This window comes from Flavobacterium defluvii (genome assembly GCF_900129555.1).
GTDB lineage: Bacteria > Bacteroidota > Bacteroidia > Flavobacteriales > Flavobacteriaceae > Flavobacterium > Flavobacterium defluvii.
Genome location: NZ_FQWC01000011.1, coordinates 57,672 through 147,950, shown reverse-complemented (window position 1 = coordinate 147,950; position 90,279 = coordinate 57,672). Strand labels below are relative to the sequence as shown.

The window sequence follows — 90,279 nt, the reverse complement described above, 5'->3', positions numbered from 1 at the left end:
ATAGGCTTCATCAATTGTAGGAGTTGGCCCATTATGAACGGCTGAACCCAAAACTACTGCACGAAGTCTTGACGTTTCGTTCTTAACATTTAATTTCAGCATGAATTTATTGTGTTCTTGATGATAATAATACATCTTTAATTTATTGATATTTTCTTTTTAAAACTTAATTAAAATACATTCTTTTGAGATTTTCTACTCTTTTAGTTTGCCATTTTCTACAAACCATTTTTTCCATATACCTCCTTTACCTTCATTCCAGTTATTTAAATTAAAGGTATTAGTTCCGGCATTAGTGCCTTTAACTTCGTAAACATTAATTGCAGCTTGATTCTGGTTCCATTGCAAAGGATTGTTTGGTTTACAAACTTCTGGCTTGTTATCAGCAATTTCGTCATTAGGCATTATAAAATAGGCTGCATCTTCCTTTGAAGGATAACTTCCAAAGACTCTCGCAATTCCTTTTTCGTCTATACATACCGCTGTATATTCTTCACAAGCAATTCCTTTCGCCTGAATTTTATAATCGTTTATAATTCGGGCTAAAAAAGTAACATGTCTTCCTTTTCTGTCTGGGTTATCATAATGCGTATCGGTAATTACATCTTTTAATATTACATTGTCTAAAAAAGGATCTTTTGATATTGTGATTTTAGTATCAAAAGGATTCAATAGTGCTTCCTGAGAAGTAATCGTGCCGTTTTGAGCAGAAAAATAAAAACTTCCCTGAATGGCCATACCGGCACTGGTTCCTCCTACAACTACTTTTTTGTTTGTAATAGCATTATTGATTGCTTCAGAAATTGGCGTGTTTCTCCAATACAAAATATATTCCCATTGATCACCGCCGGCAAACCAAATCGCCTCTGCATTATTTATTTTCTCCAGAATATATTTATCTGAATTTGCTTTGGCGTTTTTAAAAACAATAGTTTCAACAGAATTAACAGCAACGCCCAAAGAATTGAATAAATAAGAATTATAACCATCAGACCCGGAAGTTCTTAATACCAAAACATCTCCGCCATCGGCTCTTTTTAAAAACCATTTCATTGCTTCATCATTTTCGGCCGCTCCTCCCATTAAGCAAATTCCGCCTTGGGGAGTCGTGATTTTATCCACTTTATTTCCTGTAAAATAAGACTGGTAGTTTTTTACTTCTGGATTTTGCGGAACTGGATTTTCGGAATTGTTTTCAGAAGAACAAGCGCTTAAAATAAACAGAAATGTTATCGCTAATATTTTCATTTTAGAATGATTTACCAATTAAACAAATACAACGGAGGGAGAATCAGCAGCATGGACGCTATTAAAAATACCAACATTCTTGGCAGCATCCATTTGAACCATTTACTATATGGTATTTTAGCCAAAGAAAGCGCTCCCATTGTAACACCGCTTGTTGGAATGATAAGATTTGTAAAGCCGTCACCCAATTGAAAGGTAAGTACTGCCATTTGCCTGCTTATTTCAGATGCATCACAAATTGGAATAATTATAGGCATGGTTAACGAAGCTTGTCCAGATCCTGACGGAATGAAAAAGTTTAAAAACGATTGGAAAAAAAAGATGCATTCTGCAGATACAGCGGTTGGTGTATTTTGTGTTATTGCCACTATGGAATTGAGTATTGTATCAATAATTTTGCCTTCCTGTGCAATAATCAAAAGCCCTTTGGCCAGCCCAATTACCAAAGCTGCAGTCATCATGTCTTTGGCTCCTAACACAAAGGCATCGATAGCTTTTGACATTGACATTCTGTAAATAATGGAAACAAAAATGGCTAAGGCCAAAAACAAAGCCGCAATTTCGTTTATGTACCAATCATAATTACTCACTCCATAAATTAATATGAAAATTAAAGCAAAAAGCGCATATAGTATTATTTTTCTTCGTCCATCTAATTTAAAATCTGGTACCTCGTGATTAATATCTTTTTCATCAGTAATGCCAAATAATAAACTTTTTTGAGGATTTTTTTCAATTTTTACAGCATAATGTGTAATTACGGCGCAGGCGCATGTTGTTAAAACAAACCAGACAAAAATTCTATATTCCATTCCGCTAAAAATTGGAATTTGTGCAATACCCTGCGCAATACCAATAGTAAACGGGTTGCTAAAAGCGCCCCCAAAACCAACACCAGTCCCCACAATAGGAATTGCGGCACCAACAATTGCATCATAACCCATGGCTTTTGCCATGGGTACAGTAATCAAAATAAAGATTAAGATTTCTTCGCTCATACCAAAAGTAGCGCCAGCAAAAGAAAACAATACAATTAAAAATGGAACAATGAAAATTTTATGTTTTGGCCTTTTCTGGCTAAACTCAATTACATTAAAAAGTCCGGCATTTATGGCACCTGTCAGGTTTATAATTGAAAAGGCGCCTCCAACCAAAAACACAAATGCAATAATTTGTGATGCCGAAATAAAACCTTTTATCGGAGCTTCTAAAAAAGCCTTAACCCCTTGCGGTGAAGATGATACATGTTTGTAAGAGCCTGCAATAATTTTCTCGGTATTGTTTGTGATAGTCCTATCAAACTCTCCTGCAGGAATTACCCATGTTAAACCAATAAAAAGAACAGTTATCACTAAAATAATGGTAATTGTGTCTGGAAATTTTTGGATTAATTTCATTTTTTATACATTTTTAATTTTTCTTCACTGGGAGTCGCAATTTACGTTAGAAGTGCCTGATTATAGCTCTTCCTCATCCCAGATAAATACCTTTTTTTCATTCTTTTTTTCATTTATAAAACCGCGATACATTCCTTGAGAATTATATGAAAAATTAATATTTCCATGCTTATCAATTGCGATAAGTCCTCCTTCTCCTCCCAGCTGTGTCAAATGTCCTTTGATCGTTACTTCAGTGGCTTGCGCGAGAGACATTTTCCCAAATTCCATTAAATTTGAGACCATTGAAGCGACCGTAGCTCTTATAAAATATTCTCCAACCCCTGTGCAGGATACACCACAAGTTTTATTATTGGCATAAGTCCCGGCTCCAATAATGGCAGAGTCGCCTATGCGCCCGTCCAATTTATTGGTCATTCCTCCTGTTGAAGTTGCTGCGGCTATATTACCATTTCTATCAATAGCAACAGCACCAACTGTTCCCATCTTTAAATTAGTGTGATCCAGAAAGCTTGCGGTTTCAGAAATCTTTTTAGCCTCTAAAAATTGTTCTTTTCTAAAATCTGTGTCAAAGTAATCGTTTTCTACTAATTCATGATTAGTTTGTTCTGCCAAATTATCAGCAGCTACACCAGAAATCATTATAAGATCTTTATTTTCTAATAAGCTTTTGGCAAATAAAACGGGATTTTTTATTTTCATACTGTTTGCTACCGCTCCGGCCTCTAATGTAGCACCATCCATTATTGACGCTTCGAGCAAATGTTTCCCTTCACGGGAATAAACCGCGCCTTTTCCTGCATTAAAATGAATGCTGTTTTCTAAAGCTACTACGGCAGCAGCTACTGCATCAACAGCATTACCGCCTTCTGCTAAAATTTTTTCTCCTGCATTAAGAGCAAGGATTAAGTCATTTTTTATTATTTTTTTATCGGTTTGTGATAGATTCTCGGGAGTTATTACACCAGCACCTCCATGTATACAAAGTGCAAATGGCATTTTATTTATCATTTTTTCTTTTTTTTTGATTATGAAGAAGACTGCTAGGCGGAATACATTTTTTATAGATTAACTCCGCTTTAGCAGCTTTCAATAGGATTTAATATCCCGGATTTTGTTCTAATTTACCGCGTGAAATGGTAATTTCATTTTGCGGTATCGGATAAGTTGTTCTGAAAGCAGGAATATTTAAAATCGAGGTTGCTTTACCCAGTCTTACTAAAGTAAACCACTGATGTCCTTCAAAGCCTAATTCTCTTTTATTTTCTTCAATTAAAATATTGACAAAAGCATCTAGATTTGGAACATCTGCCAAGGTGTAAGGCTGGGCAGGTAAAGATCTTTGACGCACAACATTTAAATCAGACAAAGCCAAGGTTAAATTTTGAGGATCTTTTTTTGCCAATGCTTCTGCACGAATCAGATAAATTTCTGAAAGTTTGATGATGATTGCGTTACCATCTATTTCGCTGTCGCGGGTTCCATATTTATCGCAGTAAACTTCTTTTCCTGAATCATAATATTTATAGCTTCTTGGATCATTGTCATCGTCCATTGGTTTGAAAAAACTACTGTAATCAGCAGAAACTTCTGGCGGTGAAACTGATAAAAACTCCGTTAAGCTATTACCGTCGATACCTAAAAATTGTAACTCTAATATAGCTTCGGCTGAACCTTCAACATCATAAATATCATTATATTTTGTATTTAATTTATACGTACTATTGCTAATTACTTTATTCGCATATAGTATAGCATTATCATAGTCTCCTTGATATAAATAAACTCTTGCAAGTAACGCTTCGGCAGCAGCCTTTGTAATAAAAAATCTATTGCTGTCGTATTTTAAAATTGCGACAGCTTCTTTTAGATCTGAAATAATTTGCTGATAAGACTGCGCAACAGTTGACCTTGAAACTTCAAGCGCCGATTTTGCATCCAGATATTTAGTTGAAACAGGAATACCATATTTTGAGTTTGGATCTGTAAATTGCCCGAATTGGCGCAAAGCATCAAAATGCCCTAATGCTCTGCAAAAAAGGGCAGTTCCTTTAGAATTATCATCTTTCAGCTGAAGTTCTTCCATTTTCTGCAAAATCAAATTACTGGCATTAACAAGCGTATAAACATTTACCCAATTGCTTTGGATATAAGCATTTGATGGCGGCACAATAGCATTGTCCAATTGCGTAAAACGTTCCTGAAAACCTGTTGCATCAGCATTTCCGCCTGTTAATTCTTGAGCCAATATAAATTCGCCACCGTAGTAAGTACCACTTTGCATCACATCATATAATCCAACAGCGGCTGCTTTTAGTGAAATATTGTCTGTTATGGCAGTTGCCGCCGGAATTTCATCATCTAATTTAGTGTCCAGTACATCATCACATCCTAAAACTGTAAAGGCAAGTAACATGGACAAGAATAAATATATCTTTTTATTTTTCATGATTTCGAATTTTAAAATGTTGTACTTAATCCTAATGTAAAGGTGCGTGCCTGACCTAGAGTTCCAAAATCTTCCCCTTGCAGAATATTTAAATCTTCCTGACTTGAAGTATTTGTCGAAACCTCTGGGTCGAAACCTAAATAATCGGTTATGGTAAATAAATTTTGAGCTTGTATATACAGAGAAAGACTATTCAAACCTATTTTATGAATAACATCTGAAGGTAATTTATAAGCAAGACTTAACGTTTTCAGTCTGATATAATCGCCATTTTCTAAAAACTGCGTGCTAAAACGCTGCATTTGTCCATCTTTTGTAGAAGGTCTTGGCACATCTGTAATTTGGCCTGGAGTTCTCCAATAATTATCATATACTCTTTCGCTTATGTTAGAATATGGAATGCCGCTTTTTGTATAACCATAATTATCATAAACATGTCGGCTTTGGTTGAATATTTTGTTTCCACCAGAGAACATGAAGTTTGCTGTTAAGGTAAATCCTTTGTAGGTAAAGTTATTGCTCCATCCGCCAAAATACGTTGGCAATGCGCCACCAACTATTTGTCTGTCAGAGAAATCAATAATTCCATCCTTATTTACGTCATCAAATTTTGCATCTCCCGTTTGTGGATCAACACCCAAAAATTTAATTAAATATAAAGTACTTACCTCTTGTCCTTCCTTAAGGATATGGTTTCTTCCTACTTCTTCTCCATCGTTGATTAATTTTTTAATCTTATTGTCAAGCAGCGTTAGATTTATACCTGTATTCCATTTAAAATCATTTCCATCAAAAACAGCAGCGTTAATTCCAAATTCAAATCCTTTATTTTCTATAGCGCCAACATTTTGATAAACAGAGTTAAAACCTGTAAGTCCCGAAACTTTTGCCTGCAACAAAAGATCATCGGTTTGTTTATTGAAATAATCAGCCGTTAAAGTAATTCGGTTTTTAAATAATCCTAAATCTAAACCTATATCGAGTTGTTTTGTTTTTTCCCAGCCCAGATCCGGATTCTCCAATCGGTTAGGCGCTATTCCCGGAACTCCATTATAATTTGCATTCAAAGTATAAGTTCCTCTCCAGTTTGATCCAATTTCCTGATTTCCTGTAAGTCCGTAACTCGCCCTAATTTTAAGATCAGATACGCTTTCAATTTTAAAAAATTTCTCTTTATTAATTCTCCAAGCTAATGATCCAGAAGGAAAATAACCATATTGATTATTCTCACCAAAACGAGAAGAACCATCAGCCCTCAAAGTAAATGATGTAATATATTTGTCATCGTAAACATAATTTGCTCTTCCAAAAAAGGATTGTAAACCATATTGGTTTCTACCTGAAGAACTAGCTATGATCGTACTTGCCGCCGAAATACTAGATGTTGTGTTGGTTGCATAACCTACACCTGACTGATCAGAAAAACGGGTTTCATTTTCTTGTATGGTCCAGCCTAATATGGCACCGAAATTATGCTTTTCGCCAAATTGTTTATTGTAGTTTAATGTATTTTCTACAAGCCAGTTGGTTTCTTCATAAGTGGCATAAATTCCCTCACCTGTTTTCGATTTATTTGTACCAGAAGGAACATAAGAATCTTCAACCAAGTTGGAATATTCTAATGAAAAAGAAGATTTAAATTTTAAATCCGGAATAATTTTCCATTCAACATATGCTGAGCCTTGTAAACGTGTAGATTGAGAAGTGTTTTTATATTCGTTGGCAATTTGCACAGGATTTTCAAGCGGCCACCAAGTGTTGTATTTAAAAGGATTGGTATACTTCCCATTTTCATCATAAATTGGTTCAGTAGGATCCCAGCCTTGCGCATTGATTACCACTCCATATTCATCATTTTCGCCAATTGTTCGCTGATGATTACTACGAGTTATAAAAAATGTATTTCCTACTTTGAATTTTTCATTAATATTATGATCCAGATTCATGCGGGCACTTAATCTCTTAAAGCCTTGCCCCAATTGAATTCCTTCCTGATTATAATAGTTTCCGCTTAAGTAATAGCTTGTTTTTTCACTTCCTCCTTTAACGCTAAGATCTAAATTTTGGGTTACACCAACTCTAAAGATTTCATCGTAGATATTGGTATTGATTCCTTTTGAAGTATCAATCCAGTCAAAATAATCAGAACCTAGTCCGTCAAATTCTGCAGCGGTGTTAAAAAACTTTTTAAACTTCTCGCTGTCAACCATTTTTGGATATTTCGAAATTTGTGCGAACGAAGTATAGTAATTAACATCTATAGTACTTTTACCAGTTTTACCTCTTTTTGTGGTAATTAAGATTACACCATTTGCACCCCTTGATCCATATATTGCTGCTGCGGCAGCATCCTTTAAAATTGTAAAAGAATCGATATCGTTTGGGCTCAAATCCGCTAAAGGATTAACCGGCTGTATATTTGCATTCAATGCTGAATTGTTTCTGGATACTACAGGAATTCCGTCTATAATATACAAAGGCTGGCTGCTGGCTGAAATAGAAGAAACCCCGCGGATATTAACACTCACAGCGCTACCCGGCGTGGCAGATGATGAACTTATATTTACTCCGGGAGTTTGTCCCTGAAGACTGTTTTCAAAACTAGAAGAAGTTCCCTGAGGTAAATCTTTGGTTTTTATGGATTGAATACTGGAACTTACATCTTTTTTAGATTGTGTTCCATAACCTATAATCACTACTTCATCAAGACTTTGTCCCTGTCCGGATGTCATATAGATCGTGTAATTCAATTTTTCATCTATATTCACTTTTTGAGTTTGGAATCCCATATAAGATAACTCAATTGTAGTGCTGTTTTCAGGTAACTGAAGTTGAAATTTTCCGTCAAAATCTGTAACTGTGCCTGCTTTTGAATTAGGAACAATAACATTTACTCCTACCATAGGTATATTGGATTGCTTGTCTATAACTGTTCCTTTTATAGTTTTTTGTGCATATGTTGAAATGCATGACAACAACACAGCAATTAGTTTTAGTTTTTTGTTTGGTTTCATTTTCTTAGTTTAAAATTTGATAAAATTGACAATAGAAACGCCTTAACGATTCATAAAAATGAAGCGTTTTGGGCATAAAAATCTGTAAACTGAGAATGGAAACTTTTTAACAATTGAATATTGGCTGCAAACCTTTTAGATAAAGTGATTTGCAATCAATACAACGGTTTAATAAATTGGTAAAATTCATTTGGTTTGGTTTGGTTGAGAAAATAAAAAATACAATAATGATACTAAACACTTTAGGAATAGTGTTTAAACATCTTTTCTTCAACAATTAAAGATAGGCTGAAGACCTCTCAAAGTAAGAGATTTTGATTTTGCGATTGTATTTGCTTTTCCTGCAATCAAAATAGAGTGATTTTATTTGATGTTAAAAATAGAAAAAAAATTGAACCAAAAAATAAAAATTACAATTTAATATAAATTATATCCATTTTTTTGGTTTTTACACTGATTTTTCTTCATAATTTTAAGACTTCATTTAAATTAAACAAAGATATTTTCCAAATATTTACTATTAGGAAGCATATCATTGACAGCTTCCTAATAGAAAAAAAATACCTCTCATAAATAAAAATAGCACAAAATATTGATCACCATTTCCTGCAAAGCATTTAAAAAAAAATTATTTTAAAATTATAAATTTAGAACGTTTTACAACTTTGTCGCCTCTTTTGATAGAAAGCAGGTATTGTCCATCTTTTAAATCTGAAACATTTACATCTATTCTATTTTGTCCCAAGTCTCCCTTTGCATCGATTGTTTTTAAAAGCGAAGCATTTAGGTCATATATAGAAACTTGAATGTTTTCCTTTTCTGTCAATCCAAAATCAATTTTAAGAATATCTGCAGTCGGGTTTGGGTAAATTACTATTTCAGTATTAGTCTCTTCAATATTTTTGCTTTCCATCAATTTTGCAGTTCCGCCAGAAACATTCAATGTATAATCTTCTGTTTCTCCATAAGTATAAGTCCCGCAAGAAGATGTAATTGAATTATAGCTTACTATGATTCTCATGCGTATATTGCCATTAACTGCTGATGTCGGTATAGTAATTTGAGGTGTCAAAGTTGCACTGCTGAAAACAGAATACACTTCTTCTCCCGAATCAGTAAAAACACCATTGTTATTAAAATCAATAAAAACTTTCCAGTATAATTTTCTAGTGGCACTAAATCCTGGTGTTAATGTCAATGTAGTCGCGGTTCCTTTAGTTATAGTGGTTACTTGTGAAGAAAAATCAGCGTAACCTCCATTTGAATTACTTAAGTTATTAATACTTCCAATTGCAACCTTTTTGATCCATTCTCTACTAGCATCACTACCTGCAGAAGAACAGTAAATTACCGTACCACCCCCGCCGCCTGACGTTCCGAGTGTTTCAGTCAAAGTTCCATTAACTACTTTAATCACGCCATAACTAGCTTTAGATCCTGAAACTGTCGTCCAATCGTTTAAATTAAGCGTAGTAGAACCTGTTGTATCGCCTTCAATTTTGATGATTTTTACTCCCTTTCCGTTATTGTTCCAGGTTAAAGCAGAGCCTGAAGTTACAGTTTCTGGCAACGAAGTCGTATCAAACTGATAAAAATAAGCATAGTTTCCAGTTGCAGGAGCAAAAACCTTAGCAATACCATTTTGGTCAATACAAACTGCCGTTTTTTCATAAACTCCAATTCCTTTAGCATTTATACCAGCACCTAAATCTTTCCACATTCTGGCGATAAAAGCTGTCTGTCTTCCTCTTCGATCAGGATTATTATAATGTGTATCTGTAATTACGTTAGCCAATATCGGGTTGTTTAAAAAATCATTAGCTCCAATCGTCATGTCTGAATTATAGGGATTAGCCAAGGCCTGAGCAGAAGTAACACTTGCGTTTGCTGCACTGTAATAATACTTCCCTTGAATGGCGCATCCTGCGCTGGTTCCTCCAACAGGGACTTTTTTTGTATTGATAAGATAATTTATGGCATCTTCTACCGGAGTGTCTTTCCAATAAGAAACATAAGTAGCCTGATCTCCACCGGCAATAAATAAAGCTTCGGCATTTCTAATTTTTGTGGCAATTTCTGCAATACTTGCCTTTGCTCTGGTATCTATTAAAATGGTTTCTACAGAGTTTACTGCTCCCAATCCATAAATATAATCGTTGTAAGCTCCTGTACCAGAAGATCTAATAACAACAAAATCTCCACCTCCTGATTTTTGTATCATCCATTTTATGGCGTCATCATTGTCTGTGCCGCCTCCCATTAAGCATGTACCTCCCGTAGTCGTGGTGTTAACATCCGAAGCACTTCCCGTTATCCAGCTTGTATAAGTTTGTGAATAGGTAAAATTTATAGCAAATAGCATTAGTAAAATATTCAAATGATTCTTCCTGATATTGTAAATATTTTTCATGATATGTTTTTTGTTTAATGTTAAAATTTAAAAACTAACAATAGCGCTAAAATTGCATATCATATAAAATGCTTAAAAACAGAATAGAAAAATGATTGCACAATTTTAAATGCTATTGAAAATTATATTCAATGTTTTAAAATTTAAATAATATGGAATAGTCTTTTCGATACAATTTTGAAGAATAGTAAAGAAATTAAGGAATTGTACCGGAAACTATCAGGAAAAGTATTTTCAACAATTGAATATTGGCTGCAATCCTTTCAAATAAAGTGATTTGCAATCAATACAAACGAGTGCTAAGTGATTATAGTTCATTTTTTTTGTGATTCAGAAAATTAAAAATAAAACAACTAAATAGTAAATAGAAGCCTTTTGAAAAAGCAAAGTTTAATACTTGTTCTTCAACAATTAAATATAGGCTGAAGACCTCTTAAAGTAAGAGATTTAGTTTTTAAAATTTTATTTATTTTCCTAGAAATCAAAACAGTAGATTTTATTTTATCAAAAGTATTAAAAAAAATGATTCAGCAAAAAAAATTAATAGTTTTATTAAAATAAATTCAATGATTATAATTTTTACATAAATATAATTCACGAAAAACAAAATATAATTGAATAAATAAGATTATCGATTTATCTAATGAGTTTTTCTATCTGTAATTTAAATTACTCTGATTGATCGTGTTTGTTTTAAATTTTCATAATAAACTCAACTATAAATTGTCTAACTTTTAATAAATAAGATTAAACAAAACAAATTTTAATTAGTAACTTAGTTTTGTAATTTTTCCTTTTTTAAAAATATAAACATTCTGTTTTTATGAATACAAAATTTAGCAGCTTTTCTGTTCTTGAACTGGATCGCATAATTGAAATGGCATGGGAAGACAGAACCACTTTTGATGCGATTAAATTTCAATTTAATTTATCTGAAGCTGATGTAAAAGCTTTAATGAAAAAAGAATTAAAATTCAGCAGTTATAAATTATGGCGCAGACGAGTTGAGAACTGCAAAACCAAACATGCAGCAAAACGTAGTGCTAAAATAGATCGTTTTAAATGCAGCAGACAGCGCGCTATTTCAAACAATAAAATTTCAAAACGAAGATGATAAAACGATTTGCAGATTCAAAGATATGAACCGCAAATAATGAGTATAAAAAAAGCGATTAAAAAATATTTTAATCGCTTTTTAAATTTCTAAAACCTTAAAGATTAAATCAGTATTTCAGTGAAACAATGATTTGTAAATCTAAAATACCGGCAGCAAGACTTTATCAATTACATGAATAATTCCATTTGAACATTGTACATCTGTCGCAATAATATTGCTTACTCTTCCACTGGCATCTGTAATTTTTGGACCACCGGTTAAGCCAACTGTAAAGTTTTGTCCTGCAAACGTACTTACTACCTGCCCATTTGTTAAAGCAGATGATTGTACATTTGCTCCAACAACTACATGATATTTCAAAGTTGTTTCAAGGACATTGGCAGGGATTGCGGCAAGCCCAGAAAATTCAGTTTCGGTAAGAAATGCAGTAAAAGCAGCATTAGTAGGAGCAAAAACTGTAAAAGGAGAATTGGTTGTTCCTGATAATGTTCCAACAAAACCCGATGCAGAATTATAAGTCAAAGCCGCTACTAATGTTGTAAAATTCTTATTAGCAATTGCATGATTTACAATGGTAGGAAGTCCGATAACACCATCAACAATATGAATAACTCCATTTGATGCTTCAATATCTGCTGTTGTTACTGTTGCACCTCCATTATTTTTACCGCCGTTTATATCAACACTAGTTCCTTTTTCCAAATACATACTAATTGTGTTTGAGGTTGAGGCACTACCTTTGGCCAATGTTTTAACATAGCCTGTCGAAATTTCGGTTGATTTAACTTTCGTGCTTAAAACATGGTTGAGTAATATTTCTTTTAATGCCGGCACCGGGACCGCATCAAGATTAGCATAGCCTTTGGCTGATAGAAAAGCAGCAAAAGCTGTGTTAGTAGGCGCAAAAACGGTATAAGAACCGGAAGAGTTCAATGTGGCAGTAAGGCCTGCTTTATCCAAAGCAGCAACCAAAGAGCTAAGATTAGAATTTGTTTTAGCAACAGACACTATTGTCTGAGGTTCTTGAGATGAATTATCATCATCATTACTGCATGAAATACTGACTAAAGCAATTAAGACTAAAAAAGCAATTAATTTAAATTTGATCGTTTTCATAATATTTTTTTTTGATTTGTCATACTAAGTTAATTAATTTTGTTTAACAAAACCAAAAAAAAGTTAAACAAAATTAAAACTTTAACATTTTTAAATCACTACAATTCAATTAGTTATAATTAATAAATCTAAACACATATTGATTTATATGCCATACTTTTTCATAGATTAAAAAAAGATTTTTTTTCGATATTTATACTTATATTTAGTTTCACTTATAAATCAGACAATGAGAAAACTGCATATGATTTTAGTTGCGCTAATGCTTTCACATTATATCTGTGCTCAAAATCAGGTTAGTGATAGTATTCATCCTGATACGGTGCAGAACATAAAATTCAGCTATAAGCAGCTCATAATTCCTGGAATTCTGATTGGATATGGTTTTTGGGGAATGGAAAGCGGCCAGATAAAAAGTTTCAATTTTCAGATTCGCGAAGAATTAACCGAAAACATTGACCGTAAAGTGACAATAGATGATTTCTCCCGATATGCGCCTGCTGTTTCTGTATATGCGCTGAATGCTTTTGGTGTTGAAGGAAAGAACAATCTCAGAGACCGTTCTGTAATTTTAGCCACTTCTACGATTTTTACGGTCGTAACCGTTTTTGGTTTAAAATCGATTACAAATGTTGAAAGACCGGACGGAACTTCAAATGATTCTTTTCCCTCGGGACATACCGCAATTGCTTTTGCAGGAGCTGAATTTTTATATCAGGAATATAAAGATAAATCAGTCTGGTACGGTATTGCCGGATATGCTGTTGCTGCAGGAACAGGAATTTTCAGAATGTACAATAACAGGCATTGGCTAACCGATGTTGCTGCAGGAGCCGGGATCGGTATACTAAGCACTAAAGCAGCGTACTGGTTAAATCCATACATAACCAGAAAACTGTTTCATAAATCTGAAAATAAAACTACTTTCTTGCTGATGCCTTCTTATGATGGTCAATATTTTAGAATTTCATTGGCAAAAAGTTTTTAAATACTGCCAGAAAAAAGGAACTTAAAGATACTTTTAAATTATTTATTTATCTTATTTCAGGTGCTGATCTGTTAATTTATTAATCATGCCGTTAAAAATAAAACCATGAAAAGGCAGCACAGCATACCAGTACAGCTTTCCCGCAATTCCTTTTGGCCTGAAGGTTGCAGCCTGATATAAAGTATCGTTAAAAATTTTAAATTCCAGCCAGGCATCACCAGGCAATATCATTTCGGCAAACAGAATTAGTTTTCCCTGCTGTTTATCAGCATAAACAACACGCCAAAAGTCAAGTACATCTCCGGCATGAATATCATGTCTGTTTGTTCTGCCTCGTCTTACTCCTACACCGCCAAAAATTTTGTCTATAAAACCCCGAAGACTCCATAACCAGTCTGCATAATACCAGCCAGTCTCTCCGCCAATTGACCAGATTTTTGCGATAACTGCGTCCCGGTCTTTAATTTTTCTTTTTCTTCTGTCAATAAAACAATCTTTTTTAGGCACTTTTAGATAATATCCTACGCTTCCTTTAAACCGTCCGCTGATTTGCGAATCTTTCCAGCTGGAAGCTACAGCATCTTCGTCAATTTTTATCAATGCGTTTTGCAGAGCCTGCTGGTATCTTATAGGTTTAATATCCAATAAATCATTTATTCTATTATCCCTGCAGACCACTTCTACTTTCATACTGCTTACTAAAGCTGATGCAAGTTTAAAAGATGTAGAGGTTATGAAATACAGCCAGTACGAAGATAATTTTGGCGTCATTACAGGTAAGGTAAAAATGAATCTTTTGAGTTTTTTAACCTCAGCCAGTTTTAAGAGCATTTCTTTATAAGAAAGTATATCCGGCCCGCCAATATCAAAACTTTGACCGTATGTTTTAGGGTTCAGCAAGGCTTTCATTAAAAACTCTAAAACATCAGCAATACCAATAGGCTGGCATTTGGTGTTAAGCCATTTTGGAGTAACCATAACCGGCAGTTTATTAATTAAATCCAGCATAATTTCAAAAGAAGCACTGCCCGATCCCACAATTATTCCTGCTCTGAGAGCGGTAACTGGAGTGGTTCCTTTTTTTAGAATTTCCTCGACTGCTTTTCGGGATGACAAATGCTTAGACAATGATTTTTCATTTACAATACCACTTAAATAAATAATCTGTTCTGCGCTTGTTTTATTAATTTTTTCCATGAAATTAACCGCAGAAATACTTTCGAGCTCATCATAATTTGAAGCTCCTGACATGGAATGAATTAGATAATAAGCAGCATTAATATCAGCAGGGATTTTCTCTGTACTCTGCTGATCCAAAAAATCAACTTCAATGAGCTGTATATTCTGCCTGTATTTTCCTCCATAATAAAATCTGCTTTTATCCCGAACGCAACATATCACTTCATGCCCCTGCTCAAGCAGCAAAGGCAGAAGTCTTTTGCCAATATATCCTGTTGCACCGGTTAATAGAATTTTCATTTCTTAAAAATTATAATTTAAAACTGACCAGCCCATAATCCATTTGGAAAATCTGTCCCGAAATTGACCCGGCGGCTTTCGAAATGAGATAATCTGCCATCTGCGCTGCTTCCTGAGGTTTCAAATAGCTTTTTAGTGGATGACGCTCAGCCATATTCTCTTTCATGCGGTCATTTCTCAAAATAGAAGCAGACAACGAAGTCTCGGTAATCGTAGGCGCAATAGCATTAATACGAATTGTAGGAGCCAGCTCTGCTCCTAATGATTTAACAAGACCTTCTACCCCTCCCTTTGCAGCGGCAATACTGGCGTGAAAAGGCATTCCCAGTTTTACTGCAACCGTACTGAAAACAACTATAGATGGATTTGTTCCTCGTTTTAAGGCTGGCAAATAGTGTTGTATCGCTTTTACAGCCCCAATAACATTGATTTCAAAATCATTCCTGAAATCGTCAATACTCAAACTAAGAATCGGTTTCAAATTTATCGATCCCGGACAGTAAATAAGAGCATCTATATTTTCAATTTCGGGAAGTGTATCTTGTAAAATATCTGCCGAATAATGAATTAAATTTGAATGTGTAATTTCAGGAGCAGTTCTGCTAATGTTATACACCATTCTTTTTTCTAACTGCTGTAAGAGTATTGCATTTCCAATTCCCTTACTGCCTCCAATTACTACAATTTTTTCCATTTTTCTCCAGTAAATTAAAAACGCTTTAAAAGCTCAGATTATGGTATTAGCTTTAAAGGTTTTATTTATACTATAAAGATAATTAATGTTTAACTTTTATCAAAAAAGATTAAACAAAATTTCATAATAAAACTTTATCTGCAGAATTCCATTAAGTATATATAGAGAAAAAAGGATCTCTCTATCTCTGATTATTAATTCGGAGAGAATATAAATACATCATTTGTTTCATTTAATGCTTCAAATATGCTATTCTAATTATTACTGTAAAACTACATTTACAGACTTGTATTCAAAAACTATCTAGTATAAAACCAAAAACAAAATGATGAAAAAACAAATTAAAAGATATGCCTTTTTAATGCTGGTCATTTCTGGAAGCAGTTATGCACAAACAAAAAAATATATGGATACCAATAAACCTATTGAAGAACGAATTTCACTTTTGATGAAAGAAATGACATTAGAAGAAAAAGTGGGACAAATGAATCAATATAATGGTTCCTGGGATGTTACCGGACCAAAACCAGAATCTGGATCTAATGAAGAAAAATACAATAATATAAAAAAAGGATGGGTAGGTTCTATGTTGACCGTTAGAGGCGTAAAAGAAGTGAGAGCCGTACAAAAAATAGCGGTTGAGGAAACGCGCCTTGGTATTCCCTTAATTTTTGGTTTTGATGTAATACACGGCTATAAAACGCTCAGCCCAATTCCGTTGGCAGAAGCTGCGAGCTGGGATTTAGAAGCCATTAAAAATTCTGCACGTGTGGCTGCTCTTGAAGCTTCTGCTTCGGGACTAAACTGGACTTTTGCTCCAAATGTTGATATTTCAAATGATGCAAGATGGGGAAGAGTTATGGAAGGTGCCGGCGAAGATCCTTATTTGGGAAGTAAGATCGCTGCAGCAAGGGTTAAAGGTTTTCAGGGTAATCTTGACAATACTTCAATTATTGCCTGTGCTAAGCATTTTGCCGCTTATGGTTTTGTCGAAGCAGGCCGCGAATACAACAGCGTTGACATGAGTAATTCGAAACTTTATAATACAGTGCTGCCGCCTTTTAAAGCAACCGTAGATGCCGGAATTCGCACTTTTATGAATTCATTTAATACTTTAAACGGAATTCCTGCTACCGGAAATAGCTTTTTACAAAGAGATATTCTAAAAGGAGCCTGGGGTTTTAAAGGTTTTGTTGTTTCTGACTGGGCTTCTATAGGCGAAATGATTACACACGGTTATGCCGCTGATGGTGCCGATGCCGCTAAAAAAGCAGCGATTGCAGGCTCTGATATGGACATGGAATCAAATGTTTATGTAACAGAATTGGCAAAACTGGTAAAAAAAGGAATCGTAAAAGAAAGTGTGATTGACGATGCTGTACGCAGAATTCTTCGTGTAAAATTTGAATTAGGCTTATTTGACAATCCGTATAAGTATTGCGATGAAGCCCGCGAAAAATCAAATATTGGCAGCAGTGCAAATAATGAAAGCGTACTTGATATGGCCAAAAAATCGATTGTTTTATTAAAGAATGATAAAAACCTGCTGCCGTTAAAAAAATCAGGTGCAAAAATTGCCTTAATCGGTGCTTTGGCAAATGATAAAAACAGTCCGCTGGGAAGCTGGAGAATTGCTGCAGATGACAATACTGCAGTGTCGGTTCTTGAAGGAATGCAGCAATACAAAGACAATTTACTGGTTTATGAAAAAGGAACGGATGTTGCTTTAAATAAACAAAGCTTTTTAAACGAGGTAAAAGTAAATACAACTGATTTTTCCGGATTTGAAGCAGCAAAAAAAGCAGCAAAAGAAGCAGATGTTGTTGTAATGGTTTTAGGCGAAATTGGCTATCAAAGCGGTGAAGCACGCAGCAGAACAGATTTAAATTTACCAGGAAATCAACAGCAATTATTGGAAGAAGTTTACAAAGTAAATCCTAATATTGTTTTGGTTTTAAACAATGGGCGTCCGTTAAGTATTCCTTGGGCGGCAGAAAATATTCCTGCTATTGTCGAAGCATGGCATTTAGGAACTCAAACCGGAAATGCTGTTGCTCAGGTTTTATATGGAGATTATAACCCAAGCGGAAAACTGCCAATGTCTTTCCCTAGAAATGTTGGCCAATGCCCAATTTATTACAATTTATACAATACCGGAAGACCTACAGATAAAGATCAGAATGTTTTTTGGTCGCATTATTCTGATGTTGAGAAAACACCTTTATACCCTTTTGGTTATGGATTAAGCTATACTTCTTTCGCTTATAAAAATTTAAAAATAGCAAAACCTTCATTTCAAAAAGGAGAAAAAATCGAAGTTTCGGTTGACGTTACCAATACAGGAAATTTTGACGGAAAAGAAGTCGTTCAATTGTACCTAAATGATCCTGTTGCCAATATTGTAAGACCCGTAAAAGAATTAAAAGGTTTTGAACTTATCGAATTAAAAAAAGGAGAAACCAAAACAATTCAGTTTACATTAACCGATAAGGAAATTGGTTTTTATGATAACAATGGTAAATTTTTAGTAGAACCGGGCTTGTTTAATGTTATGGTAGGCTGGAATTCAAATGAAGGGCTTACAAGCAAATTTGAACTAAAATAAAAAATTAAACACATAAAACCATAGGGTTATTATTGCTAAGAAAGAAGTTAAAAAAGGAACTCGTTTCTAACACATAGCTATAGCTATGTATATTGAAATAAGTGAAACGCCTTTTTTAAGCAAACAAAAGCTATATTTCTATGTGTTAAAAAAAACTACTCCCGAAGATTAACAATTCTATATCCTGAGTACGATAATTCCTTATAAGGTTATTATTCGAACTCAGGATTTTGGCAATATGTCAAATTTGAATAAAAAAAATTAAGTGTTCTGTTTAGTTTTATTAATATTGTTTCCTATAAGCCTTAAAAAGAATCCTTTCGAAAAATTTTAATTCAAAATTAAGCAGCAAAATAATACTGTTACATCTAAATGAAAAACATCAAATATATTCTTTTATGCATTTTTAGCTTTATAAACTACCTGTTTTCACAAGGTAAATTTGACAGCTATCAATTTAGGAGCATACAGGAAACTACTTCAAAAAGGGCTGTTACTTCTATTATTCAGGATAACAACGGTTTTATCTGGATTGGCACAAACGGCGCGGGTTTATACCGATATGACGGGGTAAATTATTTTGGATATAAATACGATAAAAAACCGGGATCTGTAAACAGTAACTTTATATACACCACTTTTATTGATTCAAAAAATAATTTATGGGTTGGTACTGATGAAGGTTTGTGTTTGTACAACAGAGATTTAGATAACTTTACCAGAATCAATATTGAAGATGTAATACAAAAAGGATACAGCGAACCAATTACTGTAAAAACAATTATTGAAGACAACAACGGTAATTTATTCTTAGGTGCGTATGGTTTTGGATTATTCAAACTTAATATAAAGACTTTAAAAGCCTCTTTAGTACAATCAAAAGTTCTTGAGAAACCTAATTTTTTAATAAAATCTTCGGTCAAAAATAAACAGGGGATTATTTATTTAGGAACCAGTTACGGTCTTTTGGAAATAGATTTAAACGGAAAAGTAAAGCAGGTTTATAAAGATAAATTTAAAAGAGAACCATTACTGGACGATATAGAAAATCTTGTTATAGATAAATTTGGTTATATCTGGCTCGGAACGACAGAAACAGGTCTCATCAAAATTAAACCTGAAACAGATAATTATCAATTTGAAAAATACGCTGTTACCAAAAATAAAATCCTGTCAATCGTACAAAGCAGCCTGGATTATATCGTATGCGGTACAGAAAATGACGGATTACTGGTTGTAAATTACAAAGGACAAGTACTGCGAAAATACCTGCACAGCAAATACAATAGTTTTAGTTTAAAATCCAATTCTGTCTGGTCGCTTTACGAAGACAAAGAAAAACGGCTTTGGCTGGGATATTTTAATAAAGGCCTTGGTGTCTTTGATAAACCCAACAACAAATTCAATTCGCTTGAATCACTTCCAAATAATGATAATTCTTTACAAACCAGCTTTGTAACGTCAGTAATAAAAGATAAAAAAGGAAATCTGTTAATAAGTAACGAAGGCGGCGGACTTGATATTTATAATCTTACGGATAAAAGTTATATTCACGTTAATCAAAATAACCAAAGCTATTATTCTGGTTTAGATGCGATTGATATCCAAACGATATTTATAGACAGTAAACAAAACATCTGGATTGGAAGCTGGGACCGAGGCATCTATTTTTTAAAAAATGGCACTACCCGATTCGTAAATTATAATACTTCAAATACAGGATTAAAATCGAATCGAATTTTTAGTTTCTCAGAAGACTCAAAAGGCCGGATATGGATTGGAACTTTCATTAAAGGACTTCATTATTTTGACAATAAAAACAGCACATTTGTGCATTGCGACTCTAAACCATTTACCGAAACCGCTTTAGATAATGCCTTTATTCGTAAAGTTTTTGTAGACTCAGATAATGTGCTTTGGGTTGGAACTATTTTAGGATTATATCAGGTCAGTTTAAAAGATGAATCTGGTTTTAAGGTAACAAAAATGCGCGATGCCATGTTTAGTGGTATTAATAAGTACAATAGTATTCAAAGTATTTTATCTATTTACGAATCTAACGATAAAACAATATGGTTAGGAACTGACGGTCAAGGACTATTTAGTTACAATAAAAAAAATAAGACATTTTCTAATTATGATGATTTTCCGGGTTTTAAAGAAAAGTCTGTTCGCGCTATAATTTCAGATAATAATGGCTCTTTATGGATAAGCGGCGGATCCGGTTTAACCAAACTCGATTTTAAAAATAAAAAAAGCACCAATTTTAATAAAGATGATGGTCTTATTGACAACGATTTTAATAATAATGCCGTTTTTAAAGATGGAAATGGAGAATTGTATTTTGGCGGTTATGAAGGCGTAAATTATTTTAATCCAAACGAAATCAAGAAAGCAGAAAAAGCGCCAAGATTGTATTTCAGTGATTTTAAATTATTCAATAAATCTGTAAAACCAAATGAAGAAGGTTCGCCATTGACCAAAGTAATTTCACAGACTAAAGAAATTACACTAAACTACACACAATCGGTTTTTACGATTGAATATGTGGGAATTAATTACAATTATTCTAAAAAAAATCAATACGCTTATTATCTCGAAGGTTTTGAAAAAGACTGGAATTATGCCGGAAATAACAGAACGGCAACCTATACAAACCTTGCGCCGGGCAATTATACTTTTAAAGTAAAATCAGCCAATGCAGATGGTTCCTGGAGCAATAATCAATTAGAATTAAAAATAAAAATACTGCCGCCGTGGTGGAAAACAATCTGGGCTTATTTAATATACGCCGCAATTTTAATTTTCCTGATTCGATATTTTAATACTATTTATCAAAATCGATTTAAAGCGAAGCAGGCCATTATTTTAGAAAAAGAAAAAATGATTCAGCTGGAGAAATTAAACAATAAAAAATTACAGTTTTTCACCAATATTTCGCATGAATTCAGAACGCCTTTAACGCTGATTATTAATCCGCTGGAAGATATTTTAAAAAGCAAAAAAATATCCCCGGAAATACATAACAAATTAAAAATCGTACACAAAAGTTCTGACAGACTTTCCAGACTGATTAATGAGCTTATGGATTTTAATAAATTAGAATTCAACAAAATTTCGCTTCAGGCGAAGAAAATTGAAGTCGTAACTTTTACAGAAGGAATTATTGGCTATTTTGATGAAGAAGCGGCTGCGCGAAACATTAGGGTTAATTTTGAGTCATCAATTGATGAACTCGAAGACTGGCTTGATCCAAAAATGCTGGAAAAAATACTTTTTAATATTATTTCAAACGCATTTAAATTTACTCCTGATAATGGTTCAATAACTATTGCAATAGATACTTCAGAAACTGAAAATGCCTTGATTATTCATGGCGAAAAAGTACCTTCATTCTCCATAACTATTACAGACACAGGATCTGGAATTCGCAAAAAAGATCTAAACAGGATTTTTGATCGTTTTTATCAGGTTAATAATGTCAACAAAGATTATTACGGCAGCACGGGAATTGGTTTAGAAGTCGTAAAACAATTTATTGAACTTCATAAAGGAAAAATTGAAGTTGAAAGTGAAGTTGGCGAAGGCACAAAATTTAAAGTAACATTTCCTTTAGGCAATTCTCTTTATAAGAAAAATGAAATCGTTAATGAGGTTTTCAAACCTGAAAAAAATAAAAATCAGTTTCTAGCTGAAACTATTAACAATCAAACAGATGAAGATGATTTCACGACTGAAATCATTGACAATTCTGAAGAAGAAAAGTCAAAATCATATACCGTTTTAATTGTTGAAGATAATCCTGAATTACGAAATTATCTAAAAGAAGAACTAAGCAAATCATACAAAGTGATTACTGCCGAAAATGGTAAAAAAGGCTACGAACTTGCGGTCCAAAAATTACCCGATTTAATTGTTACAGATGTTATTATGCCCGTTATGGACGGACTCCAGCTGTGCAAAAACATAAAAGGAGATTTAAAAACGAGTCATATTCCTTTATTGATGCTGTCGGCAAAAGCAATGGTAAAAGATAGATTAGAAGGAATTGATTCTGGCGCAGATATGTATTTGAGTAAACCGTTTGAGCTGGATATTTTAAAATCGAGTCTGGCACAGCTTATTACAAGCAGACAGATTATGTTTAAGAAATTTTACAGCGGTATTACCAAACAAGGCAAAGAAAAAACAACATCACTGGATAATGATTTCATTCAAAAAATTCTGCATTTTATCAATGAAAATATCAGCGAACCAGAATTGACGGTAGAACTTTTGTCATCTAAAATATACCTCAGTAGAAGTCAGCTTTATAGAAAAATAAAAACCTTAACAGGCGTTTCTGTTAACGAATTTATTCGAAATGTACGTTTAGAAAAAGCAAAACAATTAATCGAACAAGGCAACAATAATATTAATGAAATAAGCTATAAAGTTGGTTTTACTTCTCCATCTTATTTTGCCAAATGTTATAAAGTTAAATATGGTCATTTACCAAATCAGGAAAAAAAGACAAAAGAATAAAGCTATACAAACGCAATATTTAAACACATAGAAACATAGATTTAGAATGCTTAAAAAAGGCGTTTCACTTGTTTAAACAAACATAGTACACTATGTGTTAGAAACGGGTTTATTTTTATACTCTTTCTTAGCATAAAAATCTATGTTTCTATGTGTTATAATTACAACCAACGGGTAATAATTAATTATTAAAGAGCTTCGGTTTAAAACTGAAGCTCTTTTTTTGTCAGTCTATTTTTTCAAAAATCAAAGCTTTTAACTTCAATTAAAAATCAACATATCAAAAATATTGTTGTTATTTTTTAAACAAACAATATTTTTTAAGTGAAAATTTTAGCAATATCTCAGTAGTTATTTTTCTACTCAAACGATGTATTTAGCTTAAAATAAGGGTTCCGAAGCTTTTTTTGCATCATATGTTGCACAATATGCAACATCTGTTCTACAATACAACACCTCTACAATATACTTTCGTTAAGAAATATTTAAGAAAAAAGTTCTCTTGTCAAAAACTCAAAACAAACAACCGGCAGAGGATCAAAATTTTAAATATTTTCTAAAACTTAACGATTAACTATTTTTTCAAGTAAACTAACAACCAAATTTTATGCAGAAAAGAACATTAAAAAAACTATTGTGTTTAATAGTGTGTATGTGGGGAAACTTTTTCTTCGCACAAACTGTTAAAGGTAAAGTAACATCTGGAGGAGCCAACCTGCCGGGTGTTAGTGTAATAGTACAAGGAACACAAAACGGAACGGTTACCGATTTTGACGGTAGCTTTGTCCTTAACAATGTAGAACCAAAAGCATTACTGCTTTTTACTTATGTAGGTTATAAAAATTTATCATTACCAGCAGACACAAAAGGTGTTATGCAGGTTACGATGGTAAGTGACCTGGAGAAATTAAATGAAGTCGTAGTTATTGGGTACGGAACTTCAAAGCGAAAAGATATAAATGGTGCAGTCTCCTCTATCAAAGCTTCAGAAATTCAGGACAAACCCTTTGTTTCAATCGATCAGGCACTTGTAGGTAAAGCTGCCGGTGTAAATGTTACTCAAAATTCGGGAACTCCTGGAGGAGGAATTTCGGTACAGATTAGAGGAATTACTTCCATCAATGGTAATGAACCTTTGTATGTAATTGACGGAACGCCGGTTTTTGCCGATAAAAACAATGATACATTCTCATTCAGTGCTTTAGGCGGAGGAAACGGACAAACTAAAAACTCGGCTTTGTCTGGTTTAAATATTTCTGATATCGAAACCATTGACATTCTAAAAGATGCGTCGGCAACGGCAATTTATGGCTCAAATGGTGCAAACGGTGTGGTTTTGATTACAACCAAAAAAGGAAAAAAAGGAAAATCAAAATTTGCCTACGAAACCTATTTAGGAACTCAGGAAATAACCAATACAGTTGATGTTTTAAACTTACCGCAGTATGCTAAATATCAGGCCAAAATTTACACATTAAACGGCGAACCTGTTCCTTATCAATATCAAAAACCAGATTTATTAGGAAAAGGAACAAACTGGCAGGACGAACTTTTTAGAACGGCTACGATGTACAATCATCAGCTTTCATTTTCGGGAGAAAAAGAAGGAACACGTTTTTATACTTCTTTAAACTATTTTGATCAGGAAGGAATTGTTTTGAATTCAGATTTCAACAGATTATCTATGCGTTTAAATGTTGATTCTAATGTAAAATCATGGCTGAAAATTGGTAACAGCTTATCTGTAAGCAAATCGTCTCAGCAAGTGGTTAGAAATGATGACAGAGGCGGATTAGTTATGAACGCTTTAAGACAATCTCCAGAATTACCGGTTAGAGCTGCAGATGGTTCTTATGCGGGACCAACAACAGGTTTAGGATCTTCTGCTAATGAGGCTACTAACCCAATCGCTTTATCAGAATACAATAATTCGACGACAGAAAGATTTAAAATCAACGGAAATTTATTTGCTGATTTTACGCTGATTAAAGGACTTGTTTTTAGAACCGAGTTAGGATATGACTTGAATTTTTCGAAAAGCAAAACTTTTGCTCCAAAGTATACTTTAGGAAATGTAACCGAACTTTTAAATAAATCATTCAAACAACAGGATCAGAGTTATTACTGGAATATCAAAAATTATTTGACCTATAATAAAACAATAAATGAAAATCACAATTTTACATTTTTATTAGGTCAGGAAGCACAGGAAAGTTATTATGAGTATTTAAGCGGTTATAGAACCGGTGAGTTTTTAAATAAAGATTTTACGAACTTAAACATTGGTGACATTGATACAGCGTTGAACGGAAATGGTTCCGGAAGATGGGCTATGACCTCTTATATCTCAAGATTAAATTACAGTTTTTCTGATAGATATTCTTTCTCAGCTTCTTTAAGAGCCGATGCTTCATCAAACTTTGGCCCTAACAACAAATGGGGTTATTTCCCTTCATTTTCAGGAGGATGGACTGTAAGTAACGAAAAATTCTTTGAGCCTTTATCAAACACGATTAATTACCTTAAATTTAGAGCAGGTTATGGTTTGGTAGGAAATCAAAATATTCCGGCAAACCGTTATCAGACTATTTTATCCCTTCTGGCATCACCATTTGGAGGTGTTTCACCAACAATTGACAATTTAGGAAATCCGGATATTAAATGGGAATCGCTTAAATCTTTCAATGCTGGTTTTGAACTGGCAATGTTTAATAACAGAGTAAAATTAGATTTTGATTATTATATTAAAAAATCATCTGATTTCCTTACCAAACAAATCAATGATGAATCCAATCAAAGTGCACTAAATTATTACCTGAATACGGGAGAAATTGTAACAAAAGGAATTGAGCTTACGCTGAATACCCGAAATATTTCTACTGAAAATTTTAATTGGGATACTACGATTATTTTTTCAAAATACAATAATGAGCTTACTCGTTTTCAAGGCGAAGGAAAATCTCTGTTAGGAAAAGTACAATTTGATTTATATACCGTTACAAGAACTACAGAAGGAGAACCGGTTGGACAATTTTACGGATATGTAACTGATGGCTTGTTTAAAAACGCTGCTGAATTAGCGGCAGGGCCAGTTCAGGAAACAGGAACAGGAATTGGAGACATTCGTTTTAAAGATCTTAACGGCGACGGAAAAATAGACAGTAAAGATCAAACTGCTATAGGAAGCGCTATTCCAGATTTTACGTATGCCGTTACTAATAACTTTAGATACAAAAACTTTAATCTTGGAGTTGTTTTAACAGGAAGTCAGGGCAACCAGATTTACAACTTTACCCGTCATTATACCGATGGAATTTATCCTGGATTTGGTGATAGATTCGGAAATGTCAGTACACAGGCGATGCGCGCTTTTGAACCGGGCGTAAACGAAAATACAGATGTACCAAGAATTACACTTAACGACCCAAATGGTAACGGAAGAATCTCAAACCGATTTGTAGAAGACGGTTCTTATTTAAGAATTCAGAATGTTTCGTTGAGCTACGATTTGCCAAACAAAATATTCGATAACTCTTTTATCTCTAAAGTAAGATTGTATGTAAACGTTCAAAATTTATACACGTTTACAAAATACACAGGCTTTGATCCTGCCCTTGGAAATTTAGATCAGAATATAACATTAAGCGGAATTGATTTAGGACGTTATCCTGTACCAAGAACAACTTCTGTTGGGGTGAATTTAGAATTCTAAGATTAAAAAAAAACACATTTAACTTAATGATTCATACTCATTAACATAAAAATATAGTTATGAAAAAACTTTTTAAACTTTTTATGATGGGAATGCTGATACCATTGCTGTCTTTATTTTCTTGTTCAGATGATTTTTTGGATGCACCATCTGAGAATCAATTAACACCAGCTGATTTACCCGAAGGAGTTACGGCTTTTGACGGAATTGCCGAGAGTTTATATTTTAAACCATGGTTTGCCTTCAACGACAAGTTCCTGATTGCCGTTGGCGATATGTACGCCGGAAATGCTTTTACATTTGATGGGGCTTATGCACAATTTAAAGATGCTCAGGTAACTTCACAAAACCCAATCCTGACAGAAGGATATGTGGCTTTATTTTCGGTTATCGACCAATCGAATAATTTAATGAGTTTAGTCGAAGACAGAAAAAGCGAACTCCCGGAAGCATCTTATAAAAATGCCATAGCCATATCAAGATTCATGAGAGCAAATGCTTATTTCTATCTGGTAAGAACTTTTGGAGCTGTGCCAATCATCAATAAAGCAGGTTCTGCGGCTCAGCCAAAAAGAAATCTTGTTTCTGATGTTTATAAATTCATCAAACAGGATTTAGAATATGCTGTCGCAAATTTACCAGAAAGAGCTGCCAAAAAGGGTTACGTTACTAAATATGTGGCTATGGGTATTTTGGCAAAAGTACATTTGACTTTAAATGAATATGCAGAATGTGCCGCTTTAACCCAAAAAATTATGGGCAATCAATATATTTTGATTCAGGAGTACGGGAACTTATTCAGCAGTCCGGAAAATAACAATAGTGCTGAAAGTATGTTTGCACTTCAGTGGAAAGCCATTGCAACAGAATGGGGAACACAAAATACCAATCAGGCTTATATAGTTCCGGGAGGTACAGGAATTACTGGCGGAGGTGACGGATGGGGAGTTTACCTTCCATCCATTTCCCTTCAAAATGGATTTGAACCAAATGACATCAGAAAAAAGAACACAATAATGACAGATGGTGACTTTTATCCTGAATTATTAAAAAATCAAGGTGGTTTTACGTATAAAAAAATATATTCTTCTACGGCAGCAAATTTCAGAAAATACATTGTAGGTTCTGCAGCCGAAAGAAATGATGTGTTCTTTATGAGAACTTCGCAAAACACCATCATATTAAGATATTCTGATATTTTATTGATGAATTCCGAAGCGATTTTGGCCGGAGCACCTTCCACTACTTCTGCAGCAGCCTTAAGTTCATTCAACGAAGTAAGAGCTAGAGCCGGATTACCAGCTAAAACGGTATTAACAAGAGACGATCTTTTTAATGAAAGAAGAATTGAATTTGCACTTGAAGGACAATATTTCTTCGACTTGAAACGCCGCGGACTTTCTGAAGCAACAGCGATCATTTCGCAGCAGGAAGTTGGTTTTTATTCTGATGATGCCCGAACTGAGTTGGTCTCAAGAAAGATAACTCCGGGAAGCAATTACTTTGAGCTGCCATTACCGCAGTCTGCTATTGATACTAACCCGTCATTATTAGAGCCGCCAGTTCCTTTTAACTTTAACTAATTTATTATGATCAATAAACTAAAATATAGAATTCTAATTATTTTCGCATTAGCTGCTTTTACAGCCTGCGATAACGACGATGCAGTTACAGCAAACATAGATGCAATGGTTGCAGAACCGGGAGATTTACTTAATCAGGCTTTTCCATTAAACAAAGTCAGAGTTGAAGGAAAAGGTTTAGAAGGATTAAAAAAGATTACGCTGGACAATAAAATTGACATCAGTTTCAATCCAAACTACAATTCAGATAAATCGTTTATTTTCACTATTACTTTTGATGAAAAATTAGGCAGTCGATTTGGAAAACAGCCTATTACATTTATAACCGGAACGGGGTCTGTAACTAAAGAAATTGAAATTTTACAGCCAGTTCCAACCATTACAAAAACAACTCCCGCAGTCGCAACTCCGGGGTATCCGCTTGAAATTGAAGGAACTTGGTTTTATAATATTTCATCGATAACCTTAGGAGGAAAAACAGTAAGTTATACACTAAAATCATCTACTTCTGTTATTATCGGTTTACCTGCTAATGCCGTTTCAGGATCTGAACTGGTAATTACTACTCCGGGAGGTGCTGCCAAACAAACAATAAATTTTGCAACAATCGTTTTGGTGTCTGATTTTGACGGAAATGGCGTAAGAACAGAATGGACTTCTTATGGCGACATTGAAAGTTTTAATGCGAGTACTACAGGCGGGCCAACAGGAAATTACACCACATTAGTTTGGGGCGGATCAACTGCAAATGGTTATAATGGAAGCAGCGGCGGCGGCGGAGCCAATTTCTTAAGTGCTGCTAATAAAGATGCGACAAAAACTTTTATTGATATTGATGTAAGTGCAAATGTTGTTGGGGCAAATTTTGCCATTCAGTTAAATACTATCGACGGCGTAAACTATGGTTATAATTTTAAAATTACAGATGTTAACTGGACTACAAAAACCATATCAATTGCAGATTTTAAAGATAATTATGGTTTTGGCTCAAATACAGCAGCTTCTTTGGATGCTTCTAAAATTAATGAAATAAAGGTTGGAGTTGCTCAGGGAGATTCGCCAAATCCTAGTGCCATTAAATTTGATAATATTAAAATTCGTTACCAATAATTGATTGGTCTTTAACTAAAAAAGAGGCTGTTTCAAGTACAGCCTCTTTTAAAAGTAAACTATATAACCTCGTTAGGTATAATTATTTTAACACATAGAAACATAGATTTTATTTCTTTAAAAAGAGTATAAAAAAACATGTTTCTAATACATAGCTCTCTATGTTTATTTTAAATAAGTGAAACGCCTTTTTTAAGGGACCAAAAGCTATGTTTCTATGTGTTTAAGTTTTTTATGATTCTGGCAAAACGAACAAAAGTAATCACAACCAACGTGTTATATAATAAAAAACAGAAACTATAAATCAGAGTATTCATCGTAACAACGAAGAATATTCTATAATAAAAAACAGTATGAAAATTAAATTTTTATTAATGCTGACCAGCATCTTCTTCTTTTTAAATGCCTGCTCAAAAGACGACAATGAAGTTGCTGAAACTTTAGAAACGCCTGTTGCAAACACTGCAAAAGATGTAAATGATAATGGTTTTAGGGCAAAATGGTATTATGTTTCACATTCAAAGAGTTATCTTCTAGATGTTTCAACCACAGCAGACTTTACCTCTTTTGTCCCAAATTACAACGCAAAAGAAGTTACTGATTTAAATGAAGTCGTAACAGGTTTGACCGGAGGAACACAATATTATTACCGGGTAAGAGCTAAAAATGAAACAGAAATTTCAGGTTATTCAAATGTGATTAGTGTTGTCACAACAGGTTCAAGCGGTATTCCTGAAGATCCGACTTTTTTAAAAGTAAAAGTAAATAAGCTAGCCAATCCGTTTTTTGTAGGTATGGCGATAAAAGCGTCACAATTGACAAACGGAAGTCCGTATGATATTATTTTAAAAAATGAATTCAGCAGTATTTCTGCCGAATATGAAATGAAAATGGATCAGATCTCGACTGCAAGCGGTGTTTACAACTGGACTGTAGCCGATAAAATTGTGGCATACGGAAATGCCAATAATATCAATGTTCATGGCCATGCTTTAGTCTGGCACAATTCGGTACCGCAATGGTTAAAAGATTTTTCTGGTACTGATGCAGAATTTGCTGCAGAAGTTAAAAAATACATTACTGCTGTAGTGACACATTACGCCGGAAAAGTAAAATCATGGGATGTAGTTAACGAAGCTGTAGATGACAATGGCGGTGCTATGCGAAATACTATTTTCTTGCAGCGAATGGGACCTAATTATGTAAAAGACTGTTTTCAATGGGCAAGAGCTGCCGCAACTGCTGCTGGCGATACATCATTATTGTTATTCTACAATGATTATGCAACTTCAACTAATACCGCAAAACAAGACAAAGTTTTTAGTATTGTCGATGATTTAAAAGCTGCCAATGTGATTGATGGAATCGGTTTCCAAATGCACAACACGTATTTAAGCCCGACAAAAGCTCAAATAGAAACAGATCTTAACAGAGCAGTATCGAAAGGATTGAAAATTCACGTTTCTGAACTGGATATACAAGTAAATCCATCTAATGACATTTCTACTTTCACAAACGAAAGAAGGCTTGCGCAAAAAGAAAAATACAAGGAAATGGTAAAAATTTATAATGCGCTTCCGGCAGCAAACAAATACGCCTTAACTATTTGGGGAATGAAGGATAATGAATCCTGGATTCCGTTTAATGCAGAATTAAATCATCCCGGAAATGACTGGCCTTTATTATACGATTCAAATTTTGCTGTCAAAAGTTCTCATACCGGATTTCTGGAAGGCTTAGATTAATTTTTTTTAAAACTATAATACTTTACTCAACTATTAATTAACCAAAAAATTAAATTATGAAAAGATTAAATTTGTTAGCGTTAACAGTTACATGTGTATTAGGTTTAGGGCTTGCGTCCTGCGCTGAGGACGTAACTCCAACTACGAAAGACCAATCGGCAAAAGAACAATCTGGAAATTCCGGTACAAAAAGCAGTACAAACAAAGCTGCAGGCGCTCCATGGGTTAAACAATTTGAAGATACATTTGATGTAGGATCCAGTTTATCGCAATGGACAAAGGAGCAGCGAGCAGATTATAACTCATGGTATTGCGATTATTATAGTTCTGTACCTACGACACAATGGAGAGATGGAAAACAATGCCTTGAAATCAAGACCACTAAACTAAGTACATACAAATATCAATCCGGATTTATTTCTTCTCATTATCAATATAAGCCTGAAAATAATACAGAGTATATGCTTTCTGCTAATATTAAATTAATAGCGATGGATAGAGGAACGTATAAATCTTTCACGGAGACTTATGGTGCCTGGCCTGCTTTCTGGTCTGTGCAGCAAAATGCCTGGCCAACAAAAGGAGAAATAGATATTATGGAAGGCTATTCTTTTGCCCCTAATGCAAGTCGTTTTACTTCAAATCTTTTTTATGGAACTTCTTCGGGAGCAAATTTATTAGGAAACGCTGCCGAAAGAAACTATCCGGGTAATTTTGATATTAACGGAAATGGCGGATGGCACTTGTATGAATCGTTTTGGAAAATGCAGAACAATGTCGTAACAGTAACTATAAAAGTCGATAATGTAACGGTTTCAACGTATACAAATAGTAGTGCAGGCAACCTTAACTTAAATAATTTTGGGCCTCACTCTATTATATTTAATCTGAATGTCGGATCAAAAGATTCTAACTTTATTGACCCTAATAAAATCAAATTATTTTCTACTGTAATGATGTGGGTAGATGATGTAACGGTCTATAAAAGACCAATCTAATTCTATATTTTTTGCATTAATTGATTTTTAAAACAAACTATAGTGAATTTACTGTCCTAAATAAAAGGGCCGTGAAACGAAAGTTTTTGAATCTTTTGAAAACCTAAAAATGAAACAAACCTGCAAGTCTTACGATTTGCAGGTTTTTGCTTTTCTAAGACTTTTATTTAAGTTAGAAAAAATCTCGTTTCTCGTGTTTTGTTTCGAAATAGAAGTTTACAAAAAAAGATCGCACGCAATTAAACGTTTGATCTTTTTAATTTTTGTATAAGCATTTAACAATATTAATGGTTGTCAAATTCCCTGCGTCTGTAAAAAGCATCATCATCACTTTCATTTGAAACATGAACATCATCTGGATAATACGATTTCATAACTCTTCTTTCATAGTCTCGGTCAAAATTCTGCTGTATGTTATATCTGCTCGTGTTTCGAAATGTATCATATCCTATACTGTTAGCCATAACAATTTTTGTGTCTTTGTTTATGTTTACAGATCCAATTGGTATAATGATATGACTTTCTCCATCTTTATAGATAAACTCTTTTCCGTTGTCGTATGCTATTGCGTCGTGCACTTCTCTGTGATTATCTTCTATTAATTTTTTATCCAGACTCACATCCAGATAAACAACACGCTGCATATCTTTATTAACCCAAAGATTATCTATAGTTCCTATAGTGCGGTTGTCGGCGTCTACTATTTTCCAGCCTCTTACATCAGAATAGTTAGAAGCAACTTTATAGTCAGAAAGTTCGTCCAGTCTGTATAAATTTCTGTTTTTATTTTCCATACAATTGTATTTTTTATATTGTAATTATTTTTCAAATAATACTTCTGTCGAAGTTATTTTATCGTATCTGTACTTGTGGCGTTTTCGATTTCTACGCTTCTTTCCGTTTGGGTTTCATCATTTCTTAAAAAGATATAATATACAATTGCGGCGATCAGAAGGATAGCTGCAATCCACGGCCAAACGGGTTTCTTTTTCTCAATTTTAATTTCTGCCATAATCTATAATTTTGATTACTAATATTTTAAACTTATTAATAAAGTTACAAATGCGGCTTTTACTATAAGGTATTTAATTTCAGGAAGAATTTATAAAATTCCCAGTAGAAGTATTTTTCTATTTACATTCACACATAGGGAATTAATAAAAGGGTATTGTCCATTTAAATAATGGACAATACCCTTTTATTATGTTTTAAGAAAGATTAATTAAGAGTTTTGCAAAGTTTAAAACAAAGCACGGTGGAAATTTTCATAATAAATTTCAAGCAATAATTCGCTGCCATTTTCTGAAGCTATATCAATCAAACTTAATTCACAAAGTGCATCTATTCTACACATTTGATCTTTGGTCGATTTTAATTTTCCTACTTTTTTATCAAAAATTGCAATGTTTTCAATCGCGTTTTTGATAATTGTAATCAGCTGTTTAAAATCATCCGATGATAATTTAGCTTCTTTTATGTAATTTTCTAATCTTGCACCTTCTCTGTAATGAGGATAATTTTCTAACCCCATAAAAGTCAGCATCCAGGTTTTATTATAATTCCATATTGTTTTAATAATTCCAATATAATCTGCTATCAGTTCATCATGGAGGTTGTTAGTAGCCTGTCCATATTTTTTGAGCGTATATAAATGCGTAAATTCATGCTCTTTTCGAATCGAAACTGAATATGCAGTCCATAAATCTTCATCCAATCCTAATTGACTTGCTGAGACATTACTGTAGGGTTTTGTGCTTAAAATGATCAGTTTATCTTTATATAAGGATTTGTTTGGCATAATATTCTTTAAAAACTCTGCATTCCAATCGCCAAAAGGATTATTTTGCTGCCAGTTTTTTTTTAAAATATTCAGTCGCTTCGAATTATTTAAACCATTTAATAAAACAGCTCCCATAGAAGATGGAATGGGGACCGGATTGTTTTTATGAATTAATGCCTGTAGTATTTTTACAAAATCTTCCTTGTTAGGAATGACTAAAACCGGAATTCTTCCAGCTGCACTCTGATGAAGTTCTAAACTGATATTTTTTGCATTTTCGAGTTTTATATAAGCCGTTAGACTTACATCATTTGTTTTTCCTTTTAAGACAGCATTATTATACAGTTCAAGTTTATCGGTTTCTTTTTCAATTAAAAAATTCAATTGAGGATAAAATTCTTTGAGCATATTAAAAACATCTTCATTAGAAAGTTTCATTAATGATTCTTCCCAAAATTGAATCTCAGGATCGTCGTTAAAAGCAGAAAAGGTAATATCATCGTTTAAAGAAAACGTATTAAAAAGATAAGCCTTAAGTTCTTCAGATATGCCAGTTGACTGTCTTTTGTCAACTGCTCCTAATGGAAATGAATTATTCATGATTTTAGGAAATTTGGCGTTTTGCCAGTTCTTTAAATAAACCATCTTGCTGCATTAACTCTTCATAAGTACCAGATTCTGTAATTTCTCCATTATTTAAAACATAAATTCGATCTGCATTTTTTATAGTACTTAATCGATGTGCAATTACGATACGTGTTGCCTGAAGCTTGTCTAAACTTTCGGCTACAATATTTTGAGTTCTGTTATCGAGTGCGCTTGTGGCTTCATCCATGTATAGTAATCTTGGTTTATGTACAATTGATCTGGCGATCATAAGCCGTTGTCTTTGTCCGCCCGAAAATGTTCCGGCACCTTCGCTAACCAAAGTATGCATCTCCATTGGCATATTTTTAATATCCTCTTCCATTCCCGCCATACGAGCAGCGTCCCAGGCATCATCAAGTGTCAATTCAGAATTTCCAACGATATTTTGATAAATACTACCCGCCATAAGCGCTCCATTTTGAAGTACTACACCAATTTGTCTTCGAACCAGTTCTTTATTCATGGTATCAAAAGTATTTCCATCATAAAAAATCGAGCCCATTTCAGGATGTTCAAATCCTAAAAGCAATCGCATAATAGTTGATTTTCCAGAACCGGAAGGTCCAACAAAAGCAACCATTTCTCCGGGTTTGATTTTGAAAGTGATATTTTTTAAAATCAAAGGCTGATTTTCGTTGTATCTAAAAGAAACAGAATTCATCTCTATATCACCGGCCAATTCTCCCGGATCAATACTCTGATCCATAGATTCCGGCTCTTCTTCGAGAATTGGTTTTACCCTTTCATAAAGCGGAATTACATTTAAGGAGGTTATAAATGCCATACTTAATCGCAGACTATCGCCCAAAAATTTATTAAATGCTGTAATAAATGCCATAAATGAACCTACAGTCATCATAGCCGATCCAGCAGTGGCAGCATGTATTACAGTATAATAAATAAAAGAGAAGAAGAAAATGCTGGTAAACAAAGGATAAGAGCTATTAAAAATTTCTACAAAATTTTGATAATTCCCCGAACTAAATCCTAATTGTTTTAATTTTGAAAATTTTTCTGCCCATAAAGTAAAAACTCTTCGTTCGCCGCCTGTTATTCTTATTTTGCTGATTCCAGATAAAAATTCAAAAAGAAAACCTTGAATTTCACCCTGATATTTTGAGACATCTCTGTCATATTTTAATTTTAAATATCCCATAGCAATCATAAAGATTACTGCGACCAAAGCTAATCCTACACCAACCCAGGCTAAACTCGAATCGTAATAGAAAAGAAGAATAAGGTTTACAAATGAGAATGCACCGCTTAATACAGCTGTCATCAATGTACTCGAAAGTATTTGTCGTATCGAATTGATACTTAAAATTCTGTTTGTAAGATCTCCTGCACTATATCTCTTGTAAAAAGTTACAGGCAGCCTTAATATATAATCCATTACACCAGCCTGCAGATTGATACTGGATTTTGATTCGACCCTCATTTGCAGTACACCCTGAACGAGCTGAAGTCCGGCGGTTACCAAACCTATCACGATCATAACACTAAATATTTCAAAATGTATAGACCTGTCTGCAGTTGGGATAACATCGTCAAAAATAATTCCTGATAAAATAGGAACCAGTAAACCAATTAAGCTTCCTGCCAATGAAGCCAGCATTAATAATTTGGCATCATTTTTAACCCCGTTCATGGCAAAATTCAATACCTTTTTCATAGAATCCATTTTGACATTGAAGCCAGAAAAAAACATATAGCCAATTGGTTCCAAAGAAGCTGCGATTTCATGATTTACAATAGCTTCTGATCCATCTGCTAAATTTTTAATTAAGTAGGAACTTGAGTTTTTTTGTATCAGAGCAACCGGTTCATTTTTTTGTTTGGTAAAAGCCAGTAAATGTCCGTTTTCATCTTTCCACCATACATCTCTTAATATAATTCTTCTAACTCTTGTTTTTGAACTTTTGGCAATAGCATATAACAGATTTTTTGAACTGGTTTCGTTTGGGTCAATATGTTTTGGTTCTTCAAACTTAAATTGGCTGTGCTTTGCAATAACCTGACAAGTTGAGTAAAGTATACTTTGCTTATTTAACTTTGAAGCTGTTATATGTGGTGTACTTTTTTTACCGCCAGTTACAATAGATGTTATTTTTTCGAGGGTATTTTTTAATTCATCTTCTTCACTAACCAGTTTAGCAGTAAAATGTTCATTTTCAAAAACACTGTTATTTTTTATTGTATCAGCAAGCTGTGAATAAAAATGAGCTTGTATTTTTTCTAATGAAATTAAAAAATTAACCTCTTCTTCTATAACTTCTCTTGTGCTTAATATTTTAACTTCTGTTTTGTCTGATAAGGATTTAATCCACAGTTTATTTGATACAGGAATAGGAAAATTAGGTTCATCACCCAAACTTACCATGGTATCATTAGAAAAAACAGAAATGCTTCCGCTTTGTAACTGTACCCAGTTTACGCCATGTGAAGGATAAGCAATACTATTTTCTTTAAGATTAATTTGATCAAAATCATCAAGCGGCGTATAGACTCTTGGTGCATTTTGAGAATTTAATTCAGAGGATGTTTTTGAAATCCATTTGTTGATCATGTTTTTCAAAAAGAAGCGGTCAATGTCAAGAAGATCACTTTTGTTGATTGCTAATAGTTTAGCATCATTAGAATAAACTATTAATCTGATGTCATCGGTACAATCCGGCGGCAGAAGACTAAATAAAAGTTCTCCTTTTTTTGCAGAATATAAGAATTTTAAAGCGCATAAATATTCTCCGTTTTCATCAATTTTAGTGTGAAACACATTTACATCACCCGAAATAACCATCCAAAAACTGTCTGTATTATTAAGAATCAACGGATTTTCAACTCCTATATGTATTTTCGCTTTCATTGACATGGTATAAAATTTATTTTGATTCGATCAGATGAGCGTACACTCCATTTTGTTTCAACAATTCCTGATGAGAACCACGTTCTACTATTTTTCCAAACTCCATTACTATTATTTCGTCGCAATCGATTATAGTACTTAACCTATGAGCTACAATAAGGCATGTACAGCCTCTTTTCTTAATATTATCCATTACAGTTTTTTCGGTAGTCGGGTCCAGTGCACTGGTGGCTTCATCCATAACCAAAATGGTAGGGTTACCGGATAAAGCTCTGGCGATTTCTATACGCTGACGCTGACCTCCGCTAAAATTGGTTCCGCCTTCCATTACACTACTATCATATCCATCGCTTCTGGCGGCAATAACATCGTGAATGGCTGCGTCCCGTGCCGAATTTATAATGTGTTTTTCGGGAATCATAGAATCCCAAAAAGAGATATTTTCTTTAATTGTTCCATTAAATACAATTACATCCTGATCTACTACAGCCAGTGAACTTGTAATAATGTTTCTGGAAATGGTATCTCTGTTTTTACCATCAAGTAAAACTTCACCCTGCCATGGATCGTAAAGCCCAGAAGCGATTTTGGCCACGGTAGATTTCCCGCTTCCTGATCCGCCAACGAGTGCGACCCTGCTTCCGGGTTTTAATTTTAAATTGAAGTTTTCAATTAATACCGGCATTGTAGTGTTGTAACCAAATGTTACATTTTTCATTTCAAAATAACCAATCAGTTTGTTTTTAGGAAGGTCCTTAACATCTGCCTGATTATTTTGGTTTGCTTTTTCAGTAAATTGATTATCGACCTCATAATTTAATACGTCGTCTATCCTGCTCATATCACTTTCTGTTTCATGCAGCATATTTCCAACGTTTACTAATTGATTAACAGGCGAAATAAAATTATTCATCAAATATGTAAAAGCGACTAAAGTTCCTAAAGTCATTTCGCCATCCATTATTCGTAAAGCTCCAATTCCGAGAATTAAGGAACTTGTTAATGATGTAATTAAATTAGGCATTACATTGAGCCTGATTGTAAGCCATCCCAATTCCTGCTGCGCATTCATAACCTTTGCCAAATACCCGATCCAGTTGGTAAAAAAGTCATTTTCTCTTCCGGATGCTTTTAAGGTTTCAACCATGCTGATTCCGGAAGTTGTGGTTCCGAGTAATTTTCCTGTTTCATTGCTTAACCTTCGGCTGCCATCTTTTCTTGCTGTTGCAAAACATTTTATAATGATGATATTTAAGGCTGCCATAAAAATTCCGATTAATGTCAGGGTAACATCATACGAAAACATTAATATGGCATAAAAAATAATTACTATAACATTGAGAGCGGCATTGGCCAGGTCACCGCTTAGTAATTTGGCAACTTTATCGTTTAGCGAAACCCTGTTGCCTACTTCTCCGCTGTAACGTTGTGTAAAAAAAGCAATTGGTAAATGAAATACGTGCCACAAAAACTTGCTCGAAGTAACCAGAGCCAGTTTTGTTTCGAGTTTAAGTAAAAAATACTGCTGAAGGTAAACTAAAACCGAATTTACAATTAAGATTCCTCCCATTATTAATAACAATGGCATTACAAATCCCGAAAAGTTATTAATAAGATATTTGTCTATAAAAACGGTAAGAAAGGAAGGAATTACCAATCCCGGAATTACCAGAAATAAACTAGCGATGATGATATAAGTTATACTTAGTTTTGAACTCGATATTCTTGAAAGCAAAGACCCCGCAAGACCTTTTTTTTCGTTTCCTTTTTCAAAACCTTCACCTACATCAAAGGTCAAAACAACTCCTGTATAAGCATCATCAAACTCCTGATGAGTAACAGTATATCTCCCTTGAGCCGGATCACTTAAATATACTTTGTTTTTTGTAAAACCTTCCAGCACCAAAAAGTGATTAAAATTCCAAAAGATGATAGCCGGCGTTTTAATCTGCATTAATTTTTCTATAGATTTTGCATATCCTTTTGCTTCCAGTCCAAATACTTTTGCTGCCTTGATAATATTGGTCGCTTTAAGACCATCTCTAGAAACACCACAGGCAATACGCAATTTTTCTAAGGGAACAAATTTGCCAAAATGCCCTAAAATAATACTTAATGCTGCCGCGCCACACTCAACACTTTCCATCTGTAATACAGTTGGAACTTTAACTGGGCGGGCTTGTTTTTCAATAACAAAAGTGGTACTATTTCCCATCTGTTTTTATTAATATAAGTCAAAAAATTTCTTGAATGCAGGCACTACTATCGTTACCGGAGGTTCTTTTTTCACGGTTACTTTTCCCATACAGGAAGTACCTTCTTTAATAAAAATCTCAGGTCCTTTTGCCGATGTCCATTTAAAACCGCTATACGAATCAGGGTCTTTTTCGAAGTCAACATGAACTTCAAATAATGGTCCTTGTGCCAAAAGTCCTTTGGCTAGCTGATCATTTTTAACAGAAGTGAGCATACCCTGCTGGGTTACGGGAAAATCAGAAACATAGGTTACTTTTCCTTTTATGAATCCGTATTCCTGTGGCTGTACTGTTGAGGGAACCACTAAGGCTTCCATTCCTTTTTTTATTTTTTTTCCATCCTGTGAAGGGATATATAAAACTCCTTTTAAAACCGCTAGTTTTGCATCACTAAGATTTTTGAGTTTAAACAGAGGAGTTCCTGCCGCTACAACAATTCCCGCATCTGTTAGTACCTCAATTACTTCTCCGTCATACGGGCTTTTTATATTTTTTTGCTGATCGTATCTTTCGGTTAAAAACTGAAGATTTCGTTCGGCTTCAGCAATTCTCTGATTTTGCAATGTTATTTTTTGCTGCATGTCATAACCTAAATTGTGCTGCTGCGTCGAGGTTTCTACAGTTTGTCCTTTTAAGCGTTCAATAGTATTTTTTGAAGCTTCGATCTGCTGTCTCGTAACGGCAACTTCGGACTTGGTTATTAAGCCTTTACTAAGTAAACCATTCTCAGATTCTAACTGATTATTCAGAAAAATTAATTTCTTTCTTTCGGCTTCAATTTCGCCCTGAATACTTACACGAGTTTGTTTTATCAATTCACTTTGAAGCTGCGTACCCTGACTTCCATAAGAAGACAGTTTTCCCATTTCAAATTTTCGGTCTGATACTACGGCTTTTGCATCTTCTATTTGCTGATGCAGCTCCGGCTGTTGTATCGTAGCAATGATATCACCCTTTTTTACATGATCTCCAATTGCTACTTTTAACTCTACTAATTGTCCCTGCGATGTTGCTACCACTTCGTGAACTTCGCCTCCCTGCACTACTCCAATTACATCTAATTTTGTTTTTACAGTTCCCATAAATGCCCATAATACACCTGTAAACAGTGCTATTGCAACGGTAAAAAGTGCAATCCAGGCTTTGGGTCCTGTAACTTTAATTAACTGATCTAATTTTTCTGGAGTAGAAAGCTTCTCTAACGCCGATTTTCTGAAAAAACTTGCTGACATGGTTTCTTGTTTTTTTATTAATTTTCTGTATTTGGAACAGTATAAAATGCATTTTGAAGAACTTTAAAATTCAGGCTTTCCTTTGAGATAAGTGTACCTGTTTCATGTCTGAGGCTTATAATTGCATTTGAAAACTGCTGCTCTGCATTTAGATATTCTAATTCTGAATAAGTGAACCTTTCCTGAAACAACATTAAATTCAAAAGAGTTGTTAAGCCCATTTGAAATTTTATTTTTTCGTTGTCAAAAGCTTCTTTATGAAATCCCATAGATTCCTTAGCTTTTTCCAGAATTAAAACACTATTGTTTAAATTGTTAAGCGCTACATTTACATTTAAATCAACATTTCTCTGCGTATTGTCGCTTATTACAGCCTGATCTTTTACGGCAATTTTATTTATTTCATAATTTCCTTTTGCCAGATTATTATTTAAAGCAAATGAAAATGTCAACTTTGCACCTATACCAACATCTTGTCCCTGATTGTGTGTAAATGAAGAAAATGTTTTGTCGACCCCATTTCCTACACTGGTGCTGCCGTAATATCCAAAACCGGTTAAATCAAGCTGGGGTTTCAAATTGTTTTGTGCCAATTGATATTGAAGTTCTACAGCTTCAGTAACTTTTTGGATGGCTTTTAAATCGGCCCGATTGTCTTTGGCACTTTTTATGAACGCTTTTTTATCAATATTTTCTTTGTACCCGCTTTGGTCAACCATCGGGAAATCACTTGTAGGATCCCCAAGCTGCTCACTTTCCTGGTCAGATAAACCTATTGCCCTGCCTAAATTTAATCTTGCGTTATATAAATTCTGCCTTGCGGTAAAGGTTAATCTTTCCTGATTTGTCAAATCGGCATTTACCTGAGCCATATCGCTCTCTGGTTTTTTATCGGCTTTTATTAACTCTTTTGTAATTTCGAGAACGTTTCTTACCCTGTTTTCGTTTTCTATATAAACATCCAGACTTTTAAATGCGGTATAATACGTCCAGTAAGCAATACCTATTTGAAGAATTTCGTATGAATTGGTAAACTCGTAATCAAATTTGTTTTTATCAATATAAAGATTTGCTACCTGCTCTCCTGTTGTTGCTATTTTTTTTCCGCGGCCTCTTAAAAGCGGTTGTGTCAGTGATAAATTAATAACTCCTGTATGGTTTCCGTAAAACTGCCCTACAAACTGATTGAAGGTATTAAGCGGGAAATTACTGTCGTTATAGAGATATCTTAAACTAACCTCTGCGATTTGTGAGGTTCGGAATCTTTTTTGCAAAGCAGCCGAAAAATCTACATTATTAGACTTAAGAGATCTTTCAATATATTGATTTCGAGGATCGTCATCGTATAAATTTAATCTGCTGTTTTGATACGAAAGACCTGAGTTTAAATTAAAATCAAATGTGCTCCATTGTACCTGAAGTTCTCCTTCGGCATTTTGTATCGCATAATAATTTCTTTTAATATTCGGACTTTTGTCAAAAGCTATACTCGAAATTTCAATTAAATCACATTTGATTTTAGATTGACCTTGTAAGTTTTGAACAACCGCAATCAATACTGCAAAAAAAATATAGTTAAACCTCATTTAAATCTGATGTTTAGAGTTAATACTGGATTATGCTTCTGAAAATCGGTGCAGGATCTGGCCAAAACGTGCCCCCGCCTGAGCCACTCCGTCTAATATTTTTGTGTCTATTAAATCTTCTTCTTCAGGCGTTCCATATCCTAACTGATCTGTAGTTTTTCTCAATCTGTTTGAAAGGAATAATGCCAGCGCATAATAAAAATTGGCTTTGAAATCAGGATTTGAAGTAAGCCTAAGTTCTATTATCTCACGAGAAATTTTGTAAACCACCGATGTTTTTTTTGCAATTACAGAAACAGATGGCGGTCTTGTTTCCAGAAAAGACATTTCGCCTACAACCTCGCCTGTTCCTAATGTTGCAATATCTTCTTTATCGCCGCTTTCTGCGCATACAGATAATTGACCTGATAAAACGATATATAAACTATCAATAAAATTGCCTTTCTGGATCAGTTTTTCGCCTGTTCCCAGTTCAATTTTCTGTCCATTGTGAATTAACCATTCTACATCTTTATTATTAAACTGACCTAAGAAAAAAAGTGCTCTTTTCATAATTTTGTTCTTTTAAGATTATACTAATTTATTTGAATTCTGTTTGTTGATTATGACAATCAATCTGTGAAATCTGACATTTTTTTAAATGCTATTTGTAGATGTTTCCTAAGGAATCATATAAACTTTCATAGTCGGTAATGCCTGTATCTTTAGGGGCTCCACCGCTTAATTTATCCAGCTTTTTTTCATCCAGTTCCTGATCAGTGGGTTTCATCTTTATAGGAATATTGATGTACAGATATTCCGGATCAGACTGGTCTGTTACCTTGATCTTTTTCCCTAATGGCAGACTCCTTCCAAAAAACTTTTCTAAAGTTGCTTCGGGATTTCTAATCAATGATTTTTTAAAATCATCGTTTGCCCAGGCTTCTGTAATTATCCTAAAAAATACATCCTGACCTTTTTTTTGTTCTTCTGTTAAAATCATGTTTTTTGTTCTTAAAATTTAAATTCATTCCGTGAGATATTGTTATCAATCCATTTTATCGCAAAGAATTTATTAAGTCCTTAGGCGAAATATCATATTGATTTACAAATAGCTTTGAGAAATAATGCACATCATTGTACCCTACAGAATAGGCAACCTGCGAAATTGAGTTTTGGATATAATTATCAATCATATGCTTCGCTTTATGCAGTCTCAATATTCGTATGTATTTATTGGGTGTAAGGTTTACCAGATTTGCAATTTTTCTGTGCAGCTGTCTTTCACTTACTGCCATTTTATAAGACAGTTCGTAAAGATTCAAATCATTTTGACTGATCGAGCTGTAAATTTCTTTCTCTAAATTGAGCAGCCAGTCCTGGTCTAGTTTGGTTACTTTTTGAGGATTAATTTTATTTTCACACAAATCCTGAACATTTTTATTAGACTCGTAGATATCAAAAATTTCAGGACGTCCCTGCACTGTAAGGCTTACAGATTTTGATTTTATTCCGTCTATAATTTCTTCAATCAAATCATTAATTTGTTTGCTGCTCGAGAAAATAATCTCGCTGTGATTTTTATTATCGGTTATACTGGGTTTACTAGCTTCAATAATGTTCTCTAACGGATTTTTAATATTCTGAACAATTTGATTTAAAATATCTGGGGAAGACCAATCTATTGTGGTACTTTTTGTTATTTCATTCATCATTGGTAATAGAATTAACTGGTTAATCAAAAAAATCTGTAATCAATAAATATTAAGAAATCACTTCTTCCAATATGATGTATTAAAGCCATTTGTGTGATTTGATCAATCATCATAAAGATTTTAATATATCTTTTTATGTTTTTTTGTTTAAAAAGGAAGCTTAACAAGTGTGATACTGATATTCTTTATTTTCAAATATTTGATGGGACATTTTATCTATATACTGAGAGGTTACAAGATCTTTATTGTTATAATAAAATTCCTTTAAACCTTCGTAACTCATGGCAACCGGAATGGTTTCTGACCCCAAATAATGCACAGAAGATCCTATAACTTTAGCTTTTATTCCCAACAGGTTCATAATCCTTAAAAGTTTGCTGTCGCACTCGGCAAAGGCAACACCGCTTTTTTGCTCACATATAGGAGCTATGGCACAAACCATTAATCTTTTAAAAAGAGTTTTATCCTGAATATTTCTTTTTGTGGCAAATCTTCCGATGTGCCAGACCGATGATAATTTTTCGGAATAATTAAAAAAACTTAAAGGATCGATATCAAAAATTTTCTGAAGCGGAAGTTTCGTTTTGTAATCCCATTTGATTACCCGTATTGATCCCTGAATATTTCCCGAAAAATCTTTAGCAACAAAAATTTCAGAATCTTTAAAATAATTCAATTCCTCATCATACACTTCCTGAGTGTCTGTGATAATTTCATTTACACTTACATCCTCACAATGATGATTAAAATTCTCTTCGACTACAAACTTGGCTAATTCGGTTAGCTGGTTTAGTTCTAATCTTTCTAAGTAGTTTTGGTTTATCATGGTTTTCTGAGTTGGTTGATTATAACAAATCTAATTTTCATATAGCGTTCTTCCGCTACACTAATTGGTAGTATTATTCTGTAAATCAATAAACTACCCTAAAGGGTAGCTGCCTTTTTTTGATTAAAATTGTTAAAAGAGAAAGAAGTTTTGCTGTAAGTAAAGAATTCGTTTTTTGTAAGGCCTGCATTTATAGGCTTTAAGAGAAATCCGACAAGTATTTTAATCTATAGACGTCGTATAACAATCTGGCAATCAATAAGTATTATTATTCTTATTTTTACAAGATTAATGTAATTCTTTTCATACATTATAAAAAAGAATTACATTTGAATAAAATTATGAATGATGACAGACCAGGATTCTAATTCGTTTTTTGATTCCAGAAACACAATTTATGGCTTGACAGATGAAGAAAGGGCTCAAAAATTTGATTATTTAGAACCTATTAAGGCATTTGCAAGAGCTACATATACGAGCATTTATGTTATCGATTATTTGGAACAAGGCTTTGAGTTTGTTTCAGATAATCCTTTGTTTCTATGTGGTAATACAGCACAACAGGTTCTGGAAATGGGATACGCTTTTTATTTCAAGCATGTGCCTCCTGCAGACTTAGAATTATTATTGAAAATTAATTCTATCGGGTTTGACTTTTATGAAAAAACACCTGTACAAGACCGCATTCTCTATACAATATCATACGATTTTCATTTAAAAAATCAGGAAGGAAAATTGATTTTGATTAACCAAAAACTTACTCCGGTTTTTTTAACCAATACCGGAAAAATCTGGAAAGCAATCTGTATTATTTCTTTATCATCTGAACGCAAGGCTGGTAACGTTAAAATACATAAAAACGGAGAAAATTTAGTACATAGTTATAATCTCGCGCTAGACCATTGGGAAGATTCGCAAAAAATATCTTTATCTAAAAGAGAGCAGGAAATTCTGCAGCTTTCGACCAGAGGTTTTACTATAAATGAAATTGCAGAAGCTATATTTCTTTCGCCGGATACTGTAAAATTTCACAGAAAAAAACTTTTTGAAAAACTGGAAGTAACCAATATCTCCGAAGCAATTGTTTTTGCTACCAATAATAAACTAATATAAAACAACGTTTTACAGCTATATCACCGCTTAATTTCCTTTTATATTAATCCAGCGATTAATAAATTCAAGTTGTTCGCTTTTATGTTCAGGAGAAATGGCATCAATTCTTCTTTCTATATTTTCGATACAATCAAATTCGAATATTTTTAAAGATTCATTACAATTAAGTGAATGATCCCGACTATTGAGACTAAAAATAGGAATGTCACCGTTAATCATTTGTTTTAATTCGAAATCATATATAAAATTATACGTTTCCATATTTTGTCCAATATAAGCTTTAGATAATAACTCTCCTAATTTTGCATTATAGACTTCTAAACTGGACATGAGAGCTGCGGTACGCATAAATTTTAATATTTTAAAATATATAAAAGTTGGTCTCCAAATATATCTCACTTCTTGATTTTTGAAAGCGGCAAGTGGAGAATTAAAAGATTTTAATTCTTCTTTATAATTCGAAAACAAATCATAAGCTACTGAAAACCCTTCCAGAAAACTTTTTTTATAGTTCGTTGGAAAAATGTAATCGCCCTTAAATTGGGGAACATTATTTTCAACAATTTTTGTAAATAAAAATCGTGTTACTCTTTTAGAATTTATAGTATTTGGGTTTATGATTCTTTTTTCTAATTCGGTTAGCTGTAAGTTGTTACGAACGCCATAACCTGCAAAATGTATTGGTACGCCTGTATCATCATTTACAATTAAGGCATTTTCCAAAACCGATAAATTGGGTATTTTACATTGATCATCCCAGGAATTATTAATTAGTCTATTTGATAAAAAAGGCTGAATAATAGTTTCATGATCTATTATAACGGGATTTTTTCCGGATGCTATAACATTTTCACGATGACAGTCTTTACTTCCTAAAAGATAGACAGCTGCAAGTAAAACTCCTGCTTTATGATAATATTCTTCTAAATCATTTTCAGAAATTATTTCTTCGTTATTTACAAACTCCAGCCATCCATATTCACCACAATCAAGTGCCTGAAATGTTTTTAAATCTAATTTTAATTTTTGATTGATCCAATTGATGAATATATTATAAGAGTTGGTAAGATTAATATTTCGAGGTTTGTAAATCAGCTTGGTTTCATCTGATAAATAAATCAGCGCTGTACCTTCGCCATTATGACCGTCTCCAAGACTTGCATCAATGTCTACGATTTTTGCATCATTTATTTTAAAAATAGCTTTCATATTTTCGTAATCGCTATTAAAGCGATCCAGGATTTTTGAAATATGACGAGAAAAATTAGCAGTTTTTTGCTTCAGTAAATGGTCCAGAACTGGAAAATCTATAGCAACTGATTGCTTCATTTTTACTGTAAAAACTTCTATTCCAGCATTTCCTTCCTGAACAAAAGAATCTAATGACTCCTGTAAAACTATTTCAGATAAAGTGCTCAGTTCTTTTAAAAGTTCAAGATGCAGCTTCTCTTTTACATCATCTGACAATTCTAATTTTAAATCCTCAAGAAAACATTCTGTGTAAGGAAGAATGATCTCAACAAAAGGAATTGTTTCAAAATTTTTGTTAATAAAACAGGTCGGTTGATTATTCATTTTCTAAGGCATTAATGTGAAAAGAATGTTATTAAAAGAAGTATTGTTTTTACAAATACTGTAATATTTAAAAATTAAAAACACCCTTAGCTTGCACACAGGGTGTATTTAATTTTTGATCGAATATTTACGATTTTTTATTCTTATTTAATTGAATAACGCTGTAAAACAGCACTATAATAGCTAAAATAAAACTCACTGTTCCCAGAGAATTATATTGAAGGCTGACTAATACTGATCCGGAAATTACTAAAAAGATCCCTGCTAATAATGTTATCTGTCCTTGCTTTTCCATCTTCTTAAATTTTAGAAAACCCTTGAACTTTAATTTCAAAATTAACTTGAAATTGTTCAAGGGTTTTATTTTAATATATTTCTTTATTTTTTAGTGCACGTAATCCCATAAAGCTGCGGCTCCAAAACCACCAGCCACAGTACCAACAACAACAACTAAAGTTAAAGGAGTAAGACCACCGGCAACAATTTCTAATTGCTCTGCAGATAATTCTAACTCATCTAATTTTGGCTCAGCCGGAATATTAAAATAAATGATAGAATCGCTGCTTTGGTCTTCAACCACAATTTTTTTGTTTGATGATGAAGTTTTACCAGTAACCTCAGCAATAGCTGCCTTAGGATTAGTTAATAATTGATTTTTAAAGTCAGGGCTTTGCCATGCTTTTTCGACTAGAGTTTTTAATAATTCTTGTCCTTGTATTTGAGCGTCTTGTGAAATTTTCATGTCTGTAAGATTTTAATTATTGATTATAAAGTTGTACTCCCGCTGCAAATGCTGCCACACCTAGTGCATAAAGTCCTATAACAACTGCTGGTGTAAGTCCTCCTGCAACTAATTCTAATTGCTCTTCGGTTAATTCTAAACCGTCAAGGTTTGGCTCTGCAGGAATATTAAAATAAATTACAGATTCGTTAGTTTGATCTTCTACCACAATGTTTTGGTTTTCTGGCAGTACAAAACTTTTGTTAGTAAATTCCTGAATTGTTGCTAGAGGATTCTTGATTAACTGATCTTTAAAAGCAGCATTTTCCCATGCTTTTTCTACAAGACCTTTCATTAATTCTGCTCCTTTTTCCTGATGTTCTTTAGTATATTTCATCTTTATATTTTTTATGTTATTAATAGAATATTGGTTAATTAGATTGTTTCATACGGAATCGTTGGAAACGTTGGTGAAGGATACCAAGGTGGTATTGTTCCTATTGGAGGCCATATAGCAACTCCTCCGGCAACAGACTCTAACTGCTCTTCGCTTAATTGTGCATCTGCCGTGTGTTTTGCAGCAGCAGGAATATTGATATAAACCACAGATTCATCTGTTTGATCTCTTACAACAATTGTTTTACCTGCAGGCAAATTCAATTTTTTTCCTGTAAATTTTTCAATTGCAGCAACTGGGTTTGCAATTAATTCTTTTTTAAAATCAGCATTTTCCCATGCTTTTTGTACCAGCTCTGCGTAAAGCTTTTGTTCTTGTGTAAATTCCATGATATAATATTTTTGATTAGTTAATTTATATTACATAAATGTCAGGTGGGAATGATGGGATTGGGGTTGGTTTCCATATTCCGCCTGGAAAATCAGGAAAACACCCTCCTTCGATAACACCCCCTGCTGCAGCTTCTAACTGCTCATCAGTCAATTCCGTATCTGCGTATTTTTTTGCAGAAACAGGAATGTTGATGTAAATAGTAGACTCGTTTGTCTGGTCTTTTACTACTAATGTTTTTCCTGCTGGCAGATTTAGTTTTTTACCTGTAAATTTTTCAATTGCAGCAACCGGATTTGATACTAATTCATTTTTAAACGCAGCATCTTCCCATGCTTTTTGCACAATTTCTGCGTAAATCTTTTGTTCTTGAGTTAATTCCATGATATATAAGTTTATATTGGTTACTATTTTAGCTTGCCAGCCATTTAACGATTGGAAGGACAATATAATCTATGATCGGATCCATAGGAGTTCCAATACCTCCGGCAACAGTCTCTAATTCTTTTTCTGTTAATTCTACATCCAAATTAGCTTTAGCAGGCAGATTTATATAAATTGTAGAATCATCAGTCTGATCTCTTACTACCAATGTCTTCCCTTCTGGCAAATTCAATTTTTTGCCGGTTACTTTTTCAATAGCAACTAAAGGATTTGCTACTAATTCTTTTTTAAATTCTGCATCTTCCCATGCTTTTTGTACGATCTCTGCATACAATTTTTGTTCTTGTGTAAATTCCATGATAATAAATTTTTTAAGTGATTAATGGCAATCGTTATTTGAAAATATTTAAGAGGGTTGGTTTAGAAATTAAATTGGTTATTATTTAATTTGACCCTTTTTAATTTAAACTATGATATAATTCTTTAAGGCAGGAAATAAATTGTCGACTAAGTCCAGCCAAACGGTTTGTCCGCCTCCGGCAATTGTTTCCAGTTGATCCTCTGTTAGTTCAATATCTTCGATATTGGGTTCGCTTGGAATATTCATATAAACTTTAGACTTATCTGTCTGATCGTTTACAATAAGTGTTTTCCCTTCGGGTAATACAATTTTTGCTCCGGTTAGATTTTCGATGGCATTTATAGGATCAGCAATTAAGCTTTTTCTAAAATTTGCATCTTCCCAGGCTTTAGAAATTACCAATCGTAAAACCTCTTCCTCTTTTTTCTGTTCCATGATTTCTTTCCTTTTGTATAATGTAAAATTAGCCCTCTTAATAATTATAAAAATGCCAAAAAAACTGACAAAAATCTCTTAAACATAACTCTGCTCCAATACTATTGTAGGATTTGCCAGCGAAATATCGTTTTTCTCAACAAAATACATTTTGATCTCTCCTTTTCCTTTTGCGTAAATTTTGCCTCGGTATTCAAATACAAAAGCTTCTTCATCTTTAATTAAATTGTACAGAGATTCACTTATATTGACTTTTTCTACCATTCCGTTACTTTCAATTCTGCTTGCTGTATTTACAGTATCGCCCCAAACATCATATTGAAACTTTTTTATCCCCACGATTCCCGCTACAATTGGTCCGGCATGAATACCCAAACGCATTTCAAAAGCCGGCACATCTGCAGCTGTGTTGAGTATTTTTCGCTGAATCATAAATTCCTGCATTTCTAATGCCGCATATACAATATTTTTTAATGAATTTTTATCAGGATTTGGAATACCTCCTGCTGCCATATAGGAATCTCCGATAGTTTTAATTTTTTCGATGTTATATTTATCAGAGATAAAATCAAATGCTTTGAAACAAATATTTATTTCTTCAACCAAATTTTGCGGAGACATTCTTTCCGCGGTCTGGGTAAAAGATTTAAAATCGGTAAAAAGAATAGAAACCAGATTAAAATCCCTTGCATTTACAAAACCTTTTTCTTTTAATTCTTCGGCTATTTCTTCTGGCAGAATGTTTAGCAGCAATTTTTCAGAACGGTCTTTTTCTATTGTTAATGCTTTTTTAGATCTTCGTACATAATTAAGCCTGTTCCATAAAGCAATTGTAATCAATACAATAAATCCTAAAGAAATAATAATTAAGTTTCGTTGTTTTTCTTTCTTCTGAACTTCCTCTTTATGTTTAAGATCAATTTGATGCACTTTTGTCACATAAGCAATACTATCAATAAGCATCGCTTTTTGAAACTCCATGTTCAAAATCTTATTAGAAGTTTCTTCAGATTGCAGACTGTCTTTATAATCATTTGATTTTTCGTAGTAATTAAGCGCCAGATTATTATTGCCTCTTGCTTTATAAGTTTCATAAAGACATTTACAGGCATCTTTTTTTACTGATAATGCTCCAAGAGTTTCTGCAATATCTAGTCCTGTTTTGCACTTTTTAAGCGCTTTATCAGTATAGCCAAGTTTACTTAATATGTTACCAATCGCAACTTGGGTAATGCTTATATATTGTAAACTGTTTATTTTTTGAGAAGATTCGAGGCAAAGATTATAATAAGAAAGGGATTTGGTAAGATCTCCCTGAGTATTAAATAGTTCACCCAAATTATAAAGTACTTCTATCCTTTTTTGTTTGTCGTCTATTTTATTTGCAATTGCCAAAGCCTGATTAAAAAAATCATTTGCCTTTGCATATTCTTTTTGCATCATATAAATTTTCCCGGCTCCATTTAAGTTATGAGAAATCCCTATAGAATCTTTTAGTTCTCTGTAAATAGCATTTGCTTTTTGAGAATAAATCATTGCATTAGTATAATCTCTAATATCTACATATATTCCGCCAATGTTTTGTGTTGCTGCGGCAATAACTTTTTTATCTCCTATTTTTTTCTGAATTTTGATTACCTGACTGTAAAAATCCAATGCCTTTGGATAATTTCCTAAGTAATAATAAACTGCACCCATGTTATTTAATGCAGCGGCAACTCCTTTATCGAAATTGGCTTTCTCATAAGTTTTCTTGCACTTTGTGAAGTATGAAAGGGCTTTTAAATAATCGCCCTGATAGTAGTAGTTTGTTGCTATTTTATTGTAACTGTCTCCAATACCTTTTTGATTGTTTAGCTTTTGATAGATCTTTAAACCTTTTTCAAACAAAGACATTGCTTCTAAAAATTTTCCGGTATTCTGGCTTTTTTCACCAGCGGTTAATAAGCTGTCTGCGGTTTGTTTGTTTTCGTATACAGATGCTGAGATATGGTTAGATGACACTTTGGATTGTGCATCTAAACTTGTTCCGTCTATCAGAAACAAAAAAAACAATAAATATGTAAACAAGATTTTCACAATAAAAGTTTTAAATTAAAAAAACGCATATGTTCGGTAACGAGCACATACGTTTTTACTTTACGTTAATTATCCGCAGTACTTTTTTATCCAAAAATATTTGAGGAATAATTCGTTGCGCTCACAATAATAGGCGGTGTATGATCAGCTTCTGCTCCACCAGAAATTATATCCAATTGTTCTTCGTTCAATTCCATATCTTCAAAATCTGGTTCTGCAGGAATATTGATAAAAATTGTAGAAGAATTGGACTGATCTACAAAGGCTAATGTTTTTCCTTCCGGCAAATGGATTGGACGTTCTAAGAAATTTTCTATTGTCTCAACAGGACTCTTTATTAAATTGTCTTTAAACACTGGATCCTTCCAGGCTTTTTTTACAATAGATTCTAAAACCTTTTGTTCGTTAGTTAATTCCATTTTTTTTAATTTATGATTAGACCTAATTGTTTCTGCTATTGTAAAATTATTTGCATTAAGTGATATAGAATTGCCAAATAGACTGACAAAAAGGTTGTTTCTATTTTTAATAATTATTAAAAAATGGAAAAAAATTAAAGTAAAAATGTAAGGCCATAATCAAAAAAGCTGCTTTCAAATATTATTTTGAAAGCAGCTTCTAAGAAAAATCTTTTATGTTAGAGAAAATAAACTAAGAAAATAGATTCTTTAATTTCTATTTAATTGTTGTCAAATAAAATTCCGGAAATACTTTTACAGGTTTACCAACAGTAATATCAAACGCAAGATGCGTACAAATTCCGGCAGCGATCCACGAAGCGGCAGAAAGCTGAGGAGGAGAAAGATTTTTATTTTCTTTTATATACTGATCTAAAATTTCTTCCAGCCATTCCTGCGGTTTTCCCTGTTCCCTCATGTATTGCAACACATAATCAACAACATTAATCTCGCTAAATCTTTCATTAGGTTTCTTTAACGAATCTAATCCTTTGGCATTAGAAATTACTATTATCAACGCTCCCCATCCCAAATTATACGGATGCAGAACGGGTATGTTTTTTTTCTGGCAAATGGAATCAAACAAAAGCGGAACATCTGATGTAAAATCTAAAGCATTCACTGCGATTTTGCAGTCTTTTATATAATCGCTAACATTTTCGGGTGTTAAAAAGCAATTGTGAATTGTAATTTTGGCGTTATTATTAATGGAAAGTAATCTTTCCTTAATGGCTTCTGCTTTAGATTTTAAAATATTTTCTTCCGTATAATTTTGTCTGTTTAAATTTGATAATTCGACAACATCACCATCAATTATCGTGAGGTTTTCAAATCCCAGTCGTAACAAACATTCTGCAATAGCGCTGCCTATTCCGGCTCCGCCTAACAATATTGGGGTATTTTTTATTAATCCTTGTTCTTCTGTAGTGATATAAAGTCTATTCCTCGTATATAACTGATTCATAATTATTTACTTTAATATTTTAAATTTGGCTTTTGATAGAATATAGGAATAGCAGAAATATTTTTTTTTTAAGATCTGCTATTTATAAATCTACATTTGGGCTAATTTATCGAAAAAAAGCTACAGAGACACACAACTACTTAAATATCATTGCTTTAATAAATAATCTTAAACCAATACCTTTTTCCACTTCCCTTTTTTATACATTATCATACTTAGTATCGTAATTAAAGTTTCGGCGGCGGGAATGACGATAAAAACTCCGATCGGTCCCATTTGATATTTACGCCATAAACCACAGCAGATGCAGAAGCTCCCATTAACATCAGGATTTCTTTTGCAAAAATAAATCCTCCCAAACTAATAAATACATTGATGGCAATTGCAATTATTATAGCTTGTACACCTGATTCTGCAGCCTGCCGGGTCTCTTTTTCACCAATACGCCGTGCAACAATTGCTGTTGTTGCAATACTGATTCCGATGGCAATTGAATAAATAATTGCAAAAACCGACTCAGTTAAACCAACAACCTGAATCGCATAATTGCTTTCTTTTAAATGTCCCACAAAATACAAATCGACCAACGCAAAAACAGATTCCATTGCCATTTCTAAAACCATCGGAATGGACAAAATCAGAATTCCTTTTGTAATACTTCCTTTTGTAAAATCAAATGATTCTGCATATTGCATTATTTTATTTAAGCGTTTGAACATAGTTTTTTTTATTGCCACAAAGGCGCTAGGGCGCAAAGCTTTTGTTTCACGCAGATTATTATTCGCCACGAATTCACGAATTATAAATAAAAAATTCGTGAATTCGTGGCGGAAAAAATATTTTGATCTTTTAAATTGTAGTTTCTTGCTGGCTGAAAACTGCAACAGGATTCGTTAGTTTACCAACAAACTGAAGACTGTCAACAGGATCTGCTAAATCTAACATTTGCTTATTATTACGCAATTGCAAACGGTTCAGACAACAAGAATCAAATTCTGAAACAAACAAATTGTACTTTTTAAATTGTTCCTGTAAATGTGGATGTGCTAACTGATATTCCTGAATACAATCGGCAACGGCTGACCAGAAATCTTCTTCAGAAAGTGTTTGGGTTTCGGATAAAATTGCAGAAAGAAAACGGAAATAAAACTGAAAGACATCATTAAAAATGCAAAGAATTCTCAACGATTCTTTCATATCAATATAAATTCGTTTTACTTTTTCCGGCAGCGAAATTTCTCCATTAAAAACCATTACTTCTTCTGTAATGTCTTTCATAATGGCTTTTACCGGAATATGGTTTTCTAAAACCAAAATCAGATTTTCACCGTGCGGCATAAAAACCATTTCATGCTGATAAAAACAATGCAGTAAAGGCGAAAGATAAACATCTAGATAATTACTAATCCAGGACTTTGCGCTGATTCCAGATTTTTTGATTAATTCTGAAACAAACGCATTTCCGGATTGATCAACATGCAGTAACGCCGCCATTGTCATGATATGCTGTCCGTTTTCTAATTTCGGAATTGGGCTTTCACGCCATAACGCAGCCAGCATTTTATTGTGCGGAATACTTCTTCCTAAAGGTTCGTACAAGAAATTGCGATAGCCAACTGTTGCGACTTCTCCTAAAAGTGTAAATCCTTTTTGCTGTAAATACGAATCATTTTCGACTAAATCTGCAACCCATTCTGTAATGGCCGGCGTACTTTCCATATAATACGGAGAAAGTCCGCGCATAAATCCCATATTGATTACAGAAAGTGCTGTTTTAGCATAAAATTTCTCTGGTGAAGAGGTATTAAAAAAAGTACGTATCGATTGTTGTGCCGAATATTCATCATCTCCATAACCAAGGCAAACCAAATGATTTTCGGCAATATCCGTCGCAAAAATCAAAGCCAGTTTATTAAACCACTGCCACGGATGTACAGGAAAAAAATAATAATCCTGACTGTTTAAATCCTGAGATTTTAATACATTTATGAATGCTGTAATATTTTCTGCAGACAATTCCTGCTGCAATACTTTTTGATAATCTAAAGATTTAATTGCTGTAAAAGTGGCTTTGCTCCTATGTCCGGCAATCCATAACAATTTTACAGGCACATTGGCTTCTGGAGAAAACGTCGCAAAATCATCAATATTAAAACCATTTTTACCCGAGTTCGCCACAAAACACGGATGTCCTTCGATCATGGCGTGTTCGATTTTTTGATAATCTAATTCCAGTAAATCTTTTGATGTATATTTTTCGTTTGCAATTTTATATGCCGTACTGTACAATGTACTTGTGATTTCTTCCAAATACGTTGGCAGTAAACTTTCGCTGATTCCTAAAGTATCTTTAAATTCAATAATAAATTCTAATAAACGTAAAGGCGATTTTTTTCCTTCAATTGTTCTTTGAATTGAATCTAAAGCGATTGACCAATGATTTAAAGCTAAAATTGAAGCTTCAAATTTATATTCGGTCTTTTTATCAGGAGAAAAAATACTGTATAAATTTAAAGCGTTTTTTATTGGAACAATTAATAATTCATGGGCAAATTCGCTTAACGTTTTTCTCAGCAAAATGGCGTTTGCTTTATCCCAATTCTCTTTTGTTAAATGCTGTATATTTTGGGTTGGTGTTTTCATTTTGTATTCAATTAAGCCAATTGTAATGCCTTGTAATAATCTTCACGCGTGCAGAATTCCAAATGCGCTTTTTTATGCGGCAAATCAAGAACACGCTGAAAAACAAATCCTGCTCTTTTATTCAGTAAATGAATTTTATGATTTCTAGCATCTGGTTCAACCACAATGCGCTGATTTTTAGCATCACTAAAGATAAAATCCAGAATTACGGTAAAAATATTCCAGGTAAAATTTGGAATTGGTTTTTCTGAAGGGGCAACTAAAATATGCATACCTCTATCTCCTTTTTCGGCTTGATAATATTTGCCCACAATATCGTCTTGCGGATTATAACATTCCAGTAAAAAAGCGACATTATTGTTGAATTTACCCATATAAACCTGCGCTTTTTCCTGAATATTATAGTAGGTATTTTTTACTTCTTCTATCGAAAATCCATTCATTTCCCAATAAACGGCATAATCGCGATTGACCCAATTATGAATTATCGGAATATCGAGTTCCATATCAAGCGGACGCAGCTCAAAAACCCCTAAACCTGGAATTGATTTTACAAAAACAACATCATTCGCGACATCATTTTCTGGATGAGTTAGTATACTATTCATCTTCTTAAAAATTAAGCTGTTACTTTTTTATATGGAGCGATTGGGTTTTGCAGTTTTCCCCGAAACTGTAACAATGCCACCGGATCATCTAGATCTATCATGGTTTTATTATTATTTAATTGTAAACGGTTCAGGCAGGAAAGCTGAAATTCATTGGCAAACAAATCATATTTCTCGAATTTAGCTTCAAGATGTGGGTTTTGTTCCTGATAATCAGAGATACATTCTGCCACTAATTCCCAAAAACGATTTTCTGAATATCCGTCACTAGAAACCAAAATTGCCGACATGAAACGGAAAAATCCATCAAAAACATCAATAAAAATTGAAAGCAATTTTACGTCTTCCGGAACTTCTGCATAAATTCTGTCAATGTTTTTAGGAATCTCAACATCCGGATTTAAAATCACGGCTTCTTCGGTAATATCTTTCAGGAAAGAACGCACCGGAACGTGATTTTCTAATCCTAAAATAAGATTTTCACCGTGTGGCATGAAAACCAAATCGTATTGATAAAAACAATGCAATAACGGACTCAAATACACTTTAAAATATTCTGCAAGCCAATTGTCTATTGATAATGAAGATGCTTTTATAATTTCAGACAGCAGCGAATTTCCATCTTTATCCAAATGTAAAAATGCCGCCATTGTCATCAATTGTTCGTCGTTTTTGAGTTTTGCAACAGGGCTTTCTCTCCATAAAGAAGCAATCATCTTATTATATGGATTGTGTTTTCCGAAGCTTTCAAAATACGGGTTAATGTAGCTTACAGAAGCCACTTCGCCCAACATTCCGAAACCAACTTTTTGCAGATATTTATCACCGCTTAATAATTGATCCAGCCATTCTGCCATTTCCGGCGCAGTTCCTAAATAATAAACGGGCAAACCGCGCATAAAGCCCATATTCAGGATTGAAAGCGATGTTTTGGTATATAATTTTTTAGGATTGCTTAAGTTGAATAAAGTTCTAATCGATTGCTGCGCCTGATATAAATCGGGACTGTAACCTACACAAATTAGTTTTTGTTTGGCAATTTCCGGAGAAAATAAATTGGCGAGTTTATTAAACCATTGCCACGGATGCACGGGAATAAAGAAATAATCGTTTGGATTCTGGCCTTTTTCTGAAATTACGGAATTGAATTTTGCAATGGTTTCTGTTCCTAATTCCTGCTGAATTAGAGTATCATAATCCAGTTTTTGAGTTCCGGCATAAACCGTTCTGTCACGGTGTCCGGCCAGCCATAAAATCCTGAACGGATTTCCGGCTTCGGGTGCGTACGCTTTGTAATCCATGCTGTTGTAGCCAATTCTTCCATTATTGGCTACAAAGCCCGGATGACCTTCCATCATGGCTTGTTCAATTGTCTGAAAATCAGAATTGGCCAATGATTTTGAAGTCGAATTTTCTTTTAATAATTTGTAACAGCTTCCGTAAAGTGTGCTGATAATTTCTTCTATATAAGACGGAAACAATTGCTCTGAAATGCCTAAACTGGTTTTGAATTCCTGAATAAAATCAACAGCGTCTAAAGATATTAGTTTTTCATTTTTATATTTTAAAATTGAGTTCAATTCGACATTCAAATGATTCATTTCCAGCAATTCTGCTTCAAAAGTATATTTAACTAAATTGTCATCAGAAATTAAAGAATATTTATTATCTGATTCTAAAATTGGTTTGATTAAAAGTTCATGCGAAAACTCACAAATTGCTTTTTTTACGAGCAAACGATTGGCTTTTTCCCAAACTTCTGGCTGAATATGTGTTATGGCTTTTTCTGGAAATTCTATTTGATTTTCGGTATTCATTTCGGTATAATTGAGGTTGAATGGATCTATTTTTTTAATGAATTGTTCACGCGTACAAAAGGCTAATAGTGCCGTTTTGTGCGGTAAATTGACAACATCGCCATCTTCAAAGCCTACGCGGTGGCAGATATCAAACATTTTTTTGTTACGAATATCGGGCTCAACCAATATTCTTTCGATAGTAAGGTCTCTGAAAATAAATTTCATGATACTCGAAAAAATATGCCATGTAAACTGATGTACGGGCTTTGCTGGCGGCGCAACAATTATATGGATTCCGCAGTCGTAATCCTGAACTTTATAATAGCTGCCAATAATATCTTGTTTTGGATTGTAACGTTCTAATAAAAAGGAAACTTCTCCATTTACAAGTCCGATAAAAACATCTGAATCTTTGGTTATTTTTTCGTATTCTAAACGAACTTCTTCGAGATTTTTTCCTTGCATGCCCCAATATTGTGCATAATCACGATTAACCCAATCATGAATTATTACAGCGTCGTTTTCCAGTTCCAACGGGCGAAAATCTATCACTCCAAAATCCGGAATTGTTGTTGAATAAATAGGTTTATATGTGCTCATTTGATTTTAGATTTTAGGTTGTTGATTTTAGATTTTAATCATTGTGAGTAATTTAAACACATAGAAGCATAGTTTTCATAGCTTAAAAAGGCGTTTCACTTCAAATAAAACACATAGCTATGTGAAAAAATCTAGATTTTCTAAAACATGCTTCGATCTCAATCTAATAAAATCTATGTTTCTATGTGTTTAAATAAATTAAACAATTCTTGGTGGAAATACTTTGCGAAGACGCACTGCTGTGCGCCTCTACGATAAAACCTTTGTAGATATTAAATTCTATGTTTAGCCATTAGCAATTAATTCATTGCTGTTTCTGTTGTCCCATTTGGCTTTTAATAAAACCTTGGTAAGATTATAAACAAGCTGAACGCAGATACTTAATGTAATTACAACTGGAAATAAGCTTAGAACAAACCATTGATCGTGCTGCCAGAAACCTAAAACGTACATTCCCCAATTGATCAAAACCCATTGAATTACATATAAACTTGTGACATGTTTACTACAGAAAATCAATAACTTGAATACTTTATTATTTTCTTTAAACAGATTTACTACAAGGTTTATGAGCCAATACAAAACGAGATTTGTTCCGAGTAATAAAATACTGCCGCCAGGTCCTAAATGATAATAATCTCCAAAATGATATTCTGGATTTGAGAAGTTTAAAATTCCTCCCACAACTATAAAACCTAAACCTACAAACAGCATTTTCTTAAAAAACACATCCTGATTTTCGTTGAGTTCTTTGTACCATCTTCCTAAAAACATTCCGATTAAGATAAATGCACTCCACGGAAAAAGAGGGAAATAAACATTAAACTGATTGCTGAAAAGTAAATCACAGATATAATCTAAACCAACAATTCCAATTCTAAAACCGCTTAATTCTTTTGAAATGGAAATGATTGCCAAAGCCACAATTAACGGAACATATTTGCTTTTGCTAAAATGATTGATAAGCCCCATAATAAACAATGTGAGTCCTGCCAACTGCAGAATATCGCCCAAAAGCAAAAAGAAAACTCCGGTTTCCAACGTTCCCGATTTTAATCCATAGGCCGAAACAAACGCTTCCGGAAGTCCGCCAAAAATGAATTCTGGAACCAGAAATTTTAAAAAATTCATTCCGTAACCAATGGCCAAAATGTATAAAGCTCTTTTGCAAACGGCTGTAAAAGTCTGTCTTCTGGATAATACAAATGAAATTCCCATACTAACTAAAAACATAGTCGTACCACGGCTCAGCCATAAAATGATTTCGCCTAAAACGGTTTTAGTCTGCGTTTCAATTGTTCCGTAAATCAACATCGTGTGAATCATCATCATAAAAATCACACTCATTCCTCTGGCAATATCAATTGCCAAAACTCTCTTTTTTTGCTGTACTGTTTCCATAATTATGCAATGATTTCAAATGCCGGAGATTCGATAACTTCTGCTGCCGCAACTCCAAATTCCTGAAATGCAATTTTGGTTTCTATAGCATAATGTTCAACTCCGGTTATTTCTTTAATGATATAAGAGTTTCTGTAACAAGCCATTCCTAAATCTGGAGTTACAAAACCATGTGTATGTAATTCAGCATTTTGCACGAAGATTTCACTTCCATTACTATCGATTGTGTAGTTTCTGTTTGTGGCAAAACGACCTTTTTCGTCCCACTGAATTCGGTTTGCAATTCCTTTTAAAAACTGAGGCAATTTATATCCGTAACCCGTTGCTAAAACCAAGGCTTCGGTCTTATGGCGGTATCTTTTATCTTGTTCAACCTGATGTAATTCCAACTCAAAAGATTGATTTTCTTCATTATAAATTGCTTTTGTGCAGGCGGCGTTGGTTCTTAAATTCACATCAATTTCTCCAATTACTTTTTTGCTGTAAATGGTATCGAAAATTGTGGCAATCAAGTCTTTATTGATTCCTTTGTACAATAATTTCTGGTTTTTAAGCAAATGATCTCTTTTGTCCGAAGGCAGATTGTAGAAATAATCGACGTATTCCGGAGAAGTCATCTCAAGGGTTAACTTGCTATAATCCATTGGAAAAAACCTTGACGATCTTGTAATCCAGTTTAACTGATAACCATAAACATCAATTTCCTGTAATAAATCGTTGAAAACCTCAGCAGCACTCTGTCCGCTTCCCAAAACGGTAATCGATTTTTGTTTTTGCAGTTCCGCTTTATTCTGAATATAAGCTGAAGAATGAATTGCTTTTCCTTTTAATGATTGACAAGATTTTGGAATATGCGGAGCCGTTCCCGTTCCTAAAACAATCTTTTTGGTTTTGTAAATCGTTTCAGCATTTGTTTTAGAAGAAAACGTTGTTACAAAATAAAGCTGTTGATTTTCATCGTATTCAATTACTTTAACTTCTGTATTAAAATGAATGTTTGGTAACTTTTTAATCGCCCATTGACAATATTGATTGTATTCGTTTCTTAACAGCAAGAAGTTTTCACGAATATAAAACGAATATATTTTCCCTTGTTCTTTGATATAATTCAAAAAACTAAACGGACTCGTAGGATCAGCCAAAGTCACTAAATCAGCCAAAAACGGAATTTGTAAAGTCGTGTCCTGCATCAACATTCCCGGATGCCAGTTGAAAGATTCATTTTTATCAAAAAATAATCCTTCAAGATTTTCAATTGGAGCCGTTAAACAAGCCAGACTTAAATTGAAAGGTCCAACTCCAACAGCGATGAAATCGTATATTTTGTTTTGCATTTTATTTTAATTTTTTAATGAATATTCATTTCCGTGATACACGATCAAATCGATTACTTCTTCGATATCTTTTGGAGTTGTTAAAGGATTTAATAATGTGAATTTGAGAAATACTTCATTGTAGACTTTTGTACTGGTAATAATGGCTTTACCTTCATTAAAAATGGCTTTTCGAATGTAACTGTTGATTTCGCAGTACGAATTTTCATTTCCGGTAAAAGGTGTATAACGAAACACTACTGCACTGATTTCCGGTTTATGAATTATTTCGAAATCATCTCTGTTTCTTAATAAATCCGCCGTGAACTGGGCATTGGCAATGGCTTTTTCCATATATGAACTCAAACCTTCTGTTCCTATCATTCTCAGCGTAAACCATAGTTTTAACGCATCAAAACGACGTGTTGTCTGGATTGATTTCTTTACCATGTTTGGAATTCCTTCGTCTTCCTGTTCTTTAGAATTCAGATAATCAGAGTGATATTTGATGTAATCAACAAAGGATTTATCTCTCATAAAAAAGCCGCTTGAACTTACCGGCTGATAAAAAGTTTTATGATAATCTATTGTAACAGAATCTGATAATTCGATTCCGTCTAATTTTTCTTTATAAAGATTACTAATTAATAAGCCTCCGCCATAAGCTGCATCCACATGAAACCAAATATCATTTTCATTGGCAACAGAAGCAATTTCTGCCAACGGATCTATAGAACCAAAATCAGTTGTTCCTGCCGTTCCAACAATTGCAATTGGAATATTTCCTAAATCTTTTTGCTGCTGAATTACCTTTTTTAAAGCACTTACGTTCATCTTAAAATCAGGATCAACAGCAACGGGAACTACGGCATTTTGTCCTAAACCTAAAAGACTTAAATTTTTCTTTAAACTAAAATGACTTACTTCTGAACATAAAATTCTGAATTTTGAAGCTTCAGCAGGAATTCCGTCCATTTTTGGATCAATTGCATAATGCTTTTTGATGTAATGATCCCTTGCCAAAAGCAATCCCATCATGTTTGACTGAGTTCCTCCACTGGTAAAAATTCCGTCGGCATTTTCAGGATATCCCAGTTTATCAATTGTCCAATCGACCAATTTTAGTTCGATAAAAGTACCACCAGTACTTTGATCATAGGTATCCATTGAAGAATTCAACGATGATATAAAAGCCTCAGCGACAAGTGTCGGTGTTAGAATTGGACAGTTAAGATGTGCTATGTATTTAGGATTATGAAAATGAATGCAATCGTCTAAATAAATATCTTTTAATTCGTCCAGAACATAATCCAGACTTTTGCCTTTCTTATTTTCTTCGAGATGGATATTGTCAATTTTTTTCTTAATTGTCGAAATGCTGTTTCCTGTAAATGGGGTATTTCTTTCTTTTAAATGATTTCCAATTGCTTTAATTGCTTTTTTCATGCTTTTCTTATAAATCCCGATCGATTCAATATTATTCGAAAAGACATGTTTATGGTGCGTATTGTCAATTATGACTTCGTGCATTATTGTATCTAATTTTTCTTGTGCCTCCATTTGTGGTATTTATTTAGATTGGTTCTAAAGAATATATTTGACAAATGTAGATTTGTACGAAAATTAAATCAATACCATAAAAAAGGGAAAAATATTTCTATAATTGAGGTACAGAAAATACCTCAACTATAGTAGGAAATAAAGCATAAAATATTATTAAATTATACGAAAATTACTTTATTTTATTTTCTAAAGCGTAGAGAATCAGTTCAGAAGTAGTATGCCTGCCGGTCTTTTTCATTATATTTTTCCTGTGTGTCCTGAAGGTATGGATACTAATAAAAAGCTGCGATGCGATATTTTTGCCATTGTTGCCTTTTGCAATTTGTTTTAAAATTTCAAACTCTCTTAAGGTAAGTTTTTCATCACTTTGCGGAGTTGGTAAAGCGAAAACATCGAGAAAGGTATTTAAAGTTTTGGGACATAAATAGCGTTCCCCATTCTGGATTTTGTATAAAGCATTATAAATAGTTTGTTCTTCACAATCTTTTGATATAAAACCATTTATATTATCTTTTAGGAAACTGTCAATCGTTTGTTTATTTTTGAAATACGATAAGATTATTATTTTACATGCCGGATAATTTTTTTTAATAATCTTCAAATCATCATCATAAAACAAAAAAATATTATTGGGGTCAATAATCAGGCATTCCACATCATTTTTATCCAAATATTTAAACAAGTCTTCTCTTGAATTTACTACTTTCAGGTTAGGTGCTTTTACCAACTTTTTAAGCGTGTGCCTCAATCCAATTATGTGCAGGTTTTCAGAATCGGCAATAAGAAAATTTTTCATTTTTATTATTTAGAATTGGTCTAAACAAAATTAATATAAAAATGATTGTCAAAATACTTTTTAAATCAAAAAATAGTTTTTTTCTTATTATTAGAGCACAAAAATGAGATAGCTTTTTATAATTAATCTTTAATTGTATTGTTTAATTGAAATTAATGATGGGATTTATGTTTATATCTTACAAAATACAACCTGTATTATGTAACTATAATTAACTAAGAAGGCATAAATTTGAAATACTTATTAAAAAATATAACTATGAAAAAATTTTCAATGCTATTAATCGCTATTTTCCATTTTTCATGCCAGCAAAAGGAAAACAAAAGTGTATCTGTTATTACTCAAGATTCAGTTAATACAAAACCGGCCAAGATAGATAATGAAATAGAGAACAAACAAATAGGTGACACTATTTTCATGAATTCTTTAAATAAGAACGGTTTATATACAGCCGAGGGTTCGATAGATTCTCTTAATTCAAGAGTTTATGTAAAATTTAAAAATGAAAAATCGGGCGAATTAAAAGCACAAATTACACCAAGTACCGGTAAAGGAAACATTCGTTTCAACCAAATTATATTTCCTGATAAAACTTCGGATGGTCCTTTTGGAATGGATTTAAAAATCCAATTGAAACAAAAGGGGGATTATTTACTAGTAATTGGACATTCACAAATGGCTGAGAATCCTTTTTATGGTAAATTTAATGTGCAGCTTGAAAACAAAGAATGATTTAAAAAGTATTAAATCATTCCTATATCTGTAATATCAATTTAAAAAGTAAATCATTCCCGTAAGATACTTTTATCATTATAAGCCATTTTGGCAATCTCATCTTTTCGTCTAAAACTAACACCTTTATGTTTTTGTATATAGGTGATAATTTCTGTAGCTGCTGCTACCATTTGAGGTGTTCCTCCTATACGATCATGAAAACTGATAGACATTTGTCTACGTTTATTTTCAGACTCTTTATAAAGCTGGTCAAATTCCATTATTACCTGTCGTGCAAACTGATCTGCGCTAAAATTCTTTCCTTCAATTAGTACAATATCATTGCAGCGAATTGTATATGGTACAACTGCAAAATCTTTTTCTTTTACTTTTATCAAAAATGGCTCATCGCGACTTAAATCATCAATATGATATTTAAAACCTAATTCCTGCAAAATTTCTAATGTATTGGGACCACGTCTCAGCCAATTTGCATTATAACCAACCGGATCAAAACCCGTGACCTTTTTAATTGCATCTGCCCCATCTTTGATAAACTTTTTTTCTGTTTCATAATCCATAGAATATTGTGTTGACCAATTCATGCCATGTGCTGCTGCTTCATGTCCTCTTTCTACAATTTCTTTAGCAAGAGCCGGATTTTTTAAAACTGCAGAACCAACCATGTGCGAGGTAACTTTTATTCCAAATTTATCCCAATTATCGAGCATTCTCGGAATTCCTTCTTTGTAACCGTATTGATACCAGGTTTCGCCAGGAAGGTCAACAAATCCTTTTTGCATATTTTGAGGAAAAGGGCTTTCTGAATTTACGGGCTGTCCTCCAGCTTCAAACTGCATGGATATTGATACTACCAAACGTGATCCGTCTGCCCATTTGCTAACAGAGTTTTCATTGCCTGCTAATTCATTTGTTTTTAAATCACCGGCAAATAATGAATTTATAGGCAATAAAGTTGCTAAACTTACAAGACCTGTCTGCTTAAGGAATGTTCTTCTATTTTTCATTTTTAATTGATTTAATAATTCAAAGTTATGATATTCTAAAATCATTCCCTTTTCATAATGAACTATAAATCAACAATTTAAACATTTCAAATAATTCAAGCAGCAACTTCATTTCGCAATAGATAAAAAGGCTAACGAAATACCGCTAAATAATCCGGTCATTTTTTTTCTTCATAATAGTATAAAAAAAAATCCAAATCCCGATTGTAAAACCGGAATTTGGATTCTTAACTATTTTGATTTAAAAACTTAATCTAGAATAAAGCTCACACTTACATTTGCAGTGATTTCGATTTCGCCAATTGCTAAAGTTTCGTTTGCTGATTCTGCATTATCTGCAGCCATTGATTTCATTGCCGCATACATTGGCTGTGGGTGATAAATTTGTGAATTATCTGAAATCACATAGGCTTTACCAACTTTTTGTCCTAATACAGAAACATAATCTTCTGCTTTTGCTTTAGCATCTTTCATTGCTAATTTTCTGGCTTCTGATTGTAATGAAGTTAATTTTGAAGATTCAAAAGAAACTCTGTCAATACGGTTAATTCCTTGTTGAACTAAACCTTCCATTAATTCGTCATATTTAGACAAATCTTTTAAAACAATTTCTACAGTTTGTGTTGCATTGTAGCTTGTTTTCTTTTTCTCGTAATCGTATTGTGGATTAAGAGCAACTTGTTTAGTTTTGAAATCAGCAGCTGGAAGATTCATTTTTTTAATGAATTTTAAAACCGCGTCTATTTTTTCGTCATTTTGTTTTTTGACGTCTTTAGCATTATTCCCTTTTGTTTCAACTGTAGCTGAAATACAAACCTGATCTGGCGCTACTTTTACTTTTCCTTCTCCATTTACATTAATTTGAGGTATTTGTTTGGTTTCCTGGCCGTAAGACATAGTCATAAACATGATTGTTAAAAATAATACTAGTTTTCTCATTTCTGTTATATTTTAAGTTATTTGATAAAGGCATTTCAAAAGTTATGCCAGCATTATAATTTTCCCAATTTAGCCATTCCAAAAAGAATTAAAATTGGAATTAAAAGTAAAACAACAATAAAAGTATGATCTGAAATTAACGAAGGTTCTTTTATCAAAGTAATTAAGTATCCGCCAATTGCGCCTCCAAAATGTGCGGTATGACCAATATTATCATTTTTAGCTTTCATTCCATAAATTGAATATAATAAATATAAAATTCCGAAAAGATAAGCAGGAATCGGAATTATACCAAAAATCCCAAGCGTCATATCAGGCTGAAGCAAAATGGCTGAATATAAAACTCCTGTAACTGCTCCGGATGCACCAACAGCACGATAACTATAATCGTTTTTATGAAAGAGCATCGTTAATAAACTTCCAAAAATTAAACTTCCAAAATAAATCAAAGCAAAAGAAAAACTACCAAGCCATTCTGTTACAACTGGTGCAAAAAACCAAAGTGTCAGCATATTAAACGCCAGGTGCATAAAATCTGCATGCAGAAACCCAGACGAAAGCATTCTGATTTGTTCTCCTGCGCGAATGCTTCCTACATGAAATTCATATTTTCTAAAAAAATAAAGATCGTTAAAACCTTTATAACTAATCAATACATTGGCAACTATAATTCCAATTAAGATGGTATTCATAAATATTATTTAATGTGAAATGTAAAGATAGTCAATATCAAACATAAGTTGATGAGAATCCAAAATATCGAGCCTATTCATTTTTACTTTATATTTGCAGAAAAAATATTAGATGCAATTTATTGTTTATATAATAGCCTTCCCTTTACTTTGGCTAATCTCTATACTTCCATTTCGCTTATTTTATTTATTTTCAGATTTTGTATACTTTTTAGTTTATCGAATTATTGGATATCGTAAAAAAGTAGTTCGCGAAAATCTTGCACTTACTTTACCGCATTTAAGCGATTCCGAAAGAAAAAATATCGAAAAAAAATTCTATAGACACATGTGTGATATGTTTCTCGAAATGGTAAAAACCATGAGCATATCTCCAGAGGAAATGGAAAGACGATTTCATGTAACTAATATTGATCTTGTACTGGATTATGCCAAAAAAGGAAAAAGTGTAATTCTTGTAGCCTCACATTATGCAAGTTATGAATGGCTTTTAACAATTAATCCTAAAATTGGTTTTCAGGGAATTGCGGTTTATAAAAAACTAGCCAATCCATATTTTGATAAATTGGTTCGAAAAATACGTTCAAAATACAATACTGAAATGATCGAAACCAGAAAAGCAATTCCAACAATGGCTCAAAACCAGCGTAAAGGAATTTTAAGTATGTATGGCTTAGCAAGCGACCAATCTCCTAAACTGGATAGAATTTTTCATTCGATGAAATTTATGGGAATTGAAGTTCCGGTACATACTGGTGCTGAAATGCTGGCCAAAAAATACGATTTAAGTGTAATTATGGTAAAAGTTAAAAAAGTTTCCAGAGGCCATTATGAAGCTACATTTCTTCCTATTGCAGATGATCCTAAAGAATATGAAAACTTTGATATTACAGAAAAATACCTAAAAGAAGTTGAAAAACAAATTTACGAAGCTCCTGAATTTTATTTATGGACGCATAAAAGATGGAAGCATCGCGTAAAATAACTACAAAAGAAAATCCAAAAAGTAATTACTGCTTTTTGGATTTTCTTTTTTAAAAGTCTAAAAACTCCAGAGAAGGTTTTAAAAGACATTTAAATATATCTTGATGGGTTTTTGTAATATTTTTTTTTGATCGAAAAAATGTACAAACCCAATAAATTTGAAGTTAACTAAATCAAATAAAAAACCTCATCAAAATTTTAACCATGATTAAAAAGTTACTTTTTACATTTTCATTAATAACCGTTTCGCTTTCGGCTTTTGCCCAAAGTCCAAAACGAGGAATTGCTTATGGAAATAATTCTACTGCCGATTTACAGGCACTTAGACCCGGGATTTCCTGGTGGTACAATTGGGGATCACTTCCTGAAAATGATACCAATGCTAATTATGCAAATCTTGGAGTTGAATATGTCCCAATGATTTGGGGAAAATTAAACGATGCCGATCTACAAGCTTTTATTGATCGTATTAAACCCGGAGCAAAATATCTTCTAGCTTTTAATGAACCTAATTTTAATGACGGCGCACGTTTAACCCCGCAAGAAGCCGTAAATGCATGGGTAAATGTTGAAAAAGTCGCTGCTGCAAAAAATCTGGAAATTGTGAGTGCTTCTCCTGCTTATAACGGACCTGATAATTACGGCGGTTACAGCAGTCCTACTGCATGGCATGATCAATTTTTTCTTTTATGTCCTAATTGTAAAGTCGATTATATTGCTTTTCATACTTATGATGCTACCGCTGGCGCTGTAATAGGTGTAACTGGACTTTTAAAAAATTACAACCGTCCGGTTTGGGTAACTGAGTTTGCAAACCGTGTAATTCAGTCTGAAACTGATAAAATTGCTTTTATGAAACAAATTGTAAGCAGTTTTGAAAACGATCCTGATATTTACAGATATTCATGGTTTACAGGCCGAGTTCCTTCAAACTGGACAGATATGCTTGAAGGACAGCTTTTAAGTCCAACTAGCGGTGTTTTAAAACCTATCGGAACTGCTTATATCAACGAAAGTTATACAACTAAAAAAATGAATGTTCCGGGAAGAATTACAGCTAATAAACATTATAGAAGAAAAGGAACAGGACTTCAAAATACGACAGATTCCGGAACGGGTCAAAATGTATGTTTTATTGAGAAAGGCGACTGGAACGAATTTATGCTTAATGTTGCTGATGCCGGAACTTACAATCTGACTTTTAGAGTTGCTTCGCCAACTATTCCGGGAAAATTTGATATTTTGGTTAATAATATTGTGGTAAAAACCGATGAAACATTTCCTGCAACTGGAGGCTGGCAGACGTATGCTGATAAACTTGTAAGCGGTGTTACACTTCCAAAAGGAGAAGTTTATTTGAAAATTAAATTCAAATCAGATGATATGAATTTTAATTACATTGATGTTGCTGCTGCAAATTTAGGAGTAAATGATCCAAAATCAGAAAAGGATTCTTTTACTATTTATCCAAACCCTATTAAGGTTCAGTCTACGCTTCATATAAAATCATTCACCACAGAACCTTTATCTCTAAAAATTATTGATGCAAACGGCAAAATTTGTTATTCATCAAATGATTATTCTACAAATGAAGACATTAAAATTGGCGATAAATTATCAAGCGGGGTTTACATTGTAAATGTTTCGTATGGTTCAGTAAAAAAATCAATGAAAATTATAAAGAATTAAAAATTCTAATTGAATAAAAAAACGCCTTTCAAATAAATGAAGGCGTTTTTTATTTAATAGAAAACTGCAAAAATTAAATCCCTGCAATTTCTTTAATTTCATCAATAATTCGAAGTGCCAGAGTATCTGCTTCTTTTTGCGAAGGCGCTTCAGTATAAATACGAATAATTGGTTCTGTGTTAGATTTTCTTAAATGAACCCATTCATTTGCAAAATCAATTTTTACACCGTCAATTGTCGAAATATCTTCATTTTTGTATTTATCAGTCATCGCTTTTAAAATCGCGTCAACATCAATTTGCGGTGTTAATTCGATTTTGTTTTTGCTCATATAATATTCAGGGTAAGAAACCCTTAAAGCAGAAACTGTTATTTTTTTATTTGCTAAATGTGTCAAAAATAAAGCAACACCTACCAGACTATCACGTCCGTAATGCAATTCAGGATAAATGATTCCACCGTTACCTTCACCGCCAATAACTGCATTATTTTTTTTCATCAATTCAACAACATTCACTTCTCCAACTGCACTTGCTTCATATTTTCCGCTATGTACATTTGTAACATCACGCAATGCACGAGACGAAGACATATTTGAAACCGTATTTCCCGGAGTTTTACTCAAAACATAATCAGCTACAGCAACCAAAGTATATTCTTCTCCAAACATTTCACCATCTTCACTAATGAAAGCCAAACGGTCAACATCTGGATCGACAACAATCCCTAAATGAGCTTTTTCTTTTACAACCAATTCAGAAATATCAGTTAAATGTTCTTTTAAAGGTTCCGGATTATGAGGAAAATGTCCGTTTGGCTCGCAGTATAATTTTACTACTTCAACGCCCATTTGCTCCAATAAGTTAGGGATAATAATCCCTCCTGAAGAATTTACTCCATCAACAACAACTTTAAATTTAGCATCTTTTACAGCCTGAACATCAACTAAAGGTAAGTTTAGAACTTCGTCTATATGGATATCCATATAAGCGTCATTAAAAATAATTTCACCTAAACTGTCGACATCAGAGAAATCAAAAGCTTCTGCTTCTGCAATTTCAAGAATTTTGGCACCATCATCACCGCTTAAAAATTCTCCTTTTTCATTTAATAACTTTAATGCGTTCCATTGTTTTGGGTTATGAGATGCTGTCAGGATAATTCCACCGTCGGCTTTTTCAAGCGGAACAGCCACTTCAACCGTTGGTGTTGTCGAAAGTCCAAGATCAATTACATTTATTCCAAGACCAATTAAAGTATTTACAACAAGATTATGAATCATTGGCCCCGAAATTCTCGCATCGCGTCCAATTACAACAGTAAGCTTTTCTTTTGAAGTATTGTTTTTAAGAAAAGTTCCATATGCCGATGCAAATTTTACAGCATCAACAGGAGTCAGGTTATCTCCTACTTTTCCACCAATTGTTCCTCGTATACCCGAAATTGATTTTATTAATGTCATTTTTGTGAGTTATGGTTATTTAATTACAAATATAGAAAAGTTACTAAGGTTCTGAGATACGAAGACACTAAGTTTTTTTTCTGCAGTAACTATTTCAAATGAAATCTCTAATTACTTTTATTACAATTGTCAAGATTGTTAGATAAGAAGATGCCAATGTTTTTTAAATACTTTAAATATTTAAGTAAAATGGTGATTATTTTATAACAAAACGATTTAAAAAAGTTTTTATACATTTACTAAAATAACTTAGCTTCTTAGTATCTAAGAACCTTAGCATCTTGACAAAAAATGAATTTCCTAGCTCACATATATCTTTCCGGTGATAATGACTTAATTAAAATTGGCAATTTTATGGCCGATGGTATTCGCGGAAAACAGTTTGAACATTTTCCAGAGGATGTTCAGAAAGGAATTCTTTTACATAGATTTATAGATACTTATACCGATTCGCATGATGTTTTCAGACAAAGCACAAAACGCCTTCACGATAAATATCATCATTATTCGGGTGTAATTATAGATATAGTTTACGATCATTTTCTGGCCAAAAACTGGACAAATTATTCAGATGAAAAACTCGAAGATTTTATCAACCGGTTTTACAATTCTTTACATCAAAACTATCCTATTTTAACCGAAAAAACACAAGGCCTGATGCCTTATATGATTGAAAGAAACTGGCTTTTGAGCTACAGAACCGTCGAGGGAATTCATCAAATTTTAACTCAGATGGACAGAAGATCTAAAAATATTTCTAAAATGCAGTATGCCAGCGAAGAATTAAAAGAATTTTATAATGAATTTGAACAGGAATTTACTCTTTTTTTTGAGGATATTCAGCACCATGCCAAACAAAAATTACTTTCCTTATAAACCTAACCATTTTATAAAATATGTTCTTGTTATGAAAAAAATTTCACTTTTATTTTATTTTATATCATTTTATAGTTTTGCCCAGAATACAGCATCACCAACTGGTTTAACAGCATCAAAAGCAATGGTCGTTTCGGCTAGAATAGAAGCATCAAAAATTGGTGTTGAAATAATGAAAAAAGGCGGTAATGCATTTGATGCCATGGCCGCAACAGAATTAGCTCTTGCGGTTGCTTACCCATATGCCGGAAATCTTGGCGGCGGAGGGTTTATGGTTTATAGAAAAGCAAATGGCGAAGTTGGCAGTTTAGATTACCGTGAAAAAGCGCCGCTGGCTGCAACAAAAAATATGTTTCAGGATAAAGATGGAAATGTAATTCCGGGAAAAAGCACCGAAACCCCATTGGCAATTGGTGTTCCGGGAACTATAGCCGGAGTTTTTGCAGTTCATAAAAAATTAGGTTCTCTGCCAATTTCAGAAATCCTTAAACCTGTTATCGCTTTAGCTGAAAAAGGCGTAGTTGTAACTCTAAAACAACAAAAACAGCTTGAAAGTTATCACGAATCGATTGTTAAAGCAAATGGTCCGAATACTTTAATGGCAGGAAAATTTAAAGAAGGCGATACTATAAAATATCCTGCACTTGCCAATACTTTAAAACGTATTTTGAAAAACGGAAGAGACGAATTTTACAAAGGAAAAACAGCTCAGGTTTTGGTTGATTATCTTAAGAAAAAAGGCGGAATTATAACACTTAAAGATTTAGCATCTTATGAAGCAAAGTGGAGAAATCCGCTTCAATTTGAATACAAAGATTTAAAAATTACTTCGATGGCACCGCCAAGCAGCGGAGGAATTTGCCTGGCACAGATTCTGAAAATGATTTCGCCATTTTATTTATCAAAAATGGGACATAATTCTGAGCAGTCAATACAGGTTATCGTAGAGGCCGAAAGAAGAGCTTACGCCGACAGAAGTCAATTTTTAGGTGATCCGGATTTTGTTAAAATTCCAATTAAAGGACTTTTATCAGATTCTTATTTAAAAGAAAGAATGTCGGATTTTGATTCAGAAAAAGCTTCATTATCATCAAACATAAAAGAAGGAAAAATTACCTATAACGAAAGTACCGAAACTACACATTATTCTATTGTAGATCAATTTGGAAATGCCGTTTCTGCCACCACAACCATAAATGACGGTTTTGGTTCAAAATACTATTGTGATGAATTAGGCTTTTTCTTAAACAATGAAATGGATGATTTTAGCGCAAAACCGGGATCACCAAATATGTTTGGTCTTGTAGGAAACGAAGCCAATAGTATTGCTCCGCAAAAACGAATGCTGAGTTCTATGACTCCCACAATTGTAGAGAAGAACGGGAAATTGTACATGGTTGTAGGTTCACCTGGCGGGTCGACAATTATTACCTCTGTATTGCAGACTATCCTGAATGTTTACGAATATAATTTGAGTATGCAGGATGCCGTGAATGCGCCTCGTTTTCATCATCAATGGCTTCCTGATTTAATTACATTTGAGCCTAATACTTTTAATTACAGTACAATCGAAAGTTTAAAAGCAAAAGGATATTTAATTAACGAAAAAACAACACCCGTAATTGGAAAAGTTGATGCTATTTTAGTTTTACCGGATAATACCCTCGAAGGCGGTGCCGATTTTCGTGGTGATGATAAAGCTGCGGGATTTTAAACCAAAAAAGATTTTAGTAGAAAAATTTCACAAAATCGAATGTTTAGAGCTAAATTTGCATTCTCCGTAACTTTTTAAAAATACAATGATCAGAAAACTTTTTCGAAAATTAGAAAGCATTATTGCTTTGGGACAATCTATTTTAACTCCAAAGCAATTCATTTTTTTATCAAGTGTTTTGGTCGGTATTTCCTGTGCATTTGCAGTAATCATTTTAAAAACTTTTGCGCACAGTGTTTTTTCATTTGCAACTTACATCAGCGGAATTTTAAAATTAAGTTTCATTAACAGTATCCTGCCTATAATTGGTATTATGCTGACTGTATTTGTAGTCAATAAAGTTTTAAACGGAAGCATCCAAAAAGGAACTTCGCAGATTTTGTATGCCGTTGCAAAAAAGGCCAGTATAATTCCGAAAAAGCAAATGTACGCGCAGATTGTTACAAGTTCGTTGACTGTAGGTTTGGGAGGATCAGCAGGTTTAGAAAGTCCTATTGTAATTACCGGAGCTGCCTTTGGATCTAATTATGCCCAAAATTACAAACTCGCTTACAAAGACAGGACTTTGCTTATTGGCTGTGGTGTTGCTGCAGGTATTGCAGCCGCTTTTAATGCGCCTATTGCCGGAGTACTTTTTGCTATTGAAGTTTTATTGGTAGATGTTAGTATTTCTGCTTTTACGCCTATTATGATTTCGGCAGCAACCGGAGCTTTGGTTTCGGCAATTGTATTAGATGAAAGCATACTTTTATCTTTCAAAAAACAAGAAACATTCGATTATCATAATATTCCTTTTTATGTAATTCTGGGTTTATTAACAGGATTTATGGCTGTTTATTATGCAAGAAATTTTCAAAGAGTCGAACATTATTTTTCTGAATTAAAAATTGGACCATACAAAAAGGCTTTAATCGGTTCATCACTTTTAGCATTACTAATTTTTATTTTCCCAACTCTTTTTGGTGAAGGTTATGAAAGCATCAAAACTTTATCCGAAAGCGATCCAGGTCAGCTATTAGATAATACTTTGTTTGCCAGCTGGAGAAACAATCATTGGGTATTACTTCTTTTTGTGGGATGTACAATGATGATCAAAGTATTTGCTTCAGGACTTACTCTTGGTAGTGGAGGAAACGGAGGAAACTTTGCTCCTTCTCTGTTTTTAGGATCTTATTTAGGATATTTCTTTTCTAAGTTTATCATTCTAACCGGATTATCAAAATTGCCTATTAGTAATTTTACTATGGTAGGAATGGCCGGAATTCTAAGCGGATTATTTCATGCGCCGCTTACAGCGATATTCCTTATTGCAGAAATTACAGGAGGTTACGGATTAATGATTCCGCTTATGATAGTTTCTTCAATTAGTTTTGCGATTTCTAAACGTTTTGAAAAATATTCGCTTGATGTAAAAAATCTTGCCAAAAAAGGACACGCATTTACCAGCAATAAAGATTCAAATATTCTTTCAACATTAGATATTGATACTATCATACAATGCGATTATTTAACTGTTCATCCCGAAGATCATTTAAGCAAACTTGTCGATCTTATTTCACACTCTAATCAGGTTGTTTTTGCAGTTGTAAATAATGAAAAAGATCTGGTTGGAATTGTACATTTTAATGATATTAGAGAAATTATTTTCAATGCATATCGCGTTAAATACACTTTGATAAAAGATGTTATGAAAACACCACCGGCAACCATTTCTTCAAATGACAGTATGGAAATTGTGATGACCAAATTTGAAAGATCGAAATCGGCTTTTCTTCCGGTTTTGCGAAATGATAAATACTTCGGAATCATTTCAAAATCTATTGCATTGGAAGCTTACAGAATGAAACTGCGATCTATGACAATTGAATAAGCTTAACATCGGATAAGTTAAAAATTTGTCATATCCGATATTAAGACATACCTTTGTGGTCTTATGTGGAACATAGACCTAACATACCGAACAGAATTTCAGTCAACTTTTGACAGATTGTACCAAAAAAGGCAGGAACTGCAAAACAGCAGACCATTGCCTAATATTGCTTTGAATAAAATCCGTGAAAGCTTATCTCTGGAATGGACTTATAATTCAAATAGTATTGAAGGAAATACAATGACTCTGCGAGAAACACAAATGGTTATTCAGGAAGGAATTACTATAAAAGGAAAATCACTTCGTGAACATTTCGAGACTCATAATCACGATAAAGCAATTGATTATTTGTATTCTATTGTTAATGATAATTATGTACTTAGAAGCATTGATATACTCTCACTTCATAGTTTAGTCTTACGTTCTATTGAAGAAGATTTTGCAGGACGAATCAGAAATGGAGGCGTTCGTATTTCAGGAGCTAATTTTATGCCTCCAAATGCTAATAAAGTTTCTGATTTACTTGATGAACTGATCGAGTTCATCAACACAAACCCATTAGACTTAAATGATATTGAACTCGCTACAATTTATCATCATAAATTAGTCTGGATTCATCCGTTTTTTGATGGAAATGGAAGAACTGTTCGATTGAGCATGAATCTATTATTAATGCGTTGTGGTTTTCCTCCTGCCATCATTCTCAAAAATGATAGAAAAAAATATTACGAAGCACTTAATCAAGCAAATAACGGCAATTATCAAAAACTAACACTTTTGATGTGTCAGGCTTTAGAACGCACGCTTAATATTTATTTAAATGCAATGCCCGGAAGCACTTATGATTATCAGCCAATATCTGATATTGTGAGCGAACCAGAAACTCCTTATGGACAGGAATATGTTAGTTTACTGGCCCGAACAGGAAAAATAGACGCTTACAAAGAAGGCCGAAACTGGTATACAACCAAAGAAGCCATTGAAGAATATATGGCCACCAGAAAAAGAAAACGCTAGTTATAAACTAGCGTTAATTTGTTATTAATTGTAACATAAACTTTTGCTTTTGAGTACAAAAAGAACAAATCAAAGTGGTAACTTTGCGTTTTGCTCAAAATTTATGCTAGATAAAGACAATACTATTGAAGTTCTTGGCGCAAGAGTTCATAATCTAAAAAATATCGATATTTCAATTCCGCGTGAAAAACTGGTTGTTATAACTGGTCTTTCAGGATCGGGAAAATCATCTTTGGCTTTCGATACCATTTATGCCGAAGGTCAGCGTCGTTATGTCGAAACTTTTTCTGCTTATGCCAGACAGTTTCTTGGCGGGTTAGAACGTCCTGATGTTGATAAAATTGACGGGCTTTCGCCGGTTATTGCAATTGAACAAAAAACAACCAGTAAAAGTCCGCGCTCAACAGTAGGAACAATTACCGAAATTTACGATTTCCTGAGACTTCTTTACGCTCGTGGTGCTGACGCATATAGTTATAACACTGGTGAAAAAATGGTTTCGTATTCTGATGAACAAATTAAAGATTTGATAATTCAGGATTATAAAGGAAAACGAATAAATATCCTGGCACCAGTAATTAAAGCCAGAAAAGGACATTATGCTGAATTATTCCAGCAAATTACCAAACAAGGATTTCTTAAAGTTCGTGTAAACGGCGAAGTTCAGGATTTGGTTTCAGGAATGAAACTTGATCGTTATAAAACACACGATATCGAAATTGTGGTTGACAGAATGGTTATTGAAGATAATCCTGACACTCAAAAAAGATTATCAGAAAGTATTAATACAGCCATGAATCATGGTGAAAATGTATTAATGATTTTAGATCAGGATTCTAATGAAGTTCGTTATTTCAGCCGAAATTTAATGTGTCCTTCAACCGGAATTTCCTATCAAAATCCAGAACCAAATTTATTTTCTTTTAACTCTCCAAAAGGAGCCTGCCCGCATTGTAACGGATTGGGAACTGTACATGAAATCAATGTAAAAAAGATTATTCCGAATCCAAAATTATCAATCAAAAGTGGTGGACTTGCACCTTTGGGCGAATATAAATCGTCTTGGATTTTCAAACAGTTAGAAACGATTGGAGAAAAATTCGGATTTAAAATTACCGACCCAATAGAGAAAATTCCAGAAGAAGCCATGCAAATGATTTTGTATGGTGGAAAAGACAAATTTGCCATAAATTCAAAAGATCTTGGTGTAACAAGAGAATATAAAATTGATTTTGAAGGAATTTCAAACTTCATCAAAAATCAATACGACGAAAGCGCCACAACCAGTATAAAACGCTGGGCAAAAGATTTTATGGACGAAATCAACTGTCCGGTTTGCGACGGTTCTCGTCTAAAAAAAGAAGCTTTATTTTTTAGGGTTAATGAAAAAAATATCACCGAATTGTGTGATATGGATATTTCAGATTTAACAGCTTGGTTTCATGATTTAAATAATCATTTAACAGACAAACAGCTATTAATCGCATCAGAAGTTGTAAAAGAAATCAAAGATCGTTTGAATTTCCTGATGAATGTTGGTTTAAATTATCTGGCTTTAAGCCGAAGTTCAAAATCACTTTCGGGCGGTGAAGCGCAGCGCATTCGACTAGCAACACAAATTGGTTCACAATTAGTTGGAGTATTATACATTCTGGATGAGCCAAGTATTGGTTTACATCAAAGAGACAATGAAAAACTGATTCATTCTCTGGAACAATTACGTGATATTGGAAATTCGGTTATTGTCGTAGAACACGATAAAGACATGATCGAAACCGCTGATTATGTGATTGACATTGGACCTAAAGCTGGAAAATACGGAGGAGAAATCATTAGTATTGGAACCCCAAAAGAAACTTTAGCATCAGATACTATTACTGCTCAATATCTGAACGGTAAAATGAAATTAGAAATTCCGAAGAAACGTCGTAAAGGAAACGGGAAATTTCTAAAACTTACCGGAGCAACCGGAAACAACCTGAAAAATGTTTCAATCGAAATGCCTTTAGGACAGTTAATCTGCGTTACAGGAGTTTCAGGAAGTGGAAAATCTACCTTAATCAATGAGACGCTCTACCCTATTCTGAACGCTCATTATTTCAACGGAGTAAAGAAACCACAACCATACAAAAAAATTGAAGGTTTAGAACATATCGACAAAGTTATCGATATTGATCAAAGTCCGATTGGAAGAACGCCGCGTTCAAATCCAGCTACTTATACAGAGGTTTTTAGTGAAATACGAAACTTGTTTACTATGACTTCTGAGAGTATGATTCGTGGTTACAAAGCAGGACGTTTCAGTTTTAACGTAAAAGGCGGTCGTTGCGAAACCTGCGAAGGTTCTGGTGTAAGAACAATCGAAATGAACTTTTTACCAGATGTTTATGTAGAATGTGAAACTTGTCAGGGAAAACGTTTCAACAGAGAAACTTTAGAAATCAGATACAAAGGAAAATCAATTTCTGATGTTCTGGATATGACGGTTGACGAAGCTGTTCCATTTTTTGAAAACATTCCGAAGATTTACAGAAAAGTAAAAACAATTCAGGATGTTGGATTAGGTTATATCACGCTTGGACAACAAAGTACAACGCTTTCTGGTGGTGAAGCACAACGTATAAAACTGGCTGGAGAATTATCTAAAAAAGATACCGGAAATACGTTTTATATTTTGGATGAACCTACAACCGGATTACATTTTGAAGATATTCGCGTTTTGATGGACGTTATTAATAAACTGGTTGATAAAGGAAATACAATTCTGGTTATCGAACATAACATGGACGTTATTAAACTTGCAGATTATATTATTGATATTGGCCCTGAAGGCGGAAAAGGCGGCGGACAATTAGTCGCAAAAGGAACTCCGGAAGAAGTAGCTCAGAATAAAAAGAGTTATACAGCTAAGTTTTTGAAAAAGGAATTGGAATAAAAACATATCTCCATTTAATGATGATGAATATGATGGATTAAAATCCATCCCTACAATATGTTCCGTTCCTTCGGAACTCTATTGTTACGCGCATCCATATTCTCAACGGATTAAAATCCGTTGCTACCGATATTTAGTTCCTACGGAACTTTTGTCCAACAATTGATTTATAAAAGTCATTGATTCACTTTATATTTTAACGACGAATTTTAATCTCTTGATTATTAATCTTCAAGCAAAAGAATTAAGAAAGAAATGTTACATTTCAATTAATAAATCTACATTTTTATAACAATTCTTAAAAAAAGTACTAATTTAGTACGCCCTTTTTGTCAACGCTTTTTCATTTTGACAAAAAGATTAAGATATAATCTATGAATCTAAAAGACAAATTCAATAATGTAGACCAATATTTTTCGCCTAAAATAATTGATACGGTAAACGATCAATATATTAAAGTGGCTAAAATAAAAGGTCAGGAAGTTCCGTGGCATAATCATGAAAATGAAGATGAATTATTTTACATTGTCGACGGTGAACTTTTAATGGAAATTGAAAATGAACCATCTTTTACAATGAAAAAAGGAGATTTGTTTGTTGTAAAAAAAGGCGTAAATCACCGAGTTTCATCGGAAGAAGAATGTTTGATTATGCTGATAGAATCTAAAACTACAGAACATACCGGAAAAGTTAAAAGCAATATTACCAAATCAATTGAAGAGCAAACATATTAATAAAAATTTCTTCGAATAAACCAATTGTTTAATTGAAACCTAATGCCCTAGCCCTGATGGGGAACGGCATTTTTTGTGTCTCGTTTTTTTTCTAACGAGACACAAAAAATATAGTGGACAGCAGGAATCAGCTCCTTCCTTCGACTACGCTCAGGATGACAAAACAGAACAGCTTAATAAAATATAAATAATTAAAATACCTAAAATGAGATTAGAAGATTTTGATAATGATGAGGATAAAGTAATTCAGGACAGTTTAAAACAAAAAACCTGGAATGAAATTAGAACAAATGACAGCTGGGCGATTTTTAAAATCATGTCCGAATTTGTAAACGGATATGAAAGTATGGGACGTATTGGCCCGTGTGTATCTATTTTTGGATCGGCGAGAACAAAACCAGATGATAAGTATTATTTGCTGGCTGAAAAAATTGCTTTTAAAATTAGTAAAGCAGGCTATGGAGTAATTACGGGAGGAGGCCCGGGAATTATGGAAGCCGGAAATAAAGGGGCACATTTAGGAGGCGGAACTTCGGTTGGTTTGAATATCGAACTGCCTTTTGAACAGCACTTTAACCCTTATATCGATCACGATAAAAACCTGAATTTCGATTATTTCTTTGTGAGAAAAGTTATGTTCGTAAAATATTCACAAGGTTTTGTGGTTATGCCTGGAGGTTTTGGAACTCTTGATGAGATGTTTGAAGCGATTACCTTGATTCAGACCAAGAAAATTGGAAAATTCCCAATTATTTTGGTAGGCGTTGAATTTTGGTCTGGATTAATTGACTGGGTAAAAACAGTTTTAGTAGAGAAAATGCATACGGTAAGTCCGGAAGATTTGAACTTATTTAAAATTGTAGATACTGAAGATGAAGTTGTTGAAGTTCTGGATAAATTCTACAAGAAATACGATTTGAGTCCAAACTTCTAAAATTAAACCTATATTATCATAAAATTTAAGAGCTGTTTTTTTAAACAGCTTTTTTTATGCTATTTTTACATAAAACCGAAACAAACATATACTCGTAAATTAAAGTATACCAATAATTTTTTGCGCCAATTCTTGAAATCATTTTATAAAATTATAATCCTTGTTTTTGTTTTATTGAGTTCAGTAAAACAGTACGCACAACATCAGTCTAAGATGGAAGTGGCGGTTAATGTTGAGCTTAAAACACTGAATGTAAAACAGGATATTACATTTTTTAATACTTCAAATGATACTTTGGTTTCGATTGTTTTAAATGATTGGAACAACGCTTTCGCGGATAAAAATACACCTTTGGCAAGACGGTTTTCAGACGAGTTTTATCGCGGTTTTCATTTGGCAAAAGCCATAGAAAGAGGAAATACAACAATATTAAATCTAACCGATTCTAATTCTTCTGCTCTTGAATGGGAAAGAACGGATAAAAATCCGGATTTTATTGTAGTAAGATTGAATCAAAAACTTCTTCCGGGCGAAAAAATAGATTTGCACATTACTTATATATCGAAAATTCCAAGTGATAAATTCACTCATTACGGTTTTAATCAAAACGGAATGAATTTGAAAAATTGGTTTCTTGTACCGGCACGTTTTGAAAATCATCGTTTTATAAGATATAACAATTTTAATCTGGATGATATTGCAAATGCTGCATCAAACTATGATATTGAAATAAAAATTCCGAATAATTATTCTATTACAACCGATTTGGATCCGGTTTCAAAAGATATTTCAAATGCTGCTTTTAGCACTTTTTCGTTTACCGGAAATAACAGAACTGATTTTAATCTTATCATAGAAAAACAAAATAATTTTAAAAGCTATGATAACGGAACGATCGAAGTTTTTTCTGATTTAAAAAACAAAAAAATTTCTGAGGTTCAAAAGGCTCTTATAATTGACAGAGTTGCCTCTTTTGCAAATAACTTTATTGGAAAATACCCAAATAAAAAAATCACGGTTTCGCAGGCAGATTATGAGCGAAACCCATTTTATGGATTAAATCAGCTGCCTTCTTTTATAAGTCCGTTTTCTGACGAATTTATGTTTGAAATTACCTTTTTTAAAACTTATTTAAATAATTATTTAAAGAATACACTTCGTCTGGATCCGCGAAAAGATAATTGGGTTTACGACGGCATCCAGATATATGCCATGATGAAATATATGGAAGAAAATCATCTGGACGAAAAAATGCTGGGAAGACTTTCAAAAATGAAACTTTTTAAGAGTTATAATATTACGAACCTAACTTTTAACGAACAGTACAGTTATTATTATATGCTCATGGCTCGTAAAAACCTGGATCAGCCGCTTGGAGATCCAAAAGATATTTTGATAAAGTTTAACGAACAAATTGCAAGTAAATACCGTGCTGGTTTAAGTTTAAGCTATTTAGATGATTATTTAAACCATAATATTGTACCCGAAAGTATTAAGGAATTTTACAATTTAAATAAAACGCAACAGACAAATCGTTATGATTTTGAAAAAATTCTGATTGAAAAAAGCCCTAAAAATATCGATTGGTTTTTTAAAACTATTATTGATTCGAGAGAAATTATCGATTATAAATTTACGCATGTTTCTAAAACTGCAGACAGCGTACAATTTTCTATAAAAAACAAAACCAATATTTATGCTCCAATCCCAGTTTATGGTTTAAGAAAAAATGGTGTTGTTTTTAAAGAATGGATTGAACCGAAAAATCCGGATTCTGTTTATTACTTTAATCGAAAAAACGCAGACAAACTTGTTATCAATTATGAAAATGAAGTTCCGGAATTTAACCAGAGAAACAACTGGAAATCATTAAAAAGCCTTGTTATTACAAACCGTCCGATAAAGTTTAATTTTGCTAAAGATTTAGAAGATCCGTATTACAATCAAATACTATATATTCCAACGCTTACGTATAATTATTATGACGGAATAACTCCGGGAATTCGTTTTCATAACAAAACCATATTAGACAAACCTTTTACTTTTGATATAAATCCGGCGTATTCTATAAAAGCGGGAACAATTTCCGGTTCATCTGCTTTTTCTTTAAATCAGTTTTACAGAAACAGCACTTTGTACAATGTACGTTATTCTATAAGTCAAAACTATTTTCATTACGCACCAGATGCCACTTATCTGCGATTAAATCCGATGGTTCAGCTTCGAATTCGCGAAGAAAATTTTAGAGACAACAGAAAACAGCTTATTTTGTTTCGACAAGTAATCGTAAATCGTGAAGCCAGCGCTTTTATTACCGATAATTCTAAACCAAATTATTCTGTTTTTGATGCACGTTATGTCAATACAAAAACTGAACTGGTAAATCATATCAACTTTATGACTGACATTCAATTTTCTGGTGGTTTTGGAAAAGTTTCTGCAGAAATTGAATATCGAAGATTATTCGAAAACAACCGCAAATTAAACCTTCGATTATTTGCCGGAAGTTTCTTGTACAACACAACAAATTCTGATTATTTTAGTTTTGGTTTAGACAAGCCAACTGATTATTTATTTGATTATAATATTTTGGGAAGATCTGAAACTACGGGGCTTTTTAGTCAGCAATATGTAAATTCAGAAGGTGGTTTTAAATCAAAATTAAATCCTTCATTTGCCAATCAATGGATGACTACTTTAAACGGAAGTTATGCGTTATGGGACTGGGTTGAAGTTTATGGCGATGTTGGATTTTTGAAAAACAAACACGAAGATATTTATTTTGGTTATGACAGTGGAATCAGATTAAATCTTGTTCCGGACTATTTTGAGCTGTATTTTCCTATTTATTCTAATAACGGATGGGAAATTTCGCAGCCAAAATACAATGAAAAAATACGATTTGTTATCACTTTAGCTCCAAAAGCATTAGTTACTCTTTTTACCCGAAAATGGTTTTAATTGAATAAATTTTAATCAAAAACATAAATTATTATCACAAAAAAGACAAAAACAATAAAAATAACACAAATAAAATACGTAGTTTTTTGATTTTAAATACAAATAATTAAATTATATTTATTTTAAAGAATTATGATTATTGATTGTTTTTAAGTAATTTCGCAGCATCAACATGACCCCTACACGATTATGATAACAGAAAAAAGCAATACTACCTTAACATTTGAAGATTTCAAAACGGAGGTATTGAATGACTACAGAATTGCTGTAACCAGCCGTGAATGTAGTCTTTTAGGTCGTAAAGAAGTATTGACAGGAAAAGCCAAATTTGGAATATTTGGCGACGGAAAAGAAGTTCCGCAGCTTGCCATGGCTAAGGCCTTTAAAAATGGGGATTTCCGCTCTGGTTATTATCGCGATCAAACTTTTATGATGGCGATTGGAGAATTAACTGCTAAACAATTTTTTGCTGGTTTATACGGTCATACTGATTTAGAATACGATCCAATGTCTGCCGGAAGACAAATGGGCGGACACTTTGTAACGCATAGTTTAAACGAAGACGGATCCTGGAAAGACTTAACAAAACAAAAAAATTCAAGTTCAGATATATCGCCTACAGCTGGCCAAATGCCAAGATTATTGGGTTTAGCTCAGGCTTCAAAAATTTACAGAAACGTTAGCGGAATTACTATTAAAGATAAATTTTCTGTAAACGGAGATGAAGTTGCCTGGGGGACAATTGGAAACGCAAGTACATCTGAAGGTTTATTTTTTGAAACCATAAATGCTGCCGGAGTTTTACAAGTTCCGATGGTAATGAGCGTTTGGGACGATGAATACGGAATTTCGGTTCATGCTAAACATCAAACTACAAAAGAAAACATTTCTGAAATCTTAAAAGGATATCAAAGAGATGAAGATTCTAAAGGTTATGAAATTTTTAGAGTAAAGGGCTGGGATTATGCAGAGTTGGTTTCGACTTACGAAAGAGCAGGTGCAATTGCACGCGAAGAACATATCCCGGTTTTAATTCACGTAAACGAATTAACACAGCCGCAAGGCCACTCTACTTCTGGTTCTCACGAACGTTATAAAAACGCAGAAAGATTAGCCTGGGAAAGAGATTTTGACTGTATTCGTCAAATGCGTTTATGGATGATTGCTATTAACATTGCATCTCCGGAAGAATTAACAGAGCTTGATTTTCAATTAAAAAAAGAAGTTCTCGAAGCTAAAAAAGAAGCTTGGAATGATTTTATTAATCCAATAATTGAGGATCAAAAAAATCTTTTAGAATTATTGGAACAAATTGCAGAAGCAAGCATTAATCATAAAGAAAGAATCAAAAAATATATTTCAGAATTAAGTGCTATAAAAGCACCTTTAAAGAAAGAAATTCTGGTTTATGCAAGAAAGATTCTTCGTTTTATAGAAGTACCAAACAGTAAAGTTCTTTTATCAAACTGGATTACGAATTATATTGAAGTTACTCAGGAAAAATTCAGCAGTAACCTTCATTCAGATTCTCCTCAAAATGTATTCTCAGTAGAAAAAGTACTTCCTGTATATGCAGAAGATGCAAAACCTGATTTAGACGGAAGAATGATTCTTCGTGATAATTTTGATGCTTTATTTAGCAAATATCCTGAAACTTTGATTTTTGGAGAAGATGTTGGAAACATCGGAGACGTAAATCAGGGGCTTGAAGGCATGCAGGAAAAATACGGTGAACTTCGTGTTGCCGATGTCGGAATTCGTGAAGCCACTATTATTGGTCAGGGAATTGGTATGGCATTGAGAGGTTTACGCCCAATTGCAGAAATTCAATATCTTGATTATTTATTGTATGCTATTCAAATCATGAGTGATGATTTGGCCACGCTGCAATACAGAACAGTAGGAAAACAAAAAGCGCCATTAATTATCAGAACCCGCGGACACCGTTTAGAAGGTATCTGGCACTCTGGTTCTCCAATGGGAATGATTATAAATGCTATTCGCGGAATTCATGTTTTGGTTCCGAGAGATATGACACAAGCTGCAGGTTTCTACAATACTCTTTTAGAATGTGACGAACCAGCTTTAGTAATCGAATGTTTGAACGGATATCGTTTAAAAGAAAAAACGCCTTTAAACTTTGGTGAATTCAAAACACCAATTGGTGTTGTTGAAACTTTAAAAGAAGGAACTGATATTACTTTAGTTTCTTACGGATCGACTTTAAGATTGGTTCAGCAGGCTGCTAATGAATTATTAGATTTAGGAATTGACTGCGAAGTTATTGATATTCAGTCTTTACTTCCGTTTGATATTAATAAAGATATTGTAAAAAGTATCGCTAAAACAAATCGTCTTTTAGTTATTGATGAAGATGTTCCGGGCGGAGCTTCAGCATTTATATTACAGCAAATTCTGGAAGAACAAGATGCATATAAATATCTTGACAGTAAACCGCAGACGCTTGCTGCAAAAGCACACAGACCAGCATACGGAACTGATGGCGATTATTTCTCTAAACCATCTGCAGAAGATATTTTCGAGAAAGTGTACAGCATGATGAATGAAGTTAATCCTTCTAAATTTCCAGCTTTGTACTAAGAATTTAGAATATTTCAAATATTAAAAAAGCTCCAAATTAATTTTTGGAGCTTTTTTAATTCCTCAAATTCAAAGCAAATTGGTTAATAATAACCATCAAAAAACCATCTTATTTTAACAAGATAAAGTAGAATAAATATTATTTTAGTCGCACCTAATTAAACCAAAAACAATTTTATTCTACATTATGAAAACAAGTAAAATATTCCTTATTCTACTTTTATTACTATTAAATATCCAAAAGGGAAATTCTCAAACATCAGAAATCATTGATACAGAATACAACTTAAGAGGAACCTATTATGCTGTTGAGCCTATCGCATCTTATAGAAATAAGGAGAAAGATTCTAATTATTATTTACTTCTCGCTAAACGATATTTAGAAGCTCCTGATAATAATCCTCATAAATATCAAAATGCTGTAGATAATCTTCGTAATAGCTTGTTGTTAGACAAAAACAACCGTGAAGCTTTTGAATTGCAGTCACAAACAAATTTTGATTTTGCAATGAAGTCGCTGGAACGTGGAGAAAGAGAATTTAAAAGCGGAGACTTTAGTGAAGGTTATTATTTTTATAAAGCTCTCGAACATTTATCTAACGCATACCTTAATGGTTTTAAAAAAGAAGAAATTATTGGATATACTGAAAAAATAAACGCAATTCTCAAAGATTCGAAAAAGAAAGTAATACTGTTTGACGCTGCTAATTTATACAAAATTTCTACCGTTTATCAGGAAAAAAACACAGCTAGTTACGACAGCATAAAAAAGATTTATAAAGAGAAAAAAGCCGATCCGAATGCTGACAAAAATGAACTGCTGAATATCCTGAAAAAAAGACAAGAATATGCTGAATACTATTTCGATAACAATAAATGGGAACCAAATGCTTATAAAGATACAACAATAGAAAGAGCAAAATTAGGAATAGAAATGGGTGATACAGAAAATGCCTGTTCGTTATTGTATCATACAGATTTACTTGAATTTTACAACTACAACAACAATGCCTGCAAAGCATGGTATGATAAATTTTCTAAGGCTGAGAATATAAGAATTGGCTTAGAGAGAAAAGAAGCTGTAAAAAAATGGCATGCAGAACATCCAAATAAAATAAAACTGCGTTCTCTTATAGGAGAAAACGACGAAATAGTACAAAGCTATCTTGGTGCACCAATTGCTAAGAATTTCAAAATGAGCATTGGTGAAGGTTTAAACAAAAATCAATATTCGGCAAATAGATACAAAACCAAGAATGGAACTTATGAAATAGCTTTTAAAAACAACAACGCTACCCGCATTCAATTTTTCCCTTTGGTCATTATCAAATTTGATCCAAATGCCTTTGAACTCAATGATTCTACTTTTGATCAGGAAGTAACAAATAAACCTGGTTCATGTTTTGCATCATTTAATGATGGTTTTTCCGGAAAAACAAAAATATTCTCTATTGATTACACTTGCGAATACTTTCTTGCCAGCACTCAGTTTTATGGAACAAATGGAAAAGTTACCTCGGTTGTTGTATATTAATCTTATTTCTTTTAATAAAAAAAGCTCCAACATTTTGGAGCTTTTCTATATTTCATGTACAGCGTTTGACATTACGCCTAAGGAGAAATGTGACAAGATTATGGAATCAAATTAATCCATAATTAAATATCTCTCAGCATCGCTCTGGCCTTTTCTAAATCCTCTGCAGTATCAATTCCAATTCCAACATGCGTTGTTTCGACCATTTTAATGCGTTTTCCAAACTCTAAATAACGTAACTGCTCCAACTTCTCAGAAGCTTCTAAAGATTTCATCGGAAGGCTGTAAAAGTCTAATAAAGCCTGTTTTCTAAAAGCATAAATTCCGATGTGCTGAAAATAACGAACTCCTGCATTTTTCTCTCTCGGATACGGAATTACCGAACGGGAAAAATACAAAGCAAACTGCGATTGGTCTACGACCACTTTTACATTATTCGGATTATTGATTTCATCTTCATTTGTAATTTCACGCATTAATGAAGCTAAATCAATTTTTTTATCTTTATCATCCTTAAAAACCGATAAAACCTGCTGCAAAGGCCCGGCTTCAGTAAAAGGCTCGTCTCCTTGTACATTCACCACAATATCAACATCAAGATTGGCTACAGCTTCAGCAATTCGGTCGCTTCCTGATTCATGCTCTTTAATACTCATTATCGCTTTTCCGCCTTTCGAAATAATTTCGTCAAAAATCAAATCAGAATCGGTTACAACAAAAACATCGTCAAACAATTTTGTCGAAACAGCAGCTTCATACGTTCTTAAAATTACTGTTTTGCCTCCCAGATCCTGCATTAGTTTTGCAGGAAAACGTGTTGAAGCATATCGTGCAGGAATTACCGCTATTATTTTCATTTTTATATTTTACTGAGTTTAAAAAACTCAAAATTTAGTAATTTAATTTTCACTGTTTTTAAGTG

At 33.3% G+C, this 90,279-nt stretch carries 66 protein-coding genes and 2 pseudogenes; 23 read left to right on the top strand and 45 right to left on the bottom strand.

Annotation, left to right across the window (positions count from 1 at the left end; all coding sequences use genetic code 11):
• The 7 genes and pseudogenes from BUC29_RS21735 to BUC29_RS19510 form a co-directional block, all read right to left on the bottom strand.
• Positions 1 to 102 (bottom strand): annotated as a pseudogene (locus BUC29_RS21735) (amidinotransferase); the annotation flags it as partial.
• Positions 103 to 195: 93 nt separating this feature from the next.
• A complete protein-coding gene (locus BUC29_RS19535; RefSeq protein WP_073418025.1) occupies positions 196 to 1,248 on the bottom strand; it encodes a cyanophycinase in 1,053 nt (350 codons plus the stop codon).
• 11 nt (positions 1,249 to 1,259) lie between these two features.
• Positions 1,260 to 2,645 carry a YfcC family protein gene (locus tag BUC29_RS19530; protein ID WP_073418023.1) on the bottom strand — a complete coding sequence of 462 codons (1,386 nt, stop codon included), beginning with the start codon at positions 2,643 to 2,645 and terminating at the stop codon, positions 1,260 to 1,262.
• 60 nt (positions 2,646 to 2,705) lie between these two features.
• Complete coding sequence (locus tag BUC29_RS19525) at positions 2,706 to 3,656, bottom strand: isoaspartyl peptidase/L-asparaginase family protein (RefSeq protein WP_073418021.1); 951 nt, start codon at positions 3,654 to 3,656, stop codon at positions 2,706 to 2,708.
• 88 nt (positions 3,657 to 3,744) lie between these two features.
• Positions 3,745 to 5,094: a RagB/SusD family nutrient uptake outer membrane protein gene (locus tag BUC29_RS19520; RefSeq protein WP_084538689.1), complete on the bottom strand. Its 1,350-nt coding sequence runs from the start codon at positions 5,092 to 5,094 to the stop codon at positions 3,745 to 3,747.
• A gap of 11 nt (positions 5,095 to 5,105) precedes the next feature.
• Positions 5,106 to 8,108, bottom strand: a complete 3,003-nt coding sequence (locus tag BUC29_RS19515; protein ID WP_073418017.1) for a SusC/RagA family TonB-linked outer membrane protein — start codon at positions 8,106 to 8,108, stop codon at positions 5,106 to 5,108.
• 628 nt (positions 8,109 to 8,736) lie between these two features.
• A complete protein-coding gene (locus tag BUC29_RS19510) occupies positions 8,737 to 10,518 on the bottom strand; it encodes a GEVED domain-containing protein (protein ID WP_084538688.1) in 1,782 nt (593 codons plus the stop codon).
• Positions 10,519 to 11,341: 823 nt separating this feature from the next.
• Here BUC29_RS19510 and BUC29_RS19505 point away from each other — a divergent pair.
• Positions 11,342 to 11,632, top strand: a complete 291-nt coding sequence (locus tag BUC29_RS19505) for a TIGR03643 family protein (protein WP_073418013.1) — start codon at positions 11,342 to 11,344, stop codon at positions 11,630 to 11,632.
• 141 nt (positions 11,633 to 11,773) lie between these two features.
• Here the strand turns inward: BUC29_RS19505 and BUC29_RS19500 are convergent, their stop codons facing one another.
• Entirely contained in the window at positions 11,774 to 12,751 is a 978-nt protein-coding gene (locus BUC29_RS19500) for a fasciclin domain-containing protein (RefSeq protein ID WP_073418011.1), read from the bottom strand.
• A gap of 229 nt (positions 12,752 to 12,980) precedes the next feature.
• Here BUC29_RS19500 and BUC29_RS19495 point away from each other — a divergent pair, with 229 nt between their 5' ends.
• Positions 12,981 to 13,739, top strand: coding sequence for a phosphatase PAP2 family protein (locus BUC29_RS19495; protein ID WP_073418009.1), 759 nt, complete (start codon positions 12,981 to 12,983; stop codon positions 13,737 to 13,739).
• Between the two features lie 51 nt (positions 13,740 to 13,790).
• Here BUC29_RS19495 and BUC29_RS19490 read toward each other — a convergent pair whose 3' ends face one another.
• Together BUC29_RS19490 and BUC29_RS19485 are read right to left on the bottom strand one after the other, a co-directional pair.
• Positions 13,791 to 15,218, bottom strand: a complete 1,428-nt coding sequence (locus BUC29_RS19490; RefSeq protein ID WP_073418007.1) for an SDR family oxidoreductase — start codon at positions 15,216 to 15,218, stop codon at positions 13,791 to 13,793.
• Positions 15,219 to 15,228: 10 nt separating this feature from the next.
• A complete protein-coding gene (locus BUC29_RS19485) occupies positions 15,229 to 15,912 on the bottom strand; it encodes an SDR family NAD(P)-dependent oxidoreductase (RefSeq protein ID WP_073418005.1) in 684 nt (227 codons plus the stop codon).
• Between the two features lie 328 nt (positions 15,913 to 16,240).
• Between BUC29_RS19485 and bglX the strand changes: the two genes are divergently transcribed.
• The 7 genes from bglX (at position 16,241) to BUC29_RS19450 (ending at position 32,189) form a co-directional block, all read left to right on the top strand.
• Positions 16,241 to 18,517: a beta-glucosidase BglX gene (gene bglX / locus BUC29_RS19480; RefSeq protein ID WP_073418037.1), complete on the top strand. Its 2,277-nt coding sequence runs from the start codon at positions 16,241 to 16,243 to the stop codon at positions 18,515 to 18,517.
• 372 nt (positions 18,518 to 18,889) lie between these two features.
• A complete protein-coding gene (locus tag BUC29_RS19475) occupies positions 18,890 to 23,041 on the top strand; it encodes a hybrid sensor histidine kinase/response regulator transcription factor (RefSeq protein ID WP_073418003.1) in 4,152 nt (1,383 codons plus the stop codon).
• Positions 23,042 to 23,648: 607 nt separating this feature from the next.
• Positions 23,649 to 26,753: a SusC/RagA family TonB-linked outer membrane protein gene (locus BUC29_RS19470; RefSeq protein ID WP_073418001.1), complete on the top strand. Its 3,105-nt coding sequence runs from the start codon at positions 23,649 to 23,651 to the stop codon at positions 26,751 to 26,753.
• A 59-nt stretch (positions 26,754 to 26,812) separates the two neighbouring features.
• The gene (locus BUC29_RS19465; RefSeq protein ID WP_073417999.1) at positions 26,813 to 28,336 is read left to right on the top strand and encodes a RagB/SusD family nutrient uptake outer membrane protein; all 1,524 of its coding nucleotides are present in this window, start codon (positions 26,813 to 26,815) and stop codon (positions 28,334 to 28,336) included.
• 6 nt (positions 28,337 to 28,342) lie between these two features.
• Positions 28,343 to 29,446: a hypothetical protein gene (locus BUC29_RS19460; RefSeq protein WP_073417997.1), complete on the top strand. Its 1,104-nt coding sequence runs from the start codon at positions 28,343 to 28,345 to the stop codon at positions 29,444 to 29,446.
• 353 nt (positions 29,447 to 29,799) lie between these two features.
• The gene (locus tag BUC29_RS19455) at positions 29,800 to 31,191 is read left to right on the top strand and encodes an endo-1,4-beta-xylanase (RefSeq protein ID WP_073417995.1); all 1,392 of its coding nucleotides are present in this window, start codon (positions 29,800 to 29,802) and stop codon (positions 31,189 to 31,191) included.
• A 56-nt stretch (positions 31,192 to 31,247) separates the two neighbouring features.
• On the top strand, positions 31,248 to 32,189 hold the full coding sequence (locus tag BUC29_RS19450; RefSeq protein WP_073417993.1) for a glycoside hydrolase family 16 protein: 942 nt from the start codon (positions 31,248 to 31,250) through the stop codon (positions 32,187 to 32,189).
• Between the two features lie 284 nt (positions 32,190 to 32,473).
• Here the strand turns inward: BUC29_RS19450 and BUC29_RS19445 are convergent, their stop codons facing one another.
• The 11 genes from BUC29_RS19445 to BUC29_RS21645 all read right to left on the bottom strand — a co-directional run bounded on the left by BUC29_RS19445 (position 32,474) and on the right by BUC29_RS21645 (position 45,073).
• Positions 32,474 to 32,983, bottom strand: coding sequence for a PRC-barrel domain-containing protein (locus BUC29_RS19445; RefSeq protein ID WP_073417991.1), 510 nt, complete (start codon positions 32,981 to 32,983; stop codon positions 32,474 to 32,476).
• Positions 32,984 to 33,036: 53 nt separating this feature from the next.
• On the bottom strand, positions 33,037 to 33,201 hold the full coding sequence (locus tag BUC29_RS21600) for a hypothetical protein (protein ID WP_167369551.1): 165 nt from the start codon (positions 33,199 to 33,201) through the stop codon (positions 33,037 to 33,039).
• A 228-nt stretch (positions 33,202 to 33,429) separates the two neighbouring features.
• Positions 33,430 to 34,569 (bottom strand): DUF7005 family protein, encoded by a 1,140-nt coding sequence (locus BUC29_RS19440; RefSeq protein ID WP_139260562.1) that lies wholly within the window; start codon positions 34,567 to 34,569, stop codon positions 33,430 to 33,432.
• 4 nt (positions 34,570 to 34,573) lie between these two features.
• Entirely contained in the window at positions 34,574 to 37,480 is a 2,907-nt protein-coding gene (locus BUC29_RS19435; protein ID WP_208610057.1) for an NHLP bacteriocin export ABC transporter permease/ATPase subunit, read from the bottom strand.
• A gap of 16 nt (positions 37,481 to 37,496) precedes the next feature.
• Positions 37,497 to 39,695 (bottom strand): NHLP family bacteriocin export ABC transporter peptidase/permease/ATPase subunit, encoded by a 2,199-nt coding sequence (locus BUC29_RS19430; RefSeq protein WP_073417985.1) that lies wholly within the window; start codon positions 39,693 to 39,695, stop codon positions 37,497 to 37,499.
• Between the two features lie 9 nt (positions 39,696 to 39,704).
• Positions 39,705 to 40,967 (bottom strand): NHLP bacteriocin system secretion protein, encoded by a 1,263-nt coding sequence (locus tag BUC29_RS19425; RefSeq protein WP_073417983.1) that lies wholly within the window; start codon positions 40,965 to 40,967, stop codon positions 39,705 to 39,707.
• 17 nt (positions 40,968 to 40,984) lie between these two features.
• A complete protein-coding gene (locus BUC29_RS19420; RefSeq protein ID WP_084538687.1) occupies positions 40,985 to 42,553 on the bottom strand; it encodes a TolC family protein in 1,569 nt (522 codons plus the stop codon).
• A gap of 30 nt (positions 42,554 to 42,583) precedes the next feature.
• On the bottom strand, positions 42,584 to 43,105 hold the full coding sequence (locus BUC29_RS19415) for a cyclic nucleotide-binding domain-containing protein (protein ID WP_073417979.1): 522 nt from the start codon (positions 43,103 to 43,105) through the stop codon (positions 42,584 to 42,586).
• A gap of 91 nt (positions 43,106 to 43,196) precedes the next feature.
• Entirely contained in the window at positions 43,197 to 43,535 is a 339-nt protein-coding gene (locus BUC29_RS19410; RefSeq protein WP_073417977.1) for an NHLP leader peptide family RiPP precursor, read from the bottom strand.
• Positions 43,536 to 43,590: 55 nt separating this feature from the next.
• Positions 43,591 to 44,247, bottom strand: coding sequence for a helix-turn-helix domain-containing protein (locus BUC29_RS19405; RefSeq protein ID WP_084538686.1), 657 nt, complete (start codon positions 44,245 to 44,247; stop codon positions 43,591 to 43,593).
• Between the two features lie 160 nt (positions 44,248 to 44,407).
• Positions 44,408 to 45,073, bottom strand: a complete 666-nt coding sequence (locus BUC29_RS21645; RefSeq protein ID WP_073417973.1) for a hypothetical protein — start codon at positions 45,071 to 45,073, stop codon at positions 44,408 to 44,410.
• Positions 45,074 to 45,418: 345 nt separating this feature from the next.
• Between BUC29_RS21645 and BUC29_RS19395 the strand changes: the two genes are divergently transcribed.
• The gene (locus BUC29_RS19395) at positions 45,419 to 46,186 is read left to right on the top strand and encodes a response regulator transcription factor (RefSeq protein WP_244160854.1); all 768 of its coding nucleotides are present in this window, start codon (positions 45,419 to 45,421) and stop codon (positions 46,184 to 46,186) included.
• 27 nt (positions 46,187 to 46,213) lie between these two features.
• Here the strand turns inward: BUC29_RS19395 and BUC29_RS19390 are convergent, their stop codons facing one another.
• The 19 genes and pseudogenes from BUC29_RS19390 to BUC29_RS19305 form a co-directional block, all read right to left on the bottom strand.
• Positions 46,214 to 47,761 (bottom strand): type 2 lanthipeptide synthetase LanM, encoded by a 1,548-nt coding sequence (locus tag BUC29_RS19390; RefSeq protein WP_073417969.1) that lies wholly within the window; start codon positions 47,759 to 47,761, stop codon positions 46,214 to 46,216.
• Positions 47,762 to 47,888: 127 nt separating this feature from the next.
• Positions 47,889 to 48,056, bottom strand: a complete 168-nt coding sequence (locus BUC29_RS21595) for a hypothetical protein (RefSeq protein WP_167369550.1) — start codon at positions 48,054 to 48,056, stop codon at positions 47,889 to 47,891.
• Between the two features lie 90 nt (positions 48,057 to 48,146).
• Positions 48,147 to 48,503, bottom strand: a complete 357-nt coding sequence (locus BUC29_RS19385; protein ID WP_073417967.1) for an NHLP leader peptide family RiPP precursor — start codon at positions 48,501 to 48,503, stop codon at positions 48,147 to 48,149.
• 16 nt (positions 48,504 to 48,519) lie between these two features.
• Positions 48,520 to 48,879, bottom strand: coding sequence for a class IIb bacteriocin, lactobin A/cerein 7B family (locus tag BUC29_RS19380; protein WP_073417965.1), 360 nt, complete (start codon positions 48,877 to 48,879; stop codon positions 48,520 to 48,522).
• 38 nt (positions 48,880 to 48,917) lie between these two features.
• Positions 48,918 to 49,268, bottom strand: coding sequence for an NHLP leader peptide family RiPP precursor (locus BUC29_RS19375; protein WP_073417963.1), 351 nt, complete (start codon positions 49,266 to 49,268; stop codon positions 48,918 to 48,920).
• A 25-nt stretch (positions 49,269 to 49,293) separates the two neighbouring features.
• On the bottom strand, positions 49,294 to 49,653 hold the full coding sequence (locus BUC29_RS19370) for an NHLP leader peptide family RiPP precursor (protein ID WP_073417961.1): 360 nt from the start codon (positions 49,651 to 49,653) through the stop codon (positions 49,294 to 49,296).
• Positions 49,654 to 49,681: 28 nt separating this feature from the next.
• Complete coding sequence (locus BUC29_RS19365; RefSeq protein WP_073417959.1) at positions 49,682 to 50,011, bottom strand: NHLP leader peptide family RiPP precursor; 330 nt, start codon at positions 50,009 to 50,011, stop codon at positions 49,682 to 49,684.
• 105 nt (positions 50,012 to 50,116) lie between these two features.
• Positions 50,117 to 50,449 carry an NHLP leader peptide family RiPP precursor gene (locus BUC29_RS19360; RefSeq protein WP_073417957.1) on the bottom strand — a complete coding sequence of 111 codons (333 nt, stop codon included), beginning with the start codon at positions 50,447 to 50,449 and terminating at the stop codon, positions 50,117 to 50,119.
• A 78-nt stretch (positions 50,450 to 50,527) separates the two neighbouring features.
• Positions 50,528 to 52,528, bottom strand: a complete 2,001-nt coding sequence (locus tag BUC29_RS19355; protein WP_139260560.1) for an adenylate/guanylate cyclase domain-containing protein — start codon at positions 52,526 to 52,528, stop codon at positions 50,528 to 50,530.
• Between the two features lie 86 nt (positions 52,529 to 52,614).
• Positions 52,615 to 52,947, bottom strand: coding sequence for a hypothetical protein (locus tag BUC29_RS19350; RefSeq protein WP_073417953.1), 333 nt, complete (start codon positions 52,945 to 52,947; stop codon positions 52,615 to 52,617).
• A gap of 256 nt (positions 52,948 to 53,203) precedes the next feature.
• Entirely contained in the window at positions 53,204 to 53,950 is a 747-nt protein-coding gene (locus BUC29_RS19345) for a HesA/MoeB/ThiF family protein (RefSeq protein ID WP_073417951.1), read from the bottom strand.
• A 287-nt stretch (positions 53,951 to 54,237) separates the two neighbouring features.
• A pseudogene (locus BUC29_RS19340) lies at positions 54,238 to 54,645 on the bottom strand (MATE family efflux transporter); the annotation flags it as partial.
• A gap of 154 nt (positions 54,646 to 54,799) precedes the next feature.
• Positions 54,800 to 56,593: an IucA/IucC family protein gene (locus BUC29_RS19335; protein ID WP_073417947.1), complete on the bottom strand. Its 1,794-nt coding sequence runs from the start codon at positions 56,591 to 56,593 to the stop codon at positions 54,800 to 54,802.
• Between the two features lie 11 nt (positions 56,594 to 56,604).
• Positions 56,605 to 57,201: a GNAT family N-acetyltransferase gene (locus BUC29_RS21590; protein WP_073417945.1), complete on the bottom strand. Its 597-nt coding sequence runs from the start codon at positions 57,199 to 57,201 to the stop codon at positions 56,605 to 56,607.
• Between the two features lie 11 nt (positions 57,202 to 57,212).
• The gene (locus tag BUC29_RS19325) at positions 57,213 to 59,600 is read right to left on the bottom strand and encodes a GNAT family N-acetyltransferase (protein ID WP_073417943.1); all 2,388 of its coding nucleotides are present in this window, start codon (positions 59,598 to 59,600) and stop codon (positions 57,213 to 57,215) included.
• Positions 59,601 to 59,885: 285 nt separating this feature from the next.
• On the bottom strand, positions 59,886 to 61,001 hold the full coding sequence (locus BUC29_RS19320; protein WP_073417941.1) for a heparan-alpha-glucosaminide N-acetyltransferase domain-containing protein: 1,116 nt from the start codon (positions 60,999 to 61,001) through the stop codon (positions 59,886 to 59,888).
• A 2-nt stretch (positions 61,002 to 61,003) separates the two neighbouring features.
• Positions 61,004 to 62,335, bottom strand: coding sequence for a lysine N(6)-hydroxylase/L-ornithine N(5)-oxygenase family protein (locus BUC29_RS19315; protein WP_073417939.1), 1,332 nt, complete (start codon positions 62,333 to 62,335; stop codon positions 61,004 to 61,006).
• Positions 62,336 to 62,341: 6 nt separating this feature from the next.
• A complete protein-coding gene (locus tag BUC29_RS19310) occupies positions 62,342 to 63,874 on the bottom strand; it encodes a pyridoxal phosphate-dependent decarboxylase family protein (RefSeq protein ID WP_073417937.1) in 1,533 nt (510 codons plus the stop codon).
• Between the two features lie 172 nt (positions 63,875 to 64,046).
• Entirely contained in the window at positions 64,047 to 64,673 is a 627-nt protein-coding gene (locus BUC29_RS19305) for a LuxR C-terminal-related transcriptional regulator (protein ID WP_073417935.1), read from the bottom strand.
• A gap of 258 nt (positions 64,674 to 64,931) precedes the next feature.
• On the opposite strand from BUC29_RS19305, the gene BUC29_RS19300 reads away from it, so the two are divergent.
• Entirely contained in the window at positions 64,932 to 65,405 is a 474-nt protein-coding gene (locus BUC29_RS19300) for a hypothetical protein (RefSeq protein WP_073417933.1), read from the top strand.
• A 53-nt stretch (positions 65,406 to 65,458) separates the two neighbouring features.
• Here BUC29_RS19300 and BUC29_RS19295 read toward each other — a convergent pair whose 3' ends face one another.
• From BUC29_RS19295 to BUC29_RS19285, 3 genes are all read right to left on the bottom strand, one after another.
• A complete protein-coding gene (locus tag BUC29_RS19295) occupies positions 65,459 to 66,415 on the bottom strand; it encodes a polysaccharide deacetylase family protein (protein WP_073418035.1) in 957 nt (318 codons plus the stop codon).
• 249 nt (positions 66,416 to 66,664) lie between these two features.
• Positions 66,665 to 67,354, bottom strand: coding sequence for an SIMPL domain-containing protein (locus BUC29_RS19290; protein WP_073417931.1), 690 nt, complete (start codon positions 67,352 to 67,354; stop codon positions 66,665 to 66,667).
• Between the two features lie 53 nt (positions 67,355 to 67,407).
• Positions 67,408 to 68,046 carry a rhomboid family intramembrane serine protease gene (locus tag BUC29_RS19285; RefSeq protein ID WP_073417929.1) on the bottom strand — a complete coding sequence of 213 codons (639 nt, stop codon included), beginning with the start codon at positions 68,044 to 68,046 and terminating at the stop codon, positions 67,408 to 67,410.
• A gap of 112 nt (positions 68,047 to 68,158) precedes the next feature.
• Between BUC29_RS19285 and BUC29_RS19280 the strand changes: the two genes are divergently transcribed.
• Together BUC29_RS19280 and BUC29_RS19275 are read left to right on the top strand one after the other, a co-directional pair.
• On the top strand, positions 68,159 to 69,031 hold the full coding sequence (locus BUC29_RS19280) for a lysophospholipid acyltransferase family protein (RefSeq protein WP_073417926.1): 873 nt from the start codon (positions 68,159 to 68,161) through the stop codon (positions 69,029 to 69,031).
• 203 nt (positions 69,032 to 69,234) lie between these two features.
• Positions 69,235 to 70,719: a glycosyl hydrolase gene (locus tag BUC29_RS19275; protein ID WP_073417925.1), complete on the top strand. Its 1,485-nt coding sequence runs from the start codon at positions 69,235 to 69,237 to the stop codon at positions 70,717 to 70,719.
• A gap of 73 nt (positions 70,720 to 70,792) precedes the next feature.
• Here BUC29_RS19275 and glmM read toward each other — a convergent pair whose 3' ends face one another.
• The gene (gene glmM / locus BUC29_RS19270) at positions 70,793 to 72,181 is read right to left on the bottom strand and encodes a phosphoglucosamine mutase (protein ID WP_073417923.1); all 1,389 of its coding nucleotides are present in this window, start codon (positions 72,179 to 72,181) and stop codon (positions 70,793 to 70,795) included.
• A gap of 291 nt (positions 72,182 to 72,472) precedes the next feature.
• Here glmM and BUC29_RS19265 point away from each other — a divergent pair, with 291 nt between their 5' ends.
• The 10 genes from BUC29_RS19265 (at position 72,473) to BUC29_RS19220 (ending at position 89,357) form a co-directional block, all read left to right on the top strand.
• Positions 72,473 to 73,057, top strand: coding sequence for an acyl carrier protein phosphodiesterase (locus tag BUC29_RS19265; protein WP_073417921.1), 585 nt, complete (start codon positions 72,473 to 72,475; stop codon positions 73,055 to 73,057).
• 31 nt (positions 73,058 to 73,088) lie between these two features.
• Positions 73,089 to 74,771, top strand: coding sequence for a gamma-glutamyltransferase (gene ggt, locus BUC29_RS19260; RefSeq protein ID WP_073418033.1), 1,683 nt, complete (start codon positions 73,089 to 73,091; stop codon positions 74,769 to 74,771).
• A gap of 85 nt (positions 74,772 to 74,856) precedes the next feature.
• Positions 74,857 to 76,641 (top strand): chloride channel protein, encoded by a 1,785-nt coding sequence (locus BUC29_RS19255; RefSeq protein WP_073417919.1) that lies wholly within the window; start codon positions 74,857 to 74,859, stop codon positions 76,639 to 76,641.
• 63 nt (positions 76,642 to 76,704) lie between these two features.
• Positions 76,705 to 77,658, top strand: a complete 954-nt coding sequence (locus BUC29_RS19250) for a Fic family protein (RefSeq protein ID WP_073417917.1) — start codon at positions 76,705 to 76,707, stop codon at positions 77,656 to 77,658.
• 103 nt (positions 77,659 to 77,761) lie between these two features.
• On the top strand, positions 77,762 to 80,593 hold the full coding sequence (gene uvrA / locus BUC29_RS19245) for an excinuclease ABC subunit UvrA (protein ID WP_073417915.1): 2,832 nt from the start codon (positions 77,762 to 77,764) through the stop codon (positions 80,591 to 80,593).
• A gap of 374 nt (positions 80,594 to 80,967) precedes the next feature.
• The gene (locus tag BUC29_RS19240) at positions 80,968 to 81,327 is read left to right on the top strand and encodes a cupin domain-containing protein (RefSeq protein WP_073417913.1); all 360 of its coding nucleotides are present in this window, start codon (positions 80,968 to 80,970) and stop codon (positions 81,325 to 81,327) included.
• A gap of 205 nt (positions 81,328 to 81,532) precedes the next feature.
• Positions 81,533 to 82,261: an LOG family protein gene (locus tag BUC29_RS19235; RefSeq protein WP_073417911.1), complete on the top strand. Its 729-nt coding sequence runs from the start codon at positions 81,533 to 81,535 to the stop codon at positions 82,259 to 82,261.
• 213 nt (positions 82,262 to 82,474) lie between these two features.
• Positions 82,475 to 85,222 (top strand): gluzincin family metallopeptidase, encoded by a 2,748-nt coding sequence (locus BUC29_RS19230; protein ID WP_073418031.1) that lies wholly within the window; start codon positions 82,475 to 82,477, stop codon positions 85,220 to 85,222.
• Between the two features lie 189 nt (positions 85,223 to 85,411).
• The gene (locus BUC29_RS19225; protein ID WP_073417909.1) at positions 85,412 to 87,823 is read left to right on the top strand and encodes an alpha-ketoacid dehydrogenase subunit alpha/beta; all 2,412 of its coding nucleotides are present in this window, start codon (positions 85,412 to 85,414) and stop codon (positions 87,821 to 87,823) included.
• Positions 87,824 to 88,010: 187 nt separating this feature from the next.
• Entirely contained in the window at positions 88,011 to 89,357 is a 1,347-nt protein-coding gene (locus BUC29_RS19220) for a hypothetical protein (protein WP_073417907.1), read from the top strand.
• 122 nt (positions 89,358 to 89,479) lie between these two features.
• Here the strand turns inward: BUC29_RS19220 and kdsB are convergent, their stop codons facing one another.
• Positions 89,480 to 90,214: a 3-deoxy-manno-octulosonate cytidylyltransferase gene (gene kdsB, locus BUC29_RS19215; RefSeq protein ID WP_073417905.1), complete on the bottom strand. Its 735-nt coding sequence runs from the start codon at positions 90,212 to 90,214 to the stop codon at positions 89,480 to 89,482.
• Between the last annotated feature and the right edge of the window lie 65 nt (positions 90,215 to 90,279).

Coding starts and splice junctions, on each gene's coding strand:
- BUC29_RS19535 (WP_073418025.1), bottom strand. CDS start 1,248: ATGAAAATATTAGCGATAACATTTCTGTTTATTTTAAGCGCTTGTTCT.
- BUC29_RS19530 (WP_073418023.1), bottom strand. CDS start 2,645: ATGAAATTAATCCAAAAATTTCCAGACACAATTACCATTATTTTAGTG.
- BUC29_RS19525 (WP_073418021.1), bottom strand. CDS start 3,656: ATGATAAATAAAATGCCATTTGCACTTTGTATACATGGAGGTGCTGGT.
- BUC29_RS19520 (WP_084538689.1), bottom strand. CDS start 5,094: ATGAAAAATAAAAAGATATATTTATTCTTGTCCATGTTACTTGCCTTT.
- BUC29_RS19515 (WP_073418017.1), bottom strand. CDS start 8,108: ATGAAACCAAACAAAAAACTAAAACTAATTGCTGTGTTGTTGTCATGC.
- BUC29_RS19510 (WP_084538688.1), bottom strand. CDS start 10,518: ATGAAAAATATTTACAATATCAGGAAGAATCATTTGAATATTTTACTA.
- BUC29_RS19505 (WP_073418013.1), top strand. CDS start 11,342: ATGAATACAAAATTTAGCAGCTTTTCTGTTCTTGAACTGGATCGCATA.
- BUC29_RS19500 (WP_073418011.1), bottom strand. CDS start 12,751: ATGAAAACGATCAAATTTAAATTAATTGCTTTTTTAGTCTTAATTGCT.
- BUC29_RS19495 (WP_073418009.1), top strand. CDS start 12,981: ATGAGAAAACTGCATATGATTTTAGTTGCGCTAATGCTTTCACATTAT.
- BUC29_RS19490 (WP_073418007.1), bottom strand. CDS start 15,218: ATGAAAATTCTATTAACCGGTGCAACAGGATATATTGGCAAAAGACTT.
- BUC29_RS19485 (WP_073418005.1), bottom strand. CDS start 15,912: ATGGAAAAAATTGTAGTAATTGGAGGCAGTAAGGGAATTGGAAATGCA.
- bglX (WP_073418037.1), top strand. CDS start 16,241: ATGAAAAAACAAATTAAAAGATATGCCTTTTTAATGCTGGTCATTTCT.
- BUC29_RS19475 (WP_073418003.1), top strand. CDS start 18,890: ATGAAAAACATCAAATATATTCTTTTATGCATTTTTAGCTTTATAAAC.
- BUC29_RS19470 (WP_073418001.1), top strand. CDS start 23,649: ATGCAGAAAAGAACATTAAAAAAACTATTGTGTTTAATAGTGTGTATG.
- BUC29_RS19465 (WP_073417999.1), top strand. CDS start 26,813: ATGAAAAAACTTTTTAAACTTTTTATGATGGGAATGCTGATACCATTG.
- BUC29_RS19460 (WP_073417997.1), top strand. CDS start 28,343: ATGATCAATAAACTAAAATATAGAATTCTAATTATTTTCGCATTAGCT.
- BUC29_RS19455 (WP_073417995.1), top strand. CDS start 29,800: ATGAAAATTAAATTTTTATTAATGCTGACCAGCATCTTCTTCTTTTTA.
- BUC29_RS19450 (WP_073417993.1), top strand. CDS start 31,248: ATGAAAAGATTAAATTTGTTAGCGTTAACAGTTACATGTGTATTAGGT.
- BUC29_RS19445 (WP_073417991.1), bottom strand. CDS start 32,983: ATGGAAAATAAAAACAGAAATTTATACAGACTGGACGAACTTTCTGAC.
- BUC29_RS21600 (WP_167369551.1), bottom strand. CDS start 33,201: ATGGCAGAAATTAAAATTGAGAAAAAGAAACCCGTTTGGCCGTGGATT.
- BUC29_RS19440 (WP_139260562.1), bottom strand. CDS start 34,569: ATGAATAATTCATTTCCATTAGGAGCAGTTGACAAAAGACAGTCAACT.
- BUC29_RS19435 (WP_208610057.1), bottom strand. CDS start 37,480: ATGAAAGCGAAAATACATATAGGAGTTGAAAATCCGTTGATTCTTAAT.
- BUC29_RS19430 (WP_073417985.1), bottom strand. CDS start 39,695: ATGGGAAATAGTACCACTTTTGTTATTGAAAAACAAGCCCGCCCAGTT.
- BUC29_RS19425 (WP_073417983.1), bottom strand. CDS start 40,967: ATGTCAGCAAGTTTTTTCAGAAAATCGGCGTTAGAGAAGCTTTCTACT.
- BUC29_RS19420 (WP_084538687.1), bottom strand. CDS start 42,553: ATGAGGTTTAACTATATTTTTTTTGCAGTATTGATTGCGGTTGTTCAA.
- BUC29_RS19415 (WP_073417979.1), bottom strand. CDS start 43,105: ATGAAAAGAGCACTTTTTTTCTTAGGTCAGTTTAATAATAAAGATGTA.
- BUC29_RS19410 (WP_073417977.1), bottom strand. CDS start 43,535: ATGATTTTAACAGAAGAACAAAAAAAAGGTCAGGATGTATTTTTTAGG.
- BUC29_RS19405 (WP_084538686.1), bottom strand. CDS start 44,247: ATGATGAATGAAATAACAAAAAGTACCACAATAGATTGGTCTTCCCCA.
- BUC29_RS21645 (WP_073417973.1), bottom strand. CDS start 45,073: ATGATAAACCAAAACTACTTAGAAAGATTAGAACTAAACCAGCTAACC.
- BUC29_RS19395 (WP_244160854.1), top strand. CDS start 45,419: ATGATGACAGACCAGGATTCTAATTCGTTTTTTGATTCCAGAAACACA.
- BUC29_RS19390 (WP_073417969.1), bottom strand. CDS start 47,761: ATGAATAATCAACCGACCTGTTTTATTAACAAAAATTTTGAAACAATT.
- BUC29_RS21595 (WP_167369550.1), bottom strand. CDS start 48,056: ATGGAAAAGCAAGGACAGATAACATTATTAGCAGGGATCTTTTTAGTA.
- BUC29_RS19385 (WP_073417967.1), bottom strand. CDS start 48,503: ATGAAAATTTCACAAGACGCTCAAATACAAGGACAAGAATTATTAAAA.
- BUC29_RS19380 (WP_073417965.1), bottom strand. CDS start 48,879: ATGAAATATACTAAAGAACATCAGGAAAAAGGAGCAGAATTAATGAAA.
- BUC29_RS19375 (WP_073417963.1), bottom strand. CDS start 49,268: ATGGAATTTACACAAGAACAAAAGCTTTACGCAGAGCTGGTACAAAAA.
- BUC29_RS19370 (WP_073417961.1), bottom strand. CDS start 49,653: ATGGAATTAACTCAAGAACAAAAGATTTACGCAGAAATTGTGCAAAAA.
- BUC29_RS19365 (WP_073417959.1), bottom strand. CDS start 50,011: ATGGAATTTACACAAGAACAAAAATTGTATGCAGAGATCGTACAAAAA.
- BUC29_RS19360 (WP_073417957.1), bottom strand. CDS start 50,449: ATGGAACAGAAAAAAGAGGAAGAGGTTTTACGATTGGTAATTTCTAAA.
- BUC29_RS19350 (WP_073417953.1), bottom strand. CDS start 52,947: ATGGAATTAACTAACGAACAAAAGGTTTTAGAATCTATTGTAAAAAAA.
- BUC29_RS19345 (WP_073417951.1), bottom strand. CDS start 53,950: ATGAATCAGTTATATACGAGGAATAGACTTTATATCACTACAGAAGAA.
- BUC29_RS19335 (WP_073417947.1), bottom strand. CDS start 56,593: ATGAAAACACCAACCCAAAATATACAGCATTTAACAAAAGAGAATTGG.
- BUC29_RS21590 (WP_073417945.1), bottom strand. CDS start 57,201: ATGAATAGTATACTAACTCATCCAGAAAATGATGTCGCGAATGATGTT.
- BUC29_RS19325 (WP_073417943.1), bottom strand. CDS start 59,600: ATGAGCACATATAAACCTATTTATTCAACAACAATTCCGGATTTTGGA.
- BUC29_RS19320 (WP_073417941.1), bottom strand. CDS start 61,001: ATGGAAACAGTACAGCAAAAAAAGAGAGTTTTGGCAATTGATATTGCC.
- BUC29_RS19315 (WP_073417939.1), bottom strand. CDS start 62,335: ATGCAAAACAAAATATACGATTTCATCGCTGTTGGAGTTGGACCTTTC.
- BUC29_RS19310 (WP_073417937.1), bottom strand. CDS start 63,874: ATGGAGGCACAAGAAAAATTAGATACAATAATGCACGAAGTCATAATT.
- BUC29_RS19305 (WP_073417935.1), bottom strand. CDS start 64,673: ATGAAAAATTTTCTTATTGCCGATTCTGAAAACCTGCACATAATTGGA.
- BUC29_RS19300 (WP_073417933.1), top strand. CDS start 64,932: ATGAAAAAATTTTCAATGCTATTAATCGCTATTTTCCATTTTTCATGC.
- BUC29_RS19295 (WP_073418035.1), bottom strand. CDS start 66,415: ATGAAAAATAGAAGAACATTCCTTAAGCAGACAGGTCTTGTAAGTTTA.
- BUC29_RS19290 (WP_073417931.1), bottom strand. CDS start 67,354: ATGAGAAAACTAGTATTATTTTTAACAATCATGTTTATGACTATGTCT.
- BUC29_RS19285 (WP_073417929.1), bottom strand. CDS start 68,046: ATGAATACCATCTTAATTGGAATTATAGTTGCCAATGTATTGATTAGT.
- BUC29_RS19280 (WP_073417926.1), top strand. CDS start 68,159: ATGCAATTTATTGTTTATATAATAGCCTTCCCTTTACTTTGGCTAATC.
- BUC29_RS19275 (WP_073417925.1), top strand. CDS start 69,235: ATGATTAAAAAGTTACTTTTTACATTTTCATTAATAACCGTTTCGCTT.
- glmM (WP_073417923.1), bottom strand. CDS start 72,181: ATGACATTAATAAAATCAATTTCGGGTATACGAGGAACAATTGGTGGA.
- BUC29_RS19265 (WP_073417921.1), top strand. CDS start 72,473: ATGAATTTCCTAGCTCACATATATCTTTCCGGTGATAATGACTTAATT.
- ggt (WP_073418033.1), top strand. CDS start 73,089: ATGAAAAAAATTTCACTTTTATTTTATTTTATATCATTTTATAGTTTT.
- BUC29_RS19255 (WP_073417919.1), top strand. CDS start 74,857: ATGATCAGAAAACTTTTTCGAAAATTAGAAAGCATTATTGCTTTGGGA.
- BUC29_RS19250 (WP_073417917.1), top strand. CDS start 76,705: ATGTGGAACATAGACCTAACATACCGAACAGAATTTCAGTCAACTTTT.
- uvrA (WP_073417915.1), top strand. CDS start 77,762: ATGCTAGATAAAGACAATACTATTGAAGTTCTTGGCGCAAGAGTTCAT.
- BUC29_RS19240 (WP_073417913.1), top strand. CDS start 80,968: ATGAATCTAAAAGACAAATTCAATAATGTAGACCAATATTTTTCGCCT.
- BUC29_RS19235 (WP_073417911.1), top strand. CDS start 81,533: ATGAGATTAGAAGATTTTGATAATGATGAGGATAAAGTAATTCAGGAC.
- BUC29_RS19230 (WP_073418031.1), top strand. CDS start 82,475: ATGGAAGTGGCGGTTAATGTTGAGCTTAAAACACTGAATGTAAAACAG.
- BUC29_RS19225 (WP_073417909.1), top strand. CDS start 85,412: ATGATAACAGAAAAAAGCAATACTACCTTAACATTTGAAGATTTCAAA.
- BUC29_RS19220 (WP_073417907.1), top strand. CDS start 88,011: ATGAAAACAAGTAAAATATTCCTTATTCTACTTTTATTACTATTAAAT.
- kdsB (WP_073417905.1), bottom strand. CDS start 90,214: ATGAAAATAATAGCGGTAATTCCTGCACGATATGCTTCAACACGTTTT.